Here is a 115,343-nt window from a genome sequence, read left to right as displayed (position 1 = left end):
CCAGTGATCTGGCGGGGCCTTTTTTATGGGCGACTGGCCCAGATCGATTTCACCGGTACCGTATCCAGCAGCTTTCGGGTCTGCCACTGGTTGTTCGTCACAAGGTTGATGTGCAATTGCTTGCGATCATCCGAGAAGCTGGCAATCAGGTAGGTTTGCTGGGAACTGGCGCCGCTGAGGTACATTGGCACGCCATTCACTTCATAGGCATCGCCACCATTTTGATGGTAATGACCGGCAAAAATGGCAGTGACCTCATACTTCCTGATCATTTGGTGGAAACGCCTCACTTGCTCACTGTTCCCCATCATTTCCTCCGGCTTGTGCATGTTGATAATGATGGCGTAGCCCTGAATCCGAGCGTGTCTCAAATCGATTTCAAGCCAATCGAGGGTACTGTTGATATCGAAGGTCGTCGGGTTTAACGCGTGAGAAATCCTGGTCGCATAGGTCGGTTCATTATTGAGTTGCACCATATGGACGTCACCGATGTTCTTGGAATAGGCGAGGCTGCCCGAATACTGTCGGCTAATGAAACTGCCCGTAATGTTCAGATCAAAGTTATCAACCTTGCCTTCATGGTGTTCTTTGAACTCCACGATACTGCCGGCCGCGCAACTATTGCTGAAGCAATCATCCACGTTATTCTCATAATCGTGATTACCCAACCCATACAGATAATCGTCCTTGAAGTATTTTTTCAATACCGAGTTCATGTAAGAGCGCTGCCAGCCGTGACCGAAAGCGGTGATATCACCATTGATCATCAGCGGCACATGGGATTGCGCATTGTTTTTCCGAAAGTCGGCAATACTCGCAAACTGGGTCTCTACCAGCCATTTTGAACGGCTATTGAAATCCGCTTCTGACTCCGGCTCTCTGCGGTCGAGCTTATCGGTCCACGGGTATTGCGTATCCGAAGCGAAGATCATGTGATGTGGAGCACCCTCCACTGAATAGGCAAAAGGCATCGTAGACAACAGGCACAAGCCCAGCACAAACTGCTTAACTTTCTTGGCAATCATGAAATTCCGTTTCCATTAGTATTAAATAAAGTGCGATCAAAGCCGCACCGCACTAACTTAATGAAAACGAACAAAAACCTCAAACAACTAACCAGAACCAATTAAATAAATATATTTCCGTAACCCGCAACTAATACAGAAGAACAACTTCGCCGAACTTTCTTTTTGCAGTTTATATTCAGCGCGTGGTGAGCCCCACCAGGAAGCCGCTGCGGCAATCCCTTCGGTGATCGGCATGTCGGGCGGCCACGAATCGCATCACCTCCCAATCTGAATCTCGAAAAACCGTCCATAATTCATAAGTCAATTGATTCAAGTCATTACACCGTCAGTTGATTTCTACCAACGTGACCAAAGGTCGCACCCTTGAGGTAGAGCTACAGGCGTATCATTGCGCCACTGCTACACCCCTTTTCGACCGCGGTCGGCATGCACTGACCGAGGCATTTTTCCACTGCCGTGGGATGCAATGATGAGCAATCAGATTCCGGTACACGACGTCACACCGCCTGCCAAAAACGCGAACAACAGCGTCGACCTCTACGCCTCCCGAGAAAAGATCTACACCCGAGCCTTCACCGGCCTGTTCCGCAATTTGCGAATGATGGGTGGGGCCTTTCTGTTCCTGTTGTATTTCGGCACGGTCTGGCTGAACTGGGGCGGTCATCAAGCCGTGTGGTGGAACCTGCCGGAACGTAAATTCTTCATTTTTGGCGCCACCTTCTGGCCCCAGGACTTCATCCTGCTTTCCGGCATCTTGATTGTCAGCGCCTTTGGCCTGTTCTTCATTACCGTGTACGCCGGCCGGGTCTGGTGCGGCTATACCTGTCCGCAAAGCGTCTGGACGTGGATTTTCATGTGGTGCGAAAAGGTCACAGAAGGCGACCGCAACCAGCGCATCAAGCTCGACAAGGCGCCGATGAGCGCCAACAAATTCCTGCGCAAACTCAGCAAGCACTCGATGTGGCTGTTGATCGGCTTCGTGACCGGCATGACCTTCGTCGGTTACTTCTCGCCCATTCGCGAACTGACCATCGATTTCTTCACCGGCGAAGCGGATGGCTGGTCGTATTTCTGGGTTGCGTTCTTCACCCTCGCCACCTACGGCAACGCCGGCTGGCTGCGCGAGCAAGTGTGCATTTACATGTGCCCCTATGCGCGCTTCCAGAGTGTGATGTTCGACAAGGACACGCTGATCGTTTCCTACGATCCACGTCGCGGCGAAAGCCGTGGCCCGCGCAAGAAAGGCATCGACTACAAGGCCCAGGGTCTTGGCGACTGCATCGATTGCACCATGTGCGTGCAGGTTTGCCCGACCGGGATCGACATCCGCGATGGCCTGCAGATTGAGTGCATCGGCTGCGCCGCCTGCATCGATGCCTGCGACAGCATCATGGACAAAATGGAGTACCCACGCGGTTTGATCAGCTACACCACCGAACATAACCTGTCCGGGCAAAAAACCCATAAACTGCGCCCGCGCCTGATCGGCTACGCCTTGGTGCTGCTGACCATGATGGGCTTGCTGGCCGGCGCGTTCTTCATGCGTTCGCTGGTCGGTTTCGACGTCAGCAAGGACCGCGTGCTGTACCGCGAGAACGCCGAAGGCCGGATCGAAAACGTCTACAGCCTGAAGATCATGAACAAAGACCAGCGTGACCACACCTACGTGCTGGAAGCCTCTGGTTTGCCGGACCTGAAGCTGCAAGGCAAGCGTGAAATCAAAGTCGCCGCCGGGGAGATTTTCAGCCAGCCCGTGGAATTGTCCATGGCACCGGAGAAACTGCCGTCGAGCACCAACGAGGTCAAATTCACCCTCAAGGATGCCGACGACAACAGTGTCCACGTTGAAGCCAAGAGCCGATTCATCGGCCCACAAATTCGTTGAGAGAAGTGATCATGCCCGCAGCAAATGCCGCAAGCCCTTGGTACAAGCATCTTTGGCCATGGATCATCATTGCCATCCTGGCGTGCTCCGTGACCCTGACCTTGTCCATGGTGACGATCGCGGTGAACAATCCCGACAACCTGGTCAATGACAACTACTACGAGGCGGGCAAAGGCATCAACCGCTCCCTGGACCGCGAGCTGCTGGCCCAGACCCTGTTGCTGCGTGCCAGCGTGCATCTGGACGACGTGACGGGCGAAGTCGACTTGCGCCTGAGCGGCAACAGCCAACCCAAAACCCTTCAACTGAACCTGATCTCACCGACCCAACCCGAGAAGGATCGCAAGATCACCCTCGCCCGCAGCGAAACCGAACAAGGTCGCTACATCGGCCAGCTGAGTGACAAGATTGAAGGTCGTCGCTTTGTTGAATTGCTGGGTGTGCAGGACGACAAGACCTGGCGTCTGTTCGAGGAAGAACAGGTCAGCCATGACAAAGACCTGATGCTGGGCGACGAGCCGCTGCAGGGCGCCGAAGACCTGAAGAAGTAAAAAGCCTGCGCATTGCGAATCGCGGGCAAGCCCGCTCCCACAGGGTTTTGCATTGATCGCAAAATCGAGTAACACCGCCAGTCCTGTGGGAGCGGGCTTGCCCGCGAAGAGGCCCTATCCGACGACATAGACTCTGCGGCACCAGTGAAAATCCAATGACCACCCCACTCCCCTGCTACCACTGCGCCCTGCCCGTCCCGACCGGCAGCCGCTTCACCGCCGTGGTCCTCGGTGAAACCCGCGAGTTCTGCTGCCCGGGCTGCCAGGCCGTGGCTGAAGCCATCGTCGCCGGCGGTCTGGAAAGCTATTACCAGCATCGCAGCGAATCCTCGGCCAACCCCGAAGCCTTGCCCGTGCAGTTGGTGGATGAGCTGGCACTGTACGACCGCGCCGACGTGCAACAACCGTTCGTGCGCCACGATGGCGAACTCGCCGAAACCACCTTGCTGATGGAGGGCATCAGTTGCGCCGCCTGCGGCTGGCTGATCGAGAAACACCTGCGCGGCTTGCCGGCGGTAGCCGAGGCGCGGCTGAACCTGTCCAATCATCGCCTGCATGTACGCTGGGCCGACGCGCAATTGCCACTGAGCCAGGTGCTCAGCGAGTTGCGCCACATCGGCTACGCCGCCCATCCCTATCAAGCCGACCGCGCCAGTGAGCAACTGGCCGCCGAAAATCGCCTGGCCCTGCGCCAACTCGGCGTGGCCGGCCTGCTGTGGTTCCAGGCGATGATGGCGACCATGGCCACCTGGCCCGAATTCAACATCGACTTGAGCCCCGAGCTGCACACCATCCTGCGCTGGGTTGCGCTGTTCCTCACGACGCCGATCGTGTTCTACAGCTGCGCGCCCTTTTTCAAAGGTGCCCTGCGCGACCTGCGCACCCGTCACCTGACCATGGATGTTTCGGTGTCATTGGCAATCGGTAGCGCCTACATCGCCGGGATCTGGACCTCGATCAGCGGTGTCGGCGAGTTGTATTTCGATGCGGTGGGCATGTTCGCGCTGTTCCTGCTGGCCGGACGTTACCTGGAGCGTCGCGCCCGGGAGCGCACCGCCGCCGCTACCGCGCAACTGGTCAACCTGCTGCCCGCCTCGTGCCTGCGCTTGAGCACTGATGGCCAGAGCGAGCGAATCCTGCTCAGCGAACTGCGCGTCGGCGATCAGGTGCTGGTACACCCCGGCGCGATTCTGCCGGCGGACGGCAAGATCCTCGATGGCCAGTCAAGCATCGACGAATCGCTGCTGACCGGCGAATACCTGCCGCAACCTCGAACGCTGGGCGATGCCGTCACCGCCGGCACGCTCAATGTCGAAGGCGCGCTGACCGTGCAAGTCCTCGCGCTCGGCCAAGACACGCGGTTGTCGGCCATCGTCCGCCTGCTGGACCGCGCCCAGGCCGAGAAGCCGCGCCTGGCGGAAATCGCCGACCGCGCCGCGCAATGGTTTTTGCTGCTGACCCTGATTGCGGTCGTGGCCATCGGCTTGCTCTGGTGGGAACTTGATTCATCCCGCGCCTTCTGGATTGTCCTGGCGATGCTGGTTGCGACGTGTCCGTGCGCCTTGTCGCTGGCCACACCGACCGCCCTCACGGCCGCCACCGGCACCCTGCATAAACTGGGTTTACTGTTGACGCGCGGTCATGTGCTCGAAGGCCTGAACCAGATCGACACGGTGATTTTCGACAAGACCGGCACACTGACCGAAGGACGCCTGGCGTTGCGCTCGATCCGTCCGCTTGGCGAACTCGGCAGCGATCAATGCCTGAGCCTGGCCGCCGCGCTGGAAAACCGCTCCGAACACCCGATCGCCCGCGCCTTTGGCCGCGCGCCGCTGGCCGCCGAAGAAGTCCACAGCACACCGGGGCTGGGCCTTGAAGGGTTGGTCGGCGCGCAACGCTTGCGCATCGGTCAACCAGGCTTCGTCTGTGAGCTCAGTGGCGCGCCCGTGCCGTCGATGCCGAAGGAAGCGGGCCAATGGCTGCTGCTCGGCGACAGCCAGGGACCGCTGGCCTGGTTTGTGCTCGACGACCGCCTGCGCGCCGACGCCCAAACGCTGGTTGACGCCTGCAAGGCCCGTGGCTGGCGCACACTGCTGCTGTCGGGCGACACCTCGCCGATGGTCGTCAGCGTCGCCGCCGAACTGGGCATCGATGAAGCCCGGGGCGGCTTGCGCCCGGATGACAAATTGCAGGTCCTGCAACAGCTGCACAAGGAAGGCCGCAAGGTGTTGATGCTCGGTGACGGGGTCAACGACGTGCCGGTGTTGGCCGCCGCCGATATCAGCGTGGCGATGGGCTCGGCCACCGACCTGGCGAAAACCAGTGCCGATGCGGTCCTGCTCTCGAACCGCCTCGAGGCGCTGGTGCAAGCCTTCAGCCTGGCGCGGCGCACCCGCCGGGTAATCATCGAGAACCTGTTGTGGGCCGGGCTGTACAATGGCCTCATGTTGCCGTTCGCCGCCCTCGGCTGGATCACGCCGATATGGGCCGCGGTCGGCATGTCCATCAGTTCGTTGACCGTGGTGCTCAATGCCCTGCGCCTGACTCGCCTGCCGAGCGCGCCTGCCAGCCGTACCACGCCAGAAACCCGTCCGCTGCCGGCCTGAGCCGCGCGGGCATGGAGTCCAGATGCCAGCTCTCTACGTGATGATCCCGGCCGCGCTGCTGATCGTGGCCATCGCCGTTTACATCTTCTTCTGGGCGGTCGACAGCGGTCAGTACGACGACCTCGACGGCCCGGCCCACAGCATTCTGTTCGACGACCAGGACCCGAACCACAAGGCCGCGGTCGACGAAGCCAGCGGTCATCCGGTCAAACCGGACGACAAGGCCCCTCCGCATGCTTGAGTTGGCGCCGCTGTTAGTGTCTGCGGTGATTCTCGGCCTGCTCGGTGGCGGGCACTGCCTGGGAATGTGCGGCGGCTTGATGGGCGCGCTGACCCTGGCGATTCCCAAGGAGCAACGCAGCCGCCGCTTTCGGCTGCTGCTGGCCTATAACCTGGGACGAATTCTCAGCTATGCCACCGCCGGACTCTTGATCGGTTTGGCAGGCTGGGCCGTGGCCAACAGCCCGGCGGCCATGTTCATGCGGGTAATCGCCGGTTTGCTGCTGATCGCCATGGGCTTGTACCTCGCCGGATGGTGGAGCGGCCTGACCCGCATCGAAAGCCTCGGTCGCGGCCTGTGGCGGCATATCCAGCCGGTCGCCAACAAACTGCTGCCCGTGTCGAGCCTGCCACGTGCTTTGCTGCTGGGCGCGCTGTGGGGCTGGCTGCCGTGCGGTCTGGTTTACAGCACCTTGCTGTGGTCGGCGAGTCAGGGCAATGCGCTGGACAGTGCGCTGTTGATGCTGGCCTTCGGCCTGGGCACCTGGCCGGTGCTGCTTGCCACAGGCCTGGCGGCTGAGCGCGTCACGGCGTTGTTGCGCAAACGCAGTGTGCGGATGACAGGCGGGGTGCTGGTGATCCTGTTCGGCCTCTGGACCTTGCCAGGGCCGCATCAGCATTGGTTGATGGGGCATTAGATCGGCGGCGCCCCCATCGCGAGCAAGCTCGCTCCCACAGGGATTTACAGTGTTCACAAAACCTGTGGGAGCGAGCTTGCTCGCGATGAGGCCCTCACTAACAACACAAATCCTGACCGTTGATGCAAATCAAGATGCCCCACCGCCCCGCCCCCTAGACTCGCTGACACTGCCAGCCTATCCGGGGGAATGCCCGCATGATGCTCGACGCCATTCGTTGGGACACTGATCTGATCCGCCGTTACGACCTGGCGGGACCGCGCTACACCTCTTACCCGACCGCCATGCAATTCGACGGACAGGTCGGCACCTTTGACCTGTTTCATGCCCTGCGTGACAGCCGCAAGGCGCTGCGCCCGCTGTCGCTGTATGTGCATGTGCCGTTCTGCGCGAACATTTGCTACTACTGCGCCTGCAACAAAGTCATCACCAAGGACCGTGGCCGCGCCCTGCCCTACTTGCAGCGCCTGGAGCAGGAAATCCAGCTGATCGCCTGCCACCTCGACCCCACGCAAAAGGTTGAGCAACTGCACTTCGGCGGCGGCACCCCGACTTTTCTCAGCCACGATGAACTGCGCCAGTTGATGGCCCAGTTGCGCAAACACTTCAACTTGCTGGACGACGATTCTGGCGATTACGGCATAGAGATTGACCCGCGCGAAGCGGATTGGTCGACCATGGGCCTGCTCCGCGAGCTGGGCTTCAACCGGGTCAGCATTGGCCTGCAAGACCTCGACCCGGCCGTGCAACGGGCAGTCAATCGCCTGCAAAGCCTGGAAGAAACCCGCGCGGTGATCGATGCCGCCCGAACCCTGCAGTTTCGCTCGATCAACATTGACCTGATCTACGGCTTGCCGAAACAGACGCCGGAGAACTTCGCGCGCACTGTCGACGAAGTCATCGCGCTGCAACCGGACCGGCTCTCGGTATTCAACTACGCGCACCTGCCGGAACGCTTCTTGCCACAACGGCGGATCAACAGCAACGAGCTGCCGACTCCGGCGCAAAAACTGGAAATGCTCCAGCACACCATCGAGCAGCTAACCGCTGCCGGTTACCGCTACATCGGCATGGACCACTTCGCGTTACCCGACGATGAGTTGGCGATTGCCCAGGAAGAATCGACCCTGCAGCGCAATTTCCAGGGCTACACCACCCATGGTCATTGCGATCTGATCGGGTTGGGCGTGTCGGCCATCAGTCAGATCGGCGACCTTTACTGCCAGAACAACAGCGACCTGAACCAGTACCAGAACGCTCTCGCCAGCGCTCAACTGGCGACCAGCCGTGGCCTGGTGTGCAACGCCGATGATCGCGTGCGGCGGGCGGTGATTCAGCAGTTGATATGCACGTTCAACCTGGAGTTTTCGGCGATAGAGCAGGCGTTCAACATCGATTTTCGTGGCTACTTCGGGGAATTGTGGCCGCAGCTCCAGACCCTGGCTGATGACGGCTTGATCACACTCGACAACGAGCGGATCACCGTACTGCCCGCCGGACGTCTGCTGGTGCGATCGGTGTGCATGGTGTTCGATGCCTATCTGCAACAGCACAATAACCAGCGGTTTTCCCGGGTGATCTAGCGCTCCATCGGTATCGGCAGTCATCAAGCCGGCATTGAGTGTCGGCAGAGCGCCCCTTCGTCGACAAGCGACAAAACCGCGCAGGCTGGCTTGATTGTCCTCCCGTGAGTTACCCTTACGGCTTATGTGTGTTTTCCCACAAGGATTGAAGAAATGTCCGAGCCAGTAAAACTGCGTGCTCATAGCCAGGCCCATTGCAAGGACTGCAGTCTGGCCCCGCTTTGTCTGCCGCTGTCGTTGAATCTGGAAGACATGGACTCGCTGGACGAAATCGTCAAACGGGGCCGCCCGCTTAAAAAAGGCGAATTTCTGTTCCGCCAGGGCGACACCTTCGACTCCGTTTATGCCGTTCGCTCCGGTGCCCTCAAGACCTTCAGTCTGAGCGATGGCGGTGAAGAACAACTCACCGGTTTCCACCTGCCTAGCGAATTGGTCGGCCTGTCGGGCATGGACACCGAAAAGCACCCGGTGTCGGCGCAAGCCCTGGAAACCACTTCGGTGTGTGAAATCCCCTTCGAACGTCTCGATGAACTGGCCCTGCAACTGCCGCAACTGCGCCGGCAACTGATGCGCGTGATGAGCCGCGAGATTCGTGACGATCAACAGATGATGTTGCTGCTATCGAAGAAAACCGCCGACGAGCGCATCGCCACGTTCCTGGTCAACCTCTCGGCACGTTTCCGCGCTCGGGGCTTCTCGGCCAACCAGTTCCGCTTGAGCATGTCGCGCAACGAAATCGGTAATTACCTGGGTCTGGCCGTGGAGACCGTGTCCCGCGTGTTCACACGCTTTCAGCAGAACGAACTGATCGCCGCCGAAGGCAAGGAAATCCATATCCTGGACCCGATCCAGCTCTGTGCACTGGCCGGTGGCTCGCTCGAAGGCTGATGGTAACGAATGCGGCTGAGCGAAACGGTTCAGCCGCCGTTATACTGCGACGTTTGCAGCCTGCCAGGATTCTTCGCTATGGCCTTCGACGCCTTCGACATCAAATCCCTCATCCGCCCAGTGATCGACTTCCCGAAGCCGGGGGTGATCTTTCGCGACATCACACCATTGTTCCAGTCCCCTACGGCCCTGCGCGTGGTGATGGACAGCTTCGCCCACCGTTACGTTGAGGCGGATTTCACCCATATCGGCGCGATGGATGCTCGCGGTTTCTTGATCGGTTCAGTACTGGCCTATCAACTGAACAAGCCGCTGGTGCTGTTTCGCAAGCAGGGCAAACTGCCGGCCGACGTGCTGGCTGAAGGTTATGCCACCGAATACGGCGAAGCGTTCCTCGAAGTGCATGCCGACAGCTTGTGCGAAGGCGATTCTGTGGTGATGTTCGATGACCTGATCGCGACCGGCGGCACGCTGATCGCCGCGACGAACCTGATTCGACGCATGGGCGCGCGGGTTCATGAAGCGGCGGCAATTATCGATTTGCCGGAGTTGGGTGGGTCGAAACGGCTGCAAGAGATGGGGATTCCTACGTTCTGCCTGACGCAGTTTGCGTTGAGCGAGAAGTAAGGCTGCGTTATCACTGACGCCTTCGCGGGCAAGCCCGCTCCCACAGTGATCTACGCCGTACACAAGATGTGTATCTGACGATAATCCTGTGGGAGCGGGCTTGCCCGCGATGGCGTCAGCCGCTACACCACCGAATTAAAGCCCCATCTGCTTGCTGATGATCTCGTTCATCACTTCCCGCGTCCCGCCGCCAATCGACAGAATCCGGTTATCCCGGTACAGCCGCTCCACCAGGCTCTCGCGCATATAACCCAGGCCCCCAAGAATCTGCACCGCATCCGTGGTAATCCGGTCAGCCGTGTCGGTCGCAAAGTTCTTGGCCATCGAAATCTCCTTGATCACGCTCTGCCCCGCCGCCATTTTCGCCGCCTGACGATAAGTGAACTCCCGCGACACCTCCAATGCCGTGGCCATTTCCGCGAGGCGGTGTTTAAGCACCTGGAACTTGCCGATCGGCTTGCCGAAAGCTTCGCGCTGACGCGCCCATTTCAGGCTTTCTTCCAGGGCCAACTGCGCGGTCATGTTGGCCATGAGCGCCAGGGCCAGACGCTCACTCTGGAAGTTGCCCATGATGCAGGCGAATCCCATGTTCTCGGCACCGATCAAATGGCCCGCCGGCACCCTGCAATCATCGAAGAAAAGTTCGGCGGTGTCCGATGCCCACCACCCCATCTTCTTCAACTGGCGACCGACCGTGAATCCGGGCGTGCCTTTTTCGATCAGCAGCAGGCTGATGCCGCCGAAACCTGGGTCACCCGTGCGCACCGCAACCGTGTAGAAATCGGCGCGGACGCCGCTGGTGATAAAGGTTTTGCTGCCGTTGACCCGGTAGAAATCACCGTCACGCACGGCGCGGGTTTGCAGGTTGGCGACGTCGGAGCCGCCGCTGGGTTCGGTGACTGCCAGGGCGCTGATTTTCTCACCAGACAGCACGTGCGGCACCACGCGGTCGCGGACTTCGGGCCTGGCCCACTTGAGGATGGGTGGCAAGCCGATGTCCAGCGAACCGAGACCCGCCACCAGACCGCCAGAGCCACAACGCATCAACTCTTCGCTGGCCGCGATCTTGGCGAACAGGTCGCCTTCGTGACTGCCGCCCAGGGATTCGGGGTAACCGATCCCCAAAATGCCCGCTGCGCCGGCTTTGAGGTAGAGCTCGCGGGGAAAGCTTTCAGCCTCTTCCCACTGGTCGATGTCCGGAAGAATCTCGCGTTCGACGAAACGTCTGACGCTGTCGCGGACCAATTGGTGACTGGGGTCGAAGTATTCCTCAAAGGCAGGCATCGGCGAGCTCCACTGAAGGTTCAGCGAAGTTAACCGAGCGCTTGCTTGGTTTTCAAGAGAATTGTGTGAATCAGGTCGACCGAGGCGCCTGTATCGCGGGCAAGCCTGCTCCCACATTGGATTTACGGTGCATACAAAACCCCTGTGGGAGCGAGCTTGCTCGCGATGGGGCCCAATCAGCCACTACAAGGCGATCGGTTTGCGCCCGGCGAATGAATGCGCCAACGTCCCGCCATCCACCAACTCCAGCTCGCCGCCCAACGGCACGCCATGGGCGATGCGCGAGGCGATCAAGCCTTTATTGCTCAGCAACTGCGCGATGTAATGCGCCGTCGCTTCACCTTCCACGGTCGGGTTGGTGGCAAGAATGACTTCGGTAAACGTGCCCGCCTCCTCGATGCGCGTCAGCAATTGCGGAATACCGATGGCCTCAGGCCCCAGGCCATCAAGTGGCGACAGATGGCCCTTGAGCACAAAGTAGCGACCACGGAAACCGGTCTGCTCCACCGCGTAGACATCCATCGGTCCTTCCACCACGCACAGCAAAGTGTCGTCGCGACGGGTGTCTGCGCATTGCGGACAAAGGTCATCTTCGGTCAGCGTGCGGCACAACCGGCAATGCCCCACCCCTTCCATGGCCTGGCTCAAAGCCTGGGCCAATCGCAAACCACCGCTGCGATCACGCTCGAGCAGTTGCAGCGCCATGCGCTGGGCGGTTTTCTGACCTACACCCGGCAAAGTCCGCAGGGCGTCGATCAGTTGGCGAATCAAAGGGCTGAAGCTCATGGGGAAACGTCCGACATAACAACGAGACGCGGTTTATACCCGCGCCTCTCTTTAGCGTCAAATACTCAGTCTTGCGCGACCCGAACCACCAGTTTGCCGAAGTTGCGTCCCTCCAGCAGTCCGATGAACGCTTGCGGCGCCTGCTCCAGGCCATCGACCACGTCTTCGCGGAATTTCACCTTGCCATCACGTACCCACGGCGCCATCGCGCTGACGAATTCCGGCTGACGATCGCCATAGTCGTCGAAGACGATGAAGCCCTGAATACGCACGCGCTTGGTCAAAATCGTCCGTTGCAATTGCGGCAGACGGTCCGGCCCGGTCGGTGCTTCATGGGCGTTGTAGGAAGCGATAAGGCCACAAAGCGGAATCCGCGCCTTGGCATTGAGCAGCGGCACCACCGCATCGAATACTTTGCCGCCCACGTTCTCGTAATAAATATCGATGCCTTCGGCGCACGCCTGGGCCAGTTCTTCGGCGAAGTTCGGGCTCTTGTGGTCGATGCAGGCGTCAAAGCCCAATTCCTCGACCACATAACGGCACTTCTCCGAACCGCCCGCCACGCCAACCACACGCAGGCCTTTGATCTTGGCCACCTGGCCGACCACCGAGCCCACTGCGCCCGACGCTGCCGCAACCACCAGGGTTTCACCGGCTTTCGGCTGACCGATGTCCATCAGGCCCATATACGCCGTCATGCCCGGCATGCCCAACACCCCCAGGGCCATCGACGGGCTCGGCAGCCCGGACGGCACGGGAATGATGTTGCGACCGTCGCTGATGCTGTGGCTCTGCCAGCCAGTGGCGCCGACGACCAGATCACCTTCCTGAAATTTCGGATTCAGCGAGCGCTCGACGCGGCTGACAGCCCCACCGGTCATCACTTCGCCGATTTGCACCGGTGCGGCGTAGGACGGTGCGTCACTCATACGACCGCGCATGTAAGGGTCCAGCGACAAGTACAGAGTCTTGAGCAGGACCTGACCGTCGGCCAGGTCCGGCAGCGCTTCGCGCTCCAGGCGGAAATTCTCCGGCGTCGGCGCGCCTACAGGCCGGGACGCCAGGACGATGCGTTGGTTCAGGGTCAGTGGGTCAGACATGGCAGCGTCTCCTTGAATGTTGAATTCGATGGTATAGGGAGCAGACCGTTGTGGCGGTGGCGGGTTCGATGTTTCGTCAATTGCACCGAGGCGACTTCATCGCGAGCAGGCTCGCTCCCACATTGGAACTCGGTCACCCGTGGGAGCGAGCCTGCTCGCGAAAGCGCCCTTATGGGCACTACATCTTCAACAGCCAGAAACAAAAATGCCAGGCGCGAGGCCTGGCATTTTTTGTAGCTCATCAGACGCGCCTTGGCGAATCAGAACGGGAGTTTCATACCCGGTGGCAGTTGCATGCCAGCGGTCATGTTGCCCATTTTGTCCTGGCTGTTGGCTTCGATCTTGCGCACGGCGTCGTTGACGGCGGCGGCGAACACGGCCTCCAGCATCTCCTTGTCGTCTTCGCTCAGGCCTTCGACCAGGCTTGGGTCGATGGTCACGCGCTTGACGTCGTGACGACCGGTCATCACCACAGTGACCATGTCGCCGCCGGCTTTACCGGTGACTTCAGCGTTGGCCAGTTCTTCCTGCATCTTGGCCATTTTTTCCTGCATCTGCTGCGCCTGCTTCATCAGGCCGGCCATGCCACCTTTCATCATGGGAATCACCTCAAAAGTACTTGGATTAAACAGCGCCCGGCCCGTGAGGCCGAACGCCTTCAGTTATTAGCCCTGACTGACCAGGGCTTCGACAGGTTCAATAGTATCGTTGCGGACCACCGCACCGAACTGCTGCATCATTTGCTGGATGAACGGATCACCGTGGATCGATTCCTCCGCCTCGCGCTGACGGTTCGCACGGCGACGGGACGCGGCCTGGGCCGGCGTCTCCTGCTCTGGCTTGATCAGCTCCATGGTCAGGGTCAGCGTGCGTCCGTGAAACTGGTTCAATGCATCGTTGAGTCGACGTTGCTGGGTCGCGTTGAACAAGGCGCTGTGGGCCGGATCCAGGTGCATGAGCCAGTGGTCGCCCTCGACTGAAATCAACGTGCAATTGGCGGCGATGCTGCCCGTCATGCCGGAGATCGGCAATTTCGGGAACAGCTCCAGCCACTGCAGGGCCAGACCGGTGGCCGGCATGGACGCGGGTTCAGGCTCAGGTTCTGGCGCCGGCTCGGCAGAGTGTTCGCTGGCCAGTTCATCAAGGTAACTGTAGGCCGAATCCAGGTCCGGCTCGATGTAATCCTCGTCCAGCGGCGGCTCGTCGTCCAGGTCCATGCCCGGCGTGGCGGCATCGACTTCGGCGACCGACGGCTCCGGTATCGGCGCAGCGGCCCATTCCGGGGCGTCCGGCACCACGCTGTCAGGTGTCGGCAATGGCATCGGCGGCAAATCGGGTTGCTCGCCGGCCGTTTCCAGAACCGGCTCGACGGCGGGTTGCTGGACGACTTCAGGCTCTACCGGATCATTCCACGGCAAGTCGACCACGGCTTCAACCGCTACGGGCGCAACGACGGGTTCAGGCACGACCGCGGGCGCAACGGGCTCAGGCTCGGGTTCAGGCACCGGGACTGGAGCAACAACCGCAGCGACGGGCGCAGGCGAGACCGGTGCAACTGCCGCAGGGACTACCGGCGCAACAACAGGCGCGGCAGCCACTGAATTTGCGGAATCAACTGTGGCTTGGCTGATCCCCACTGGCTTTAGCGGTTGCCTCGGTGCATCCGCGGTGTCTGCCGGTCTGAACGCGAGCATGCGCAGCAAGACCATTTCGAAGCCACCCCGCGGATCCGGCGCCAGCGGCAGGTCGCGACGGCCGATCAGGCCCATTTGGTAGTAGAACTGCACGTCTTCGGCCGGCAGTGCCTGAGCAAGTGCAAGCACCCGATCGCGGTCGCCGTGACCGTTGTCGACACCTTCAGGCAGGGCCTGGGCGATAGCGACTCGGTGCAGCACGTTGAGAATTTCCGAGAGCACACCGTTCCAGTCCGGGCCTTGTTCGGCCAGGTGCCGGACGGCTTCGAGCAATGCCTTGGCGTCGCCTTCGATCAACGAATGCAGCACATCGTAGACCTGACCGTGATCAAGGGTGCCCAGCATCGCTCGCACGTCAGCGGCCATGACCTTGCCTTCACCGAAGGCGATGGCCTGGTCGGTCAGGCTCATGGCGTCGCGCATCGAACCGTCGGCGGCACGGCCCAGCAGCCACAGCGCGTCGTCTTCGAACGGTACGTTCTCGGCACTCAACACATGGGTCAAATGCTCGACCACGCGTTCCGGGGTCATGTTTTTCAGGGAGAACTGCAAACACCGGGAAAGAATGGTTGCAGGAAGTTTCTGTGGGTCGGTCGTCGCCAGGATGAACTTGACGTAGGGCGGCGGCTCTTCGAGCGTTTTCAACAGCGCATTGAAGGAATGGCTGGAGAGCATGTGCACTTCGTCGATCAGGTAGACCTTGAAGCGCCCACGGCTAGGCGCGTATTGCACGTTGTCGAGCAGTTCGCGGGTGTCCTCGACCTTGGTCCGGCTCGCGGCGTCGATCTCGATCAGGTCGACGAAGCGGCCTTCATCGATTTCACGGCATACCGAGCACTCGCCGCAGGGTGTCGAAGTGATACCTGTTTCACAGTTCAGGCATTTGGCAATGATACGTGCGATGGTGGTCTTGCCGACCCCGCGCGTACCGGTGAACAGGTAGGCGTGATGCAGCCGCTGGCTGTCCAAGGCATTGATCAGAGCCTTGAGCACATGGGTCTGGCCGACCATTTCGCGGAACGAGCGCGGACGCCATTTACGTGCAAGAACCTGATAACTCATCGAAAACCGTCGCCACGAAGGAACACAAGCGGCTAATGCTAGCGGAGCAAGGCCAAAATTGCATCCGGCGCGCTCGTCTAATCTGGCTAAGATGCACTTTGGGGGCTTTTATCCACTCAGGTTTTCGTCGTACCGGAGCGTTTATGCGTTTTGCCTTGGGGGCACTGCTGTGGATAAGTCTGAACGTCGCCGCCGCCGAGCCGCCGTTGCGTTTTGTAATACCCGACAGTTGGGCGATGCCGATGGTACAACTGGACCACGGTCGTCCGACCCAGGGCATTCTGTATGACGTGATGCTCAGCCTCGCGACCCAGGTCGGCGTACCAGCCGAATTTCATGTCCTGCCCCGGACACGCGTGCAAAACGCCATGGAGCACGGCGAAGTCGATGTGCGCTGCTATGCCGCGCAGTCCTGGCAGCCCAATCAGTCCGGCGACTATATCTGGAGCATTCCGCTCTGGACTCAGCCCGACGTGCTGATCACCCGGCAGACCCCACCGAGCGCCGTCATAGCGGCGGACTTGCCGCGGCAATCCATCGGCACGGTGCTCGGCTACAGCTACCCGACCCTGCAACCGCTGTTCGACGCCGACCAATTGCAGCGCGAGGACGCGCGCAATCAGGAACAAGTGCTGGAAAAACTCCACGCCGGACGCTATCGCTATGCCGTGAGCAATCAATGGACTCTGGACTGGTTCAATCAGCGCTTATTGCCCGAACGGCAACTCAAAAGCGTGGCGGTGCTGCAAGAGCAGCGTGTCGGCTGTTATGTGCGCAACGACCCCAAGGTGCCGGTGCAACGCATCCTGCGCACATTGCTGCGGATGAAAATGTCGGGGGAGATCGATGACATTATCCGGCTTTATATAGGCGGCGAGCCCGGTGTGCCCTAGGCGAATCTTCCGATCAACGCGACGCCATTGTGGGAGCGAGCCTGTTAGCGATAGCGGTCTTCCATTCAGCATTGATGGCGGCTGATCTATCGCTATCGCGAGCAAGCTCGCTCCCACAGGAGATCGGTGTTGGCCAGCAAACTTCAGCCAACCTGATCCAGCGCCTGCCATCGCGCTGGCGCGACAAACTTCGCGACCCAATCCGGCACATCGGCGGGAGGCATCGGCCGGGCGATGAAATAGCCTTGAGCAACCTCACACCCCAGCCGCAGCAGCAGCTCACCGTGTTCGAGACTTTCCAGCCCTTCGGCAATCACTTGCCGGCCAAACGCCCGTGCCAGACCGATCACCGCGGTGGTCAGGGCCAGGTCATCGCGATCCACGAGAATGTCGCGCACAAACGATTTATCGATCTTGATGGTTTGGGTGCGCAAGCGCTTGAGGTAGCTCATTGACGAGTACCCAGTGCCAAAATCACCCAGTGAGAACTGCACGCCGAGTGCTTGGCAAGCCTGCAAGCAGGCGCTGACATGCTGGATGTTCTCGATCGCAACCGACTCGACGATTTCCAGGTCCAGCATCTGCGGAGCGACGTCCGCATGCCGGGCGAGTACATAACTGAGCCGATCGACAAAATCCGGGCGCTGAAAATGCCGTGCCGCGATATTGATGCTGATCGGCCAGCACTGCCCCGCCTGCTGCCAGCGGTTGAGCTGCGACAGCACCTGATCCATCACCCATTCGCCGATGTCGATGATCAGGTCCGTCTCTTCCACCAGCGGCAAAAAATCCCGGGCCGGCACCATGCCGTTCTCAGGGTGCTGCCAGCGCAACAACGCTTCGAACCCTACCACCACGCCCAGGCGCATATTGACCTTGGGTTGAAAATGCAGACACAACTCATCGGCGGCCAGCGCCTGACGCACACGCTCGACGGTCTGGTGGGTGACTTTGACTTCTTGATCCCTGGACACATCAAACAGATGAAAACGGTTGCGACCGCGCTGCTTGGCCACGTACATGGCCTGATCGGCGTGACGCAACAAGGTCTCGGCATCTTCGTTATCGAGGGGGAACAGCGTGACGCCAATGCTGGCGAACACATTGATGTCCTTGCCATGCAGCGTGTACGGCGCCGATATCGCTCCCAGCACCCGATTCAGCGCCGCGCGCAATTCCGTCAGGTCACGCACATAACGCAACACCAGCACGAACTCGTCACCGGCCAACCGCGCCACCACATCTTCAGCACGCACGATCTGGCGCAGACGCTTGGCCACTTCCACCAGCAACTGATCGCCACTGGCGTGACCGTAGCCGTCGTTGACTGCCTTGAACCCGTCGAGGTCGAGCATGCACACGGCCAACGGGATATTTTCATGGCGGGAAAACTCCAGCGCCTGATCCAGCAGGTCTGATAGAAACGCACGATTGGGCAGCCCGGTCAGGACGTCGTGCCCGACCCGCCATTGCAGGGTGTGCAGCAACTGGCGTTTTTCACTGACATCGAAACGAATCGACAGGTATCGGTCAATGCGCCCCGTGGCATCGTCGAGTACCGGCACCATGGTGCTGTCGACCCAATACAGGCTGCCGTCCTTCGCCCGATTGCAGATCTCGCCCTTCCAGACATTGCCCAGCGCGATGGTGCGCCACATGGTCGCGAAAAAGTCGCTGCCATGCAGACCGGAGTTGAGAAGACGGTGATTCTGACCGATCAATTCCGCACGGCTATAGCCGGACACGGCGCAAAACTGATCGTTGACGTAGGTGATTCGGCCGCTCAGGTCCGTCTCGGAAAATATGGCGGCGGCATCCACGGCCCTGCGGTATTTCTCATCCATGAATCAGGCTCGCTGTCACTAGCGGTGGGACTGCGCAGACACGTTACAACTCCATGATCAGCATTTGATGGCCCGCAGAACCTTGATCAGCCAGGCTCAAAGACCTCATGCAAAGCTGACAAGGAAGCGCACTGCCGGCCGTTTCGCACTGCCGATTTTCTGGAAACAGGTCACCAAATACCGCTTAATGGCGGCGATTCTACGAAATGCATCACATTTTGCAAAGCAAGGTGATGGATCATGCAGTTGTCTAATGCAAAAATCTATCGTTAAGTTCTTGATTCTAAATGGGAATTGAGCGATGCACATTTCAAGTTTGGGTCCGGCCATCCGACGCTACCGCAAGGGCGCGGGGCTTACTCAGGCTGAACTCGGCGAAAAAACCGGTTTTGACCCCAAAACCATCAGCCGCTTTGAAACCGGAACCTACACCCCCAGCGTTGAAGCCCTGTTCCGGCTTGCTGATGCGCTGGACGTAAAGCTCAAAGTCTTTTTTGCCGATTCAGGCGATGAAGATGAACAGCGGGCGTATTTGTTCAGTGTCATACACAAAGCACCCCCCAAGGATCTGGGAAAGCTGATCGCAGCGGTTGACCAGGCCTTGTCCAAGCCTTAGCGGCGAAAAAGTGCCGCTCATGAAAAAGGAGGCTGGCGTATCTGATACGACAGGCCGGCCTCCTTTTTTATGTTCATGCGAAAATCGGAAACGACGAAAAACCGCACCGGACAAAATCCGTGGCAGCAAAGAAGTATTTTTAAAAAAAGATAGCGCGAGAGAAGACTCGCGGTGCGTTATGGAGGCAACCCCACCAGCCACACCCCGGCACACAATGTTCCCGCTGTGGCTGCTTCCTTCCGGATCTGACCAGGTTCACGGGTAATCGTTGCGGGGGGACCGATGGGGTCACCATAACGACGCTCACCTGACGGCGAGCCGCGCCATTGTACCTATCTGAGACGAAGTTACAACCGTTCAGGCGGATTAAAAAATCTGTGTTGCTTCAAGGACATGCAATACCTGCGCAACATCCCGGATTGAAGCCACCTGCCGCTACAGATCCTGCAACACCTCATCCACCCTGCCGCCCTCTTGCTGGATCACCAGGTGAATGAAGTGCAGCTTGGCAATCACCGCTGGCGGCAGGACAAATGGATAGAAATCCGGTTGGCCCATGCTGCGAGACAGCTCGTTGAGCATGCCAGCCAGTTCGATCCACGCGTTGACGAACGACAGGAATGCCGCGCCGCCGGGATGCTGTGGATCGTAGAGGACGCTGGACGGAAATGGCTGGTAATCGAAATCCATTTCCCGCGCGCTCATGCCAAACCCCAGCGCCGTATCCACCGCATCCATCATGTGCAGGTAGTGAGCCCATGTTTCGGCCCAGTCTTCCCACGGATGCATGGTGGCGTAGGCGCTGACGGCATGTTGCTGCCAGTCGGGCGACGCACCTTGTTGGTAATGCCGTTCGAGAGCCTCGGCGTAGCTCGCCCGCTCATCGCCGAACAACCCGCGGAACGGTTCCAGCCAGTGACTGTTGGCGATCAGCCGATCCCAGTAATAATGCCCGACCTCATGCCGAAAATGCCCCAGCAGCGTGCGATAGGGCTCATGCATTTGCACCCGGACCTGCTCACGGTGAGCGTCGTCGGCTTCCTTGATATCGAGGGTGATCAGGCCGTTGGCGTGACCAGTGGTCGGCGCGTTGCCTTTAAGGTCGACACCGATGAAATCGAACGCCAGGCCGGTGTCTTCGTCGAGGGTTTTGGGAATCACCTGCAAACCAAGACTGATCAACTGTGCGACCAGACGACGCTTGGCGGTCTCCACCTTGCGCCAGCGTTCATGGTTTTCGGCAATCGACAGATCAGGGATGGTGCGATTCAGGTGGCAGGCGATGCACAAGGCATCGTGATCGTTGGCCGGCAGCAGCCAGTTGCACGCCGCCGGGGAATCGAGGTTGGCGCAGCGACGGAAGACTCCCGCGTCGGGATCGGCATCGAGCAACCATGTATCGGCTTGCCTGCCTGGTTGCAGCGAGGACAAACGGCTCTGCTCCGGCTGATACCCCAACGCCGCCGAACAGGCCAGGCACTGACTGTTGCGAAAGAACAGCGACTGGCCGCAACGGCAGTGCCAGATTTTGCTGTTACGCGAACTTTCGCCGATGAAAGGCGCGGCAATGCGTGTACTGAGCTGTTCGAAGAAGCGGTACATGACGATCTCTCCCTGGGGCTTGCCAAGACTAGATCATGAATGGCCGTCGATCGTTCCCGGTTTTTTGCGCAATGCAACTATCGCCTTCGCGGGCAAGCCCACTCCCACATTTGATCGCATTCTTACAGGGAGAACTCGGTTAAATGTGGGAGCGGGCTTGCTCGCGAATGGCATCACATCGAAATATCGTGCAGGCGCAAAAACTCGACAAACGCCTCTTCATCCAAAACCTTCAACCCCAGCTCATTGGCCTTGGCCAGCTTGGAACCAGCCCCCGGCCCAGCCACCACGCAATGGGTCTTGGCCGATACCGAACCCGCCACTTTGGCACCAAGGCTCTCGAGCTTGTCCTTGGCGATGTCACGGCTCATTAACTCCAGCGACCCCGTCAGCACCCATGTCTGCCCGGCCAGCGGCAATCCTTCGACGACTTTTTTCTCGCTCTGCCAGTGCATGCCGAAATCGCGCAGCTGCTTTTCAGCGGCTTCAGCGAGCTGACGATTGTGCGCCACCGCAAAAAACTCGCGAACCGAATTCGCCTGCTTCTCGGGCAGCGCCTGGCGCATGTCCAGCCAGTCAGCACTCATGACGGCCTCCAGCGAACCAAACTTGTCCGCCAACTTCTGCGCACCACCCGGTCCGACCGAAGGAATGTTCAACTTGTCGAGGAAGCCGCCCAGTGTCGTGCTCGCGGCAAACTCGGCGCCGAGCTCACCCTGATCCTGAATCTGCAGGCCGTGCTTGAGCAGATCGGCAATCACCTGGCGGTTATGCGCATCCTCAAAAAAGCTGTGAATCTCGTGCGCCACTTCCAGGCCGACATCCGGCAAATACGTGAGCACTTGCGGCAATGCCTGCTGAACCCGTTCCAGGGAGCCGAGAGAGCGCGCCAGCACCTTGGCCGTCTCTTCGCCGACATCGGGAATCCCGAGGGCGTAGATAAACCGTGCAAGGCTCGGACGCTTGCTGTCTTCGATAGCGCTGAGCAGGTTTTTGCTCGACAGCTCGGCAAAACCTTCCAGGTCGACAATCTGCTCAAACGTCAGCGCATACAGATCGGCCGGCGAACTCACCAGACCTTCATCGACCAACTGCTCGACGCTCTTCTCGCCCAGACCTTCGATGTCCATGGCGCGGCGCGACACGAAGTGAATGATCGCCTGCTTGAGTTGCGCACCGCAGGCCAGTCGACCGACGCAACGATAGACCGCGCCTTCGCTGACGGTCTCGCGCCCCTTGCTGCGCTTGACCAGCTGCGTGCGCTCGACGTGCGAGCCGCAGACCGGACATTGCTGTGGAATCTGTACCGGCCGCGCGGTTTCCGGGCGACGCTCCATGACCACTTGCACCACTTGTGGAATCACATCGCCTGCGCGACGGATGATCACGGTGTCGCCGATCATCAGGCCCAGACGCGCCACTTCATCCATGTTGTGCAACGTTGCATTGGCCACGGTAACGCCTGCCACCTTGACCGGCTTCAAGCGCGCCACCGGCGTCACGGCACCGGTGCGACCGACCTGGAATTCCACGTCGAGCAATTCGGTAAGCTCTTCCATCGCTGGAAACTTGTGCGCGATGGCCCAGCGCGGTTCGCGAGCGCGGAAACCCAGTTCACGCTGGGAGGCAATGCTGTTGACCTTGAACACCACCCCGTCGATTTCATAGGCCAGCCCGTCACGGCGCTCACCGATGTCGCGGTAGTAATCCAGGCATTCATCGATGCCGTGGGCCAGTTTCAGCTCACGACTGATCGGCAGACCCCATGCCTGAAGCTGCTTGAGATTCCCAATGTGCGTGTCGGCAATGTCCGCCGAAATCTGACCAATGCCGTAGCAGCAGAACTCCAGAGGACGATTGGCGGTGATCTTCGAATCCAACTGCCGCAAGCTGCCTGCCGCCGCGTTGCGCGGGTTGGCGAAGGTCTTGCCACCCACCTCAAGTTGTGTAGCATTCAGGCGTTCGAAACCGGCCTTGGACATGAACACTTCACCGCGCACTTCGAGGGTCGCGGGCCAGCCGGTGCCTTGCAGCTTGAGTGGAATATTGCGCACGGTGCGCACATTGACGCTGATGTCTTCGCCCGTGGTGCCATCGCCGCGCGTGGCGCCGCGCACCAGCACACCGTCCTGGTACAACAGGCTGACCGCCAGACCATCGAGCTTTGGCTCGCAGCTGTATTCCACCGCCGCGCCGCCACCAAACAAGTCGCCGACGGGCAGATCCAGTCCTTCCGTCACGCGGCGATCGAATTCGCGCATGTCGGTTTCTTCAAAGGCGTTGCCGAGGCTGAGCATCGGCACTTCGTGACGAACTTGCGTGAACGCCGACAACGCCGCACTGCCCACACGCTGGGTCGGCGAGTCGCTGGTAATCAGTTCGGGATGCGCCGCTTCAAGGGCCTTGAGTTCGTGGAACAACCGATCGTATTCGGCGTCCGGAATGCTCGGCTCGTCCAGCACGTGATAGCGATAGTTGTGCTGATCAAGCTCAGCACGCAGCTCTAGAATGCGGGTTTTGGCGGCGGTCATGGGTGTTCTCTCATAAAGCAAAAGAGCAGCCGAGGCTGCTCAATCTATTTGCCGATCGACCCGCGCACGGCGCGGGAGCAACCTTTTGAATCAACGCTTCTGGGTCAGGGCGCGGCGTTCGAATTCAACGATACGCTGACGGTAGTGTTCGATGGTCTGGGCGGTCAGCACGCTGCGCTGATCGTCCTTGAGTTCACCGTTCAGCTCCTGGGACAGCTTGCGTGCCGCAGCAACCATCACGTCGAAAGCCTGTTTCGGATGACGCGGGCCTGGCAGACCGAGGAAAAAGCTCACGGCTGGCGTGCTGAAATGGTCGATGTCGTCCAGATCGAACACGCCCGGCTTGACCGCATTGGCCATGGAGAACAGGACTTCGCCATTGCCGGCCATGCTTTCGTGACGGTGGAAAATATCCATCTCGCCGAAACGCAGACCGCTTTCCAGGATGTTCTGTAACAACGCCGGGCCCTTGAAGCCTGCCGCGTCACGGCAGATAACACTGATCACCAGCACTTCTTCGGCCTGCGGTTGTTCCTTGTCGCTGACCGAAGGCGAGGACTTGCTGTCATCCGGGAAGTCATCGTCACGGCTGCTGAAGCTCGGGCCGCCATCGAGGTCCAGGCTGAGGTTCATGTCGCCCTGTGATGGCTCGCCATGGCCACGCTTGCCGCGCTTGGAACCCGATTCGCGGGGTTCCCGGGCCGGCATGCTCACGGACGGCAGATCATGCTCGTCCAGCTGCGGTTCTTTATGCGTATCCAGCACTCGAGGCGGGCCCAACAGCTCGGCGCTGGTGTCCTCGTCCGGCAGGTTGGACAAACTTCGGTCAAGACGGAATTTCAGTTTTCCCTTGCCGCCGCGCATGCGACGCCAGCCATCGAAAAGAATACCGGCAATGACAATAATGCCGATGACGATCAGCCACTCGCGCAGACCGATTTCCATTTAATCCCGTGCCTCTATAAAAAATGCTGAAAAATAAGGGGTTTACAACTCGTAAACCGCTTTAAAACGTGGCGCCAACTCTATGTTCTGACAGGCGTTTTGCCCACGTATACGAAAAATTGACATTAAACTAGCACGACCAAAGGTAACTTTACACCGTCTGTCACAATGCCTTGCGCGAATATGTCGATTGGCCAGCAAGTCAAGGAAGGTAAAAAAGTCCTACAGACTAAAAATACTTCCCCTACAACTACCCACTCAAGCATCCACCATCGCCATTGCCTCTTCGACATCCACTGCCACCAGACGCGAGCAACCCGGTTCGTGCATCGTCACCCCCATCAGTTGATCGGCCATTTCCATGGCGATCTTGTTGTGGGTGATGTAGATGAATTGCACCGTTTCCGACATCTCTTTAACCAACCGTGCGTAGCGTCCCACGTTAGCGTCGTCCAGTGGTGCGTCAACTTCATCAAGCATGCAGAACGGCGCCGGATTCAATTTGAAGATCGCAAACACCAGGGCCAATGCCGTCAGGGCTTTTTCGCCACCGGAGAGCAAATGGATGGTGCTGTTCTTCTTTCCTGGCGGCTGCGCCATGATCGTTACCCCTGTATCGAGTAGATCTTCGCCCGTCAGTTCCAAATACGCGCGTCCTCCACCGAAAACTTTCGGGAAAAGAGCCTGTAAACCGCCATTGATCTGATCAAAGGTATCTTTGAAGCGGTTGCGGGTTTCCTTGTCGATCTTGCGAATCACGTTCTCGAGGGTGTCCAGCGCTTCCACCAGATCGTCGTTCTGCGCGTCCAGATAACGTTTACGCTCGGATTGTTGTGTGTATTCGTCGATGGCCGCCAGGTTGATCGCACCGAGACGCTGAATGCGTGCGGCAATGCGTTCAAGTTCTTCCTCGGCGTCCTTCTCGTTGGCCTCGGTCGTCAGCGTGGCGAGCACGCCGTGAAGGTCGTAGCCGTCTTCCAGCAATTGATCTTCGAGGGTTTTGCGGCGCACGGTCAGGGCTTGCCATTCCATGCGCTGGGTTTCCATCTGCCCCCGAATCAACTGCGACTGCTGTTCGGCCTGGTGCCGGCGTTTCTCGGCGTCGCGCAGTTCGCGGTCGGCGTCTTCCAGCGCGATTTGCGCGGTCTTGAGTTCTTCGTCAACGGTCATGCGCTTGTCGAGCAACTCTTCGAGTTTCAAGCGCAACTCTTCCAGTGGTGCTTCGCCCTCCTCCAGATTAAGACTGAGCTGTTCGCGTTTTTCGGTCAGGCGCTCGGACTGCATTTCCAGTCGTTCCAACGCCTGGCGCGTGGAGTCGTGTTGCGCCTTGAGCGAGCCCAGGCGCACCGCCAGTTGATGGGCGTGATCCTTGTGCTGCCGGGCTTCCTGACGCACGCGATCAAGTCGCTCGCGCAGGCTGTCGCGCTGGGCCAGCAGCAACTCGCGCTGCTCGGTGTCCAGCGCCATGGCATCGAGGGCTTCCTGCAACTGCAGACGCGCCTCGCCGATATTTTCGTGTTCCAGCGCGCGCTGCTCGGCCAGTTCGGTGAGCTCTTCATCCAAGCGCGTGCGGCGCAAGGTCAGTTGTTCGACCTTGGCTTTGCCGGCGGATAACTGAGCCTTCAACTCGCCTTGCTGACGCGCTTCGTCTTGCAGCAAACGACGCAAGTGCTCGCGACCGTTTTCCTGCTGACGCTGTTGCGCCCGCAGGTTTTGCAATTGCGTTTCGAGGGTTTCGACCGTGGCTTCGCGCTCTTCACGCTCCTGGGTCAGACGCTGGATTTCCTGGCCACGGGCGAGCACGCCGCTTTCCGCTTCGCTGGCCCGGCGCACACGTAAAAAGTGCCGACCCACCCAGTAACCGTCGCGGCTGATCAGGCTCTCACCGGCGGTCAATTGACCGCGCAAGTCCAAGGCCTGCTCAAGGGTGTCGACCGGTTTGACCTGGCCCAACCAAGGCGACAGATCAACTGACGCTTCAACTTTATCGAGCAGGCTGCCCGGCACCCGCGCGCCATCGCTGGCCGGGCTGAGCAAGCGCAAATCACCTTGGGCAAAACCGGCCAGATCGAAGTCGCCGAAATCGTCAACCAACACCGCTTGCAGGTCGGCGCCCAGCACGGTTTCCACCGCCAGCTCCCAACCCGCTTCGACTTTCAGGCCCTCGGCCAGGCGCGGACGGTCGGCCAGATGCTGATCGCGCAGCCATTCAGCGGTGCCGGTGCCTGGATCGAGTGCCGCTTGCTGCAACGCTTCAAGCGATGCGAGGCGACCGTTGAGGCGCTGCAAATCGCCTTGGGCCTGTTGCTGATTTTGCAGGGCAAGCTGCAATTCCTGGCGCAGCTGCTCAAGGCGTTCGACCTGGGCTTCTTCGCTGGCCTGTAAGTCTTCAAGCGTGGCCTCGGACGTGGCCAACTGCTCGCTGAGCTCCATGATCGCCGCGTCTTCCGGGTCCGCCGAAAGCAACGCACGTTCTTCACCCAGGCGCTTCTGGCGGTCGGCCAAACGCTCCATGCTGGTTTCCAGCTGCTGGATGCGTGATTGCTGAACTTCAGACTGGCGACGCGGTTCGGCGGCGGTGAGGTTGAACGTGTCCCACTGCTCCTGCCAGCCGTGCATGGTGGTTTCGGATTCTTCCAGCGCGGCGGCGGCCTCTTCGGCGGCGGCGCTGGTGACTTCCTGCTCGGGGGTGAGCATGTCCAGCTCTTCGCCGAGGGTCAGCAGCAAGGTGCGGTCGTGGCCCAAGTGAGACTCGGTTTCCAGACGCGCGCGCTCGGCTTCTTTGAGATCGTCCTGCAACTGCCGCAAACGCTGCTGGCCGTGCTGGATGCTCTGTTCGACCCGAGCGATATCGCCACCGACCGAATAGAAACGCCCCTGCACCAGATTGAAGCGTTCGGACAGGTCATGGTGCCCGTCACGCAGGCGCTCGATGGCCGCATCGGCGTTGCGCTGCTCGGCGACCAACGCTTCGAACGTGACTTCCTGATTACCGATGATCGCTTCGCGCTGACCGACCTGTTCGTTCAATGCCTGCCAGCGCAGGGCCGACAGTTGGGCCTTGAGCTGACGCTCCTCGCCTTTGTATTCCTGATACTTCCTGGCGGCCTCGGCCTGACGGTGCAAGCGTTCGAGCTGACGCTCGAGTTCTTCGCGCAGGTCGGTCAGGCGGGCGAGGTTTTCGTGGGTGCGGCGGATGCGGTTTTCAGTCTCGCGCCGGCGTTCCTTGTATTTGGAGATGCCCGCCGCTTCTTCAATAAAGTTGCGCAGGTCTTCGGGCTTCGACTCGATCAGCTTGGAGATCATCCCCTGCTCGATGATCGAATAGCTGCGCGGGCCCAGGCCGGTGCCGAGGAAGATGTCGGTGATATCGCGACGACGGCACTTGGTGCCGTTGAGGTAGTAAGTCGTCTGGCTGTCGCGGGTCACTTTGCGGCGAATGGAAATTTCCGCATAGGCGGCGTATTCGCCGAGCAACGTGCCGTCGGAGTTATCGAACACCAGCTCGATGCTGGCCTGGCTCACCGGTTTGCGGCTGGTCGAACCATTGAAGATGACGTCGGTCATCGACTCGCCACGCAAGTTCTTGGCCGAGCTTTCGCCCATCACCCAACGGACGGCGTCGATGATGTTCGACTTGCCGCAGCCATTGGGCCCGACGACGGCCGCCATGTTGCTGGGGAAGTTCACCGTGGTCGGGTCGACGAAGGATTTGAACCCCGCCAGCTTGATGCACTTTAGCCGCACGCTTAAGCGTCCGTCAGGGCGGAAACCACCAGATCGCAGCTGCGCTGGCCGTATGCCGTCAGCACTTCGCGAATCTGCGTAAAGTCCCGGGCCAGCACTGCCGCCAGCAGGCGTTCGAACAGCTCAAGAAATTCGCTCATCGACGCTTTGCGCTGGTCCAGGGCGAGAAAATACGCACGGCTCATGGCCGGCTGCAGATTCTCGACGGTTTCCTGCAAATAAGGGTTGTTGGCAAACGGGTACGCAGCACGCATCACGTTGAAGCTGTCGTCAACGAAGGTGCGGATGTCCTGTCGCTCATAGCTGGCGGCCAGGCGCTGCTGGATCTGCACGAATGGCGCCATGTCGGCCTGGACTTTCCAGCCGCTGGCCACGGCGTTGCCGAGCAGAATGTAAAGCTCGCTCATCAGCGTGCACAGGCTCTGGACCTTGTGGGCGGTGAGCTCGGTGACATGCGCGCCCCGTCGCGGCAGGATCGCGATCAGGTGGCGGCGTTCGAGGATCAGCAAGGCTTCACGGACCGAACCGCGGCTGACATTGAGGGCCTGCGTGACCTTCTGTTCCTGGATGCGCTCTCCCGGCTTCATTTCGCCGCGAATGATGCGTTCGGCGAGGTGATGGGCGATTTGCTCGGCGAGGCTGTCCGGCGCCTTGAACGTCATGGGTGTCCTTCAAATTCTTCGATCTGTACAAGCGGCGCAGTGTAGCGCACATGAAGGGTCATGGCGGAGTGCCCACTCAGCGGTTTTTGGCACGAATCACGCAAAAGGCAAGCTATCGCGCGAGGGTCAATAATGAAGGAACGAGTCGTTGATCGACAAAATGCTATTTCCTGACCTTTAAGTCAGAAAATCATTGACCGCAAAGTCAGACCTGATAAATTCGGTTCAAGTCGGTTAACAACAATAATGAGTCTGCGAGGCCTTCCGTGATCCAGTTTTTACTTAACCAGGAACTCCGTAGCGAGCACGCCCTGGACCCAAACCTGACCGTGCTCAATTATCTGCGCGACCATGTGGGCAAACCCGGCACCAAAGAAGGCTGCGCCAGCGGTGACTGTGGCGCCTGCACCGTGGTGGTCGGCGAGCTGCAAACGGATAACGATGGGCGCGAACACATTCGCTATCGCAGCCTCAACTCGTGCCTGACGTTCGTGTCGTCATTGCACGGCAAACAATTGATCAGCGTCGAAGACCTCAAGCACCAGGGCGAGCTGCACAGCGTGCAGAAAGCCATGGTCGAGTGTCACGGCTCGCAATGCGGCTTCTGCACCCCAGGCTTCGTGATGTCGCTGTTCGCGCTGCAAAAGAACAGCGATCAACCCGACTCGCACAAGGCTCACGAAGCACTGGCAGGCAACCTCTGTCGCTGCACCGGCTATCGGCCGATCCTGCAAGCCGCCGAGCAATCCTGCTGCGCCAAGCAACCCGACCAGTTCGACGCCCGTGAAGCCGAGACCATCGCGCGCCTGAAGGCCATCGCCCCCACCGACATCGGCGAACTCAACAGTGGCGACAAGCGCTGCCTGGTGCCGCTGACCGTGGCCGATCTGGCTGACCTCTACGACGCTTATCCACAGGCGCGCCTGCTGGCTGGCGGGACGGATCTGGCGCTGGAAGTCACTCAGTTCCACCGCACGCTGCCGGTGATGATTTACGTCGGCAATGTCGCCGAAATGAAGCGCATCGAGCGTTTCGACGATCGCTTGGAAATCGGCGCCGCGACCGCCCTCTCCGATTGCTACGACGCCTTGAAAGCCGAATACCCGGACTTCGGCGAACTGCTGCAACGCTTCGCGTCCTTGCAGATCCGCAACCAGGGCACCCTCGGCGGCAACATCGGCAACGCCTCGCCCATCGGTGATTCGCCACCGCTGCTGATCGCCCTCGGCGCGCAGATCGTTTTGTGCAAAGGCGAAACCCGCCGCACGATGGCGCTGGAAGACTACTTCATCGATTACCGAGTCACCGCGCGCCAGGAAAGCGAGTTCATCGAAAAGATCATCGTGCCCCGTGCCAGCGCTGAACAATTGTTCCGCGCCTACAAGGTGTCCAAGCGTCTGGACGATGACATTTCCGCCGTCTGCGCCGCGTTCAACCTGCGCATCGACAACGGCGTGGTCGCTGATGCCCGTGTCGCCTTTGGTGGCATGGCGGCGATTCCGAAACGCGCCAACCACTGCGAAGCCGTGTTGCTCGGTTCACCGTTCAACAACGCCACCGTCGAACGCGCCTGTGTCGCACTGGCCGAAGATTTCACGCCGCTCTCGGACTTCCGCGCCAGCAAAGAATATCGCCTGCTCAGCGCGCAGAACCTGCTGCGTAAATACTTCATCGAACTGCAAACACCGCACATCGAGACTCGGGTGACCGCTTATGTCTAATCATCACGCAGTAGAGAAGACCCAAGCCGAACTGGCTGAACTGTTCGCCAAGGACCTGACCACCGGCGTCGGTCGCAGCGTCAAGCACGACAGCGCCGCCAAACACGTGTCCGGTGAAGCGCAGTACATCGACGACCGCCTGGAGTTTCCGAACCAGTTGCATGTTTACGCACGCCTGTCGGACCGCGCCCACGCGAAAATCATCAGCATCGACACCAAGCCCTGCTACGCCTTTGAAGGTGTACGCATTGCCATCACCCACGAAGACGTGCCGGGCCTGAAAGACATCGGCCCGTTGCTGCCGGGCGACCCACTGCTGGCGATTGATGACGTGCAATTCGTCGGCCAGCCGGTACTCGCCGTTGCCGCGAAAGACCTGGAAACCGCACGCAAAGCCGCGATGGCCGCGATCATAGAATACGAAGATCTCGAGCCGGTGCTGGACGTGGTCGAAGCTCTGCGCAAACGCCATTTCGTGCTCGACAGCCACACCCATCAGCGTGGCGACTCGGCCGGCGCCTTGGCAACCGCCGAACATCGCATCCAGGGCACGCTGCACATTGGCGGCCAGGAGCACTTCTACCTCGAAACCCAGATCTCTTCGGTGATGCCGACTGAAGACGGCGGCATGATCGTTTACTGCTCGACCCAGAACCCGACCGAAGTGCAAAAACTCGTGGCCGAAGTGCTCGACGTGTCGATGAACAAAATCGTCGTCGACATGCGCCGCATGGGCGGTGGTTTCGGCGGCAAGGAAACCCAGGCCGCGAGCCCTGCTTGCCTGTGTGCAGTGGTCGCGCACCTCACCGGCCAGCCGACAAAAATGCGCTTGCCACGGGTCGAAGACATGCTGATGACCGGCAAGCGTCACCCGTTCTACGTTGAGTACGACGTGGGCTTTGACAGCACCGGCCGGCTGCACGGCATCGCTTTGGAACTGGCCGGCAACTGCGGTTGCTCGCCGGACCTGTCGGCGTCGATTGTCGACCGTGCGATGTTCCACGCCGACAACTCGTACTACCTGGGCGATGCAACCATCAACGGTCACCGCTGCAAGACCAACACCGCGTCGAACACGGCGTATCGTGGTTTCGGTGGCCCGCAAGGCATGGTCGCGATTGAAGAAGTGATGGACGCCATCGCCCGTCATCTTGGCCTCGACCCGCTGGCCGTGCGCAAGGCCAACTACTACGGCAAGACCGAGCGCAACGTCACCCATTATTACCAGACCGTCGAGCACAACATGCTCGAGGAAATGACCGCCGAACTGGAAGAAAGCAGCCAGTACTTTGAGCGCCGCGAAGCGATCCGTCGCTACAACGCCAACAGCCCGATCCTGAAAAAAGGCCTGGCGCTGACCCCGGTCAAATTCGGTATTTCCTTCACCGCCAGCTTCCTCAACCAGGCGGGTGCGCTGATCCACGTCTACACCGACGGCAGCATCCACCTGAACCATGGCGGCACCGAAATGGGCCAGGGCCTGAACACCAAAGTCGCGCAAGTTGTGGCCGAGGTGTTCCAGGTGGAAATGGACCGCGTGCAGATCACCGCAACCAACACCGACAAGGTACCGAACACCTCGCCGACCGCGGCTTCCAGCGGCGCCGACCTGAACGGTAAAGCCGCACAGAACGCCGCTGAAATCATCAAGAAACGCCTGATCGAATTCGCCGCGCGGCAGTACAAGGTCAGCGAAGAAGACGTGGAATTTCACAACGGTCACGTGCGGATTCGCGATCACATCCTGACCTTCGAGGCGCTGATCCAGCAGGCGTATTTTGCTCAGGTGTCGCTGTCCAGCACCGGGTTCTACAAGACTCCGAAAATCTTCTACGACCGCAGCCAGGCGCGGGGGCGTCCTTTCTACTACTACGCCTTTGGCGCGGCCTGTTGCGAGGTGATCGTCGACACCCTGACCGGCGAATACAAGATGCTGCGTACCGACATCCTCCACGACGTCGGTGCCTCGCTGAACCCGGCCATCGACATCGGCCAGGTCGAGGGCGGTTTCATCCAGGGCATGGGCTGGCTGACCATGGAAGAGCTGGTCTGGAATGCCAAGGGCAAATTGATGACCAACGGCCCGGCCAGCTACAAGATCCCGGCGGTGGCCGACATGCCACTGGACCTGCGGGTGAAGCTGGTGGAAAACCGCAAGAACCCGGAAGACACGGTGTTCCATTCCAAGGCTGTGGGCGAGCCGCCGTTCATGCTCGGCATCGCCTCGTGGTGTGCGATCAAGGACGCGGTGGCGAGCCTGGGCGACTACAAGCATCAACCGAAGATCGACGCGCCGGCGACGCCGGAGCGAGTGTTGTGGGGTTGCGAGCAGATGCGCCAGTTGAAGGCGGCGAAGCCTGCTGAGGCTGAAGCCGAGTTGGCTTCGCTCTAAGACCGAGGCGCGGCCAATCGCCAGCAGGCTAGCTCCCACAGCGGAATGCAATCAACTGTGGGAGCTAGCCTGCTAGCGATGAGGCCCGGACAGACAACAGAGATGTTGAGGTGAAACATGTACAACTGGATCGACGCCCTCGCCGACCTGCAATCCCAGGGTGAACCCTGCGTGCTGGTGACCATCATCGAAGAGCTCGGCTCGACGCCGCGCAATGCTGGCTCGAAGATGGTCATCAGCGCCACCCAGACCTTCGACACCATCGGTGGCGGTCACCTGGAATACAAGGCCATGCATATCGCCCGCGAGATGCTGGCAAGCGGCAAGCAGGACACCCATCTGGAACGCTTCAGCCTCGGCGCCAGCCTTGGCCAGTGCTGTGGCGGCGTGACCGTTTTGCTGTTCGAACCGATGGGCCAGGTCCAGGCGCAGATCGCCGTGTTCGGCGCCGGTCATGTGGGTCGCGCCTTGGTGCCACTGCTCGCCGGCTTGCCCTGCCGCGTGCGCTGGATCGATTCCCGGGAAGACGAATTCCCTGAACACATCCCTCATGGCGTACGCAAGATTGTCAGCGAAGAACCGGTGGACGAAGTCGACGACCTGCCCGCCGGCAGCTACTGCATCGTCATGACCCATAACCACCAGCTCGACCTCGAACTCACCGCCGCGATCCTCAAGCGCAACGACTTCGCCTACTTCGGCCTGATCGGTTCGAAGACCAAACGGGTGAAGTTCGAACATCGCCTGCGCGAGCGCGGTTTTGACAGCAGCGTGCTGCAACGCATGCGCTGCCCGATGGGCATCGGCGAAGTCAAAGGCAAGTTGCCTGTGGAAATCGCCATCTCCATCGCCGGCGAAATCATCGCCACCTATAACGCGAATTTCGGCCAGCACACCGCCAGCGCCGGATCATCGATTGCCAAACTGCTGCCCGCTACTCGCCGCAGCCAAGCTTCCAATTGAGAACTCACATGCCTCTGACACGCAAAGCCTACCGCGCCGCCATCCTCCACAGCATCGCCGACCCCGCCGAAGTGGGCATCGAAGCCTCGTACGAGTATTTCGAGGACGGCCTGCTGGTGGTTGATAACGGCCAGATCAGCGCCCTTGGCCACGCCAGCGACTTGCTGCCGACCCTGCCGGCCGACATCGAGATCACCCATTATCAGGACGCGCTGATTACCCCCGGCTTCATTGATACGCACATTCACCTGCCGCAAACCGGCATGGTCGGTGCCTATGGCGAGCAGTTGCTCGATTGGCTCAACACTTACACCTTCCCGTGCGAAAGCCAGTTCGCCGACAAGGCGCACGCCGATGAAGTCGCGGACATTTTCATCAAGGAACTGCTGCGCAACGGCACCACCACCGCGCTGGTGTTTGGCAGCGTGCACCCGCAATCGGTGAATTCGTTTTTCGAAGCCGCCGAACAGCTGGACCTGCGGATGATCGCCGGCAAGGTGATGATGGACCGCAACGCGCCGGACTACCTGACCGACACCGCCGAATCCAGCTACGTGGAAAGCAAGGCGCTGATCGAGCGCTGGCACGGCAAGGGCCGCCTGCATTACGCGGTCACCCCGCGCTTCGCGCCGACCAGCACCCCGGAACAACTGACCCTCGCCGGTCAGTTGCTCAGCGAATACCCTGACCTGTACATGCAGACCCACATCAGTGAAAACCTCAAGGAAGTTGAATGGGTCAAGGAGCTGTTCCCGGAGCGCAAGGGTTACCTCGACGTCTACGACCACTACAAACTGCTTGGCGAGCGCTCGGTGTTTGCCCACGGCGTGCACCTGTGCGACGACGAGTGTGCGCGACTGGCGCAGACCGGCTCGGCCATCGCCTTCTGCCCGACCTCGAACTTCTTCCTCGGTAGCGGCCTGTTCAACCTGCCAATGGCCGAGAAGCACAAGTTGAATGTCGGTTTGGGCACGGACGTGGGGGGTGGCACCAGTTTTTCGCTGCTGCAAACCTTGAACGAAGCCTACAAAGTCATGCAGCTGCAAGGTGCGCGACTGAGCCCGTTCAAATCGCTGTACCTGGCAACGCTGGGCGGCGCGCGCGCGTTGCGCCTGGAAGGCAAGATCGGCACCTTGCAACCGGGCACCGACGCCGACTTCCTGGTGCTGGACTACAACGCCACGCCACTGCTGAGCTATCGCCTGAAGCAGGCCAATAACATCGCCGAGACGTTATTTGTATTGATGACGCTGGGGGATGACCGGACGGTGCTGCAGACGTATGCGGCGGGGAATCAGGTGCATCAGCGCTAAGTTCTCTCCACGCTGATCGTTCCCATGCTCCGCGTGGGAACGATCAGAGCTTTTCAGGGCATAAAAAATCCCCCAGTGCTTTTCAGCCTGGGGGATTTTTATTGCCTGTCCTGCCACCATCGCCAGCAGGCTGGCTCCCACAGTGATGTGTGGGGTTCACGAGATTTGCGTGCGACCTCAAAACCCTGTGGGAGTCAGCCTGCTGGCGATAGGGGCACCACGGACCATCAGATTTTCGCCGACGAACGCCCTGGCTTCTTGGTCTGCAACAAATGCGAGAACACCGCATGCAAGTCATCCGACGCGCTTTCTTCGTCGAGGTTGAGTTTGCTGTCGATGTGATCCATGTGATGCATCATCAGATTCACTGCCAACTCACCGTTGCGCGCTTCGATCGCGTCGATCAACTGGGTGTGCTCGTCGTAGGAACAGTGCGAGCGATTGCCGCTTTCATACTGGGCAATGATCAACGATGTCTGGGACACCAGGCTGCGCTGGAAGCTGATCAGTGGCGCGTTTTTCGCCGCTTCGGCCAGTTTAAGGTGGAACTCGCCCGACAAACGGATACCGGCACCACGATCGCCACGGGAGAAGCTGTCGCGTTCGTCGTTGACCATCTGGCGCAACTCGGCAATCTGTTCGGCGGTGGCGTGTTGAACGGCCAGTTCAGTGATCGCCCGCTCCACCAGACGCCGCGCGAGGAACACCTGACGGGCCTCTTCGACACTCGGGCTGGCGACGACAGCGCCACGGTTTGGACGCAGCAGCACGACGCCTTCATGGGCCAGGCGCGACAGCGCGCGGCGAATGATGGTGCGACTGACCCCGAAAATTTCCCCCAGCGCTTCTTCGCTCAACTTGGTGCCGGGCGCCAGACGCTGTTCGAGGATGGCCTCGAAGATATGCGCGTAGACAATATCGTCCTGGGTACCGCTGCGGCCGGCTTTGCCTGCTCGCGGTTGTTTCTTTAGGGGTTGCAACTGTTCGTTCATGGGCACTCGAGTCGGGAGAACTGCGGCGAATTGACCGTGACTGTAATACGGCACAGTGGGTCGCTGGCAAGTATCGCGTAAAAAACACCGCGATTGTACACAATGGATGGTGGCAACACGACTGTACGGCTGTTTGTCACTTCCGCTGTATTGCAACGACTGGTTACCTTTGAGTTTAGGCTTGAACACAGAATCCGCGATCCCTGTGGGAGCGAGCTTGCTCGCGATGGCGGCAGGTCAGTCGACATTTATGTTGAATGTGAAATCGCTATCGCGAGCAAGCTCGCTCCCACAGTAGGTTGGCGTTGCAACGGACATCTTTATCAGAACAAGGAACACCGCTGTCATGAACGACGCCACGCACACGCAGCTCCGCCCCCTGGCCGACACGTCACCGTCGGCCATCGTCGCCGGCTTCATCGCGATGATGACCGGTTACACCAGCTCCCTGGTCCTGATGTTCCAGGCCGGGCAAGCGGCGGGGTTGACCAGTGGGCAGATTTCCTCGTGGATCTGGGCGATCTCGATCGGCATGGCGGTCTGCTCCATCGGCCTGTCCTTGCGTTATCGCACGCCGATCACCATCGCCTGGTCCACGCCCGGTGCAGCGTTGCTGATCACCAGCCTGGGCGGCGTCAGTTACGGCGAAGCCATCGGCGCCTACATTACCTGCGCGGTGCTGGTGACGATTTGTGGTTTGACCGGCAGCTTCGAACGCTTGGTGAAAAGAATTCCGGCTTCATTGGCCGCGGCATTGCTGGCGGGGATCCTGTTCAAGATCGGCAGCGAAATCTTCGTCGCCGCCCAGCATCGCACCGGGCTGGTATTGGGAATGTTCTTCACGTACCTGGTGATCAAGCGCCTGTCGCCACGGTATGCGGTGCTCGCGGCATTGCTGGTCGGCACGGCGTTGTCGGGGTTCATGGGGCTGCTGGATTTCAGCGGCTTCCATCTGGAAGTGGCAACGCCGGTCTGGACCACGCCGCATTTCTCTCTGGCCGCGACCATCAGCATCGGCATCCCGCTGTTCGTGGTGGCAATGACGTCGCAGAACATGCCCGGCATTGCCGTGCTGCGCGCCGACGGCTACACCGTGCCAGCCTCCCCGCTGATCACCACCACAGGGATCGCTTCGTTGCTTCTGGCGCCGTTCGGCTCCCACGGCATTAACCTGGCGGCCATCAGCGCGGCGATCTGCACCGGGCCGCATGCCCATGAAGATCGTAACAAGCGCTACACGGCGGCGGTGTGGTGCGGAATTTTCTACGGGATCGCCGGCGTGTTCGGCGCGACGCTGGCAGCATTGTTTGCCGCGTTGCCCAAGGAGTTGGTGCTGTCGATTGCCGCGCTGGCGCTGTTCGGTTCGATCATCAATGGCTTGAGCATCGCCATGACCGAAGTGAAGGAGCGTGAAGCAGCGCTCATCACCTTTATGGTCACGGCGTCGGGGCTGACGCTCTTTTCCATCGGCTCGGCGTTCTGGGGGATTGTGGCGGGGGTGTTGACGCTGCTGATCCTGAATTGGCGTAAAACCTAAAATCTGCGCATAAAAAAACGGCGACCCTTGGGTCGCCGTTTTTTATGACATCAAGCTACCGGATTGATCGGCTTTTCCGGGTACCAGACGTCGATCAGCGGGCTGACGGTTGCTTCGGTCAGTTCGCTGCGGCCTTTGAGCCAGGCTTCAACAGCGGCACGCTGCTCTTCGGATACCGAGCCACGCTTCTGCAGGCAAACCAGACCGAAGTCGTCGCCGCCAACATAGCCCAGACCGTTGGCTTCCATGGCTTCTTTCAGGAACGCGTCGAGGAAAGCATCAATGGCTTCATCAGCCAAATCTTCTTTGAAATCCAGGTTCAGTTCGAAACCCAGCTCTTGAAATTCATCGACGCACAGTTTTTTGCGCAGACGCTGGGAACGGTTAGTCGCCATTGGAACAATCCTCATAAGTAATAACGGGCGGCACTTTAGCAGTTTCGGCCGCTGATTGCCCGACTCTCGGCGGCGTGACGCCTACCGCCGGTAAAAAAATAGCAAATCAGAGAGGCCTGGCACGGCACAAGCGGTTGCACCTTGGGGCATAATGCCGACACTTTCATGACCACTGAGGGATTTTTGTCTCCATGCCCTCGTCTTTTTTCCCCTCGGCTGTAGGGTTTTATTTCACATGATCAAGTCTTTGCGTCCATTGCTGCTGGCCGGTTTCCTGCTTCCCCTGGCCTTCTCCGTTTCCGCCGCGTCCATCAATACCGGCCTGTCGCCCAACGTCGAAAAAGCCCTCAAGGCCAGCAAGCTGCCGGACACCGCCCTGTCGCTGGTGATGATTCCGCTGACCGGTCCGGGCACCCCAACCGTTTTCAACGCTGACGTTTCGGTCAACCCGGCGTCGACCATGAAGCTGGTCACCACCTACGCCGCGTTGGAAATGCTCGGCCCGAACCATCAGTGGAAAACCGAGTTCTACACCGACGGCACCTTGAGCGGCGGCATCCTCAACGGCAACCTCTACCTCAAGGGTGGCGGCGATCCGAAACTGAACATGGAAAAACTCTGGTTGCTGATGCGTGACCTGCGCGCCAACGGCGTGACGCAAATCACTGGCGACCTGGTGCTCGACCGCAGCTTCTTCGTCCAACCGCAATTGCCCGAGTTCAACGATGACGGCAATGACGAGAACAAGCCGTTCCTGGTCAAGCCAGATTCGCTGATGGTCAACCTCAAGGCCCTGCGTTTCGTGGCACGCAACGACAATGGCCGGGTGCTGATTTCGGTGGAACCGCCGATCGCCACCATCAACATTGAAAACCAGGTCAAAGCCGTCAATTCCAAGCAATGCACCGGTGGCGTGCGCTACAACCCGGTGACCCAGGCCGATGGCAGCGTGACCGTGACGGTTGGCGGCCAGTTGGGCGATGGCTGCAGTTCGCAGACTTACCTGTCGCTGCTCGACCACGCTACGTATACCGCAGGCGCGGTGCGTGCGATCTGGAAAGAACTGGGCGGCAGCATCCAGGGCAAGGATCGCCTGGCCCCGACGCCAAGCGACGCCAAGGTACTGGCCCGGGCTTACTCGCCGGACCTGGCGGAAATCATTCGCGACATCAATAAATACAGCAACAACACCATGGCCCAGCAGTTATTCCTGAGCCTGGGCCAGAAATTCCGCACCGACGCTGACGGCGACGACGCCAAGGCTGCCCAGCGTGTGGTGCGTCAGTGGCTGGCGAAGAAAGGCATCACCGCGCCGCACCTGGTGATGGAGAACGGTTCCGGCCTGTCCCGTGCCGAACGGGTGAGCGCGCGTGAAATGGCGGCGATGCTGCAAGCCGCATGGCGCAGCCCGTACGCCGCCGAGTTCATCAGTTCGATGCCGATTGCCGGCACTGACGGCACCATGCGCAAACGCCTGAAAACCACGGCCATGCGCGGCGAAGCCCACGTCAAGACCGGCACCCTGAACACGGTACGCGCGATCTCCGGCTTCAGCCGCGACGTCAACGGCAATACCTGGGCGGTGGTGGCGATTCTCAACGACAAGGCGCCGTTTGGTGCTTCGTCGGTGTTGGATCAGGTGCTGCTGGACCTGTATCGCCAGCCGAAAGTGCCGGAAACGGCTTCGGTGCTGTGACCTGATCCGCCTGACACTGATCGTTTGATCGTTCCCACGCTCTGCGTGGGAATGCAGCCCGTGACGCTCCGCGTCACTGGACGCAGAGCGTCCCTGGAGACATTCCCACGCGGAGCGTGGGAACGATCATCTGGTGTGGCTTACTTCATCTCTTCCTGTACCCGATCCCGTCCCGCCTGCTTCGCCGCGTAAACCCCCGAATCCGCCCGCAACAACAGCGCATCCGCGCCCTCCCCGACTCGCCAACTGGCAATCCCGAAACTCGCGGTCACGGTGCCGACGCCTTCGATCGGTGTACCGCGTAACCCCTGCCATAGCTGCAAGGCCAGGACATGCGCGTGCTCGCCGTCAATGTCCGGGCAGAGCACCATGAACTCCTCGCCGCCCAGGCGACAGAATATGTCAGTGCGGCGCAGGCGATGACCGATGCGTTCGCACACGGCCTGCAACACCCGATCGCCCACGGCGTGGCCATGCACGTCATTGATGCGTTTGAAGTGGTCGATGTCGAGCATGATCACCGACAATTCGCCGCCACCGCGTTCGACCCGGGACATTTCCGTGGTCAGGCGCTCTTGGAAGTAGCGGCGGTTGTGGATTCCGGTCAGGGAGTCAGTGATCGACAGCGCCCGCAGTTCCTCCTCCACTCGCTTCAGGTCGGAAATGTCCGAAACATAGCCATGCCACAGCACACCGCCGCCGGGCAGTTCTTCCGGAGTTGCCTCGCCACGCACCCAGCGCAGGCCGCGTTTGGGCAGTTGCACACGGTATTCCTCGCGCCACGGGCTGAGGGTGTCCGCCGACGCCCGGATCGAAGCGCGCACGCGGGTGGTGTCCTGAGGATGAATCCGCGTGAAGATTGCTTCGGCGTCGAACAACAGCACGTCTGGCTCGAGTTCGTAAATGTCGCGAATACCGTCGCTGGCATAAATCACGCTGAAGCGCCCGTCAAACTCCATCTTGAATTGATAAATGCCACCGGGCACATGAGCGCTGAGTTTTTTCAGCAGCAGGTCTCGCGCGGCCAATGCCTCATGCACGCGCTTGCGTTCGGTGATGTCGATGCAAATGGCCAGATGCCCGACCCACAGGCCTTGTTCGTCGAGCACCGGGGTCGCGAGCATATTGACGGTCAAATGGCTGCCATCCTGGCGGACCAACGTCCACTCCCGCGCTTCGTGGCCCCCCTCTTCGCCGCCCTCGACCAGCATCGCCTGACAGGTCGGAATCGGCTTGCCATAGCACGCACTCAATTCGGCCGCGCGGGCTACCAGCTCGCGAGGGAAGTGCAGGTTTTCCAGGGTCATGTGCCCCACCACTTCGGCACTGGAGTAACCCAGCATCTGCTCGGCCCCGGCATTGAAGGTGCTGATGACACCGCGCAAGTCGGTGGCAATGATCGCCACCTGAGTCGCGGCATCGAGCACACCGCGTAACTGGCCGTGGGTGCCGCGCAACTCCTGCTCACGGGCGTGCAATTCCTGGGTGCGCAGCTCGACCATTCTCAGCGCACGCTGGCGCTGACTGACCAACACATAGAGCAACGCACTGAGCAACAGACTTAGCAAACCGCCGAGCACCACCAGGCTGCTCACCGAGGAATGGTTGGCTTGCAGAAAGGCTTCGCTGGGCAGGATGTCGACTTGGTAGTCATGATCGGCCATGCGCAGCAGGCGTGTCGCGGACAACTCGCTGGTGGCGGGCGCATTGGAGGATTCATAAAGCACTTCGTGCTGATCATCGGTGGACAAATCGAGGATCCGCACCGAGAGGTAGTCATGACTGGCCTCGGGCAAACCATCCGCCAACAGCTGACGCATGCTGATCACCGCCATGACATAACCGGAGGGTTTCCCAGCCGGATCACTGGCCTGCTTCACCGGCGCCACTAACAACACTCCGCGCGAGTAAGCCGGTTCGATGCTGACCAGATGCATCGGCTTCGACACCGCCATGCCCCCCAGTTGGTTGGCCCGCTCCAGCGTATCGCGGCGCAAGGGCTGGGCCCACAAGTCGTACCCCAGCGGCGAGCCGAGCCGACTTTGCGTCTGACTGTAAAGCACGGCCACGTATTCATCCCGTTCGGCCGCCAATTGCAGTTGGCCTTCAGCATTGAGTTCGCGGATGGTGAAGTCGCTCACCCCCTCGTCGCGCACCCGGCGTTCGAAGGCAGGCCGTTCGGTGCGAGTGACACGCGTGGCGAACGAGTACGCCTGCGTGCGGTGCAAGAGTGGTTGGGTGTAGCCGTCGAACTCCTCGCGGGAGACCGACTCGGAATTGGCGAAGAACCGGCGCAACCCGTCAAGGCGTTGCTCCTGGTCTTCGAAACGTTCTTCGATGCGGCTGTAACGTTCACTGGCCAGCAGTTGGAAACGTTGCCGCAATTGATGCTGAAACAGATTGAGCGTCGACCAGGTCAGCAAACCGGTGAGAATTCCGCCAGCGAGCAATACCAGCAGCGCGACCAGCCAGGCCGAGACATCTTCGCTGATAAAACCCAGGATCTTGGGGCGCACGGCGTGCAACGACATAGACGCAACTCAAAACGCCAGGTGCGGGAAAGCCCATTGGCCATGCGTTGAGTTATAGCTATTAGCCACTAATTTGACCAGCACAGAAAGAACCAAAGAGCCTTTAAAAATCAAGGCTCTGTGGATCCAATCGGCTTAACTGTCAACGGGCCGTGATTTTCCATGCACGGTGGATCTTGCCGTTACGGGCAAAATCCGGATCGATGGTCTGGGCGGTGATTTCTTCGACGGCATAACGCTCGGTGAGGTTTTCCTCGAGCGTGAATTTGCGGAAGTTGTTGGAGAAGTACAGCACGCCGCCCGGCGCCAGCCGTGCCATGGCCAGATCGATCAATTGCACCTGGTCACGCTGCACGTCGAAGATGCCTTCCATGCGCTTGGAATTGGAGAACGTCGGCGGATCGATAAAGATCAGGTCGTACTCGTCACGGCAGGCTTCAAGCCACGCCATCACGTCACCCTGCTCCAGACGGTTCTTGTCGGAGAAACCGTTCAGCGACAGGTTGCGACGCGCCCAGTCGAGGTAGGTTTTCGACAGGTCGACGCTGGTGGTGCTACGGGCGCCACCCTTGGCCGCGTGAACACTGGCGGTCGCTGTGTAGCAATACAGGTTGAGGAAGCGCTTGCCGGCCGCCTCTTTCTGAATCCGCATGCGCATTGGGCGGTGGTCGAGGAACAGCCCGGTGTCGAGGTAGTCGGTCAGGTTGACCAGTAACTTCACACCGCCTTCGTTGACCTCGACGAATTTGCCCTGCGCCGCTTGGCGTTCGTACTGCTTGGTGCCGCTCTGGCGCTCGCGGCGCTTGACCACTACGCGGCTCTTGTCGATGTTCAAGGCCTGCGGAATGGCCGCCAGGGCATCGAACATGCGCGCCGAGGCTTTTTCCGGGTCGATGGATTTCGGCGCGGCGTATTCCTGGACGTGGACCCAATCCTGATACAGATCGATGGCCATGGAGTATTCCGGCATGTCGGCATCGTAGACGCGATAGCAGTCAATGCCTTCGCGCTTGACCCACTTGCCCAGCGCCTTGAGATTCTTTTGCAAGCGGTTGGCAAACATCTGCCCGCCTTCGCTCAAGCGCGGCTGCTCGATCACCACCGGAGCCGGTTTGATCGGGTTGCCGTTCTTGTTGTACTTCTCGTACTTGCCCGGTGCCACATCGTTGTCGGCGACTTCGACTTCAGCCTGCTCACGCTCGACCTGACGCTGTTCCGGGGTGCGACGCTCGCCGGTGACGAACTGGTCAGGAGTGACCTTGATCAGCAGCAGCTTGCACGGCAAGGCGCCGTTCCAGAACGAATACTGCTTGAAGCTGCGGATGCCCATGCGCTTGCCCAGCTCCGGGGCGCCGGTGAAGACGGCCGCTTCCCAGTTCAGGCAAGCCTGACGCAGGCGCTCGCCGAGGTTCTGGTAGAGATAAAGCAGACTTGCTTCGTCGCCCAGGCGCTCGCCGTATGGAGGGTTGCAGATCACCAGGCCTTTCTGGTTCTGGTCTGGACGTGGCTCGAACGTGGCGACTTCGCCCTGGTAGATCTTGATCCACTCGCTCAGGCCCGCACGTTCAACGTTGTTGCGGCCCGGCTGAATCAGCCGCGGGTCGGCTTCATAACCGCGAATCCACAGCGGTGGCTTGGCCAGGCCGGCAGCGGCGCGTTCGGTGGCTTCTTCGTGGAGTTTTTTCCACAGTGCCGGTACGTGACCGAGCCAAGCGGTAAAACCCCACTGCTCGCGACGCAGGTTCGGCGCCATGTCGGCAGCGATCATGGCCGCTTCGACCAGGAACGTACCCACACCGCACATCGGGTCAGCCAGTGCGCCGCCCTCGGCCGCAATGCGTGGCCAGCCGGAACGGATCAGGATTGCGGCCGCCAGGTTTTCCTTGAGCGGTGCCGCGCCTTGCTGCAAGCGATAACCACGCTGGTGCAGGCTGTGGCCGGACAGGTCGAGCGAGAGAATGGCTTCGCCACGGTCCAGACGCAGGTGAATGCGCAGGTCCGGGTTGAGCTTGTCGATGGACGGACGGTCGCCTTGCGGGGTGCGCAATTTGTCGACGATGGCGTCTTTGACTTTCAAGGCGCCGAAGTGGGTGTTGTCGATGCCCGAGCCGTGGCCGCTGAATTCGACAGCCAGGGTGCCATCGTTGAGCATGTGGTCTTGCCACTCGATGTCGAGCACGCCGTGATACAGGTCTTCGGCGTCCTTCATCGGGAAACGCTTGAGCACCAGCAGCACCCGGTTCGCCAGACGCGACCACAGGCACAGGCGATAAGCGGTTTCCATGGTGGCCATGCCGCGCACAGCCGAGGTGTGCTCACGCGCGTCCTCAAGGCCAAGCCCGACGGCTTCCTCGATGAGCAGGCCTTCAAGGCCTTTGGGGCAAGTGAGGAAGATTTCGAATTGATCGGACATTGGAGTTTCAAAGCCTTTAGCTAAGTGAACCGGCAACGCATTGCCGGCCCGGTTTTCAATCAGGCGCTTTTCTAAAAGAGCGCCCGCGTGGCACGAAGGTGTGCCGTCCCACCCCTGCAAGCCCAAGTTAAAAGAGCTTAGATGCAAAGGCAGATAAAAAAGTTGATGCAACAAAATGTCATAAGTCGACCCTTCGTCGAATAATGCCCCTGAGCAACGCGAGACATTCTCACCAAAGGATTAACCCCATCAGTCAGCGCGGGGCAGATCATACCGGGGTTTGGCCAATAAACACGGGCAAACATCGTGTTACTTATGGCCATACCACCTTAATGGTTACGTCCTTATGACAAAACGATCATTCCATCGGTGTGACGCATTGGTTAGAACTCAATACAGGTTGACGCCGCAACGACGTCAACACCTTGGCTCGCGACGCCGGCAGCGAGCCCCAACGGCAGGAGTTTTTCTGCCAGACCTCAATTGAGGTCGACGCGATAAATACAGTCAACAAGTGAGGGCAACACCCTATGAGAAGACTTAAGCGTGATCCGTTGGAAAGAGCATTTTTGCGCGGATATCAATATGGCGTTGGTGGCAAATCCCGTGAGCTTTGCCCATTTACTCTACCGTCGGTACGCCAAGCCTGGATTAATGGCTGGCGAGAAGGACGCGGCGACAACTGGGACGGTATGACCGGCACTGCGGGAATCCACAGACTCAACGAACTTCACGCCGTCGGCTAATTTACAGGGCCAAACACTCCGACACGACAATCTGATTACTGAATGACTTAACCACGCACGCCCCATCCGGGCGGCGGGCTCCGGCCCAGGGGCACCTTCGAGGTGCCCTTTTTTATGCCCGAAAAAGAATCAGCGCAGCGCTGCGATGGCGTCGACGGACTCGCGAATAAGCGCCGGGCCTTTGTAGATGAAACCGGAATAGAGCTGCACCAGGCTCGCGCCCGCGGCGATTTTCTCAGCCGCGTGCTTGCCTTCGGTGATGCCGCCCACGGCGATGATCGGCAAGCGACCGGCCAGTTCCGATGCCAATACCTTAACGGTGTGGGTGCTTTTTTCGCGAACCGGCGCGCCGGACAGACCGCCCGCCTCCTCGCCATGCTCCAGGCCTTCGACGCCGACGCGGCTCAGGGTGGTATTGGTGGCGATCACCGCGTCCATCCCGGTTTCGATCAAGGCTTGCGCGACCTGTGCGGTTTCTTCGTCGGTCATGTCCGGTGCGATTTTGATCGCCAGCGGCACGTGTTTGCCGTGGCGCAATGCCAGCTCCGCGCGACGCGTCGCCAGATCTGCCAGCAACTGCTTGAGCGAATCGCCGAACTGCAAACTACGCAGGCCCGGGGTATTCGGCGAGCTGACGTTGACCGTCACGTAGCTGGCGTGGGCGTAGACCTTGTCCAGGCAGATCAGGTAGTCGTCAACCGCACGCTCCACCGGCGTGTCGAAGTTCTTGCCGATATTAATGCCCAGCACACCCTTGTACTTGGCTGCCGCCACACGGGCCAACAGATGATCGACACCGAGGTTGTTGAAACCCATGCGGTTGATGATCGCCTCGGCCTGCGGCAGACGGAAAATCCGTGGTTTCGGGTTGCCCGGCTGCGGGCGCGGAGTAATGGTGCCGATTTCAACGAACCCAAAACCCAGTTGCGCGAAGCCGTCGATGGCCGCGCCATTCTTGTCCAGGCCGGCCGCCAGACCGACCGGGTTCGGGAAGTCCAGGCCCATAACCTTCACCGGCATTCTCGCCGGGGCTTTGCACAGCAAACCGTTGAGGCCCAAACGCCCGCCCGCGCCGATCAAGTCCAGGGACAGATCGTGGGAGGTTTCCGGGGAAAGTTTGAACAACAGCTGACGGGCCAGGGTGTACATGGGCGGCTTTGACTCGAATGGCGGCGAAATGAGGCGGCGATTATAGCCGGGCATCGGGGTCGCAAGCGAGGCACGCGGCAAAATCAACGGGCGATGGCATATGCCTTGCACCGGCATAGGCATCAGCACTCATGCCAACGGCGGGATGAGTCGAAAGACAACGGCGTCGTCACAAGGCTTTGCTCGCGCAAGGGTCTGGGACGACGTTTTTTTTGGGAAGGTGTTGAGTCATGAATGAAACCACAGCGGGCCCACTCGCCTGGGTCAACGGCAGCGATGCCCCGGAAAAGACCGAAATCAACCTCGGCTTCATGGCCCTGACAGACTGCGCCTCGGTGGTGGTCGCGGCCACCCAGGGTTTCGCCCAGCCTTATGGCCTGACCCTGAACCTCAAGCGCCAATCGTCCTGGGCCAACCTGCGGGACAAACTGGTCAGCGGCGAACTCGATGCCGCGCACAGCCTGTACGGTCTGATTTACGCCGTACACCTGGGCATCGGCGGTGTAGCCCCCACCGATATGGCGGTGTTGATGGGGCTGAATCAGAACGGTCAGAGCATCAACCTCTCCCATGGCTTGCAAGCCTTGGGCGTGACCAGTCCTGAAGCACTGGATCGGCACGTGCACCAAAGTCGCCCAAAACTGACCTTCGCCCAGACATTTCCAACAGGCACCCACGCCATGTGGCTGTATTACTGGCTTGCGAGCCAGGGCATTCATCCGTTGCAAGACGTCGACAGTGTGGTGGTGCCGCCGCCCCAAATGGTCGCGCACCTGCAGGCGGGTCGCATCGATGGTTTCTGCGTCGGCGAGCCTTGGTCCGCCAGTGCGGTGAAGCAGAACCTGGGCTTTACCCTGGCGACGACCCAGACGATCTGGCCCGATCATCCGGAAAAAGTCCTCGGCTGCACCCGTGCCTTTGTCGAGCAATACCCGAACACGGCGCGGGCGCTGGTGATGGCGATTCTGGAGGCCAGCCGCTTCATCGAGCAAAGCACCGAGAACCGTCGCAGCACCTCCAAACTCTTAAGCGCACCGGAATACCTCGATGCGCCGCTCGATTGCATCGAGCCACGGTTGCTGGGCGATTACGCCGACGGACTCGGCAATCGCTGGCAGGACCCGCACGCCCTGCGCTTCCATGGGGACGGTGAGGTCAACCTGCCGTACTTGTCCGACGGCATGTGGTTCATGACCCAATTCCGCCGCTGGGGCTTGTTGCGTGACGACCCGGACTACCTTGGCGTGGCCCGTCAGGTCCAGCAACTAGACTTGTACCGTGACGCGGCGGCTGCGGTCGGTGTTGCCGCCGAGGGCCAGGCCATGCGCGCCAGCCAACTGATCGACGGCAACATCTGGGACGGCAGCGACCCGGCCGGCTACGCCCGCAGTTTCAAGTTACACGCCATGAGCGACAGCTCGCACCGATTCGCCACCCGCTGACAGGAGACTGCGAACATGTTGCGTATCCTGCTGATCAACGACACGGCGAAGAAAGTCGGTCGCCTGAAAGCCGCCCTCACCGAAGCCGGGTTCGAGGTCATCGACGAATCCGGCCTGACCATTGACCTGCCCGCACGCGTCGAAACGGTGCGTCCGGACGTGATCCTGATCGATACCGAGTCACCGAGCCGCGATGTGATGGAGCAAGTGGTGCTGGTGTCGCGCGATCAACCGCGGCCGATTGTGATGTTTACCGACGAACACGACCCCGACGTGATGCGTCAGGCAATCAAGTCCGGCGTCAGTGCCTACATCGTCGAAGGCATTCACGCACAACGCTTGCAGCCAATTCTCGACGTGGCGATGGCGCGCTTTGAAAGCGACCAGGCCCTGCGCGCACAACTCAACGCCCGCGATCAGCAACTGGCCGAGCGCAAGCGCATCGAGCTGGCTAAAGGGCTGCTGATGAAAATGAAGGACTGCAACGAGGAAGAGGCCTACACCCTCATGCGCCGCCAGGCCATGAGCCGCCAGCAGAAGCTGATTCAGGTGGCGGAACAGATCATCGCCATGAGTGAACTGCTCGGCTGACGGCCCCATCGCGAGCAGGCTCGCTCCCACAGGGGAGTTGCGTCGTGCACAAATCACTGTGGGAGCGAGCCTGCTCGCGATTGGCCACGACTCGGTATCAAGGTGTTGGCACAAATCTCGCTAAGTAATCACTACAGGTAACCAACGGCGGTTGCCCCACCTACGACAAAGACGTCGCTCACCTTATTTGCCCATGGCGAATCGGGTGGCGGCGTTTTTTAGTTTTTGGCCCCAGAGACCGGGGCCGGTGGTGCGGCCGATGCGGCGCCCCACCTGCAAGCTCATGACTCTTTCTCAAGACTCCCTACAGCTGAGGTGCGCGATGAATTCAAGCTTCTGGAAATCCGGCCATACCCCGACACTGTTCGCGGCCTTCCTCTATTTCGACCTGAGCTTCATGGTCTGGTACCTGCTCGGCCCGCTGGCGGTGCAGATCGCCGCCGACCTGCACCTGACCACCCAACAGCGAGGGATGGTGGTGGCCACGCCGATTCTGGCCGGTGCCGTGCTGCGCTTCATCATGGGCATGCTGGCTGATCGCCTGTCGCCAAAAACCGCCGGGCTGATCGGCCAGGTGATTGTCATCTGTGCCCTGTTCGGCGCCTGGAAACTGGGCATTCACAGCTATGAGCAAGCGCTGGTGCTGGGCCTGTTCCTCGGCATGGCCGGTGCGTCCTTCGCCGTTGCCCTGCCGTTGGCGTCGCAATGGTATCCACCGCAGCACCAAGGCAAAGCCATGGGCATCGCCGGTGCCGGTAACTCGGGCACTGTGCTGGCGGCATTGATCGCCCCGGTACTGGCGGCGGCCTTCGGCTGGAGCAATGTGTTCGGTTTCGCCCTGATCCCGTTGATCCTGACCATTATCATCTTCGCCTGGCTGGCGAAAAACGCGCCTGAACGGCCGAAAGCCAAGTCCGTGTCCGACTACTTCAAAGCCCTGGGCGACCGCGACAGCTGGTGGTTCATGTTTTTCTACAGCGTGACCTTCGGCGGCTTCATTGGCCTGGCCAGCGCTCTGCCCGGTTATTTCAACGACCAATATGGCCTGAGCCCCGTGACCGCCGGTTACTACACCGCAGCCTGCGTATTCGGTGGCAGCCTGATGCGTCCGTTGGGCGGCGCGCTGGCTGACCGTTTTGGCGGTATCCGCACGTTGCTGGGCATGTACACGGTCGCTGCGGTCTGCATCGCAGCGGTGGGTTTCAACCTGCCGAGTTCCTACGCGGCACTGGCGCTTTTCGTCTGCACCATGCTCGGTCTGGGCGCGGGTAATGGCGCGGTTTTCCAACTGGTGCCCCAGCGTTTTCGCCGTGAGATCGGCGTAATGACCGGTTTGATCGGCATGGCCGGCGGCATCGGTGGCTTTGCACTGGCTGCGGGCATGGGCGCGATCAAGCAAAGCACCGGCAGTTATCAATTGGCCTTGTGGTTGTTCGCCAGCCTCGGTGTGCTCGCCTGGTTCGGTCTGCACGGCGTGAAGCGTCGCTGGAGAACCACTTGGGGTTCGGCCGCAGTGACCGCTGCCCGGGTCTGAGACGTTAATGAGCCTGCAACTGAGCTTCGCCGAAGCCAGCGCCATCGGTCCTCGCGCGGAAAACCAGGACGCCCTGCGCCTGGTCACGCCTGCCCCGGCGCTGGCGGCGAGCAAGGGTTACTTGTTCGCCATCGCCGACGGGGTCAGCCAGTGCGCCGACGGCGGTCTCGCCGCCCGTTCGACCCTGCAGGCCCTGGCGCTGGACTATTACGCCACCCCGGAAACCTGGGGTGTCGCGCAAGCGCTGGATCGCTTGTTGTTGGCGCAAAATCGCTGGCTGCAGGCCAATGGCGGCGGGCAACCGTTGCTCACCACGGTCAGTGCCCTGGTCATGCGTGGCCGGCGTTTTACCTTGGCGCATGTCGGCGATTGCCGGGTTTATCGCTGGCACGCCGACACCTTGCAACGGGTCAGCGAGGACCATGTCTGGGATCAGCCGGGCATGCAACATGTGCTCAAGCGTGCGCTGGGCCTCGATCAGCATCTGGTGCTGGATTTTCTCGACGGTGAACTGCGCCTCGATGAGAGCTTTGTGCTGCTCAGCGATGGCGTGTGGGCCGTCCTCGGCGACACGGCCATTGCCGCGATTCTGCGTGATCAGCCGGACCTCGACAGCGCGGCGCAAACCTTAGTCAACGCCGCGCACCTGGCCGGCAGTCAGGATAATGCCAGCGCCCTGCTGGTGCGGGTCGATGCCCTCGGTGAGACCAGCATTGGCGATGCGCTGATTCATTTGCAGCAATGGCCGCTGCCTCCGGCACTGAAACCGGGCCAGATGTTCGAGGGTTGGCAGGTCGACGGGATTCTCGGCCAGAGCCAGCAATCGCTGCTCTATCGGGTTCGCGACAGTCAGCAACAACCGTGGCTGCTGAAAACCTTGCCCGTTGCGTTGCGCGACGATCATCTGGCCGGGCAAGCCTTGCTGTCGGAAGAATGGTTTCTCAAACGCGTCGCCGGACGGCATTTTCCTGAAGTACATGCCGCCAGTCAGCGTCAGCATTTGTACTACGTGATGCGCGAATATTCCGGATCTACCCTCGCCGCGCTTCACGTGCGCGTTGAACAGCTACCGTTGGCCCAGTGGCAAGACTTGGCTGAGCGCCTGCTGCGGGCCGTCGGCATGCTCCATCGACGGCAAATCCTGCACCGCGACATCAAACCGGAAAACCTGTTGCTGGGGGACGACGGCGAGTTGCGCCTGCTGGATTTCGGCTTAGCGTACTGCCCCGGCCTGTCTGAAGATCAACCCTCTGCGCTGCCCGGAACACCCAGCTACATCGCGCCGGAAGCTTTTCGCGGTGACCCGCCGTCCCTGCAACAGGATCTGTATGCGGTCGGTGTGACCTTGTATTTCCTGCTGACCGGGCATTATCCCTACGGCGAGATCGAAGCTTTCCAGCGCCCACGGTTTGGTGTCCCGATCAGCGCCAGTCGCTACCGCCCCGACGTACCGGAATGGATCGCGCAAAGCCTGGATCGTGCTGTTGCGGTGCAGCCGGCTCAGCGCTTTGAAACCGCAGAAGAATGGTTGCTGGTGCTGGAGCAAGGTGAGCGACGCAGCTTGAGCGTGCGCCCCAGACCGCTACTGGAGCGTGAGCCGCTGAAAGTCTGGCGGACGTTGGCGCTGGGGTCGTTGCTGGTCAATCTGGTGCTGCTGTTTTTGTTGTTCCATGGCTGAGTTTTTTCACTGAATTCAAAAGATCGCAGCCTGCGGTGGCGCCTACGGGTGCCCACGATCTCCCGCAAGTGCTGCCGAAGGCTGCGATCTTTTGATTTTCTGCTTCAAAACCGAGCGTCGCGCCTTGAACCGGTGCATAAAAATACCCTCCTCCCCTGGCGAGAACCCATAAATCGGGCCCTTGCAAGACTTGGCACAACCGCTGCATTACCTTTCTCAACGTACATAAAGCCCAGCCTTCAACGACGAAGGATGCGCTTCCCGAGAGAACGGGACCAGGACAAAGGCGTCCTCGCTAGTTAGCTAGCGGGACGCCTTTTTTTGTTTGCGCAAAATTTGTCGAGCACGACCTGAACGCCCTGATAAGGCGGGTCCGAGCTCCCGGAGAACCTGAATGAAAAAACTAAAACTGGTGATGATCGGCAACGGCATGGCCGGGGTTCGCACCCTGGAAGAATTGCTCAAGCTGAGCAATGAGCTGTACGACATCACCGTCTTCGGCGCCGAACCCCATACCAATTACAACCGCATCCTGCTCTCGCCCGTCCTGGCCGGTGAACAAACCTTCGAGGAGATCGTGCTGAACGATCTGGACTGGTACCTGGAAAACAACATCAAGCTGCTGCTCAACCGCAAGGTGGTGGAGATCGACCGGGTCAAGCGCCGGGTCATCGCCGAAGACGGCACCGAGGCCGACTACGATCGCTTGCTGATCGCGACCGGATCGACCCCGTTCATCCTGCCCATTCCCGGCAACACCTTGCAGGGTGTGATCGGCTACCGCGACATCGCCGACACCCAGGCCATGATCGACACCGCCAAGACCCACAAACACGCTGTGGTCATCGGCGGCGGTCTGCTGGGCCTTGAAGCCGCCAACGGCCTGATGCTGCGCGGCATGCACGTCACCGTGGTGCACATCGGCGAATGGCTGCTGGAGCGGCAATTGGACAAAACCAGCGGCCAGCTCCTGCAAACCGCGCTTGAAGACCGTGGCCTGCACTTTCGCCTGAGCGAACAGACCCAGGCGTTGAACGATGCCGGCAATGGCCGGGTCGGCTCGGTGCAGTTCAAGAACGGCGACATCATCCCCGCCGACCTGGTAGTCATGGCCGCCGGCATTCGCCCGAACACTGAGCTGGCGGAAAAATCCGGCATCCCCTGCAACCGCGGGATTTTGGTCAACGACACGATGCAAACCTACGACCCACGGGTCTACGCCATCGGTGAGTGCGCCAGTCATCGGGGCATCGCCTACGGCCTGGTCGCACCGTTGTTCGAGCAAGCCAAGGTCTGCGCCAATCACCTCGCCCAACTGGGCTTCGCCACCTACAAGGGCTCGGTGACCTCGACGAAATTAAAAGTCACCGGCATCGACCTGTTTTCCGCCGGCGACTTCATGGGCGGCGAAGGCACCGAGACCATCACCCTCTCCGACCCGATCGGCGGGGTCTACAAAAAACTGGTGATCAAGGATGACGTGCTGGTCGGCGCCTGTCTGTACGGCGATACGGCAGATGGTGGTTGGTATTTCCGGCAGATCCGTGAGAACCATGCCATCGGCGAGATCCGCGATCATCTGATGTTTGGCGAAAATGCTTTAGGCGATGTAGGACACCAAGGCCAGGACAAAGCCATGAGCATGGCCGACACCGCCGAAGTCTGCGGCTGCAACGGCGTGTGCAAAGGCACCATCGTCAAGGCGATTCAGGAACACGGTCTGTTCAGCGTCGACGACGTGAAGAAACACACCAAGGCCGCCAGCTCCTGCGGCTCCTGTGCGGGGCTGGTCGAACAGATCCTGATCAACACCGTGGGCGGTGCCGCCGACGTCAAACCGAAAAGCGAAAAAGCCATCTGCGGATGCAGCGACCTCAATCACGGGCAAATCCGCCAGGCGATCCGCGAACAGCACCTGCTGACCATCGCCGGCACCCTGAGTTACCTGAACTGGCGCACCCCGAACGGCTGCGCCACCTGCCGCCCCGCGCTCAACTACTACTTGATTTCGACCTGGCCGGGCGAAGCCAAGGACGATCCGCAATCGCGCCTGATCAACGAACGGGCCCACGCCAACATTCAGAAAGACGGCACCTACTCGGTGGTCCCACGGATGTGGGGCGGTGTGACCAATCCTTCAGAACTGCGACGCATCGCCGATGTGGCCGACAAGTACAACGTGCCGATGGTCAAGGTCACTGGGGGGCAGCGCATCGATTTGCTGGGCATCAAGAAACAGGACCTGCCGGGCGTCTGGAAAGACCTGGACATGCCCTCCGGCCACGCCTACGGCAAATCCATCCGCACGGTAAAAACCTGCGTCGGCAGCGAGTTCTGCCGCTTCGGCACGCAGAACTCCACGCAACTGGGGATCGAGCTGGAACATGACCTGTTCAACATGTGGTCGCCGCACAAAGTGAAACTCGCCGTCTCCGGCTGCCCACGCAACTGTTCGGAAGCGGGCATCAAGGATGTGGGCATTATCGGCGTGGATTCGGGCTGGGAGATGTACATCGGCGGCAACGGCGGGATCAAAACCGAAGTCGCGGAGTTTTTCGTCAAGCTCAAAACCGCCGAAGAAGTGCGCGAATACAACGGCGCGTTCCTGCAGCTGTACCGCGAAGAAGCCTTCTACCTCGAACGCACCGTGCACTACTTGCAACGGGTCGGCATGGAACACATCAAGAAAGCCGTGCTGGAAGACCCGCAGCGCCGCAAAGCATTGAATGAGCGTCTGCAATTTTCCCTGTCGTTCGAACAGGACCCGTGGAAAGAACGCCTGGAGCAACCCCTGCTGAAGAAAGAGTTCGAGGTCATCCCCGTGAAGAACCTGGAGGTGCAGGCATGAACTGGCTGGATATCTGCGCACTGGAAGACATCAATGCCCTCGGCTCCCGGATCATCGCCGGCCCGAAAGGCGACATCGCGATTTTTCGTACAAGCGACGACGAAGTGTTCGCCCTCGATGACCGCTGCCCGCACAAGGGTGGACCGCTGTCCCAAGGACTGATCTACGGCAAACGCGTTGCCTGCCCGCTGCACAACTGGCAGATCGACCTGGAAACCGGCGTGGCCCAGGCCCCGGATATCGGCTGCGCCCACCATCATTCGGCACGGGTCGAGAACGGCCGAGTGTTGCTGGCCCTGCGGGAAGCACGCTGATGAACAGCCAGATCACCGCCTCCACTTGCTGCTACTGCGGGGTTGGCTGCGGCGTGCTGATCGAGCATGACGGCGAGCGCATCCTCGGCGTCAGCGGCGATCCGGCCCACCCGGCCAACTTCGGCAAATTGTGCAGCAAGGGTTCGACCTTGCACCTGACCGGCGACCTGACCGCGCGTGCCTTGTACCCTGAGTTGCGCCTTGGCAAAGGCTTGGCCCGCAGCCGCACCGACTGGGACACCGCCCTCGATCACGCCGCTAGTGTATTCGCGCAAACCATCGCCGAACACGGCCCGGACAGCGTCGCGTTCTACATTTCCGGGCAGTTGCTTACAGAGGATTACTACGCCTTCAACAAACTGGCGCGAGCGCTGGTGGGCACCAACAACATCGACAGCAATTCACGCCTGTGCATGTCGTCGGCAGTGGTTGGCTACAAGCGCAGTCTTGGCGCCGATGCACCGCCCTGCAGCTACGAAGACCTGGAATTGAGCGACTGCGTGATGATCGTCGGCAGCAACATGGCCTACGCCCACCCGGTGCTGTTTCGTCGCCTGGAAGAAGCCAGATCCCGTCGCCCACAGATGAAAGTCATCGTCATCGACCCACGTCGCACCGACACCTGCGATTTGGCTGACCTGCACCTGGCGATTCTTCCCGGGACCGATGTCGCTTTGTTCCATGGGATTTTGCACCTGCTGCTGTGGGAAGACTGGGTCGACCGCGACTTCATCAAGGCGCACACCGAAGGCCTGGGCGAGCTGAAAAACCTGGTGCGCGATTACACGCCGCAAATGGTGTCGCAACTGTGCGGGATCAGCGTCGAGCAATTGCAGCAATGCGCTGAGTGGGTGGGCACCTCGAAGAGCTTTCTATCGTTGTGGTGCATGGGGCTGAACCAATCCACCGCCGGCAGCGCGAAGAACAGTGCGCTGATCAACCTGCACCTGGCCACCGGGCAAATCGGCCGCCCCGGTGCAGGACCGTTCTCCCTGACCGGTCAGCCAAATGCCATGGGTGGCCGGGAAACCGGCAGCCTGTCGAACCTGCTGCCGGGGCATCGCGAAGCGGCCAATGCCGAACATCGCGCGCAAGTGGCGTCCTACTGGGGGGTTGATCAGCTGCCGGCAAACACCGGGCTGACCGCGATCGAGTTGTTTGAGCAGGTTCGTAGCGGAACAATCAAAGCCCTGTGGATCGCTTGCACCAACCCTGCGCAATCGCTGCCGGACCAGACCGCCGTGCGCGCCGCACTGGAGGCCTGCCCGTTCGTGGTATTGCAGGAGGCTTTTCGCACCACCGAAACCGCCGCCTTCGCCGACCTGCTGTTGCCTGCCGCCAGCTGGGGTGAAAAGGACGGTACGGTGACCAACTCTGAACGGCGCATTTCCCACGTTCGCCGGGCCATCGCCGCACCGGGTGAAGCCCGTCCAGACTGGTCGATTACAGTAGATTTCGCACAACGCCTGGAAAAACACCTGCGCCCTGGGCAGAACAGCCTGTTTACCTTTGAATCGCCTGCGCAGGTGTTCGACGAATACAAACAACTGACGCGAGGACGCGACCTCGATCTGTCCGGTATCAGCCATGCGCTGATCGACCGTCTCGGTCCGCAACAATGGCCTTTCCCCACGGGCGCCAGCGAAGGCACCGCTCGTCTGTACCTCGACGGCGTTTTCCCGACCGCCAGCGGGCGCGCGCAATTTGTGGCCGACCCGTATCGCGCTGCCAAGGAACAACGCGACGCACGTTTTCCGCTGACCCTTATCACCGGCCGTCTGCGTGACCAGTGGCATGGCATGAGCCGCACCGGCACTGCCGCGCAGCTCTTCGGTCATGTCAGCGAGGCCGTGCTGAGCCTGCACCCGGATGAACTGCGCCGGCATCGCCTGCAACCGGGTGACCTGATCAACGTCAAAAGCCGTCGCGGCTCGGTGATTGTGCCGGTCAGCAGCGATGACAGCGTGCGGCCTGGCCAGGCGTTTCTGCCGATGCATTTTGGTGACCGCTTTCTCAAGGGTGGCGTTAACACCCTCACCCTTCCCGCCTTCGATCCGCTGTCGAAACAACCGGAACTCAAACACAGCGGCGTGCGACTCGAGCCGGTGCAGTTGCCGTGGCAACTATTCGCCCTGATCGAGGGCAATGTTCAACAGCATATCGAGACGCTACGACCGCTCTGTGAGGCGTTTTCCTACGCCAGCCTCAGCCTGATCGGCCGTGAGCGCCCGGCGTTGCTGATACGCGCTGCCAGCGCCGCAGCGCCCGATCCACAACTGCTGCGTGATATCGATCAGTGCCTGGCGCTCAACGATGGCCCTGTTCTGGCCTATGACGATCCGCGGCGCGCCATTGGCAAACGGGTGCGAATCGAGAACGGTCGAATTACCGCCCTGCGCCTGGCCGGCGAAACACTCGCCCAACACTGGCTGCAAAACCTCTGGCTTGAAGGCCGCGCCGACGAACAACTGCGACGCTGGCTGCTGGCACCGCTAAGCGCGCCACCGGGCAACGCCGGCAATGCGTCAATCGATACAAAAACCCTGTGCAACTGCAAAAACGTCAGCCAAAGCGCCGTCTGCGCAGGTATCAGTCGCGGCCTGGACTTGCAGGGCCTGAAACAGACATTGGGCTGCGGCACGCAATGCGGCTCCTGCGTACCGGAAATCAAGCGCCTGCTGGCTGCCACTGCGCAGCCGATCGCCGTCATCTCGTGAGGAAAACACTATGAGCGCAAAAGTCTGGCTGGTGGGCGCGGGTCCCGGCGACCCTGAATTACTGACCCTCAAGGCTGTTCGAGCGTTGAGAGAAGCGGATGTGGTGCTGATCGACGATTTGGTCAATGACGCGGTGCTGGAGCATTGCCCCAGCGCGCGGATTATTCCTGTGGGTAAACGCGGCGGGTGTCGATCCACCCCTCAAGCGTTCATTCATCGCCTGATGCTGCGTTATGCCCGGCAGGGCAAGTGCGTGGTGCGGCTCAAGGGTGGCGATCCGTGCATCTTCGGTCGCGGCGGCGAGGAGGCGCAGTGGTTGCGCGAGCAGGGTGTCGACGTTGAGCTGGTCAACGGCATCACCGCCGGACTGGCCGGTGCCACGCAATGCGATATTTCGTTGACCCTGCGCGGCGTGGCGCGGGGTGTGACGCTTGTCACCGCCCACACCCAAGATGGCAGCCGCCTGAACTGGCAAGCCCTGGCCCAAGGCGGCACGACGCTGGTGATCTATATGGGGGTGGCGAAGTTGAGCGAGATCCGCGAGCAACTGCTGGAGGGGGGCATGGCGGCGGATACGCCGGTGGCAATGATTGAAAACGCGTCCCTTCCACACCAACGGGAATGTCGCAGCGATCTGACCGCCATGGAACAGGCGGCCAGCGATTTTCAGCTCAAGAGCCCCGCTATTCTGGTGATCGGAGCAGTGGCAGCCCGCGCAACGTCGACTCTGTGGGAGCACAGCTTGCCAGCGATAACCGCCGATCAATCCGCCTGATTCAACCGCCCTTCACCAAATCGCAGACAAAGAAAAGCCCGGCCTAAGCCGGGCTTTTCTCAGAGCTGCGAGCTAATTACTTAGCTTGAGCTTCAACCTTCGCTTCTACGCGACGGTTTACAGCGCGACCAGCTTCAGTGGCGTTGTCAGCAACTGGGCGGGATTCGCCGTAGCCAACAGACTGAACGCGGGACGGCGAAACACCGTACTGGTTGGTCAGAACTTGTTTAACGGCGTTTGCACGACGCTCGGACAGTTTCTGGTTGTAAGCGTCAGGACCGACGGAGTCAGTGTGACCTTCAACAACAGTAGTGGTGGATGGGTACTGCTTCATGAAGTCAGCCAGGTTTTTGATGTCGCCGTAGCTGTTAGGCTTGACTACCGACTTGTTGAAGTCGAACTTCACGTCCAGCTCAACACGAACAACTTCAGCAACTGCCGGGCAGCCATCAGCGTCAACAGTTACGTTGGCTGGGGTGTTAGGGCACTTGTCAACGTTGTCGCACACGCCGTCGTTGTCGCTGTCGGTGCAGACTTCAGCTGGAGCTGCAACTGGAGCAGCAGCAGGCTTGTTGCCGCCACCGAAGTTCACGCCGACACCGATGGATGGGATGTAGTCCCACTTGCCGTTGTCCAGCTTGTAGTCAGCTTCTACGCCAGCACGGGCGAAGACGTTTTCGAGGAAGTAGTACTTAACGCCAGCGCCAGCAGTCAGGAAAGTCGACTGGTCACGACCGGTGTGGCCATCAGCGGCTACGTTGGTCATGCTGCCGTGCTTAACACCACCTTGAACGTAAGGACGCAGAGCGTCGCCAGCGTTGTTGAAGTGGTACTGAGCGTTCAGACCGAACTGATCGCCACGGATTTTCTGATTGCCAGTACCGTTGTTCGAACGGGTGTAATCATCTTTGTTGTAGGTAGCGTTCAACGACACGTCGTCGGTCAAAAAGTAACCGATGGAAGCGCCAGGAGTGTAGCCATCTTCAACGTTCTTAACGCTGTCGTTGTACTTTTTCCCGTAGTTGAGCTCGCCTTCAACTGCGCCTTGGCCTTGTGCCAGAGCGCCGAACGAAGTAGCGGCAATAAGAGTACCAATGGCCAAGCCCAAGGTGTTTTTCAGTTTCATCCGTTAAATCCCCATCTGGTGATTGTGAAGCAGTCCCGCAAACCGGGGGACAACTCGGCGGCAAGTCTATCAGAACTTGCCTACACGTAAGAGATATTTGCGCTGAACTAAGTTTCAGCAATGCCTGCAAATTTCTCACGCAATTTATCTAGAGCACGTTTGTAACGCATTTTTGTCGCACTCAAACCCATATGCATGATATCCGCGATCTCTTGAAATTCCAGCTCTGCGACAAAACGTAGCACCAGAATTTCACGGTCAATCGGGTTCACATACACCAGCCAGCGATCAAGTCCGCCCTTGTCCTCAGGTTTCGGCGCCTTCTCTTCAGACGCTTCCTCGAGGGGGTCCAGACTCAAAGCGTCCATCAAGCGACGCTTCCGCCTTTCCTTCCGATACTGTGTGATGCATTCGTTGTACGTGATGCTGTAGAGCCAGGTTTTGAACTTCGATTTCCCCTCAAAGTTCTTCAGGCCATACAGCACCTTCAACATCACTTCCTGACAGACATCGTCTGCGTCGCGATCGTTCCCTAGATATCGTGCGCAGACGTTAAATAATGTTCGCTGGTAACGCCGCATCAGTTCTTCATAGGCGCGGGTTACGTGAAACAGCTCGGTATGCGAGCGCGCGACCAACTCCTCATCAGAGAGCTCGCGGGGGTCGTAGCGCGTAGAGAGCGATTGAGCTTTATTCAAAACAAGTCGGGCCGACAGTCAGGTCAATGTCCGCCGCAGCCCTTACCGGGCACTTTGCGGCGGCATACATTAGCAGGGTTTGCCGGGTTAGCGGCTACTCACGTGCTGTTCCAGCAGTATCCGATTGGAGAGAGAGACCAGCTCGCCCTCATCCGTCAGCAACGTGGTTTTAACCGTGCCGATCTCCTCAATCTGACCTTCGACCTCGCCAACACGCACTTGTTGCCCAACCTGATACAACTCACGCACATAGATTCCCGCAAGAATCTGACCGGCAATTTCACGGCTTCCCAACCCCATGGCCAGCGCAACGGCCAGACCAACGGTTATCAATACGATCACAATCACATGGTTGAGCAGGTCAGTCTTGACCTCCAACTGGCTGATTGCAACTGAAATGCTGATGATGATCACAAGGCCCTGGGCAATACGTCCAAGGCCCGAAGCGTAATCCAGCCCTACGCCTTCCGCCGCGCCGCGAACCAGCCCATTGGCCAGTTGCGCCAGCAAGACCCCTACCAGCAGCACCAGCGCGGCGCCGAATACTTTCGGCAAATACAGCGCAAGCATATCCAGCGTAGCTGAAACTCGCTCAAGTCCAAGGGATTCCGCAGCAGATACCAGGAAAATAAGCAAAACGAACCAATAAACGATTTTGCCAATCAGGGTCGAGATCGGCACTTGCAGGCCGGCCCGGGACAGCAGCTTGGTCAGACCGGTACCGCCCATCAGGCGATCAAGGCCCAGCTTGGCAAGCAGCTTGGACAGCAACGTGTCCAACAGCTTCGCCACGACGAAACCCAACAGCAGCACGACCAGTGCGCCGAACAGGTTCGGAATGAAGTTGGCAACCTTGGTCCATAACGCAGTCATTGCAGTGACGAGGCTCTGAGTCCAGAGATCAAGTTCCATATTCAATCAGCCTTATCAGCAGTGCGAACGGTAGGTTTACGGTGACGGGAAACCGGCGAGATGTGCGCCGAGCCGTTGTTGAGGGCAATCATCAGCGCGGGCAACCAGCGGCCCAGCAGGCTGAACAAATCACCAGCGCCGACCTGCCGGTTGGCGGTTTTCAGGACACGCCCCAGACACGCATCATCGTCACGGGTGGACGGCGAAGCGTTCAGCATGTCACGCAAAGACTGTTCAAACGGATCGTGCATACGCACCTCTCGTGATGTCTGTGAAAGACGCGGTCAAATTTGCCCGGGTCACATGACTCATCCTCAGACCCAGCGCAAACGTCGGAACAACCACCACTGTCCGAGCGCCACCGTGACCATCATCATGCAGGCAATCAGGAAGCCATAAGGGTTGGACGAGAACGGAATTCCACCGACGTTTATGCCCAGCAGACCGGTCAGAAAACTCATCGGCAAAAAGATCCCGGTGATGATCCCAAATCGATACATCGTGCGATTCATGCGCACGCTCAAACGCCGGTCTTCAGCCTCGAGGACCAGCCCCACCCGCTCCCGGGTCAATTCCAGCTCCTCAAGGTAGCGGGTCAGGCTGTTGTTCAATTCGTTCCAGTAATCGCCATCATCGTCGACAAACCAGGGCAGTTTGATCCGTGTCAGTTGCCCGAAGATATCGCGCTGCGGCGCAAGGAAACGTTTCAGTCCGGCAGCCCTGCGACGGATCTGCAAAACGGCTCCGTGCTCGGGTGTATACCGTTCGTCGGCATCCAGTTTTTCTTCTTCCTCATCGACCACTTCCGAGAGGCAACTGACCAGATCCTGCACCTTGTTGGTCAAGTACTGAGCCATATAAAGAATGAGTTCAGAGGCGGTTTTCGGCCCTTTGCCGTCAGCGAGCTGCACCAGCAGTTCATCGGTCGCGCGCAATGGACGCAGGCGCAGGGAAATCACCCGCTGGGCGGAGGCGAAAATTCGCACAGACACCATGTCTTCCGGTTCTGCGCCAGGGTTCAGGTTGACCCCTCGCAAAAACAGCAACAGCTCAGAGTCCGGCAGCGGCAAAAGACGAGGCCGGGTGTTCTCTTCAAGCAGCAGGTCACAGCTGAATTCACTCAAACCGCTGGATTTGCGCAGCCATGTCTGGGTTTGCGGGTGACTTCGATCCCAGTGCAACCAAAGGCTCTCATGCGCCTGCAGCTGCAAATCGTCGAGTTCAGTCCGGGCTATCGAACGCGCACCGCCTTTACCGTCCAGCACCAGGGCATGCACCAGCCCCCACTGCGCGTTTTCTTCCTCGAACATCCTCACCCCTGGGTTGGAAAGCTTTATTCAGGCATTTTCAGCGGGCTGGGCGAGATGATCACGCCATTGTTGTCCGCATAAATGTAGTGACCGGGATGAAATGTCACGCCAGCGAAGGTCACAGCGACGTTGAGATCGCCGATGCCGCGCTTCTCGGTTTTCATCGGGTGGCTGGCCAGGGCCTGAACCCCCAGGTCGGTTTGCGCGATGACATCGACGTCGCGGATGCAACCGTAGATCACCAGCCCTTCCCAGCCGTTCTGCGCAGCTTTCTCGGCGATCATGTCGCCCAGCAGCGCACGGCGCAGCGAACCGCCACCATCGACCACCAGCACCTTGCCGTTGCCCTTGAGCTCGGCTTGTTCCTTGACCAGCGAGTTGTCTTCGAAGCACTTGATGGTCACGATTTCGCCGCCGAACGAATCGCGGCCGCCAAAATTGCTGAACATCGGTTCCAGCACCTGCACCAGCTCTGGATAGGCATCGCACAAGTCAGGCGTGAGGTAATGGTTCATCGAGAAACTCCTGTAAAAAGGAAGACAATCGAGAGTGTCGCAAAGTGACTGGAACAGCTTGATGCGTCATATCTTAGCCGCAAGCCGATCAGAGCGAAATGCCCTTGTTAGAGCATCAGGCTCAGCTTGCTGTTGCCAGATCCGGCTTTTCACCCAACAACGGTGTCTGTTGATCGGTCAGCCAGCGAGCCACCAATGGCCACACTTCAACCTGAGCGGCTTTGCTGACGAGCATCTCGACATGGCCGAAGTTATCGCCAAAGCCCTGCTCGCGCCCCAGGTTGATGAATTGCTTGTGCTCGGAACCGATCTGGTCGAACAGCTTGCGGCAAGCCCACATGGGGTCCTGATGGTCACCTGCGGCACTGACAGCCAGTACCGGCAACCGAACCTCGGCCAATCCCGCCCACCAATCCTTGTCGGCATCGCCAAAGCGCCCGAACAGGCCATACCAGCGCATGCTTTCCAGGGCCAGGCCAATGGGCTCGTCCTCCGGGCCGCGCTTGAGCCGTGAACCTGACAGTTGTGCGAAACGCTTGAGAATAAAGCGCCCGCTCCACTCCACCGGTGGAATTTTCAATGGCCAGTAGGTGCGGCTGACCTGCGTCCCGAAAAACGCCGCCGAGGCGACCACAGGCTCGCCGATGTACTCGCCACCCAGCGCGGCCGCCAGGGTAATGCCACCCAACGAGTGACCGATCCAGTGCGGCACCTGGCCGCTTTGCTCGCGCACGAACGCACCAATGGCCGGCAGATCGTAACGGGCGTAGTCGCTGACACGGTTCTTGCGGTAGTTCTGGTTGCGCTGGGACAAGCCGTGGCCGCGCATTTCGGGAATCCAGACATCGAATCCCAGACGCGTCAGATAGGCGCCCAGCCCAAGCCCCTTTGGGGAGAACCAGAACCGGCGATTGGAGAAACTGCCGTGCAACAAGATCACCGGTACGCCACGCACAGCTGGCTCATCGGCCATGCCCAGACGCGTCACCGCCAGCTCGACGGTGCCGTCAGGGCTGTTGCCCGGTTTCAAACGATAGACGTCTTCGCTCAGATCGCCGCGCCGCTCGGCGCTGATCAGAGCGACAGGAAATAGGTTGCTGCTGCTTTGCATAAGGCTCTTGCACAAAAAAGGGCGGCTTCCAGAGGAGCCCGCCCTACTTAAACCTCTAAAAGGGCCGCTCCCACAGAGAGCAGCCCTTTCACTCACGCCATCAAGCCGACGCTTGACCTTCAGCCAGGAAGAACCAGGTTTCCAGTACGGAATCGGGGTTCAGCGAAACACTTTCGATGCCTTGTTCCATCAACCATTTAGCCAGGTCCGGGTGGTCCGAAGGACCCTGACCGCAAATGCCGATGTACTTGCCAGCCTTGTTGCAGGCCTGAATCGCGTTGGCCAGCAGCTTCTTGACCGCCGGGTTACGCTCGTCGAACAGGTGAGCAATGATCCCGGAGTCACGGTCCAGGCCCAGCGTCAGCTGAGTCAGGTCGTTGGAGCCGATGGAGAAGCCGTCGAAGAACTCGAGGAATTCTTCCGCCAGGATCGCGTTGGACGGCAGTTCGCACATCATGATGATGCGCAGGCCGTTCTCGCCGCGCTTCAGACCATTCTCTGCCAACAGGTCGATGACCTGGCTGGCTTCGCCCAGAGTACGGACGAATGGCACCATGATTTCAACGTTGGTCAGGCCCATCTCGTTGCGCACGCGCTTGAGGGCGCGGCATTCGAGTTCGAAGCAGTCACGGAACGATTCGCTGATGTAACGCGAGGCGCCACGGAAGCCCAGCATCGGGTTTTCTTCTTCCGGCTCGTAGAGCTTGCCGCCGATCAGGTTCGCGTATTCATTGGACTTGAAGTCCGACAGACGCACGATGACCTTTTTCGGGGTGAACGCAGCAGCCAGGGTGCTGATGCCTTCAACCAGCTTCTCGACATAGAAGCCGACCGGATCGTCGTAGCCGGCAATGCGCTTGTCGACGCTGTCCTTGATGTCCTGCGGCAAGCCGTCGTAGTTCAACAGCGCCTTAGGGTGAACACCGATCATGCGGTTGATGATGAATTCCAGGCGGGCCAGGCCCACACCAGCGTTCGGCAGCTGCGCGAAGTCGAAGGCGCGGTCCGGGTTGCCGACGTTCATCATGATCTTGAACGGCAGGTCCGGCATGGCATCAACGGAGTTTTTCTTGATGTCGAAGCCCAGTTCGCCTTCGAAGATGTAGCCGGTGTCGCCTTCTGCACAGGAGACGGTTACGCCCTGGCCTTCTTGCAACAGCTGAGTGGCGTTGCCGCAACCGACCACGGCCGGAATACCCAGTTCGCGAGCGATGATCGCCGCGTGGCAGGTACGACCGCCACGGTTGGTGACGATGGCACTGGCGCGCTTCATGACCGGTTCCCAATCCGGGTCGGTCATGTCGGAAACCAGTACGTCGCCTGGCTGGACCTTGTCCATCTCGGACACGTCCTTGATGATGCGGACCTTGCCGGCGCCGATGCGCTGGCCGATGGCGCGACCTTCCACCAGCACGGTGCCGGTTTCTTTCAACAGGTAGCGTTCCATGACGTTGGCCTGGGTGCGGCTCTTCACGGTTTCAGGACGGGCCTGAACGATGTAGAGCTTGCCGTCGTCGCCGTCTTTGGCCCATTCGATGTCCATCGGACACTTGTAGTGCTTCTCGATGATCATCGCTTGCTTGGCCAGTTCACTGACTTCGGCGTCGGTCAGGCAGAAACGTGCGCGATCAGCTTTGTCCACGTCGATGGTCTTGACCGATTTACCGGCCGTGGCGACTTCGCCGTAGATCATCTTGATGGCTTTGCTGCCTAGGTTGCGACGCAGAATGGCCGGACGACCGGCTGCCAGCGTGCCTTTGTGGACGTAGAACTCATCCGGGTTCACCGCGCCTTGTACGACGGTCTCACCCAGGCCGTAGGCGCCGGTGATGAACACCACGTCACGGAAGCCCGATTCGGTATCGAGGGTGAACATCACGCCGGCAGTGCCGGTTTCGGAGCGGACCATGCGCTGCACGCCGGCCGACAGGGCTACCAGCTTGTGGTCGAAGCCCTGGTGGACGCGGTAGGAAATGGCGCGATCGTTAAACAGAGAGGCGAACACCTCTTTGGCGGCGCGAATGACGTTTTCAACGCCACGGATGTTCAGGAAGGTTTCCTGCTGACCGGCGAAGGAAGCGTCCGGCAGGTCTTCGGCGGTAGCGGAAGAGCGCACGGCCACGGCCATGTCAGGGTTGCCGGCCGACAGCGTGGCGAACGCGGTGCGGATCTCGGCGTTGAGCTTCTCCGGGAATTCGGCTTCCATGATCCATTGACGGATCTGGGCGCCGGTCCTGGCCAGGGCATTGACATCGTCGACGTCCAGGGCGTCGAGGGCGGCGTGGATCTGATCGTTCAGGCCGCTCAGTTCCAGAAAATCACGATAAGCCTGAGCTGTCGTGGCAAAGCCACCGGGCACCGATACACCGGCGCCTGCAAGGTTACTGATCATCTCGCCAAGGGATGCGTTCTTGCCCCCTACGTGCTCTACATCATGGACGCCGAGCTTATCGAGGGAAACTACGTACTCTACCAAGGTGATCTCTCCACTAACTGTGTTGGAAAAGCTCAGAAGCCGGCTGCTCGAGGGAGCGTTTGCCAGCTATATGGCCTGGACCTGGAAAATAAGTGAGAATGCGGGCCACTGGCGGCCGGCAAATCGCGCCTATCATATCCAAGATTCGTCACTAGCTTAAGGCCCAAGGTGCAAATGAAACGATCTGCTTTCTTTATTTCCGACGGTACCGGCATCACGGCCGAAACCCTCGGCCAAAGCCTCTTGGCGCAGTTCGAAAACATTACCTTCAGCAAATTCACGCGTCCGTACATCGACAACGTGGATAAAGCGCGGGCCATGGTACAACAAATCAACAAAGCCGCCGAAACCGACGGCTTCCGGCCGATCATCTTCGACACCATCGTCAATCAGGACATCCGTGAGATCCTTGCGACGTCCAATGGTTTCATGATCGACATTTTCTCGACCTTCCTGGCGCCTCTGGAACAGGAACTGACCGAGCATTCTTCCTACACCGTCGGCAAATCCCACTCGATTGGCACCAACTCCAATTACATGGAGCGTATCGAGGCGGTGAACTTCGCCCTCGACAACGATGACGGCGCCCGAACCCACTATTACGACAAGGCCGACTTGATACTAGTGGGCGTGTCGCGATGTGGTAAGACGCCGACGTGCCTGTACATGGCCATGCAATTTGGCATCCGCGCGGCCAACTACCCGCTGACCGAAGACGACATGGAACGCCTGCAACTGCCGGCCGCCCTGCGCGCCCACCAGCACAAACTGTTCGGCCTGACCATCGACCCGGACCGCCTCACCGCGATCCGCAACGAGCGCAAGCCCAACAGCCGCTATTCGAGCTATGCCCAGTGCGAATTCGAAGTGCGCGAGGTCGAAAACCTGTTTCGCCGCGAGAACATACCGAACATCAATTCCACGCATTTTTCGGTGGAAGAAATTTCCGCGAAAATCCTGGTGGAAAAAGGTGTCGAGCGGCGGTTCAAGTAGCTCTGCGGCACCCGTAAGGTCGCCTTCGCGAGCAAGGCCAGTTCCCACAGTCTGATCGAGTTCCCCCACCTGGAATTTGATCGAATTGTGGGGCCGGCTTGCTCACGAAAAACGATTACGCAGTCTCGCTCAATGCCCGCGCCAACGCTTCAAATCCCGCCAGCAACAACCGGTCATCCCCCGAGGCATTACACACACTCACCCGAATACACTGCGGAACCGCCGCATGCCCTACCGCAAAAGCCTCGGCGGTGGCCACCAGGTAGTTGTTTTCCTTGAGCTCCGCCGCGATCTGCGACGCCCGCCACAACTCGGGCACTTCGATCCAGAAATGCGGGCTGTGGACATGGGTCTTGTAGGTCAGGCCTTCGAGCGTCGCGTTGACCAACGCCTTGCGCCGACGTATCTCGCTGATCTGCTCTTTGAGCAACTGCATGGCGATACCGCTTTCGATCCAACAACTCGCCACTTCCATCGCCAACGGATTGGCCATCCAGCATGTTCCGCGAATCGCTGAACGCAGACGTCCAAGCGATGCAAGGGGCGCGTGCAGGAAACCCACGCGCAATCCGGCTGAAACGGCCTTGCTCAAACTGCCGATCAACACTGCACGCTCCGCAGCAAACGCACTCAGGGGCAGCGGCCGCTGGCGATCCAGCGACGCATGCGCTTCGTCTTCGAAGATCAGCAGATTGTGATGCCGACAGATCTCGGCGATTGCCTGACGTCGCGGGATCGACATCACCGCAGCGGTAGGGTTCTGGATCGTCGGCGTGCAGTACAACGCACAAACCCGGTGCTGACGACAAATGTCCTCCAGCGCCGAGGGCAACAATCCTTCATCGTCCATCGCGGCACCGATGAGTTTTATCCCGAGCTGGCGTGCGACGCTGATCAAACCCGGGTAGGACAGATGTTCGGTGACGACAGTGTCACCGGCCTTGAGCAAGCCCATCAGCGCGCACAACAGACCGTGCTGGCCACCGTTGACACACAGCACCTGCTCGGCATTTGGCTGAAAGGCTCCATGGCTCAGCCATTGCGCGCCGGCCTGCCGATGGCGGAGCAAGCCGCTTTCGGGGGTATAGCCGATCAACTGCTGCAATCTGCGGGAATCGCTGGCCAAGGCCTGCAGAGTCTGGCTCATGAACGCGCTTTCCTGGCCGGGAATCGGCTGATTGCGGCTCATGTCAAAACAGGTTGGCGGCTCATCGCTGACATTGCGAAAGCCCTTGTCCTGCGGCCGCTCCATCCCGCGCTGACGCACATAAGTGCCATCGCCTACACGGGCCACGACCAGGCCCACACGCTCCAGTTCGCCATACGCCCGGCTGATGGTGCCGATGGTCACACCCAGGCTGTCAGCCAACAATCGGTGGGGCGGCAGCTTCGACCCAGCGTCGATCACACCTTCAGCAATCGCCTGTTCCACCGCATCGGCGAGTCGCTTGTACTTCACCCCCACGCCGTTGGCGAGACCATCCCGCAGGATTGACACCATGGCAATACTTACTTTGACAGTCATTCGTTCCCCGAATAGCGTGCTGAAAACAGGCTCAATCAGGAATAGACCTTTTCTCAGATCAGGTCAATTTGCCAAAAAGGATCCAGGAAGATGTCCACCGCCGCCATCAGCACGCCGCCTAACGTTACCCGCCCCTGGCTGTCCGGGTTGATCACCAGCACGCTGTTTCTGATCGTGTGCCTGAGTTGGGGCACCACTTGGCTGGGGATCAAGATTGCAGTCGAAAGCGTGCCGCCCCTGACCGCCGCCGGGCTGCGCTTTCTGATTGCCTTTCCACTGTTTCTGAGTTTTGCCTTGTTGCGCAGGGAACCGCTGCTGTTTCCGCGACAAAGCCGCGGGTTCTTCGTATTCGTCACGCTGTCGTATTTCAGCCTGCCCTACTACTTGCTCAACTACGGCGAGACGCACGTGTCTTCCGGCCTGACTGCCCTGCTGTTCAGTTGCATGCCGGTGTTCATCCTGATTTTTTCCGCGCTGTTCCTGCGCGAACGCATCCGTGCCACTCAGGTGATCGGCATCGCGATAGGCTTTGCCAGCCTGTTCATGATCATCAAGCACCAGGGCCTGCACCTGGACCATGCCGAACTGTTGGGCGTCATGGCGATCCTGGTCTCCGCGATCATGCACGCCTTGTGCTACGTCATCACCAAACAGAAAGGCAGCGCCATCAGCATCATCACCTACAACACCCTGCCCATCGGCATCGCCGGATTGATGTTGCTGAGCGCTGGCCTGTGCTTTGAAACGCCGACGTTCGCCGCCATCACCTTGCGCTCATGGAGCGCCCTGCTCTACCTGGGGTTGGTGGCGTCAGTGGGCGGTTTCATCGTGTATTTCCTGCTACTCAAGCGCCTGAGCCCGGTGCTGTTGTCGTTCGTGTTCATCATCTTCCCGGTGTTCGCGGTGATCCTCGGCGCCTGGTACGAAGGCACGGAAATCTCCCGCGACCTGATGCTGTACTTGGCGATCCTGCTCGGCGGATTTGCGATCACCAAGCTGCCGAACAAACGCTGAACCCCTTCCCCGGCTCTCAGCCTGTTCAACAACGAGTCCTGCCGGCGTGCCGTCGGTGCCCGGGATGCCGGTGCAGCATCAGTGCCGACCAGGGGCGGCTGGATTTCGAACTGCCGCAGATGAACCTCGAGCAAGCAGAACCGCCGGGCGATCCTGGGTTTCGAATGAACGTGTGCACGCATCCAAGATGAAAACTTCTTCACCCAAATCTGACACGCTCTTTACGCCTTTGTAACATTTGGAAATATACAATCCGCACAAGCTGCGCATCGGGTTCAAGATCCCCTGCGCCGGCCCTCCTGGCCTGATGAATTCACCGGGCCCGCAACAGCCACTTCCCCCTTGAACCTGTAGAGCGAGCCCCCGCTCATTCTCGGTGGGTCGTGCAGGCAGAAGCTACGCTCAGACTGCCGCGCCTTACTTGGAAACCGCTGGAATCACTGTTTATGAAGAGAGTGTTCCGTCACTACATCCCGGCCTCGACCCGGCGCATGCTCCCCAATCGCTGGGACTTGATCGCCATGCCGCTGGTGATCGGCTTTTTGCTGTTTTTCTCGATCGGTGCGCGGGAAACCTGGGCGCCGATTGCAACCCTGCAGAGTTCAGTGGTCTCCCTGGACCCCGCCAATCTGCCCGAATACGCCATGCGCACCATCCTGCGTATGCTTGCGGCGATGGTCGCGGCCCTGCTGTTTACCCTGCTCTACGGCACATTGGCCGCAAAAAGCCGACGCGCCGAAAAACTGCTGGTGCCCGTGCTCGACATCCTGCAATCGGTGCCAGTACTGGGCTATATCTCCTTTACCGTCACCTTCTTTCTGCTGTTGTTTCCCGGTCGGGTGCTGGGAGCGGAGTTCGCGGCGATTTTTGCCATTTTCACCAGCCAGGCCTGGAACATGACCTTCAGTTTCTACCAGTCCCTGCGGATGTTGCCGCGGGACCTGGTGGAAGTGTCGACCAATCTGCAACTGTCCGGCTGGCAAAAATTCTGGAAGCTCGACGTGCCCTTCGCCATGCCCGGATTGATCTGGAACATGATGATGAGCATGTCCGGCGGCTGGTTCTTCGTGGTGGCGTCCGAAGCGATCACCGTCGGCGACCAGACCATCACCCTGCCGGGGATCGGTTCGTACCTCGCCCTCGCCATCGCGCAACAGGACATGCACGCAGTTGGCTACGTCATCCTGACCATGATCGTGGTCATCCTGATCTACGACCAGTTCCTGTTCCGTCCGCTGGTGGCCTGGGCTGATAAATTCCGCATGGAGAACACCGCCTCGCAGACCGCCGCGCCCGAGTCGTGGGTGCTCAAGCTGATCCAGCGTACCCGGATGATCCAGCGCATATTGCGCCCCTTCGCCCGCATCATCAGCCGCCTGGGCAACATGCGCCTGAACCTGCCGCGCTCGGCGCGCAAAGCCCTCTCCTCGGAAAGCCCGGCCACGGCGAAGACAATTGACTGGATCTGGGGCTCGCTGATCGCAGTGCTGACGGCTTATGCGCTGTACCACATCGTGCTGTATGTCGGCACCGAGGTGACCCTCGGCGAGGTTGGCCATGTATTTCTGATGGGGTTCTTCACGCTGCTGCGCGTGGCCGGGCTGATCTTCATCGCCTCGCTGATCTGGGTCCCCCTGGGCGTAATGATCGGCCTGCGACCGGCGCTGGCGGAAAAGATCCAGCCATTGGCCCAGTTTCTCGCCGCCTTCCCGGCGAACCTGCTGTTCCCGGTGTTTGTCATCGTGATACTGCGCTACCAGTTGAACCCCGACATCTGGCTCAGCCCGCTGATCGTGCTCGGCACCCAGTGGTACATCCTGTTCAACGTGATCGCCGGGGCCAGTGCGTTCCCCAATGACTACAAGGAAGCCGCCACCAACTTTCGCATTCGCGGCTGGCTGTGGTGGCGCAAGGTCATGCTGCCGGGCATCTTCCCCTACTACGTGACCGGCGCCATCACCGCGTCGGGCGGCGCGTGGAACGCCAGCATCGTCTCCGAATTCGTATCCTGGGGGCAGGAAAAAGTCGTCGCCCACGGCCTCGGCGCCTATATCGCCGAAACCACGGCAGCGGGCGACTTTCCGAAAATCACCTTGGGGGTGGTGGTGATGTCGTTCTTCGTCGTGGCCTTCAATCGCTTGGTCTGGCGGCCGATGTACGCCATGGCCGAAAACAAACTGCGCCTCAACTGACCGGATTCGCTGTGATGAATACCTATACCGAAAACGCGTCCACCCGCCCCGAAATCTACTCGCTCAGTGACGTCAACCGGGTGTTTGGCAAGGGCAAGGAGGAGCTGCAAGTGCTCAGCGGGGTCGATCTGACCCTGCGCGAAGGCGAGATCGTCGGCATGCTGGGCCGCTCCGGCTCAGGCAAGTCCACGTTGCTGCGGATTATTGCCGGCCTGATCGAACCTTCGTCGGGCGAAGTCCTGTACAACGGCAAACCGCTCGACGGGCCGGCCGAAGGCGTAGCCATGGTGTTCCAGACCTTCGCCCTGTTTCCCTGGCTGACCGTGCTGGAAAACGTCGAGGCTGGCCTGCAAGCCTTGCAGGTCGAACGCAAGGCTGCACGCAAGCGTGCCTTGGCGGCAATCGACCTGATCGGCCTCGACGGTTTCGAAAACGCCTACCCTCGCGAGCTATCCGGTGGCATGCGTCAGCGCGTGGGCTTCGCTCGTGCCTTGGTGGTCAACCCGACCCTGTTGTTGATGGACGAACCCTTCTCGGCGCTCGACGTGTTGACCGCCGAAACCCTGAGGACGGATCTGCTGGATCTGTGGAGCGGCAAGCAGCTGCCGATCAAATCGATCCTGATCGTGACCCACAACATCGAAGAAGCGGTGCTGATGTGCGACCGCATTCTGGTGTTGTCGTCCAACCCCGGGCGGGTGGTGGCGGAAATCAAAGTACCGTTCGCCCATCCACGCAATCGTCTGGATCCGGCCTTCCGGCAGATGGTCGATGACATTTATGCGCAAATGACCGATCGCCGAACCGCCGATGCCATCACCGGCAAGCCCGAACTGAAAATGAGCAGCCCGCTGCCGGAAGTGTCCACCAACCTGATGGCCGGTTTGATCGAAACCCTGGCGGCCGAGCCATACAACGGCCACGCCGGCCTGCCCACCGTAGCCGAGCGGCGACTGTTGGAAGTCGACGATCTGTTTCCGGTGGCCGAGATGCTGGAACACCTTGGGTTCGCCGAACTGAAGGGCGCCGATATTACCCTGACCGACGCTGGAAAACTGTTCGCCGACTACGGCACCCAGGAGCGCAAAACCCAGTTTGCCGAACACCTGATCCGCCACGTGCCGCTGGCGGCGCGCATCCGTCAGGTCTTGCTGGAACGCAATGGCCACCGGGCACCGCGTGTGCGCTTCGAGCAGGAACTGCAGGATTCACTGACCGAAGCGTTCGTGGAAAAAACCCTGGAAGTGGTGATCGCCTGGGGTCGTTACGCCGAGATTTTCTCCTACGACGACCACACCGAAACCTTTAGCCTGGAGGATGTCGAGGGCAGCCAATAGCCCGCGACACCTCAGGCGTCGCCCCTAGATCACGAACAGATCGACAAAGCGATTCACCGGCATGGCTTCAAGCGTTTGCTGATCCTTGCACAAGGCCAGGATCTCGGCGCTGCGCTGGCCGGTGAACCGCGTCGCCAGGTTCGCCCTGAACTTGTCTTCCAGCAATGGAATACCTTCGGCGCGGCGACGGCGATGGCCAATGGGGTACTCGACCACCACGTTCTCGGTGCTTGAACCGTCCTTGAAGAACACCTGAATCGCGTTGGCGATGGAACGCTTGTCGGCTTCCAGATACTCACGGGTGAAGCGCGGGTCTTCGACGATGACCATTTTCTCGCGCAGCACGTCAATGATCGGGTGCGCGGCGTGGAAGTCATCTTCGTACTGTTCGGCCACCAGATTACCGAAGGCCAACGGCACGGCGGTCATGTATTGGAGGCAGTGGTCGCGGTCCGCCGCATTCGCCAATGGACCGACCTTGGAGATGATGCGGATCGCCGACTCGTGGGTGGTGATGACGATTTTGTCGATGTCATGCAGACGATTTCTAACCTGTGGATGCAAGGTCACTGCCGCTTCGCACGCAGTTTGCGCGTGGAATTCAGCCGGAAAACTGATCTTGAACAACACGTTTTCCATCACGTAGCTGCCATACGGGCGGGAGAAACTGAACGCGCGTTTGTCTTCGGGCTTGAGCGCCAGGTCGTTGTTGGTGTGGCTGAACAGCACGTCGTAGAAGCCCCACTGCCTGGCGGTCAGCACGCCGGGGATGCCCATTTCGCCGCGCATGGCGATGTCCGCCAGACGCACGCCACGGCTGGAGGCATCGCCTGCAGCCCAGGATTTGCGCGACCCGGCATTCGGCGCATGGCGATAAGTGCGCAGCGCCTGGCCATCGGCAAAAGCGTGGGACAGCGCCGACAGCAATTGCTCGCGATGGGCCCCCATGAGCTTGGCCGTGACCGCCGTGGAGGCGACTTTCACCAGCAACACGTGATCAAGGCCTACACGGTTGAACGAATTTTCCAGGGCAATCACGCCTTGAATCTCGTGGGCCATGATCATCGCTTCGAGCACTGCACGCATCGTCAGCGGCGCATCGCCATTGGCCAGGCGTTTTTGCGACAGGTGATCCGCCACGGCGAGAATGCCGCCGAGGTTATCCGACGGATGACCCCACTCGGCGGCGAGCCAGGTGTCGTTGTAATCGAGCCAACGGACGATGCAGCCAATGTCCCACGCGGCCTTGACGGGATCGAGACGGTAATTCGTACCAGGTACCCGGGCGCCAAACGGAACGACGGTGCCTTCGACGATAGGGCCCAGGTGCTTGGTGCATTCGGGGAAGCGCAGGGCCAGCAGGCCGCAGCCGAGGGTGTCCATCAGGCAGTTGCGGGCTGTGTCCAGGGCTTCACTGGATTCGATGTTGTAGCTGAGGACGTAGTCCGCGATGTCCTGCAGAACGGTGTCGTAGTCGGGGCGATTGTTCAGGTCGACGTTGGCGCTCATGTTCGATTCACTCGGTTAGTGCTTCGTTGATGGGACCTCGGTTCAGGGCAATCTCTGTCAGCTACTACTTTCTTATTTGGAATACGATCCACTGTGGGAGCGAGCCTGCTCGCGATGGCGGTATAACTGGCAACAAGGATGTTGAATGTTATGGCCTCATCGCGAGCAGGCTCGCTCCCACAGGGTTTTTTGTTTATCTCAGGTTCCGGATCAGAAAGAATCACCCGGCACACGGACAAACCCTTCCATCAACACCCGCGCACTGCGGCTCATGATGGCTTTGTTCACGGTCCATTCGCCGTTCACCTGGCTGGCCTCGGCGCCGACACGCAACGTACCGGACGGATGCCCGAAGCGCACCGCATTGCGTTCGATGCCGCCCGCCGCGAGGTTCACCAGGGTGCCGGAAATCGCTGCCGCCGTACCGATCGCCACCGCAGCAGTGCCCATCATCGCGTGGTGCAATTTGCCCATCGACAGCGCGCGCACCAGCAGGTCGACATCACCCGCCGCAATCGCCTTGCCACTGGACGCCACGTAGTCCGCAGGCTTGGCCACAAAGGCAACCTTGGGTGTGTGCTGACGTTTGGCCGCTTCGTCCAGGTCCTTGATCAGACCCATGCGCAACGCGCCATAAGCGCGAATGGTCTCGAACATCGCCAAGGCTTTCGGATCGCTGTTGATCGCGCCCTGCAACTCGGTGCCCTTGTAACCGATGTCCTCGGCATTGACGAAAATCGTCGGAATGCCGGCGTTGATCATGGTCGCCTTGAAGGTCCCGACGCCGGGCACTTCGAGGTCATCCACGAGGTTGCCGGTGGGGAACATCGAACCACCGCCGCCCTCTTCTTCCGCCGCCGGGTCCATGAATTCGACTTGCACTTCGGCGGCTGGAAAGGTCACGCCATCGAGTTCGAAATCGCCGGTTTCCTGCACTTCACCGTTGGTGATCGGCACGTGGGCGATGATGGTCTTGCCGATGTTGGCCTGCCACACGCGCACCACGGCAATGCCGTTGTGCGGAATGCGGCTGGCGTCCACCAGACCGTTGCTTATGGCGAACGAACCGACGGCTGCCGACAGGTTGCCGCAGTTGCCGCTCCAGTCGACGAAAGGTTTATCGATGGAGACTTGACCGAACAGGTAATCAACATCGTGATCGGCCTTGATGCTCTTCGACAGGATCACGGTTTTGCTGGTGCTGGACGTTGCGCCGCCCATGCCGTCGATTTGCTTGTCGTACGGATCGGGGCTGCCGATCACGCGCAACAACAGCGCATCGCGCGCCGGGCCGGGAATCTGTGCCGCTTCGGGCAGGTCTTTGAGGCTGAAAAACACGCCTTTACTGGTGCCGCCACGCATGTAGGTAGCGGGAATCTTGATCTGGGGTGCGTGAGCCATGTGTGCTCCTTCAAAGCGGGCAAGGGACGTGTAATCCCCTGCCCGCACAGCCTGTTTTAGACGGCGACCGCCGATTCTTCGAGGAAGTCCTGGGCAAAGCGTTGCAACACGCCGCCGGCTTCATAGATCGACACTTCTTCGGCGGTGTCGAGGCGGCAGGTCACCGGCACTTCGACGCGTTCACCGTTGAGGCGGTTGATCACCAGCGTCAGCTGCGCACGCGGGGTACGGTCGCCGATCACGTCGTAGGTTTCGCTACCGTCGATGCCCAATGTGTGACGATCAGTGCCCGGCAGGAACTCCAGCGGCAACACGCCCATGCCCACCAGGTTGGTGCGGTGAATGCGCTCGAAACCTTCCGCGGCAATCGCCTCCACACCGGCCAGACGTACGCCCTTGGCCGCCCAGTCGCGGGACGAACCCTGACCGTAGTCGGCGCCGGCAATGATGATCAGCGGCTGCTTGCGTTCCATGTAGGTTTCGATGGCTTCCCACATGCGCATCACTTGGCCTTCTGGCTCGACGCGGGCCAGCGAACCCTGTTTGACCTTGCCGTTTTCCTTGACCATTTCGTTGAACAGTTTCGGGTTGGCAAAGGTGGCGCGCTGCGCCGTCAAATGGTCTCCGCGGTGAGTCGCGTAAGAGTTGAAGTCCTCTTCCGGCAGGCCCATTTTCGCCAGGTATTCACCGGCGGCGCTGTCGAGCATGATCGCGTTCGACGGCGACAGGTGATCGGTGGTGATGTTGTCCGGCAGCACCGCGAGCGGGCGCATGCCCTTGAGCGGACGCGCCCCGGCCAGCGCACCTTCCCAGTACGGCGGACGGCGGATGTAGGTGCTCATCTCGCGCCACTCGTACAGCGGCGTCACTTTCGGGCCGGTGTCTTCGTGGATGGCGAACATCGGAATGTAGACCTGGCGGAATTGCTCCGGCTTGACCGAGGCTTTTACCACTGCGTCGATTTCTTCGTCGCTTGGCCAGATGTCTTTCAGACGGATTTCCTTGCCGTCGGCATCCAGCCCCAGCACATCTTTTTCGATGTCGAAGCGGATGGTCCCGGCGATGGCGTAAGCAACCACCAATGGCGGCGACGCCAGGAATGCATTCTTCGCGTATGGGTGAATCCGTCCGTCGAAGTTACGGTTACCGGACAACACAGCCGTGGCGTACAGGTCGCGGTCGATGATTTCTTGCTGGATCACCGGATCCAGCGCACCGGACATGCCGTTGCAAGTGGTGCAAGCGAAAGCCACGACGCCGAAGCCCAGTTGCTCCAGTTCAGTGGTCAAGCCGGCTTCGTCCAGGTACAGCGCGACGGTTTTCGAGCCCGGTGCCAAGGACGATTTGACCCACGGCTTGCGGGTCAGACCGAGCTTGTTGGCATTGCGCGCCAACAGGCCCGCGGCGATCACGTTGCGCGGGTTACTGGTGTTGGTGCAACTGGTGATGGCGGCGATGATCACCGCGCCGTCCGGCATCTGGCCCGGCACGTCATCCCACTGGCCGGAAATGCCTTTGGCAGCCAGATCCGATACCGCAACGCGGGCGTGCGGGTTGCTCGGGCCGGCCATGTTGCGCACTACCGAGGACAGGTTGAAGGTCAAGCCGCGCTCGTATTGCGCACCTTTCAGGCTGTCAGCCCACAGGCCGGTGGTCTTGGCGTAATTCTCGACCAGTTGCACCTGCTCGTCTTCACGGCCGGTGAGCTTGAGGTAGTCGATGGTCTGCTGGTCGATGTAGAACATCGCCGCCGTGGCGCCGTATTCCGGGGCCATGTTGGAAATGGTCGCGCGGTCGCCGAGGGTCAGCGCGGAAGCGCCTTCGCCGAAGAACTCCAGCCAAGCACCAACGACTTTCTGCTGCCGCAGGAACTCGGTCAGCGCCAGCACCATGTCGGTGGCGGTGATGCCCGGTTGCAGCTTGCCGGTCAGTTCGACGCCGACGCTTTCCGGCAGACGCATCCACGAGGCGCGGCCAAGCATCACGCTTTCCGCTTCCAGACCACCGACACCGATGGCAATCACGCCCAGCGCATCGACGTGCGGGGTGTGGCTGTCGGTGCCGACGCAGGTGTCGGGGAACGCCACGCCGTCACGCACCTGGATCACTGGAGACATTTTCTCCAGGTTGATCTGGTGCATGATCCCGTTGCCTGGCGGAATCACGTCAACGTTCTTGAACGCCTTCTTGGTCCAGTTGATGAAGTGGAAACGGTCTTCGTTGCGACGGTCTTCGATGGCGCGGTTCTTCTCGAACGCCTCTGGATCGAAGCCACCGCGCTCGACGGCCAGGGAGTGGTCGACGATCAGTTGCGTCGGTACCACCGGGTTCACTTGCGCCGGATCGCCACCTTGCAGGGCAATGGCGTCACGTAGGCCGGCGAGGTCGACCAGCGCGGTCTGGCCGAGAATGTCGTGGCAGACCACGCGCGCCGGGAACCACGGGAAGTCGAGGTCGCGTTTGCGCTCGATGAATTGCTTCAGGGAATCGGTGAGCGTGGCCGGGTCGCAGCGACGCACCAGGTTTTCCGCCAGCACGCGGGAGGTGTACGGCAGAGTGTCGTAGGCGCCGGGCTGGATGGCTTCGACAGCCGCACGGACGTCGAAGTAATCCAGATGGCTGCCGGGCAGCGGTTTACGGAATTCAGTGTTCATCGTCAGGACTCGGTCACGGTGATTACAAAAGGGGCATGCCTGGCACGGACCTAAAGTGAACACAATCCACTGTGGGAGCGAGCTTGCTCGCGATGACTGAGTCATATCCGACATCAATGTCGACTGACCCACCGCTATCGCGAGCAAGCTCGCTCCCACAGGGATCTGCGTTTATTCAGATCCCGGTGCCGGCACCCTCCCCGGTCAGCGTTGTTCGATTGGCACGAACTTGCGCTGTTCGACGCCGACGTACTCGGCGCTCGGGCGGATGATGCGGTTGTTGGCACGTTGTTCGAACACATGCGCCGCCCAGCCGGTCAGGCGCGAGCAGACGAAAATCGGCGTGAACAACTTGGTCGGAATGCCCATGAAGTGGTATGTCGACGCATGGTAGAAGTCAGCGTTCGGGAACAGTTTCTTCTGCTCCCACATGGTCTTGTCGATGGCTTCGGAGACGGGGAACAACACGGTGTCGCCCACTTCTTCAGCAAGTTTTTTCGACCAGCCCTTGATCACCTCGTTGCGCGGATCGTTGTCCTTATAGATCGCGTGGCCGAAGCCCATGATCTTGTCTTTGCGCTCGAGCATGCCGAGGGTGCCTTTGATCGCCTCTTCCGGCGACTTGAAGCGCTCGATCATTTCCATCGCCGCTTCGTTGGCGCCGCCGTGCAGCGGACCGCGCAGCGAGCCAATGGCTGCCGTGATGCAGGAGAACATGTCTGACAGGGTCGAAGCACACACCCGCGCGGTGAAGGTCGAGGCGTTGAATTCGTGTTCCGCGTAGAGGATCAGCGAAACGTTCATCACCTTCACGTGCAACTCGCTCGGCTTCTTGTCGTGCAGCAAGTGCAGGAAGTGGCCGCCGATGGATTGTTCGTCGCTCACGCAGCTGATGCGCTTGCCGTCGTGGCTGAAGCGATACCAGTAGCACATGATCGCCGGGAACGCGGCCAGCAGGCGGTCGGTCACGTCGTGCTGCTCGGAGAAGTCTTTCTCCGGCTCGATGTTGCCCAGGAACGAGCAACCGGTGCGCATCACGTCCATCGGGTGGGCGTCGGCAGGGATGCGTTCCAGCACTTCCTTGAGCGCTTGCGGCAGGTCGCGCAGCTTGCCCAGTTTGTTGATATAGGCGGTGAGTTGCGCTTTAGTCGGCAGTTCGCCGTACAGCAGCAGGTAGGCCACTTCTTCGAATTGCGCGTCAGCCGCCAGTTCGCGAACGTCGTAACCGCGATAGGTCAGGCCTGCGCCCGACTGGCCCACGGTGGACAGGGCGGTTTGCCCGGCAACCTGGCCACGGAGCCCGGCGCCACTGAGTACTTTTGCTTCGGCCATTGCTGTCTCCAGTTTTTGAATTTGTTAGGGAATCGGCAAGTTGTTGAGGGGTGCCTTACTTCTTCGCCGCAAACAACGCATCGAGCTTCTGCTCGAAGGTGTGATAGTCGATGCGATCGTAAAGCTCCATGCGAGTCTGCATGGTGTCGATGACGTTCTGTTGCGTGCCGTCGCGGCGGATCGCGGTGTAGACGTTTTCCGCGGCTTTGTTCATCGCACGGAAGGCCGACAGCGGGTACAGCACCAGCGACACGTCGGCAGCGGCGAGTTGCTCGGTGGTGTACAGCGGCGTCGCGCCGAATTCGGTGATGTTGGCCAGGATCGGCGCTTTCACGCGGCTGGCGAACAGCTTGTACATGTCCAGCTCGGTGATGGCTTCCGGGAAGATCATGTCGGCACCGGCCTCGATGCACGCGGCGGCGCGATCCAGGGCGGACTCCAGGCCTTCGACCGCCAGGGCGTCGGTGCGGGCCATGATCACGAAGCTGTCATCGGTACGCGCATCGACGGCCGCCTTGATGCGGTCGACCATTTCCTGCAGGGACACGATTTCTTTATTGGGACGGTGACCGCAGCGCTTGGCGCCCACCTGGTCTTCGATGTGAATCGCCGCCGCGCCGAACTTGATCATCGATTTAACGGTGCGCGCGACGTTGAACGCCGAGGAACCGAAGCCGGTGTCCACATCCACCAGCAGTGGCAGGTCGCAGACGTCGGTGATGCGACGCACGTCGGTCAGCACGTCATCCAGGCCGGTGATGCCCAGGTCCGGCACGCCGAGGGAGCCGGCAGCCACCCCGCCACCCGACAGGTAAATCGCCTTGAAACCGGCGCGCTTGGCCAGCAGTGCGTGGTTGGCGTTGATCGCGCCGACCACTTGCAGCGGATGTTCGCTGGCGACCGCATCGCGGAAACGCTGGCCTGGAGTGCTCTTGTTGGAACTCATGACTCACCTCGTTCTGTGGCTGTCTGGTGCGCGCCGTCCTGGTAATGACGGGCGATATTGCGTTTGGAGGCGCCGATGTGACGGCGCATCAACAACTCGGCCAGCTCACCGTCACGGTCGGCGATGGCGTCGAGAATTCGATGGTGCTCGGCAAAGGCCTGATGCGGGCGATTGGGCGTGGTGGAAAACTGGATGCGGTACATGCGCACCAGTTGATAAAGCTCGCCGCAGAGCATTTGCGTCAGGGTGCGGTTGCCGCTGCCCTGAATGATCCGGTAATGGAAGTCGAAGTCGCCCTCCTGCTGGTAATAGCCTCGCCCCGCCTGAAACGCCTCATCGCGCTCGTGGGTTTCGAGGACCCGGCGCAGCTCGTCGATTTCTTCGAGGGTCATGCGCTCGGCCGCAAGGCGACAGGCCATGCCTTCGAGGGATTCGCGAATTTCGTAGAGTTCCAGCAGCTCGGCATGGCTCAGTGAAACCACCCGCGCCCCGACGTGCGGCACCCGCACCAGCAGGCGCTGGCCTTCGAGACGGTGGATCGCCTCGCGCAGCGGCCCACGGCTGATGCCGTAAGTGCGCGCCAGTTCCGGCTCGGAGATCTTGCTGCCCGGGGCGATCTCGCCTTTGACGATGGCCGCCTGAATGCGGCGGAAGACGTTTTCGGAAAGCGTCTCCGAATCGTCTTGGGCAATGACCGGGGGATCGAGTTGATCCAGCATATTGTCGACACCTTGAAAGCTAGTGACGCAAAAACTAGCTAAAACAGGCGCCACAGTCAAAGGATAAATAGATATTGTCGACAATCGTCTAATAACCGACTGCACCATAACGAAGCAGCACCACTGTTTATAGCCGTCCGCAAGCGCTGGCGCCATAAAACGGCCGTGCTAGAATGCCGGCCGCATTTGTCTGTGACATCTGCACTGCTTGTCATAAATAGCTGATAGGCATACGAGGGAGCTTGCGCAGCGATGCCAGGGCCTTGATCGATACACGGACCGCTGCGCACCAGGATTTATGAGACTCAAGCCCTTCCCGACATTCCTTTATCTTCTTTGCCTGCCCGGTTTCGCCGCGGCGGGGGAAAAGACCGTGTACGGTCTCAATGAGTACGCATCTCTCGATGGCATCGACCTGGAAGTCGCCGCCAAACTCGACACCGGGGCGAAAACCGCTTCCCTGAGTGCCCGCGACATCAAACGTTTCAAGCGTAACGGCGAGTCCTGGGTGCGTTTCTACCTGGCCATCGACGCCGCCCATTCGCACCCGATCGAACGGCCATTGGCCCGGGTCAGCAAAATCAAGCGGCGGGCCGGTGACTACGACCCGGAAGAAGGCAAGAAGTACACGGCCCGTCCGGTGATCGAGCTGGATATCTGCATGGGTTCGGCTTTGCGCAGCATCGAAGTGAACTTGACCGACAGAAGCGCCTTCCAATACCCGCTCCTGATCGGCTCCGAAGCACTCAAGCGCTTCGATGCGCTGGTCGACCCCAGTCTTAAATACGCTGCTGGCAAACCCGCCTGCGCCACCGACGCTCATACGGCAGAGTAATTCCAATGCGCTCTCTTACCCTCCATCTGAAATTGCTGATCGCCATCCTGGTGGTCCTGGGCATTTCAGTTACGGCCTATCAGATCTTCGTGCTCGGCATTCCCGTGACCGAAGACGCCACGGACGACTTGTGGAACATCGACGCCAAGGTCGAGTTCGTCGCCAGTGCCAAAGACCCGGTCAAGATCCAGATGTTCGTGCCACCGCTGAGCCGTGATTACGTCAGCCTGAATGAGAGCTTCATTTCCAATAACTATGGCGTTGCCGTAAACCGTGTCGATGGCAACCGCAAGGTCACCTGGTCGGCACGTCGGGCCAAAGGCAACCAGACCCTGTATTACCGGCTGGTGTTGACCAAGCGCTACACCGGCGAAAAATCCAAAGTCAAAGGCCCTACCTTCCGCGACAGCATTGCCGTCGAAGGCGCGGAAAAAGTCGCCGCCGAAGCCCTGCTCGCACCGATCCGCCAACACTCGGCTGACGTCGAAACCTTCGTTGGCGAAGCGATCAAGCGTGTCAACAATCTCAGCGACGACAACGTCAAGCTGCTGCTGGGCGGTGATACGTCCACCCCCAACAAAGCCAAAATCGTCGAGTTGGTACTGTCCATCGCCCACGTGCCGGTGGAAAAGGTCCACACCATCCGCCTGGTGGCCGATCAGCCGCAAGTGCCTGAACTCTGGTTGCGCAGCTTCAACGGCACCGACTGGCTGTACTTCAACCCGGAAACCGGCGAACAAGGTCTGCCGACCGACCGCCTGCTGTGGTGGACCGGCGACGAAAACCTGATCACCGTCGATGGCGGCAAAAAAGCCAACGTGACGTTCAGCCTGAACAACAGCGAAATGAACGCGATTCGCCTGGCCAAGCTGACCGATGAAAACACCGACGCCAACTTCCTCGAATACTCGTTGTACGGGCTGCCGCTGCAAACCCAGCAGACCTTCATGATCATGGTGATGATCCCGATCGGCGTGCTGGTGATCCTGATCCTGCGCAACCTGATCGGCCTGCAGACCCTTGGCACGTTCACCCCGGTGCTGATCGCCCTCGCCTTCCGCGAAACCCAACTCGGCTTCGGCATCGTGCTGTTTACGATCATCACGGCGCTGGGCCTGTCGCTACGCTCCTACCTTGAACACCTGAAGTTGCAAATGCTGCCCCGGCTCTCGGTGGTGCTGACGTTCGTGGTGGTGCTGATCGCTGCGATCAGCCTGTTCAGCCACAAACTTGGGCTGGAACGCGGGCTGTCGGTGGCGCTGTTCCCGATGGTGATTCTGACCATGACCATCGAACGCCTGTCGATCACCTGGGAAGAGCGCGGCTCCGGGCACGCCATGAAAGTGGCCATCGGCACGCTGTTCGCCGCGTCCCTGGCTCACTTGATCATGAGCGTGCCGGAGCTGATCTACTTCGTGTTCACCTTCCCGGCCGTGCTGCTGATCCTGGTGGGCTTCATGCTGGCAATGGGTCGCTATCGCGGTTACCGCCTGACCGAACTGGTGCGCTTCAAGGCTTTCCTGAAGAAGGTTGACGCCTGATGTTCGGCTTCTGGAAGACCTGGAAGGCCCTGGAAGCCCAGGGCATCATGGGCATCAATCGGCGCAACGCGGACTACGTGCTCAAGTACAACAAGCGCAGCCTGTACCCGATCGTCGATGACAAGATCATCACCAAGGAACGCGCAATCGCCGCCGGCATTCATGTGCCAGAGCTGTACGGCATCATCTCCACCGAAAAGGAGATCGATAACCTCGACGAGATCATCGGCGGGCGCAACGACTTCGTGATCAAGCCGGCCCAGGGCGCTGGCGGTGACGGCATCATTGTGATTGCCGACCGCTTCGAGGGCCGTTATCGCACAGTGTCCGGCAAAATCCTCAGCCATGAGGAGCTCGAACACCATGTCTCCAGCATCCTCACTGGTTTGTATTCCCTGGGCGGTCACCGCGACCGTGCGCTGATCGAATACCGGGTGATCCCGGACCAGATCTTCAAAAGCATCAGCTACGAAGGCGTGCCGGACATCCGCATCATCGTGTTGATGGGCTACCCGGTGATGGCGATGCTGCGCCTGCCAACGCGCCAGTCCGGCGGCAAGGCCAACCTGCACCAGGGTGCAATCGGCGTTGGCGTCGACCTCGCGACCGGACAGACATTACGCGGCACCTGGCTGAACAACATCATCACCAAACACCCGGACACCACCAACGCAGTGGACGGCGTGCAATTGCCCTACTGGGACGGTTTCATGAAACTCGCCGCCGGCTGCTATGAGCTGTGCGGACTGGGTTACATCGGCGTCGACATGGTGCTCGATCAAGAAAAAGGCCCGCTGATCCTGGAGCTCAATGCCCGGCCTGGCTTGAACATTCAGATTGCCAATGATTGCGGCCTGACATTGCGCACCCATGCGGTGGAAGCGCGGCTCGAAGAACTGAAGGCCCGCGGGATGACCGAGACAGTGCGCGAACGAGTCGAGTTTGTGCAGGAGATGTTTGGGCATATTCCGGCGGTTGAGGGTTGATCCCCTCACACTGATCGTTCCCACGCTCTGCGTGGTAACGCCGCCACGGACGCTCTGCGTCCGCCTGTGACGCGGAGCGTCACGGGTTCCATTCCCACGCAGAGCGTGGGAACGATCAATCCCCTCTAGGAGCAATTCCTGCAGAGGACTACAATCGCCACCCCGCCTCGATGGCTGATCTGCCCCGCCCATGTTGACTTGCTCCGTACATCCGCTGCCTTATCGCGCCAACCCCGCCGAGTACTTCGCGGCGATTCGTCATGCTCCCGGCGCCGTGCTGCTCGACAGCGGCCGGCCCACTGCTGATCGCGGGCGTTATGACCTGCTCAGCGCCTGGCCGCTGGAGCAACTGGCAGTGCTGCCCTCAGAGCAAGGCAGCGCGTTCCTGCAACGACTTCGCGAAAAGCTGACACAACTGGGTGAAGCGGACGTCCCGTTTGACCTGCCCTTCGCGGGCGGCCTGATCGGTTACTTGAGCTACGATTTCGGCCGGCATCTGGAGCATTTGCCGAGTCAGGCGCAGGACGACCTGCATTTGCCTGACGCGCGGTTCGGCCTGTACGACTGGGCGCTGATCAGCGATCACCAGTTGAGCACCAGTCAGTTGGTGTTCCACCCCTCGCTGATCGACAGCGAACGTCAGCGCCTGATCGCGTTGTTCAGCCAGCCTGCGGTTGCAGTGGTCGAGCCCTTCAAGTTGAAAGCCCCGATGCAGCCCGACCTGAGTGCGGACGAGTATCGCCGCGCGCTGGAGCGTATTCAGCACTACATCCAGGCGGGCGACTGCTATCAGGTCAACTTCGCGCAGCGTTTTCGGGCTCAGTGCCATGGTGATCCATGGACCGCCTATGTCGCGCTGCGGGCGGCGTGCCCGACACCGTTTTCCGGTTTCCAGAGCCTGCCCGATGGTGGAGCGGTGTTGAGTCTGTCGCCGGAGCGTTTCGTTAAAGTCAGCGAACGCCACGTCGAAACCCGCCCGATCAAAGGCACCCGCCCTCGCGGACTGACCGCCGCCGAAGACGCGGAGAACGCCGCCGAACTGTTGGCCAGTCCCAAGGATCGCGCGGAAAACCTGATGATCGTCGACCTGCTGCGCAACGATCTGGGGCGCACCTGCCGCATCGGCTCGGTGCGGGTGCCGGAGTTGTTCAGCCTGGAAAGCTATCCGAATGTGCATCACCTGGTGAGCAGCGTGACCGGTGAACTGGCGGAGGGCCGCGACGCGCTGGACCTGATTGCCGGCAGTTTCCCGGGCGGCTCGATTACCGGCGCGCCGAAGATTCGCGCCATGCAGATTATTGATGAGCTGGAACCGACCCGGCGCGGGTTGTACTGCGGTTCGTTGTTGTATCTGGACGTGCGTGGCGAAATGGACAGCTCCATCGCGATTCGCAGTTTGTTGGTCAAGGATGGTCAGGTGTGCTGCTGGGGCGGCGGCGGGATTGTCGCGGATTCGCAGTGGCAGGCCGAGTATCAGGAATCGATTACCAAGGTGAAGGTGTTGCTCGATACCCTGCAAAACCTTTGATCTGATCGTTCCCACCAGAGCGTGGGAACGATCAGCGGCGTCTTCTAAGACGACTACAAGGTCAGGGCGCGGTTGGAAGCCTTGATGAACTCCTGCTTCAAATCCGCAAAGGTGTGCACCGCCGGGAACTGCGGGAACTCGCGAATCACGTTGTCCGGTGCATGAAACAGAATCCCCGCATCCGCCTCACCGAGCATCGTGGTGTCGTTGTACGAATCCCCCGCTGCAATCACGCGGTAGTAGAGGCTCTTGAACGACAGGACTGACTGGCGCTTGGGATCTTTCTGACGCAGTTGATAGCTTGTCACCCGTCCCGAATCATCGGTAATCAGGCGATGGCACAGTAACGTCGGGAACCCCAGTTGACGCATCAGCGGCTGGGAGAACTCGTAGAACGTGTCCGACAGAATCACCACCTGAAACCGCTCACGCAGCCAGTTGACGAACTCGATGGCGCCGTCCAGCGGCTTGAGCGTGGCGATCACTTCCTGAATGTCGGTGAGTTTCAAGCCGTGCTCATCGAGAATCCGCAGACGCTGCTTCATCAACACGTCATAGTCGGGAATGTCCCGGGTGGTGGCCCTGAGGGATTCGATTCCGGTTTTTTCGGCAAAGGCGATCCAGATTTCCGGGACCAGCACACCTTCAAGATCCAGACAGGCAATTTCCACAAGACACTCCCATTTGTATTGATTATTGAGTCGAGCGAGCAAAAGGACTGCCGAACTCTAGCGACTCAGACAAACCTGTGCAACGCAGAGGGCGCGCCAGTAGCTGCAGGATTTTGTTACCATCGGGTCCATATAGAGCGCCCAGCGCCACCGACCTGTAGGAAGCCGCCCTGATGAGCCCATCGTTCGATGTTGTGGAACTCGCCACGACCTATGCCAACAAATCCGCCCAGGACATCCTGAAACTCGCGTTTGCCGAGTTTGGCGATGACCTGTGGATATCTTTCAGCGGCGCCGAGGACGTGGTGCTGGTGGACATGGCCTGGAAGCTGAACAAAAACGTCAAAGTGTTCAGCCTCGACACTGGCCGCTTGCACCCCGAGACCTACCGCTTCATCGATCAGGTGCGCGAGCACTACAAGATCGACATCGAACTGGTGTCCCCGGACTACACGAAACTGGAACCGTTCGTGAAGGAAAAGGGCCTGTTCAGCTTCTACAAGGACGGCCATGGCGAATGCTGCGGCATCCGCAAAATCGAACCGCTGCGCCGCAAGCTGTCAGGCGTGACCGCCTGGGCCACCGGCCAACGCCGCGACCAGAGCCCGGGCACCCGCAGCGCGGTCGCCGTGCTGGAAATCGACACCGCTTTCTCCACCCCGGAACGTACCCTGTACAAATTCAACCCGCTGGCGCAAATGACCAGCGAAGAGATCTGGGGTTACATCCGCATGCTTGAACTGCCGTACAACAGCCTGCATGAACGCGGTTTCATCAGCATCGGCTGCGAGCCCTGCACCCGCCCGGTCCTGCCGAACCAGCACGAACGTGAAGGCCGCTGGTGGTGGGAAGAAGCGACGCAGAAAGAATGCGGGTTGCATGCAGGGAACATCATCAGCAAATCCAAGGCCTGATCCCGAGCCTTGTTGAGATCCCCTGTGGGAGCGAGCTTGCTCGCGATTGCGGACTGACATTCAACATTCTTGTCGACTGATACACCGCTATCGCGGGCAAGCCCGCTCCCACAGGATCAGTGTGATCCTTTCGAAAATGTGTACACACGAATGTCACCATAGGTGCCATTTGTGTGTGCACTTTTTGTTTCTGCGCCCCAAAAAGTTACAGCACCCTTTCCTGACTTCCCCAGTAGCGTTTTCCTACCCACTTCGCAGAAAAATAAATAGCTGTTCAATCGGTCAATTTATATCGTCTTTTTTTCAATCACTTATCCACCATCGATAACAATTCGAAATGAGCGCCGCGATTGATAGATTCAGAGCTGGCATGGATCTGGCTTAAGTGCATACATGTTTTGTATACAATAGTATAAAAACATACACACACTTTAGATCCGCAAGCCTGAAGCGCCCTATCCCGTACAGGCTGCAGATGCCCCGTAACCAATGATGCTTGCCGCCTGCGACGAAGATTTGTCGAGCCCACGCTCATGCACAGTCATCGCGACGCCAAGCTCGGAGCCTGCCGGAATGCGTACTAGCCTCTCCAATAACAACATCGCGCTGGATCTGCCCTCCTTCCAACCCACTTCAATCGCCGACGATCACACGCTGCATGTCCCCGTGGTGCTCAGCCCACGCCTGCACAACAAAGACCTGGCGCCGACCAAAGCCGAAGGTCGACGCTGGGGCCGCTACAGCATCTTTGCCCTGTGGACCAATGATGTGCACAACATCGCCAACTACTCCTTCGCCATCGGCCTGTATGCGCTGGGCCTGGGTGGCTGGCAAATTCTGCTGTCGCTAGGGATTGGCGCGGCGTTGGTGTATTGCTTCATGAACCTCTCGGGCTACATGGGCCAAAAGACCGGCGTGCCGTTTCCGGTGATCAGCCGGATCAGTTTCGGCATTCATGGCGCGCAAATTCCTGCATTGATCCGCGCCGTTATCGCCATCGCCTGGTTCGGCATTCAGACGTACCTGGCGTCGGTGGTCTTTCGGGTGCTGCTGACGGCGGTGCACCCCGGCTTCGCCGAGTACGACCACGACTCAATACTTGGTCTATCGACCCTTGGCTGGGTGTGTTTCGTGGCCATCTGGCTGGTGCAACTGGGCATCCTTGCCTATGGCATGGAAATGGTCCGGCGTTACGAAGCGTTCGCCGGACCGGTGATTCTGCTGACCGTCGCCGCCCTCGCCGGGTGGATGTACACCCAGGCCAACGCCACCATCGCCTGGTCGATCCGCGAACCGCTGACCGGTGGCGAGATGTGGCGCAACATCTTTGCCGGTGGCGCGTTGTGGCTGGCGATCTACGGCACGCTGATCCTCAATTTCTGCGACTTTGCCCGTTCTTCGCCGTGCCGCAAAACCATCAAGGTCGGAAATTTCTGGGGCCTGCCGGTCAATATCCTGGTGTTCGCGGCCATCACCGTCCTGCTCTGCGGTGCGCAATTTCAGATCAACGGCCGGATCATCGAAAGCCCGACCGAGATCATCGCCTCGATCCCCAACACCTTTTTCCTGGTGCTCGGTTGCCTGGCGTTCCTGATCGTCACCGTGGCGGTGAATATCATGGCCAACTTCGTCGCCCCGGCTTTTGTGCTGAGCAACCTGGCCCCGAAATACCTGACCTTCCGCCGCGCCGGGTTGATCAGCGCGACCATCGCCGTGCTGATCCTGCCGTGGAACCTCTACAACAGCCCGTTGGTGATCGTGTATTTCCTGTCCGGCCTCGGCGCCCTGCTCGGGCCGTTGTACGGCGTGATCATGGTCGATTACTGGCTTGTACGAAAAGGCCAGGTCAACGTGCCGCAGTTGTACAGCGAAGATCCCAATGGCGCCTATTACTACAGCCGCGGGGTCAATTTACGCGCGGTGGCGGCGTTTATTCCTGCAGCATTGATCGCCATCGTCCTGGCTTTGATGCCTGGTTTCCACGACGTGTCGCCATTTTCGTGGCTGATTGGCGCCGCGATTGCAGGGATGCTCTACCTGATCATTGCCAAACGGCAGCCGCATTACGCCGACGTCAGCGGTGAAAGCATCGCAGTCGATAACGTCAGTCATTAATCCCATGACGGCCCGGCGATGCCGGGCTGCAGAACCTTTGCGCTATAAGGATTTTCCATGCGAATTCTCGTGGTCAACGTCAACACCACCGAATCCATCACCCAGGCCATCGCCCGCTCGGCTCAAGCGGTGGCGGCACCGGGGACGGAAATCATCGGCCTGACGCCCTACTTCGGTGCCGACTCCATCGAAGGCAATTTTGAAAGCTACCTGGCCGCCATTGCGGTGATGGACCGAGTGATGGCCTACGACCAGCCATTCGACGCGGTGATTCAGGCCGGGTACGGCGAACACGGTCGCGAAGGTTTACAGGAACTGCTCAACGTTCCGGTGGTGGACATCACCGACGCCGCCGCCAGCACCGCGATGTTCCTGGGCCATGCTTATTCGGTGGTCACCACCCTGGACCGTACCGTGCCGCTGATCGAGGATCGGCTGAAACTGTCCGGGCTGTGGGACCGTTGCGCGTCGGTACGGGCCAGTGGTTTGGCGGTGCTGGAGCTGGAGTCAGACCCGCAGCGGGCGCTGGAGGCGATTGTGCGTCAGGCGGAACTGGCCGTGCTTGAGGACAAGGCCGAGGTGATTTGCCTGGGTTGTGGCGGGATGGCCGGGCTGGACGAGCAGATCCGCCAGCGCACCGGGGTTCCCGTGGTGGATGGCGTGACAGCGGCGGTGACGATTGCCGAGTCGTTGGTGCGCCTTGGATTGTCGACATCGAAAGTGCGGACGTATGCGACACCGCGACCGAAAAATATCATTGGCTGGCCGGGGCGGTTCGGGCGATGAGTTCACACTGAACCGAGTCGCCGCCATCGGTCTCAAGCCTGACTCATAGCGCACTAAACCGCTGCACCAACCCCTGTTGCGCAAACTGCTCAATGATGAAATCCACAAACGCCCGGGTCTTACCCGGCAGCAGTTTGTGTTCCGCGTAATAGATGGAAATGTTGCCATCGTCGACATACCAGTCCGGCAACACCCGCTGCAACGTCCCGGCCTCCAGATAAACGGACGCAAATGGCATGCTCACCAATGCAATGCCCAACCCCTGGGCCGCCGTCGCACAAGCAGCCTCCGAATCACTCATGGTCATCAGCGCCTTGAGCGTCAGCGGGCTGTTTTGCCGGGTACGACTGGTCAACTGCCAGGAACGCACTCGCCCGGTCTGCGGCGAGCGAATCAGGATGCCATCGTGATCCGTGAGATCTTCGGGCTCTAGGATCGCCTTCCGCCCCTCCAGATAATCAGTCGACGCCACCAACACCCGATGCGCCGGTGTCAGCTTGCGTGCGACCACGCCTTGCGGCAGTTCAAAACCACCGCCAATCGCCGCATCGAACCCTTGCGCAATCAGATCTACCTGACGGTTATCGAAATGCCAGTCCGGGCTAATTGCCGGAAACCGTCGTAGAAATTCGCCCAGCAACGGCACCACATACAAACGCCCGAACACCGTGCCCATGCTGACCTTCAGCGTTCCCGCCGGCCGCCCTTCAGCGCTCGCCAGATTGGCTACGGCATTCTGAATCGTGAGCAGGCTGGAACTGACTTCGCCAAGAAACAGCTGTCCGGCCTCGGTCAGCGTCAAACTGCGCGTGCTGCGCTGGAACAGGCGCACGCCGAGGCGAGCCTCAAGCTTTGCAACACTTTTGCCCACCGCCGCCGGGGTAAGGCTCAAGCGGCGCGCAGCTTCGGCAAAGCTGCCGACTTCGGCGCTACGCACGAAGCATTCGATACTGCTGAAGGTTTCCATAAGCATCACTATAAACTTTTGGTTTACACAGACTATCGCAATAACCGTCTACTCAGCAGGTAATCCTGAATCGATACTAGGCTCCATCAACCGAGACAATCTCGCCTCGGGACTCTGGAGATCGATATGACTACTCATAACCTCAGCGGCAAAGTGGCTTTGATTCAAGGCGGGTCCCGCGGCATCGGCGCCGCCATCGTCAAACGCCTGGCCGCTGAAGGCGCGACCGTTGCCTTCACTTACGTCAGCTCCACCGCCAAAGCCGAAGAATTGCAAAACAGCCTCATTGCCAATGGCGGTAAAGCCTTGGCCATCAAGGCCGACAGCGCCGACGCCGAGGCCATTCGCAATGCCGTCAGCGCCACCGTCAAAGCCTTCGGTCGCCTCGATATCCTGGTCAACAACGCTGGCGTACTGGCCGTTGCACCGCTGGAAGACTTCAAACTCGAAGATTTCGACCAGACCCTGGCCATCAACGTGCGCAGCGTGTTCGTCGCCACCCAGGCCGCCGCAAAACACATGACTGAAGGCGGTCGCATCATCAACATCGGCAGCACCAACGCCGACCGCATGCCCTTCGCCGGTGGCGGCCCGTACGCCATGAGCAAGTCGGCACTGGTCGGTCTGACCAAAGGCCTGGCGCGCGACCTCGGCCCGCGCGGGATCACCATCAACAACGTCCAACCGGGCCCGGTCGACACCGACATGAACCCGGCCAGCGGCGACTTCGCCGAGAGCCTGATCCCGTTGATGGCAGTGGGTCGCTATGGCAAAGCTGAAGAAATCGCCAGTTTCGTCGCCTACCTGGTGGGCCCGGAAGCCGGCTACATCACCGGCGCCAGCCTGACCATTGACGGTGGTTTTGGCGCCTGATGCTTTAAACCGCGCAAAAAAAAACGCCGGCAAATCTGCCGGCGTTTTTGTGTCTGCTGCTTTATGCCCACTCAAGCGCCGGCAAACCGCATGCGCTCGGTATGAACGCCTTCAGCGTACGAAGAATGCCATCGGCGTGTGCGTACTTTTCGTCGGCCATCGCTGCGTCCGGAATCGCAATCGCGGTCATCCCCGCCGCTTTCGCCGCCGTGACACCGAAGGGCGAATCTTCAAACACCAGGCAATCTGCAGGCGCAACGCCCAGGCGCCGTGCCGCCGTCAGGAAGATGTCAGGCGCTGGTTTGGCCGCGCCCACTTCCGGGTCGTCAGCCGTCACGACGAAATCGAACAGCGCGAACCAATCGCGGTGCAACGTGGTTTTCTGACCAAACGACTGACGCGAAGAACTGGTGCCGACCGCAATGGGAATGTTGTGGGCCTTCAAGTGCCGGACCAGCTCCTCGGCACCGGGCATCGCCAACGCGGTTGGAAAAAGCTCACGCATCAACGGCTCGCGGATCACCAGAAACTCTTCGGCAGTAATCGGCAGGTCCAGGGCTTCGACCACATAACGCGCCAAATCACCCGCGCCACGACCGATGATGTTCTGTTTGACGCTCCAGTCGAAGACCCGGCCGTACCGCGCGGCAATCTGCGCGGTCACTTGGGTATAAATGCCCTCGGTGTCCAGCAACAAGCCATCCATGTCGAAAATCACGGCCTTGATCGGGCCGAATTCGTTGAGCGTTGCATTCATCGCATCGGATCCGTTTTCAAATGACATCCCAGAGGCGGCGCAGGTACGGCCGGGTCCGTGATCGATTAAAGGATTCAGCAGCATAACGAGCGCCGCTGGCATTGGGCAACGGGCAATGCCCGACAGAGACAAAAAGCGCTCGTCGTCATTTAGCGATTTCCCCTACATAAAACGCCTCCTTTCCCGACTTCTTTAGCCGCTGATCCCAAGCAAAGTCTCGCGCTCAATTTTGATCTGCGCGAGGGACTGCGAATGTTCGTACCGGACAAGGTACTGGCCTTGAATAACGCCATCGGCCTTCTGGTGGTCGCCGCGATGGACCCCAGGAAGCCGGACGTCGAAGCGCTGCTCGCTGATTTTCGGCTCTGCCTCAATGACTACGATGCCTGGGCCGAAAGCTTCTGGACCGGCAAGGCACTGGATATCGAGCAGGTGTTCAAGGTCGGTAACGAAGTCCGCCTGGTTGCGCCAAAAACCGCCACTGCTCCCGTCAGCTCCACCGTCGCCGCGTGCCCGGCGGCAGGTCCCCTGACCCTGGTGCACATGTTCGACGCGGCGCGTTTCGTGCCGATCGGCAATACGCCGGTGATGCTCGAACCATTGACCTCCGACGGCACGTTTGGCGAGCCGGTCCATCACGAGATCGGCCCGAGCGGCGTCCTCGAAATCCCCGAGTGCGACCGCAGCCTGCGCTATCGAATCACGTTCTTTCCGAACGTTTCCGTAGCACATGTCAAAGCGCTCTATGCCTCCTATCAAGGCGTCATCGACGATCTGGAAGGCTGGTTGCGTAACGAGTGGACCAGCGAATTTGAATCCCCGTGGGCTGAATTCGCCGATGCCGGATTCATCAAACGCTACGGTCAGCTGCAACAGGCCGATTGGCGCGGTTTCGAGAATTCGCTGAACGGCTTGTGGGATGACGTGAAGCAGATCTACGCGCTGATCACGGACCTGCAAGCCAACAGCCAAAAGCTCCTTGAGTACCTGACCGAGACCGAACTTGAAACACTGCTGAACGCTTCGGCTGAATCGATTGCCAACCTGCTGCTGGTGTTGAGTGACGAGCCTTTGATGTTCATTCATCTCGCCGCCATCACCAGTTGGTTGCGGATGTTACCGCCGCAGTTCGTCGCCGAAGTCGTGGCAGAAATTCGTACCGGAATACTGATTGGATTGCTGCTGGCGCGCTTCAGCGGTGGCACAGGACTGACGCTCGGCATCAGCGCCAGGGTGCTGGACAAGGTCAAATCGGAGCGTACGCGAAACTGGCTGGCCGCCGCGAGCCTGCGGCTGGCCGAGCTCGGCACCCGATCCGATCTGACGGCCCACGCCGGCATCCTCAAACCCCTCGCGGTCCACGCCCGAAAAGCATCGGTGAACCCAGCGCCTGCGGTGCCGTTGCAGATCAGCCCGGGCGCCCCGTCGGTGCTGCAGGTGAAAAACCCGGTCGCCATTGCTCGCGACAAGTCCACTGCCATGACCCGTTTGGTCCGGCAGGAACACCGGGATGACGCCCCGGATCAGGCGAAAAACCCCAACGGCGACAGTGCCGATTGCGGACCGCTGACCTGCACCAACGGCTGTCCGGTGTCGATGGTCACCGGCGAAGAGTTGCTGACCCTTAATGACGGTTCGCTCGATGGTTTGCTGCCATTTGCATTTACCCGCCTCTACCGCACCAGCGCCGTGGAAATTGATTGCGGGCTGGGCTGGGGCTGGAGTCATTCGCTGTCGCATCGGCTGGAACTGGACGCAGAACACGTCGTCTGGATCGACCATGAAAATCGTCGCACGACGTTTCCGCTGCCAAGCGCCGAGCGTCCGGCCATTCACAACAGCCTGTCGCGCGCGGCGATTTATCTGGGGGATCAGCCTGAAGAATGGGTGCTCGCGCTGGCTGGCGAAGCCGTGCGGTTTTACCACTTTCAAAGCGGTTGCCTGACCGGGATCAGTGACGCCTACAACAACCGCCTGCGCATCACCCGCGACGGTCAGGCGCGCATTCAGCGGATCGATAACGGTGCTGGCCGCTCACTGCTGTTGCGTTACGAGCGCCGGCACATCGTCGCGGTCGAGTATCAGTCATTCAGTTCCGCCGACGCACCTGAAAACGCCTGGCGTACCGAGCAAACACTGGCCACCTATCGCTACGACGCCCGTCAGCGACTGATCGAAGCCACCAACGCCGCCGGCGAAAGCGAACGCTACGACTACGACGACCACCACGTGATTCTGCAGCGGCAACTGGCCGGTGGGGCGAGTTTCTTCTGGGAGTGGGAACGGTCCGGCAAGGCGGCGCGCTGTGTACGTCACTGGGCCTCGTTTGCACAGATGGATACGCGTTATGTCTGGGATGACGACGGCGCGGTGTTGGTTAAAAACGTCGATGGCAGCGAAGAGGTTTACGTCCACGACGACCGAGCGCGCCTGGTGCGTCGGGTCGACCTGGACGGCGCCGAACACCTCAAGGCCTACGACGACCAGGGCCGGTTGATTGCCGAGCAGGGTCCGCTGGGCGCGGTGACCGAATACCGCTACGACGAAGTCGGACGGCTGGTGGCGCTGATTCCACCGGAAGACCAACCAACGTCCTACGAGTACCGCAACGGATTCCTGCACGCCCGTTATCGCGGTGAAGCGGTGTGGAAATATCAGCGCAACGCTCAGGGCGATGTCACCGAAGCGACCGATCCCGGCGGCCAGATCACCCATTACCACTACGACGACAAGGGTCAGTTGCTGTCGATCCGTCACCCGGACACCAGTCGGCATGTGTTCGTCTGGAATGGCTTGGGGCAATTGGTCGAAGAGACGCTGCCGGACGGTGGCGTACGGCGCTTTTCCTACGATGCGCTGGGGCGGCAACTTACCCGTCAGGACGAACACGGCGCTGTTACGAAATACCAATGGGATGCTGTTGGCCGACTGATCCAGACGATGCTTCCTACCGGCGCCAGCCGTGCCTTCAGCTACAACGCCTACGGCAAGATCACCGCCGAACGGGACGAGCTGGGTCGCATCACGCGCTACGAATACCTCGACGATCTGCACCTGGTCAGCCGCCGGATTAACCCTGACGGTACGCAACTGCGTTATCGCTACGACAACGCACAGCTGTTGCTCACGGAAATCGAAAACGAATCCGGCGAACACTATCGGCTGGACTACACGCCCGGCGGCTTGATCCGACAGGAAACTGGATTCGATGGTCGGCGCACGGCGTACGCCTACGACCTCAACGGCCATCTGCTGGAGAAAACCGAGTTCGGCGATGACGGCTCGCAGCTTTTTACAAGTTATCAACGGGATTGCGCTGGACGCCTGCTGGTCAAAAATCTGCCCGATGGCGTCAACGTCGCGTATCGCTATGACAGCCTCGGCCGATTGGTCAGCGTCGACGACGGCCACGACCATCCGCTGGAGTTCGAGTACGACCGACAGGACCGCCTGATCACCGAACATCAGGGCTGGGGCACGCTGCGCTATGCCTACGACGCCTGCGGCCAGCTCAATCATCTGCGCCTGCCCGACGGCAGCAAACTCGATTACCACCATGCCAAGGGCGGCGCACTGACCGCCATCGACCTCAACGGCGCGCGGCTCACCAGCCACCAGTTCGTCTTCGGCCGCGAACGGCAACGCCAGCAAGGCCTACTGCTCAGCGACTATGCCTACGACGATCAGGGCCGTCTGAAGGCTCACGCTGTCAGCCAGCAACACCAGGCGATGTATCGCCGCGACTATGCCTACAGCGCCAACGGCAATCTCGACAGCATCGCCGACACCCGTCACGGCCAGCGCAACTACCAATACGACCCGCTCAGCCGCCTGATCCGCGTCCGTCACTTGCGCGAGCAGCCGCCGGAAAGCTTCGCTCACGACCCCGCCGGCAACCTGCTGATGCAGGACCGTCCCGGTATCGCGAAGGTTGTCGGTAACCGTCTGCTCATGCAAGGCGACCGCCATTACGACTACGACGCCTTCGGCAACCTGATCCGCGAGCGCCGCGGCACCGCGCAAAAACTCGTCACCGACTACCGCTACGACTGCCAACACCGTCTGATCGGCGTCACCACCCCGGACGGTCGCAGCTCCAGCTACCGCTACGACGCCTTCGGCCGCCGCATCGCCAAAACCGTCGACGGGAAAACCACCGAGTTCTTCTGGCAAGGCGACCACCTCGTCGCCGAAAGCAGCCGCGAACACTACCGCAGCTACGTCTACGAACCCGGCACCTTCCGCCCACTGGCCATGCTCGACGGCAAAGGCCCGCGCCAGGCGTGCCCTTTCTACTACCAACTCGATCACCTCGGCACGCCACAAGAACTGACCGACTACAGCGGCGACATCATCTGGGCCGCGCAATACACCGCGTATGGCCGCCTGACCCGACTCAACCGCGACACCCATCAGGTGCTGGACCAGCCGTTGCGGTTTCAGGGGCAGTACTTCGATGCCGAGACGGGCCTGCATTACAACCGACATCGGTATTACAACCCGGATGTCGGGCGGTATCTGACGCCGGATCCGAGCGGATTGGCGGGTGGGTTAAACGGGTATCAGTACACAAGGAACCCGACGGGGTGGGTTGATCCGTTGGGGTTGAATGAGTGTCCTGGGGGGGATGGGTGTCGCAAGCCTTCGTTTGGGGATGAGGATCCGGCGGGGAAGGTGAAGGTTGATGAGGGGGATGCTCAACTCCCATCATATCCAGAGGAATCATATTTATATCGTGGAGACTCCCGTCACCCAGATTTGATATTTGACCAAGGATTTAAAACAAAGGGAGATAGCAATGACTTGCTGCTCCATTCCCTAGACAGTAGCAAGCCTCCGAGCAATTTTGTAAGCACTTCCCCTGTTAGAGAGGTTGGAATCGATTTCGCCACACAATTCAACATGCGAAGCGGTTTTTTGTACACCATACGGATGATCCCTGGACGAGATCTGACTTCGGAACTTGGGAAAAAATACAAGTTTGGTGGCGAGCGAGAGCTAGCTATTCAAGGTGGTGTTAAAAGTGAAGACATTCTTGGCGTAACCCCTATCAGTGCTAATGGTCGCCCATCTGGTCACACCACCTTAAACCCGAACAGGAAATAGAATGTGGACAGCGTAAAAATTTTCATCATCAAAAATGGCGAGCGCCAAATTGCTGAACTTCTCTGTGACTCCGAGAGGGTAACAATTACTTTAATTATGGAAGATGGTTATCGAAAATCATACACGGGCGACGATTTTTACAAATGCCTGGGTCATGTCAGAGAAGACCATCGAGATGTATCCTTTTTGTGTAAAGGAGCAAAAATAAACGTACATACCTCAAGCATGTCCTCACAAATGTCGTTAGGCGTTAAAGCCTATGAACTGACAATGGGAAAACGAGCATTTAGGCGTGATTTAGTGAGTATTTTTGATTACGAAGAAAATAACCTGACAAACGACCCTGAGGTTCAGGAGCAGTTTTTTATGCGCTGGGTTGACTCTGATATTTCTGACGAATAGCAAACTTATTCAAAAAGAGCCCAGTTCGAACTGGGCTTTTCTTCAGAAAAAAATTGGACTGCTTTCAACTCGGCTCACCCGAAGCGTCGTTACCCGCTATATCCGGGTCTTCCGGGGTGACCTCTACATCGCCGCGTTTTATATCACTCGTGCGCAATTTCTCCTCTGCGGCGTCGTCATCCGGCGGCCGCTGATCGCGGCTTAAAGAATCGGTCGGTGAAGGCAGCGGATATTCAGGGGTGTCGTCGGTTTCGGTGTCTTCCGGATCTGCGTTCATAAGCACCTCTCAAAGGGCCTGAAAATCAGGCCCTGATAGTTCGAGAGGTGATGCGGGGTTGTGTTCGATCAGAGAGATGATCGGTCGATCCGCTCCAATGAGGGTCAATCTTCCTCATTTTCTTCGTCTTCATCCTCTTCTTCATACTCGACGTTACCCACATCACCGGCATCATCGGAATCGTTGAGTGGCACCGTAGCGTCATCCATTAATGAACCTGGATCTTCGTTGCCGGGATCATTGATAAATGGCAGTCCGCTCGGGCCTTTTTCTTCTTTGCCTTCGGTTTCAGGTGTCATGACGTGCCTCGTAGAGTTCAGGGATCTATGAAGTTCGAGGCGGCCTACGGCCAAACGTTCCGATACCCAACAGACAGAAACGAAAAACCCGGCACCAGGCCGGGTTTTTTCTGTCACTCGCTGACGAATCAGTGATTTTTGTTTCTGTGTTTGTTCTTATGCTTGTGGCCGTTTCCAGAATGAGAACCGCCACCGCCGCTGTCAGTGCCCAGGTTGTTGCCGAGAGCGCCGCCTGCTGCACCGCCGAGGCCTGCGCCAATGGTCGAACCAGTGGATCCACCGAGGCGATTACCGATCACTGAACCACCGGCAGAGCCCAGACCACCGCCAATGGCTGCTTCTGTACGGCTTCCCTTGGGAGCGCCGACGGCACTACCTGCCGCGCCGCCCACACCAGCGCCAATCGCCGCGCCTGTGCTGCCGCCCATGCTCTGGCCGACCACGTTGCCCAATACACCGCCTAAACCACCGCCAACTGCCGCAGTGCCGTCACCGGCAGCCATTGCACCTTGAGCGACCAAAAGTCCCAGAAACAACGTGGACAATGTCAAACGCATGATATGAACCTCAAATTCCGCATCGGGGGTAAGAGTACGCTCTGCGGATGGGCGCGAGTCTAGCACCTGCCCCCACTGAATCCGGTCAGCGATGTAGGTTGGACAGCTTTTAATTCGAAGTAAGCGAAAAAGAAACATTCAGATACGAAAAGCCCGGCATTAAGCCGGGCTTTTCAGCAAATCAATTGACAATCAGTGACGCTTGCGACCCAGGTTGCTGCCTACACCGCCACCCAACGCACCACCCAAGCCGGCGCCGATGGTAGAACCGTTCTTGCCGCCCAGGCTGTTACCGATCACCGAACCGCCCGCCGCGCCGACACCGCCACCAATGGCTGCTTTGGTGCGGCTGCCTTTACGTGCAGCAACAGCGCTGCCGGCTGCGCCCGCAACGCCAGCACCAATCGCCGCGCCAGTGCTGCCGCCCATGTTCTGGCCGATCACGTTGCCCAACGCACCACCCAGACCGCCACCGATCGCCGCGGTGCCATCACCGGCAGCCATTGCACCTTGAGTCACCAGAAGTCCCAGAACCAGAGCAGGCAGTGTTAAACGCATGACGAAAAACCTCAAAAATAGGGGGAAACCGAAAAGCCGGGGATTGAATGCTTTTGAGGAGGTAACGTCCACACAAAAACCACCGTACCTCGCAATTAGCGACGGTTGGACAGCTTTTATGGGAAAGGTTTTATGACAGGCAAAAAAAAGCCCGCTGGGGAACGGGCAGGTACTGCTTTCTAACGGATGAGCTGAGACTACGGCGCAAGGTGTGAAAAGTTTGTGAAATTAAATCAACAGGAAAATGATCATTCTTCTGTAGGCCATTTCGCGGAAAATCAGTCCTGGAAAAATGAAAACCCCGCTCTGATAGGCGGGGTCTGAACCGTTGAATGCTACTTCCTGGGAGGCGCCGCCACCCGAGGCAGGAATTTCGTCTTGGCCCCTCGGGGCGCCTTGGATTTCACTTTTTGAGTCTGGACCGGATCTTCGCCAAAACCCGCCACATACTCCGTCTGGCCACATTGCACGCAATTGTTGATTGGAAACTCTGCCCCGTCGTCTTCGATATACGGATCAGCCATAGCTCTTCCCCTCTCAAAGCGGGATCGATACCGGCAAGCCCTATTTGCCTGAAAAATATCGACCACCAAGGCTTTTGAGACTAGCCGGTCATTAGCGGACTTGTAATTCAGATTTTGCCATGACCGACGAATGGACCGCGTCGCTTCCTACAAATCAACCAGACGAATAAACAGATCCACGCCCCCTCACCTCAGCTTCACAGCCGTCCCGGTCACAAACACCACCACCATCCCGCCCTTGCCGCCCGGCATGCTGATCTCAAAATCCAGCCCCACCACCGCATCCGCCTGAAGAGCCCGCGCCCGCTCCTTGATCTCGTCGGTCGCCTGAATTCGCGCTTCCTTCAACGCCCGCTCCAACGTCTGAGACCGGCCACCGAAAAAATCTCGCATGCCAGCGAACATGTCGCGGATAACGTTGACACCCTGCACCGACTCGGCGCTGACGATGTCCAGGTAGGCAGTGATTTGCCGGCCTTCGATGGCGTGGGTTGTGGTGGTGATCATCGGAATTCCTTCTTCACGGGGGCAAGCATTATTCCCCGACAGCCAACTGAAAACAAAAAAGCCCAGCATCGGCTGGGCTTTTGAATTCATATTTCGCTCAAGTATCAGGAAATATCGGGAGTCGGGCAGCGGGCTCAACAAGGTCATAGTAGCTTGATCAACACCGTCGTAATGGTTGCCACGGTTCCAATCAATCCTGTCGCAACAGCCACTGGATACCAAAAAGTTTCACGGGTCATCTTGCCAGCTTCGGCATTCAGTTTGCGTTGTTCAGAGAGCAACTTGACGATCTCTACGTGAACCTTTTCCAGCTCGGCCTGTTTCATGGTCATTTCCTGCATATCTTGCGTACGTCCATCTCGGATAAGGGAGAGCGCCACTTGCGCTGCTCTTTGATTCATTTTGTACCTTTGAGGTACAAAACAAATACCCCACCCCAAAGCAGCTCATTAGAGGTGCAAGCCCCCATGGAAGCACCGAAGCAACTGGCTTTCCAGCATTACTTCCGACACCCCAATGACTTTTCCTACATCATTTCAGGACGTGTCTTCGCCGATTCAGCTGCTTCCAAATCGGCGCAATGACTATTATTCAGTCTCCCAGAAACCACAAAACCCCTGATTTCTCTCGAAATCAGGGGTTCTGGTTACATCGAATTTGGCGGTGAAGGAGAGATTCGAACTCTCGATACAATTTCTTGTATACACACTTTCCAGGCGTGCTCCTTAAGCCACTCGGACACTTCACCGTATCTCGTCAAACATGTTCTGTCTGTCGAGGCGCGCTAATGTAGTCGAAAGCTTTTGCGATGGCAAACTTTTTTTGCAGAATTTTCATGTGCTTAGCGTTTCAGTCGTTCCAGCAGATTCCGGGCCATGGCAAACCTGCCAATCTCCGGCTTCGCGTCCTCTTCTATAGAGAGGGGAATGCGTTGTGGGGGCGGCGGACTACGCTTGCCGGGCGGGGAAAGGGTGACTGGCGGGTCAGTCACGGCGCTTTACCTGGCCTGTCGTGGTGGGTAACGTCTGCCCCAACTTTCATATAAGGAATAGCGTCATGAGTGAGTTGATTTCCTACCATCTCGAAGACGGTATCGCGACCCTGACCTTGAGCAATGGCAAGGTCAATGCCATCTCGCCGGACGTGATTGCAGCGTTCAATGCTGCGCTGGATCAGGCAGTGACTGATCGTGCGGTGGTGATTATTACCGGTACGCCCGGGATTCTGTCCGGTGGTTATGACTTGAAGGTGATGACGTCCGGCCCTAAGGAAGCGGTGGCGCTGGTCACGGCTGGCTCGACCCTGGCCCGTCGCCTGTTGTCGCACCCGTTCCCGGTCATCGTCGCGTGCCCTGGGCATGCGGTGGCCAAAGGCGCCTTCCTGCTGTTGTCGGCGGACTACCGCATCGGTGTCGACGGCCCGTTCAGCATTGGTCTGAACGAAGTGCAGATCGGCATGACCATGCACCACGCTGGTATCGAGATCGCGCGTGATCGTCTGCGCAAGTCGGCGTTCCACCGCTCCGTCATCAACGGTGAGATGTTTAATCCTCAAAGCGCCGTGGATGCCGGCTTCCTCGACATAGTGGTGTCGGCCGAGGAACTGCAAGGCGCGGCGCTGGCGGCGGCCCGTCAGTTGAAGAAAATCAACATGACCGCGCACAAGAACACCAAGTTGAAAGTGCGCAAGGCACTGCTGGAGACGCTGGACAACGCGATCATCCTGGATCAGGAACACTTGGGTTAAATCCAAACGCGCCACACCGAAAAGCCCGACCGTCGTGTCGGGCTTTTTCTTACGCCCATTGTTGAAAACCCAACAACCGCTCTAGAACGCGTCTGACCCACAAGTCGGAAACATGCGCACAAACATCGCCTATCTCCTTCCTCTATAGGCGCAATTGCCGAAAACAGTGCACATCCGTACACTGCGCCACCTTTTGTCCCGGTGGGCCTGCAAATGCTGTTTGTGTTGCGTATGTTATTGATGGGCCTGCACTTTGTTCTGGCGGGCGTGCTGGGAGTGATACTCGGTCTGTGTAGACCGTTCAACCCGGACAACAGCCGTCTGTGCGCGCGCCTGTATGCATGGCCGGCGATGTGTATTTTACGTTTGCGAGTGAAGGCCGACGTCGGGCCGTTGATGAACAAACCCGAGAGCTGCGTGATCATCGCCAACCACCAGTCCAACTACGATCTGTTTGTGTTCGGCAACGTGGTGCCCCGCCGCACCGTGTGCATCGGCAAGAAAAGCCTGAAGTGGGTGCCGCTGTTCGGTCAGTTGTTCTGGCTGGCCGGCAATGTGTTGATCGACCGCGGCAATGCGCACAAGGCGCGCCAGTCGATGCTGACCACCACGCATACGTTGCAGCATGAGGACACCTCGATCTGGGTCTTCCCGGAAGGTACGCGCAACCTCGGTGAAGAACTGCTGCCCTTCAAGAAAGGCGCGTTCCAGATGGCGATTGCCGCCGGGGTACCCATCGTGCCGGTGTGCGTCAGTAGCTACGTCAAACACATGCGATTGAACCGCTGGCGCAGTGGGAAAATTCTGATTCGCTCGCTGCCGGCGATTCCAACCGCGGGAATGAGCCTGGACGACATGCCTCTGCTGATTGCCCAGTGCCGTGAACAAATGCGCGAGTGCATCGAGTCGATGGACCGGCAACTGCAAGCCGCGTAAAAGGAAAGCCCGCCATGCGCGGGTTTTCTTTTGCCTGCGAGCGTTGGCCCTAGAACTCTGCGGTGTTTGCCGACTCTCAAGCAGCAGACACGGCTAAGCTTAATAGTGCTTGCCACTGAGTTTTCGCTGATAAAAAACACTGAATAAGAAGTGAACCAACATCATGGGTAGAGTTGTTGCTGCGGCGGTGTATAGCGCCGGTAAGAAAGTCACCAATATCACCCTCGACGAAGGCGCTGCCTGGGCTGCAAAGCCTGGCCACTTTGTCTGGATCGGCCTTGAAGAGCCGAACGCGCAGGAATTGGCCAACCTGCAACGCCAGTTCAATCTGCACGAACTGGCCATTGAAGACGCCCTGGAAAAACACAGCCGACCGAAGCTCGAAACCTTCGGCGATGCGTTGTTTATCGTCACGTACTCGCCGATCCGCCATGAAGGCAAACTGCAGTTCATCGAGACTCATATTTTTGCCGGCAACGGTTACATCATTACCGCACGCAATGGACATTCGGCGTCCTACGCCCTTGTCCGACAACGTTGTGAGGCGCGTCCGATTCTGCTGGAGCACGGCGAGGATTTCGTCCTCTATGCCATCCTCGATTTCGTCATTGAAAACTACCAGCCGATGGGCGAAGCGATCCATGCCGAGATCGATGAACTGGAGCGCAACGTCCTGTGCAGCGAGTTGAAGGAGCATGACATCCAGAAACTCCACAGCCTGCGCCGGGATGTATTGCGCCTGCGTCGTTACGCGGGGCCGATGGTGGAAATCGGTGAGGAACTGCAAAAGCTGAGCTTTCCATTCATCGACAAGAACATGCGCCCCTACTTTCGCGATGTGCAGATTCACGTAACGCGGCAACTGGAGGACCTGACGACCCTGGCGGACATTGCCAGCCAGACGATTGAGGTGGGCGTTTTGCTGGAGGCGGCACGCCAAAGCGTGGTGCAACGCAAGTTTGCAGCGTGGGCGGCCATTCTGGCATTTCCGACGGCGGTGGCCGGGATTTATGGGATGAACTTCCAGAACATGCCCGAGTTGGCGTGGCAATACGGCTATTTTGCGGTGCTAGGGTTTATTACGCTGGGATGTGTGGCTTTGTGGGCGAGCTTCAAGAAGTCGGGGTGGTTGTAGGCAACACCGAGTCGCCTGGAATATTCGCCAGCAGGCTCGCGCCCACACTGATCTGCGCAACACCGCAGAGCCAATGTGGGCGCTTTTAGCGTCAAACAGCTTCTGGCTTGTGCGCCACAAACCGCATCATCCACTCCGCCACGGTCGTGCCGTGATGCTCATGCTCAAGACTCGCCATGCCCTGGGAATAAACCTGCTCGCCCAGCGCTTCCTGACGGATATCCAGTAACGCTCGCGAGTAATCGTGAATGAATTCAGGATGGCCCTGGAAACACAGCACCTGGTCGTTGATGTGGTACGCGGCGAACGGACAGAAATCGCTCGAGGCGATGACCGTGGCGTTTTCCGGCAGCGACGTCACCTGATCCTGGTGGCTGATCAACAAGGTCAGCTCTTCGCGCAGCGGGCTCATCCACGGCGCTTTCGCAGCCATTTTGTATTTGTGCGTGCCGACGCCCCAGCCTTGGGTCGCGCGCTCGCTCTTGCCGCCCAACAGCAGCGCCAGCAACTGATGGCCGAAGCACACGCCCAGCAGTTTGTCGCCGCGCTCGTAACGCTTGAGCAAGTAGGCTCGCAGGGTTTCAATCCACGGGTCGGTGCCGAAGGAGTCAGCCTTGCTGCCCGTGATGAGGTAGGCATCGAACGTCAGATCATCGCTCGGGTACTCGCCCTGCATCACGTTGTAGACGCTGAATTCGGCCGCGATGGGTTGCTGCGAAAACAGGCGTTGGAACATCTGCCCGTAACCCTGATATTGATCGACCAGTTCTGGACGCAGGATGTCGGTTTCCAGAATGCAGATGCGTAACGACATAAAAAATACCTGACACGTGATGGGAATAATGCACACCCCAGCCTGCCTTGAAACACGGTGGCAAGGCAAGCCCCGGAGTGCGTCATACGTCCCTTAGAAGGCCTCCCCTTTGGCGGCTTTCTCCAGCAGCAACGCAGGCGGCAAAAAACGCTCGCCATATTGCCGGGCCAGGTACTGGGCACGGGCGACGAAGTCTTTCACGCCGTACTGGTTGATGAACTGCAGCGCGCCGCCGGTCCAGGCCGCAAAGCCGATGCCGAAGATCGAGCCAACGTTGGCGTCCGCCGTCGAAGTCAACACGCCCTCCTCCACACAACGCACGGTTTCGATGGCTTGCACGAACAGCAAGCGATCACGCACGTCCTTGGGCGAAATCTGTCCGTCGGCTTTCTCGAAACGGGTTTTCAGCCCGGGCCACAGATGTTTCTGGCCACCGGCCGGATACTCGTAGAAACCGCCCCCTGCCGCTTTACCAGGCCTTTTGTATTCGTTGAGCAGCAAGTCAATCACGGCGAACGCCGGGTGCTCTGTCAGTGGTTTCCCTTCGGCTTGCAGGTCTTTGGCGGTTTGCTGGCGGATATGGCTCATCAGGCTGAGGGATACTTCGTCGGAGATCGCCAGCGGCCCGATCGGCATGCCGGCCTTGCGCGCTTCGGTCTCGATCATCGGCGCGCTCACGCCTTCGCCGAGCATGGCGATGCCCTCGTTGGTGAAGGTGCCGAACACCCGCGAGGTGAAGAAACCGCGACTGTCGTTGACCACTATCGGGGTTTTCTTGATTTGCAGGACGAAATCGAATCCACGCGCCAGGGTTTCGTCGCTGGTGTGGGTGCCTTTGATGATCTCCACCAATGGCATTTTTTCCACAGGGCTGAAGAAATGCAGGCCGATGAACTTCGTTGGGTCCGGCACGGCGGTGGCCAGGCCGCTGATCGGCAAGGTTGAGGTATTGGAGGCGATCACTGCGTCGGGGCCTACGACCTTCTGCGCGGCCGAAGAGACTTTGGCTTTCAGTTCCCGGTCTTCGAACACCGCTTCAATGATCAGATCGCAACCGGCAAGATCCGCATCGCTCTGTGTGGTGTGAATCCGCGCCAGAATCGCCTCGCGCTGCTCGGCAAGCATCTGCCCGCGGGCGACTTTCTTGTCCAGCAGCGCTGCCGAGTGCGCCTTGCCCTTCTCCGCTGCCGCGAGCGTGACGTCTTTGAGCACCACTTCAATACCGGCCGATGCGCTAACGAACGCAATACCGGCGCCCATCATCCCGGCACCGAGTACGCCGACTTTCTGCGTCACGTAAGGAGCAAACCCTTGAGGTCGCGAGCCGCCAGCGTTGATCTCGTTGAGTTGAAACCAGAATGTACCGATCAGGTTTTTCGAGATTTGGCCGGTGGTCAATTCAGTGAAGTAGCGGGTTTCGATCAAGTGCGCCGTGTCGAAATCCACTTGGGCACCTTCCACCGCCGCACAGAGAATTTTCTCCGGCGCGGGCAGACAGCCCTGGGTTTTACTGCGCAGGATCGACGGCGCGATGGCCAGCATTTGCGCAACTTTCGGGTTCGACGGCGTGCCACCCGGAATCTGATAACCCTTCACGTCCCAACGCTGAACGGCCGACGGATTGGCCACAATCCAGGCCCGCGCCTTGCTCAGCAACTCATCGTGATCCTTCGCCAACTCGTCAATCAATCCCGCCTGCAACGCTTGTTGCGGCCGGACTTTTTTACCCTCGAGCAAGTAAGGTAAAGCCTTTTCAATCCCCAGCATGCGCACCATGCGCACCACCCCGCCGCCGCCCGGCAATAAGCCAAGGGTCACTTCCGGCAAGCCAAGTTGCACCGATGGATTGTCCAGTGCCACCCGGTGATGACACGCCAGGCAGATTTCCCAACCGCCGCCTAATGCCGCGCCATTGATCGCGGCGACCACCGGTTTTTCAAGTGTCTCCAGCGTACGCAATTGGCCCTTGAGGGTCAGCACCATGTCGTAGAAGGCTTTGGCTTCGGGTTTGCCGACCTTGATCAATTCATTGAGGTCGCCACCGGCAAAAAAGGTTTTCTTGGCCGAAGTGATGATCACGCCGGCAAGGCTGTCCTTTTCGGCCACCAGTCGGGCAACGCAGGTGGCCATGGCCTCGCGATAGACCGCGTTCATGGTATTGGCACTCTGGCCCGGCATATCGATGGTCAGGACGACGATCTGGTCCTGACCTTTTTCGTAACGAATGGCTTCTGTCATGTCATTTGTTCCTTAAGGTCGGGGCTCAGAGGCGTTCGATGATGGTGGCAATGCCCATGCCGCCGCCGACACACAAGGTCGCAAGGCCGTAGCGCAGGCGCCGGGTTTCCAGTTCATCGAGCAAGGTGCCGAGAATCGCGCAGCCCGTGGCGCCCAGCGGGTGCCCCATGGCAATGGAGCCGCCGTTGACGTTGACCTTCTCCGGGTCGATGGCCATGTCCTTGATGAATTTGAGCACCACCGAGGCGAAGGCTTCGTTGACCTCGAACAGGTCGATGTCTTCGACCCGCAGCCCGGCCTTGGCCAATGCCTTGCGCGTAGCCGGTGCGGGGCCGGTGAGCATGATGGTCGGATCGGTGCTGGTCACGGCAGTGGCAACGATCCGCGCACGCGGCTGTAACCCGAGCGCCCGGCCCTTGGCCTCGGAGCCGATCAACATCAGCGCCGCGCCGTCGACGATCCCGGAGCTGTTGCCCGGTGTGTGCACGTGGTTGATCCGCTCGACATGGCTGTACACGCGCAATGCGGTGGCATCGAAACCCATTTGCCCCATCATCTCGAAACTCGGCTTGAGTTTGGCCAGGCCTTCGAGGGTCGATTCGGCGCGGATGAACTCATCGTGATCGAGCAGGATGATGCCGTTCTGGTCCTGTACCGGCACCAGCGACTTGTTGAACGAACCATCGGCCCGCGCCCGCGCCGCTTTCTGCTGGGAGTGCAATGCGTAAGCATCGACGTCCTGACGGCTGAAACCTTCGATGGTGGCGATCAGGTCGGCGCCCACGCCTTGCGGGGTGAAATGGCTGTGCAGGTTGGTTTCCGGGTCCAGCGCCCAAGGGCCGCCGTCGCTGCCCATGGGCACGCGAGACATGGACTCGACGCCGCCGACCACCACCAGGTCTTCGAAACCGGAACGGACTTTCATCGCGCCCAGGTTCACGGCTTCCAGTCCCGAGGCGCAAAAGCGGTTGATCTGCACGCCTGACACGCTCACGTCCCAATCGGCCACTTGTGCCGCGGTTTTGGCGATATCGGAGCCTTGATCGCCGATTGGCGTGACACAGCCGAGCACCACGTCATCCACTTGGCTGGTGTCCAGAGACAGGCGCTGTTGCAATGCCGTAAGCAGCCCGGCCACCAGATTCACTGGCTTGACGCTGTGCAGCGAGCCCTCAGGCTTCCCTTTGCCACGGGGCGTGCGTAACGCGTCGAATATCAAAGCTTGAGTCATGACGTCCTCGAACCTGGCGGTGAGTAAACACTGAGCCTCCACCTTATTCCGAGCCCACGCCGATTCAATGACCGCAATGCTCACTGGCGTTGACGGACACGCTCAGACGGACGGTCGCCAACCCGTCGATTAACCGATTCACGCCACCAAGCTGTCTAGCAAAAGGGCGCCCAAGAAGCTGGCAATAGGCCTCATGCCTTTTTAATAGCCTGTAGCACGCGAACCATATGAAATGGATCTAAACCAAGCGTGACGCGGGCTCTAAGGTGAACATGTACGAAGTTGTCGTCGGGTTTTGCCGAGGCACTCGTCTTACAGGAAGTGCAGCGCTCGCCGTCATGGAGATATGCAGGCAGGCATCAGGAAATAACAAAAAAGGCGGTCAAGCCATGTTCAAACATTCGAAAGTACGTCAAGCCGGGCTCATTTTATTCGCCACTACACTGTTGTTGATTTTGCCGAACCTGACGAAAGTGATCGGCTAGTCGATCAATTAACGGTGCCAGGTTTTTATATCGCCCACTTAAAAATGTGACTGGCTCGCTACCCGGGCCAGCGTGGGTGTGCCAACCTTTACGGCATATTCACGACATGGACGGCGATCATTTTGAAAACGCTTATTTTGTTCGGGGCCTTGCTGCTCAGCTCGCCCCTGTATGCCGCACAGCTGAATCTGGAGCTGGGCGAGAACAGTCGCACCTGGCAAACCGAAGAGTTGCTCAAGCATCCTCAAGCCCAGACCATCACCATCAGTAACGACGTTTCCTACAAACAGAACATGAGCTATCGCGCCGTTCCGTTGAGCGCGTTGTTGACCGGCATCAAGCCTGACGACCATCTGCAAGCCGTGGCGCTGGACGGGTTTGCCGCGGAGTTGTCGGCGGCGCCGTTACTCAATGCCAAGGGCGCCCGCGCCTGGTTGGCGATTGAAGACCCGGCCAAGCCGTGGCCGGCGTTATCTGAAGGCAAACCCGGTGCCGGGCCGTTTTATCTGGTCTGGACCGATCCACAGGCGGGCGACATCAGCCCCGAGCAATGGCCATTCCAGGTGGCAAGCATCAAGCGCATGGCGCCAGTGGCCGAGCGCTTCCCTGCCCTGTTGCCGGATCCGGCGTTGAAGGCAGACGATGCCGTTAATAAAGGCTTTGCGCTGTTTCAGAAAAATTGCCTCGCCTGTCATCGACTCAATGGTGCGGGGGACGCGCAGTTTGGGCCGGACCTGAATATTCCGTTCAACCCGACCGAATACTTCGGGGCGGATTTTCTCAAGCGCTACATTCGTGATCCGCAGAGTTTGCGCCAGTGGCCGCAGGCGAAGATGCCGGGGTTTGCGCAGTCGGTGTTGCCGGATGGCGATCTGGAGATGTTGGTGGGGTATTTGAAACACATGGCGGGGCGCAAGGTTAAGCCCTGACATCAATCCCATTGTGGGAGCGGGCTTGCCCGCTCCTACAGGTTTTGTTGTGGTGTTGCGGATTATTGTTGCTGAACGGAGATTACCGGTGCCGGCATCGGCGTTGGCGATACAAACACCTTCGCGTGCATCTGCTCACACCCACCACCGCGCCGCATGCCGCGCACCGGGCAGGCGTCCAGATAATCAAGGCCCACGGCCAGTTTCAAATGGCGCTCCGGACGGGCCAGCTCGTTGGTCACATCGAAGCTGTACCAGGCGTCATCCAGCCAGGCTTCTGCCCAGGCATGACTGGCCAGGTGCTCGCAGTTCTCGCTGTACAAATAACCCGACACATAACGCGATGGAATGCCCAGGCTGCGCGCACAGGCGAGGAACGCATGGGTGTGATCCTGACAGACGCCTGCACGCCCGGCGAAAGCCTGGGCGGCGCTGGTGTCGACTTCGGTGGATCCCGGCGTGTAGGTCATGTGCGAGTTCAAGCCATGCATCAAGTCGATCAGCGCGGTGCGATCCCGACGTTTCTTGCATTCTTTTTCCGCAAATGCGCGCAGGGCTTCGTCCGCTTCTGTCAGCCGGGTGAAGCGCAGGAACGGCAGTGCCGACTGGCTTTCATGCTCGGCTTCCCTCAACTCGTCAATGTCGACCTGGCCACGGGCGCCGATGATGATCGCTTCATGCGGCTCGTCCATGGTCAGCACATGCAGGATATTGCCGAACGGGTCGAGTTGCGCACGCACCGGGCGCGGCAGGTCGAGCTGCCAGCTCAGAACGTGCTGGCGCTCACTGTCGTGGGGTGTCAGTCGCAAATACTGGATGCTCGCCCGCACCTGATCTTCGTAGTGATAGGTGGTCTCGTGGCTAATGGAAAGTCTCATGCAGCCTCCAGGTAGGAACTGTGAATGGCGTTACCCAACTGGCGCACCAGCGGGATGAACTCGGTCAGCCAGGCGTGCAGGCCTTCGTCGAGAATTTCGGTGATGCCGGTGTAACGCAGGCGCGCGTCCATCTCAGCCGCCAGACGTTGCGCGGGACGGCCGTTGGCCCCCGGCAACTGGGCGAGGATCTGGTCGATTTCTTCGGTGCAGGCGCGCAGGGAACGCGGAACGTCCGCTCGCAGCAACAGCAGCTCGGCGACATGGCGGGCGCCGGGCGCGTCGCGATAGATTTCGGTGTACGCCTCGAACGAGGACAACGCCCGTAGTAACGCGCTCCACTGGTAATAGGCGTGAGCGGTGCCGTCGCTGACCGCCTCGGCCTGATCGCCGGCCATTTCATAGCGGGCGTCGAGCAGGCGCAACGTGTTGTCGGCCCGCTCGATAAACGTCCCCAGGCGAATGAAGCGGAACGCATCGTTGCGCATGATCGTGCCGTAGGATGCGCCGCGAAACAGGTGGGAACGCTCCTTGATCCACTCGCAGAAACGGCTCATGCCATATCGGCTCAAGCCCTGATCGGCGATCCCGCGAATTTCCAGCCAGGTGGCGTTGATGTTTTCCCACATGTCGGCGGTGATTCGCCCACGCACCGCGTGGGCACTGGCCCGTGCAGCGCCAAGACAGCTGTAGATGCTGGCCGGGTTGGCGGCGTCCAGGGCGAAGAAATGCAGCAGTCGTTCGGCGTGCAAATCACCGTGGCGCTCCAGGTAATCGTCCAGGGTGCCGGTGATCAGCAATGGCATGGCCAATTCGTGCAGACCGTCACCGCGACCATCCTGTGGCATCAGCGACAGCGAATAACTGATGTCGAGCATCCGTGCGAGGTTTTCCGCCCGCTCCAGGTAACGCGACATCCAATACAAATCCGAGGCAGTTCTACTTAACATGGCAAGCTTCCTTCAATCCTCGACTACCCAGGTGTCCTTGGTTCCGCCGCCTTGGGATGAATTCACCACCAGGGAGCCTTCGCGCAGGGCGACACGGGTCAAACCGCCGGGCACAACCCGTGTTTCGCGGCCAGACAATACAAACGGACGCAGGTCGATGTGGCGTGGGGCGATGCCGTTTTCGACAAAGGTCGGACAGGTCGACAATGACAACGTCGGTTGCGCGATGTACGCATGGGGTTTGGCTTTGATCCGAGCACGGAACGACTCGATCTCCGCCGCCGTCGCCGCCGGCCCCACCAGCATTCCGTAACCGCCGGAGCCTTGGGTTTCCTTGACCACCAGGTCTGGGAGATTGGCCAGCACGTGGGACAGTTCCGAGGGATTACGGCACTGGAACGTCGGCACGTTCTTCAGGATCGGTTCTTCATCGAGGTAGAAACGGATCATGTCCGTGACAAACGGATACACCGACTTGTCATCCGCGACCCCGGTGCCGATGGCATTCGCCAGCACTACGTTGCCGGAGCGATAGGACGACAATAGCCCTGGCACGCCGAGCATCGAATCCGGGTTGAACGCCAGCGGATCGAGGAACGCATCGTCGAGGCGTCGGTAAATCACGTCGACGGCTTTCGGCCCGTCCGTAGTGCGCATGAACACCTTATCGTCGCGCACGAACAGGTCCGCGCCTTCCACCAGTTCAACGCCCATCTCCCGCGCCAGGAAGGCATGTTCAAAAAACGCGCTATTGAAGCGGCCCGGCGTCAGCACTACCACGCTCGGGTTATCGATCGGGCTCGAGCTTTTCAGGGTATCGAGCAACAGATTCGGGTAGTGGTCGATGGGCGCGATGCGCTGGGCCGCGAACAACTCGGGGAACAGGCGCATCATCATCTTGCGGTCTTCGAGCATGTAGCTCACGCCGCTCGGTGTGCGCAGATTGTCTTCGAGCACGTAATACGTGCCGTCGCCATCACGTACCAGATCGACGCCGGAGATGTGCGAATAAATATCGCGGTGCAGGTCCAGCCCCTGCATCGCCAACTGGTATTGCTCGTTGGCGAGCACTTGTTCGGCCGGGATGATGCCGGCCTTGATGATGCGCTGCTCGTGATACAGGTCGGCGAGGAACATGTTCAACGCCTTGACCCGCTGGATACAGCCGCGTTCGACAATCCGCCATTCGCTGGCGGGGATGCTGCGGGGGATGGTGTCGAAGGGAATCAGGCGCTCTGTCCCCTGCTCATCACCGTAAAGCGTGAACGTAATCCCGGCGCGATGAAACAGCAGATCGGCCTCGCGTCGCCGTTGTGCCAAGAGCTCGTCAGGCGTCTCGGCCAGCCAACGGGCAAACTCCCGATAATGCGGGCGGACCTGGCCGCCGGCATCGTACATCTCATCAAAATAGGTGCGGATCATGCCGTACTCCT

The 115,343-nt window shown here is 59.6% G+C and carries 91 protein-coding genes, 1 tRNA gene, 1 other RNA gene and 1 pseudogene; 44 read left to right on the top strand and 50 right to left on the bottom strand.

Annotated features, from left to right (window positions below; all coding sequences use genetic code 11):
- Nucleotides 1-23: 23 nt before the first annotated feature.
- Nucleotides 24-1,025, bottom strand: coding sequence for a metallophosphoesterase family protein (locus ACM6I0_RS20840; protein ID WP_414923145.1), 1,002 nt, complete (start codon nt 1,023-1,025; stop codon nt 24-26).
- Nucleotides 1,026-1,497: 472 nt separating this feature from the next.
- Between ACM6I0_RS20840 and ccoG the strand changes: the two genes are divergently transcribed.
- The 8 genes from ccoG to ACM6I0_RS20800 all read left to right on the top strand — a co-directional run bounded on the left by ccoG (nt 1,498) and on the right by ACM6I0_RS20800 (nt 10,085).
- Nucleotides 1,498-2,913 (top strand): cytochrome c oxidase accessory protein CcoG, encoded by a 1,416-nt coding sequence (ccoG, locus tag ACM6I0_RS20835; RefSeq protein WP_222585438.1) that lies wholly within the window; start codon nt 1,498-1,500, stop codon nt 2,911-2,913.
- 11 nt (nt 2,914-2,924) lie between these two features.
- A complete protein-coding gene (locus ACM6I0_RS20830) occupies nt 2,925-3,464 on the top strand; it encodes a FixH family protein (RefSeq protein ID WP_285432109.1) in 540 nt (179 codons plus the stop codon).
- Between the two features lie 155 nt (nt 3,465-3,619).
- Entirely contained in the window at nt 3,620-6,070 is a 2,451-nt protein-coding gene (locus tag ACM6I0_RS20825) for a heavy metal translocating P-type ATPase (RefSeq protein WP_414923144.1), read from the top strand.
- 22 nt (nt 6,071-6,092) lie between these two features.
- Nucleotides 6,093-6,311, top strand: coding sequence for a cbb3-type cytochrome oxidase assembly protein CcoS (ccoS, locus tag ACM6I0_RS20820; protein ID WP_208672037.1), 219 nt, complete (start codon nt 6,093-6,095; stop codon nt 6,309-6,311).
- Entirely contained in the window at nt 6,304-6,987 is a 684-nt protein-coding gene (locus tag ACM6I0_RS20815) for a sulfite exporter TauE/SafE family protein (protein ID WP_414923143.1), read from the top strand. Before ccoS ends, ACM6I0_RS20815 begins: the two co-directional genes overlap by 8 nt.
- A gap of 200 nt (nt 6,988-7,187) precedes the next feature.
- Nucleotides 7,188-8,570 carry an oxygen-independent coproporphyrinogen III oxidase gene (gene hemN / locus ACM6I0_RS20810; RefSeq protein ID WP_285432186.1) on the top strand — a complete coding sequence of 461 codons (1,383 nt, stop codon included), beginning with the start codon at nt 7,188-7,190 and terminating at the stop codon, nt 8,568-8,570.
- 153 nt (nt 8,571-8,723) lie between these two features.
- Nucleotides 8,724-9,458: a fumarate/nitrate reduction transcriptional regulator Fnr gene (gene fnr / locus ACM6I0_RS20805; protein ID WP_222585434.1), complete on the top strand. Its 735-nt coding sequence runs from the start codon at nt 8,724-8,726 to the stop codon at nt 9,456-9,458.
- A 78-nt stretch (nt 9,459-9,536) separates the two neighbouring features.
- Nucleotides 9,537-10,085: an adenine phosphoribosyltransferase gene (locus ACM6I0_RS20800; RefSeq protein ID WP_090182043.1), complete on the top strand. Its 549-nt coding sequence runs from the start codon at nt 9,537-9,539 to the stop codon at nt 10,083-10,085.
- Between the two features lie 135 nt (nt 10,086-10,220).
- Here the strand turns inward: ACM6I0_RS20800 and ACM6I0_RS20795 are convergent, their stop codons facing one another.
- The 5 genes from ACM6I0_RS20795 to dnaX all read right to left on the bottom strand — a co-directional run bounded on the left by ACM6I0_RS20795 (nt 10,221) and on the right by dnaX (nt 16,011).
- Nucleotides 10,221-11,369 carry an acyl-CoA dehydrogenase family protein gene (locus tag ACM6I0_RS20795; RefSeq protein ID WP_285432117.1) on the bottom strand — a complete coding sequence of 383 codons (1,149 nt, stop codon included), beginning with the start codon at nt 11,367-11,369 and terminating at the stop codon, nt 10,221-10,223.
- Between the two features lie 183 nt (nt 11,370-11,552).
- Entirely contained in the window at nt 11,553-12,155 is a 603-nt protein-coding gene (recR, locus tag ACM6I0_RS20790; RefSeq protein WP_285432118.1) for a recombination mediator RecR, read from the bottom strand.
- Between the two features lie 65 nt (nt 12,156-12,220).
- Nucleotides 12,221-13,255, bottom strand: a complete 1,035-nt coding sequence (locus ACM6I0_RS20785) for an NADP-dependent oxidoreductase (protein ID WP_285432120.1) — start codon at nt 13,253-13,255, stop codon at nt 12,221-12,223.
- 260 nt (nt 13,256-13,515) lie between these two features.
- Nucleotides 13,516-13,854 (bottom strand): YbaB/EbfC family nucleoid-associated protein, encoded by a 339-nt coding sequence (locus ACM6I0_RS20780; protein ID WP_109628912.1) that lies wholly within the window; start codon nt 13,852-13,854, stop codon nt 13,516-13,518.
- Nucleotides 13,855-13,920: 66 nt separating this feature from the next.
- Nucleotides 13,921-16,011 (bottom strand): DNA polymerase III subunit gamma/tau, encoded by a 2,091-nt coding sequence (dnaX, locus tag ACM6I0_RS20775; protein WP_285432124.1) that lies wholly within the window; start codon nt 16,009-16,011, stop codon nt 13,921-13,923.
- 143 nt (nt 16,012-16,154) lie between these two features.
- Between dnaX and ACM6I0_RS20770 the strand changes: the two genes are divergently transcribed.
- Nucleotides 16,155-16,904: a substrate-binding periplasmic protein gene (locus ACM6I0_RS20770; protein ID WP_285432126.1), complete on the top strand. Its 750-nt coding sequence runs from the start codon at nt 16,155-16,157 to the stop codon at nt 16,902-16,904.
- 143 nt (nt 16,905-17,047) lie between these two features.
- On the opposite strand, the gene ACM6I0_RS20765 is transcribed toward ACM6I0_RS20770, so the two are convergent.
- Complete coding sequence (locus ACM6I0_RS20765) at nt 17,048-18,748, bottom strand: putative bifunctional diguanylate cyclase/phosphodiesterase (RefSeq protein ID WP_285432127.1); 1,701 nt, start codon at nt 18,746-18,748, stop codon at nt 17,048-17,050.
- A 301-nt stretch (nt 18,749-19,049) separates the two neighbouring features.
- On the opposite strand from ACM6I0_RS20765, the gene ACM6I0_RS20760 reads away from it, so the two are divergent.
- Nucleotides 19,050-19,364: a helix-turn-helix domain-containing protein gene (locus tag ACM6I0_RS20760; protein ID WP_285432128.1), complete on the top strand. Its 315-nt coding sequence runs from the start codon at nt 19,050-19,052 to the stop codon at nt 19,362-19,364.
- Nucleotides 19,365-19,552: 188 nt separating this feature from the next.
- Here ACM6I0_RS20760 and ffs read toward each other — a convergent pair.
- The 6 genes from ffs to ACM6I0_RS20730 all read right to left on the bottom strand — a co-directional run bounded on the left by ffs (nt 19,553) and on the right by ACM6I0_RS20730 (nt 28,851).
- An RNA gene (gene ffs, locus ACM6I0_RS20755) (signal recognition particle sRNA small type) lies at nt 19,553-19,649 on the bottom strand.
- Between the two features lie 150 nt (nt 19,650-19,799).
- Complete coding sequence (locus ACM6I0_RS20750) at nt 19,800-20,966, bottom strand: putative zinc-binding metallopeptidase (RefSeq protein WP_285432129.1); 1,167 nt, start codon at nt 20,964-20,966, stop codon at nt 19,800-19,802.
- Nucleotides 20,967-21,139: 173 nt separating this feature from the next.
- Nucleotides 21,140-23,497: an NAD-dependent DNA ligase LigA gene (gene ligA / locus ACM6I0_RS20745; RefSeq protein WP_285432130.1), complete on the bottom strand. Its 2,358-nt coding sequence runs from the start codon at nt 23,495-23,497 to the stop codon at nt 21,140-21,142.
- 90 nt (nt 23,498-23,587) lie between these two features.
- Nucleotides 23,588-24,442, bottom strand: coding sequence for a cell division protein ZipA (zipA, locus tag ACM6I0_RS20740; protein ID WP_222585424.1), 855 nt, complete (start codon nt 24,440-24,442; stop codon nt 23,588-23,590).
- Nucleotides 24,443-24,700: 258 nt separating this feature from the next.
- A complete protein-coding gene (gene smc, locus ACM6I0_RS20735; protein WP_285432131.1) occupies nt 24,701-28,189 on the bottom strand; it encodes a chromosome segregation protein SMC in 3,489 nt (1,162 codons plus the stop codon).
- A 2-nt stretch (nt 28,190-28,191) separates the two neighbouring features.
- On the bottom strand, nt 28,192-28,851 hold the full coding sequence (locus tag ACM6I0_RS20730; RefSeq protein WP_414923142.1) for a GntR family transcriptional regulator: 660 nt from the start codon (nt 28,849-28,851) through the stop codon (nt 28,192-28,194).
- 266 nt (nt 28,852-29,117) lie between these two features.
- Here ACM6I0_RS20730 and xdhA point away from each other — a divergent pair, with 266 nt between their 5' ends.
- The 4 genes from xdhA to guaD all read left to right on the top strand — a co-directional run bounded on the left by xdhA (nt 29,118) and on the right by guaD (nt 35,240).
- Nucleotides 29,118-30,572, top strand: a complete 1,455-nt coding sequence (gene xdhA, locus ACM6I0_RS20725) for a xanthine dehydrogenase small subunit (RefSeq protein WP_414923141.1) — start codon at nt 29,118-29,120, stop codon at nt 30,570-30,572.
- Nucleotides 30,565-32,964 carry a xanthine dehydrogenase molybdopterin binding subunit gene (gene xdhB / locus ACM6I0_RS20720; protein ID WP_414923140.1) on the top strand — a complete coding sequence of 800 codons (2,400 nt, stop codon included), beginning with the start codon at nt 30,565-30,567 and terminating at the stop codon, nt 32,962-32,964. The genes xdhA and xdhB overlap by 8 nt, the downstream gene beginning before the upstream one ends.
- A gap of 117 nt (nt 32,965-33,081) precedes the next feature.
- Nucleotides 33,082-33,927 (top strand): xanthine dehydrogenase accessory protein XdhC, encoded by an 846-nt coding sequence (gene xdhC, locus ACM6I0_RS20715; RefSeq protein ID WP_414923139.1) that lies wholly within the window; start codon nt 33,082-33,084, stop codon nt 33,925-33,927.
- Nucleotides 33,928-33,935: 8 nt separating this feature from the next.
- Nucleotides 33,936-35,240, top strand: coding sequence for a guanine deaminase (gene guaD / locus ACM6I0_RS20710; RefSeq protein ID WP_285432139.1), 1,305 nt, complete (start codon nt 33,936-33,938; stop codon nt 35,238-35,240).
- 227 nt (nt 35,241-35,467) lie between these two features.
- On the opposite strand, the gene ACM6I0_RS20705 is transcribed toward guaD, so the two are convergent.
- Entirely contained in the window at nt 35,468-36,232 is a 765-nt protein-coding gene (locus ACM6I0_RS20705; protein ID WP_150631658.1) for a GntR family transcriptional regulator, read from the bottom strand.
- A gap of 346 nt (nt 36,233-36,578) precedes the next feature.
- Between ACM6I0_RS20705 and ACM6I0_RS20700 the strand changes: the two genes are divergently transcribed.
- A complete protein-coding gene (locus ACM6I0_RS20700; RefSeq protein ID WP_414923138.1) occupies nt 36,579-37,769 on the top strand; it encodes a benzoate/H(+) symporter BenE family transporter in 1,191 nt (396 codons plus the stop codon).
- 50 nt (nt 37,770-37,819) lie between these two features.
- Here ACM6I0_RS20700 and ACM6I0_RS20695 read toward each other — a convergent pair whose 3' ends face one another.
- Entirely contained in the window at nt 37,820-38,164 is a 345-nt protein-coding gene (locus ACM6I0_RS20695) for a YggL family protein (RefSeq protein ID WP_007896965.1), read from the bottom strand.
- 235 nt (nt 38,165-38,399) lie between these two features.
- On the opposite strand from ACM6I0_RS20695, the gene dacB reads away from it, so the two are divergent.
- A complete protein-coding gene (dacB, locus tag ACM6I0_RS20690; protein ID WP_285432142.1) occupies nt 38,400-39,860 on the top strand; it encodes a D-alanyl-D-alanine carboxypeptidase/D-alanyl-D-alanine-endopeptidase in 1,461 nt (486 codons plus the stop codon).
- A 140-nt stretch (nt 39,861-40,000) separates the two neighbouring features.
- Here dacB and ACM6I0_RS20685 read toward each other — a convergent pair whose 3' ends face one another.
- Complete coding sequence (locus ACM6I0_RS20685) at nt 40,001-42,391, bottom strand: diguanylate cyclase (RefSeq protein ID WP_414923137.1); 2,391 nt, start codon at nt 42,389-42,391, stop codon at nt 40,001-40,003.
- Between the two features lie 142 nt (nt 42,392-42,533).
- Nucleotides 42,534-44,804, bottom strand: a complete 2,271-nt coding sequence (gene rlmKL, locus ACM6I0_RS20680; RefSeq protein WP_090181917.1) for a bifunctional 23S rRNA (guanine(2069)-N(7))-methyltransferase RlmK/23S rRNA (guanine(2445)-N(2))-methyltransferase RlmL — start codon at nt 44,802-44,804, stop codon at nt 42,534-42,536.
- Nucleotides 44,805-45,334: 530 nt separating this feature from the next.
- Here rlmKL and rmf point away from each other — a divergent pair.
- Nucleotides 45,335-45,550, top strand: coding sequence for a ribosome modulation factor (gene rmf, locus ACM6I0_RS20675; RefSeq protein ID WP_003223300.1), 216 nt, complete (start codon nt 45,335-45,337; stop codon nt 45,548-45,550).
- A 129-nt stretch (nt 45,551-45,679) separates the two neighbouring features.
- Here the strand turns inward: rmf and ACM6I0_RS20670 are convergent, their stop codons facing one another.
- A complete protein-coding gene (locus tag ACM6I0_RS20670; protein ID WP_414923136.1) occupies nt 45,680-46,699 on the bottom strand; it encodes a quinone-dependent dihydroorotate dehydrogenase in 1,020 nt (339 codons plus the stop codon).
- 230 nt (nt 46,700-46,929) lie between these two features.
- On the opposite strand from ACM6I0_RS20670, the gene ACM6I0_RS20665 reads away from it, so the two are divergent.
- From ACM6I0_RS20665 to cobA, 8 genes are all read left to right on the top strand, one after another.
- Nucleotides 46,930-48,141 carry a CmpA/NrtA family ABC transporter substrate-binding protein gene (locus ACM6I0_RS20665; RefSeq protein WP_414923135.1) on the top strand — a complete coding sequence of 404 codons (1,212 nt, stop codon included), beginning with the start codon at nt 46,930-46,932 and terminating at the stop codon, nt 48,139-48,141.
- Between the two features lie 15 nt (nt 48,142-48,156).
- Nucleotides 48,157-48,732: an ANTAR domain-containing response regulator gene (locus tag ACM6I0_RS20660; protein ID WP_008146285.1), complete on the top strand. Its 576-nt coding sequence runs from the start codon at nt 48,157-48,159 to the stop codon at nt 48,730-48,732.
- 322 nt (nt 48,733-49,054) lie between these two features.
- Entirely contained in the window at nt 49,055-50,266 is a 1,212-nt protein-coding gene (locus ACM6I0_RS20655) for a nitrate/nitrite transporter (RefSeq protein ID WP_414923134.1), read from the top strand.
- 7 nt (nt 50,267-50,273) lie between these two features.
- The gene (locus tag ACM6I0_RS20650) at nt 50,274-51,944 is read left to right on the top strand and encodes a protein kinase domain-containing protein (RefSeq protein WP_414923133.1); all 1,671 of its coding nucleotides are present in this window, start codon (nt 50,274-50,276) and stop codon (nt 51,942-51,944) included.
- Between the two features lie 394 nt (nt 51,945-52,338).
- Nucleotides 52,339-54,792, top strand: a complete 2,454-nt coding sequence (gene nirB, locus ACM6I0_RS20645) for a nitrite reductase large subunit NirB (RefSeq protein WP_414923132.1) — start codon at nt 52,339-52,341, stop codon at nt 54,790-54,792.
- Nucleotides 54,789-55,106, top strand: coding sequence for a nitrite reductase small subunit NirD (nirD, locus tag ACM6I0_RS20640; protein ID WP_414923131.1), 318 nt, complete (start codon nt 54,789-54,791; stop codon nt 55,104-55,106). The genes nirB and nirD overlap by 4 nt, the downstream gene beginning before the upstream one ends.
- Nucleotides 55,106-57,823, top strand: coding sequence for a molybdopterin-dependent oxidoreductase (locus ACM6I0_RS20635; RefSeq protein WP_414923130.1), 2,718 nt, complete (start codon nt 55,106-55,108; stop codon nt 57,821-57,823). The genes nirD and ACM6I0_RS20635 overlap by 1 nt, the downstream gene beginning before the upstream one ends.
- Nucleotides 57,824-57,833: 10 nt before the next feature.
- A complete protein-coding gene (gene cobA, locus ACM6I0_RS20630; RefSeq protein WP_414923129.1) occupies nt 57,834-58,598 on the top strand; it encodes a uroporphyrinogen-III C-methyltransferase in 765 nt (254 codons plus the stop codon).
- Nucleotides 58,599-58,674: 76 nt separating this feature from the next.
- Here the strand turns inward: cobA and ACM6I0_RS20625 are convergent, their stop codons facing one another.
- The 8 genes from ACM6I0_RS20625 to ppsA all read right to left on the bottom strand — a co-directional run bounded on the left by ACM6I0_RS20625 (nt 58,675) and on the right by ppsA (nt 66,746).
- Nucleotides 58,675-59,724: an OmpA family protein gene (locus tag ACM6I0_RS20625; protein ID WP_414923128.1), complete on the bottom strand. Its 1,050-nt coding sequence runs from the start codon at nt 59,722-59,724 to the stop codon at nt 58,675-58,677.
- Nucleotides 59,725-59,831: 107 nt separating this feature from the next.
- Nucleotides 59,832-60,422 (bottom strand): RNA polymerase sigma factor SigX, encoded by a 591-nt coding sequence (sigX, locus tag ACM6I0_RS20620; protein ID WP_008146300.1) that lies wholly within the window; start codon nt 60,420-60,422, stop codon nt 59,832-59,834.
- A gap of 87 nt (nt 60,423-60,509) precedes the next feature.
- Nucleotides 60,510-61,334 carry a mechanosensitive ion channel family protein gene (locus ACM6I0_RS20615; protein ID WP_008048604.1) on the bottom strand — a complete coding sequence of 275 codons (825 nt, stop codon included), beginning with the start codon at nt 61,332-61,334 and terminating at the stop codon, nt 60,510-60,512.
- Nucleotides 61,335-61,336: 2 nt separating this feature from the next.
- A complete protein-coding gene (locus tag ACM6I0_RS20610; RefSeq protein WP_046027052.1) occupies nt 61,337-61,585 on the bottom strand; it encodes a hypothetical protein in 249 nt (82 codons plus the stop codon).
- 63 nt (nt 61,586-61,648) lie between these two features.
- Nucleotides 61,649-62,644: a zinc transporter ZntB gene (locus ACM6I0_RS20605; protein WP_414923127.1), complete on the bottom strand. Its 996-nt coding sequence runs from the start codon at nt 62,642-62,644 to the stop codon at nt 61,649-61,651.
- Between the two features lie 23 nt (nt 62,645-62,667).
- Nucleotides 62,668-63,159, bottom strand: a complete 492-nt coding sequence (rraA, locus tag ACM6I0_RS20600; RefSeq protein ID WP_414923126.1) for a ribonuclease E activity regulator RraA — start codon at nt 63,157-63,159, stop codon at nt 62,668-62,670.
- A 121-nt stretch (nt 63,160-63,280) separates the two neighbouring features.
- Nucleotides 63,281-64,270: an alpha/beta fold hydrolase gene (locus tag ACM6I0_RS20595; protein ID WP_414923125.1), complete on the bottom strand. Its 990-nt coding sequence runs from the start codon at nt 64,268-64,270 to the stop codon at nt 63,281-63,283.
- A 100-nt stretch (nt 64,271-64,370) separates the two neighbouring features.
- Entirely contained in the window at nt 64,371-66,746 is a 2,376-nt protein-coding gene (gene ppsA, locus ACM6I0_RS20590; protein WP_285432161.1) for a phosphoenolpyruvate synthase, read from the bottom strand.
- Between the two features lie 174 nt (nt 66,747-66,920).
- Here ppsA and ACM6I0_RS20585 point away from each other — a divergent pair, with 174 nt between their 5' ends.
- On the top strand, nt 66,921-67,739 hold the full coding sequence (locus ACM6I0_RS20585; RefSeq protein WP_090181892.1) for a pyruvate, water dikinase regulatory protein: 819 nt from the start codon (nt 66,921-66,923) through the stop codon (nt 67,737-67,739).
- A 115-nt stretch (nt 67,740-67,854) separates the two neighbouring features.
- Here the strand turns inward: ACM6I0_RS20585 and ACM6I0_RS20580 are convergent, their stop codons facing one another.
- Nucleotides 67,855-69,264, bottom strand: coding sequence for a PLP-dependent aminotransferase family protein (locus ACM6I0_RS20580; RefSeq protein ID WP_414923124.1), 1,410 nt, complete (start codon nt 69,262-69,264; stop codon nt 67,855-67,857).
- 90 nt (nt 69,265-69,354) lie between these two features.
- Between ACM6I0_RS20580 and ACM6I0_RS20575 the strand changes: the two genes are divergently transcribed.
- From ACM6I0_RS20575 to ACM6I0_RS20565, 3 genes are all read left to right on the top strand, one after another.
- A complete protein-coding gene (locus tag ACM6I0_RS20575; protein WP_414923123.1) occupies nt 69,355-70,278 on the top strand; it encodes a DMT family transporter in 924 nt (307 codons plus the stop codon).
- A 446-nt stretch (nt 70,279-70,724) separates the two neighbouring features.
- Nucleotides 70,725-72,470 (top strand): ABC transporter permease, encoded by a 1,746-nt coding sequence (locus ACM6I0_RS20570; protein WP_285432167.1) that lies wholly within the window; start codon nt 70,725-70,727, stop codon nt 72,468-72,470.
- Between the two features lie 14 nt (nt 72,471-72,484).
- Nucleotides 72,485-73,807: an AAA-associated domain-containing protein gene (locus ACM6I0_RS20565; RefSeq protein ID WP_285432169.1), complete on the top strand. Its 1,323-nt coding sequence runs from the start codon at nt 72,485-72,487 to the stop codon at nt 73,805-73,807.
- Nucleotides 73,808-73,831: 24 nt separating this feature from the next.
- On the opposite strand, the gene prpD is transcribed toward ACM6I0_RS20565, so the two are convergent.
- From prpD to ACM6I0_RS20535, 6 genes are all read right to left on the bottom strand, one after another.
- Entirely contained in the window at nt 73,832-75,316 is a 1,485-nt protein-coding gene (gene prpD, locus ACM6I0_RS20560; protein WP_414923122.1) for a 2-methylcitrate dehydratase, read from the bottom strand.
- 210 nt (nt 75,317-75,526) lie between these two features.
- Nucleotides 75,527-76,717: a 2-methylaconitate cis-trans isomerase PrpF gene (prpF, locus tag ACM6I0_RS20555; protein ID WP_414923121.1), complete on the bottom strand. Its 1,191-nt coding sequence runs from the start codon at nt 76,715-76,717 to the stop codon at nt 75,527-75,529.
- A gap of 56 nt (nt 76,718-76,773) precedes the next feature.
- Nucleotides 76,774-79,371: a Fe/S-dependent 2-methylisocitrate dehydratase AcnD gene (acnD, locus tag ACM6I0_RS20550; protein WP_285432172.1), complete on the bottom strand. Its 2,598-nt coding sequence runs from the start codon at nt 79,369-79,371 to the stop codon at nt 76,774-76,776.
- 204 nt (nt 79,372-79,575) lie between these two features.
- Nucleotides 79,576-80,703: a 2-methylcitrate synthase gene (gene prpC / locus ACM6I0_RS20545; protein WP_259150832.1), complete on the bottom strand. Its 1,128-nt coding sequence runs from the start codon at nt 80,701-80,703 to the stop codon at nt 79,576-79,578.
- Between the two features lie 55 nt (nt 80,704-80,758).
- On the bottom strand, nt 80,759-81,649 hold the full coding sequence (gene prpB, locus ACM6I0_RS20540; protein WP_008146328.1) for a methylisocitrate lyase: 891 nt from the start codon (nt 81,647-81,649) through the stop codon (nt 80,759-80,761).
- Entirely contained in the window at nt 81,646-82,365 is a 720-nt protein-coding gene (locus tag ACM6I0_RS20535) for a GntR family transcriptional regulator (RefSeq protein ID WP_197678949.1), read from the bottom strand. Before ACM6I0_RS20535 ends, prpB begins: the two co-directional genes overlap by 4 nt.
- Nucleotides 82,366-82,666: 301 nt before the next feature.
- On the opposite strand from ACM6I0_RS20535, the gene ACM6I0_RS20530 reads away from it, so the two are divergent.
- From ACM6I0_RS20530 to pabB, 4 genes are all read left to right on the top strand, one after another.
- Nucleotides 82,667-83,203 (top strand): ATP-dependent zinc protease, encoded by a 537-nt coding sequence (locus tag ACM6I0_RS20530; protein ID WP_046047911.1) that lies wholly within the window; start codon nt 82,667-82,669, stop codon nt 83,201-83,203.
- Between the two features lie 5 nt (nt 83,204-83,208).
- The gene (locus tag ACM6I0_RS20525) at nt 83,209-84,744 is read left to right on the top strand and encodes an inactive transglutaminase family protein (protein ID WP_285432176.1); all 1,536 of its coding nucleotides are present in this window, start codon (nt 83,209-83,211) and stop codon (nt 84,742-84,744) included.
- Nucleotides 84,744-85,730, top strand: a complete 987-nt coding sequence (locus ACM6I0_RS20520; protein ID WP_222585397.1) for an alpha-L-glutamate ligase-like protein — start codon at nt 84,744-84,746, stop codon at nt 85,728-85,730. Before ACM6I0_RS20525 ends, ACM6I0_RS20520 begins: the two co-directional genes overlap by 1 nt.
- Before the next feature lie 190 nt (nt 85,731-85,920).
- Complete coding sequence (pabB, locus tag ACM6I0_RS20515; RefSeq protein WP_285432177.1) at nt 85,921-87,258, top strand: aminodeoxychorismate synthase component I; 1,338 nt, start codon at nt 85,921-85,923, stop codon at nt 87,256-87,258.
- Nucleotides 87,259-87,311: 53 nt separating this feature from the next.
- Here the strand turns inward: pabB and thrH are convergent, their stop codons facing one another.
- A complete protein-coding gene (gene thrH / locus ACM6I0_RS20510) occupies nt 87,312-87,929 on the bottom strand; it encodes a bifunctional phosphoserine phosphatase/homoserine phosphotransferase ThrH (protein ID WP_222585395.1) in 618 nt (205 codons plus the stop codon).
- A gap of 173 nt (nt 87,930-88,102) precedes the next feature.
- Here thrH and ACM6I0_RS20505 point away from each other — a divergent pair, with 173 nt between their 5' ends.
- From ACM6I0_RS20505 to ACM6I0_RS20495, 3 genes are all read left to right on the top strand, one after another.
- The gene (locus tag ACM6I0_RS20505) at nt 88,103-88,843 is read left to right on the top strand and encodes a phosphoadenylyl-sulfate reductase (protein WP_008042297.1); all 741 of its coding nucleotides are present in this window, start codon (nt 88,103-88,105) and stop codon (nt 88,841-88,843) included.
- A 573-nt stretch (nt 88,844-89,416) separates the two neighbouring features.
- The gene (locus ACM6I0_RS20500; RefSeq protein ID WP_285432178.1) at nt 89,417-90,958 is read left to right on the top strand and encodes an NCS1 family nucleobase:cation symporter-1; all 1,542 of its coding nucleotides are present in this window, start codon (nt 89,417-89,419) and stop codon (nt 90,956-90,958) included.
- 57 nt (nt 90,959-91,015) lie between these two features.
- Nucleotides 91,016-91,744 carry an aspartate/glutamate racemase family protein gene (locus ACM6I0_RS20495; RefSeq protein WP_222585393.1) on the top strand — a complete coding sequence of 243 codons (729 nt, stop codon included), beginning with the start codon at nt 91,016-91,018 and terminating at the stop codon, nt 91,742-91,744.
- A 43-nt stretch (nt 91,745-91,787) separates the two neighbouring features.
- Here the strand turns inward: ACM6I0_RS20495 and ACM6I0_RS20490 are convergent, their stop codons facing one another.
- A complete protein-coding gene (locus ACM6I0_RS20490) occupies nt 91,788-92,711 on the bottom strand; it encodes a LysR family transcriptional regulator (RefSeq protein WP_414923120.1) in 924 nt (307 codons plus the stop codon).
- Between the two features lie 126 nt (nt 92,712-92,837).
- Here ACM6I0_RS20490 and ACM6I0_RS20485 point away from each other — a divergent pair, with 126 nt between their 5' ends.
- The gene (locus ACM6I0_RS20485) at nt 92,838-93,584 is read left to right on the top strand and encodes a 3-oxoacyl-ACP reductase family protein (RefSeq protein WP_285432180.1); all 747 of its coding nucleotides are present in this window, start codon (nt 92,838-92,840) and stop codon (nt 93,582-93,584) included.
- 61 nt (nt 93,585-93,645) lie between these two features.
- Here ACM6I0_RS20485 and ACM6I0_RS20480 read toward each other — a convergent pair whose 3' ends face one another.
- Nucleotides 93,646-94,341 carry an HAD-IA family hydrolase gene (locus tag ACM6I0_RS20480; protein WP_414923119.1) on the bottom strand — a complete coding sequence of 232 codons (696 nt, stop codon included), beginning with the start codon at nt 94,339-94,341 and terminating at the stop codon, nt 93,646-93,648.
- A gap of 252 nt (nt 94,342-94,593) precedes the next feature.
- Here ACM6I0_RS20480 and ACM6I0_RS20475 point away from each other — a divergent pair, with 252 nt between their 5' ends.
- The gene (locus ACM6I0_RS20475; RefSeq protein ID WP_414923118.1) at nt 94,594-99,447 is read left to right on the top strand and encodes an RHS repeat-associated core domain-containing protein; all 4,854 of its coding nucleotides are present in this window, start codon (nt 94,594-94,596) and stop codon (nt 99,445-99,447) included.
- Nucleotides 99,448-99,450: 3 nt separating this feature from the next.
- Nucleotides 99,451-99,849 (top strand): hypothetical protein, encoded by a 399-nt coding sequence (locus ACM6I0_RS20470; protein ID WP_414923117.1) that lies wholly within the window; start codon nt 99,451-99,453, stop codon nt 99,847-99,849.
- A gap of 64 nt (nt 99,850-99,913) precedes the next feature.
- On the opposite strand, the gene ACM6I0_RS20465 is transcribed toward ACM6I0_RS20470, so the two are convergent.
- The 8 genes from ACM6I0_RS20465 to ACM6I0_RS20430 all read right to left on the bottom strand — a co-directional run bounded on the left by ACM6I0_RS20465 (nt 99,914) and on the right by ACM6I0_RS20430 (nt 103,319).
- Nucleotides 99,914-100,126, bottom strand: coding sequence for a hypothetical protein (locus ACM6I0_RS20465; protein WP_414923116.1), 213 nt, complete (start codon nt 100,124-100,126; stop codon nt 99,914-99,916).
- 104 nt (nt 100,127-100,230) lie between these two features.
- A complete protein-coding gene (locus tag ACM6I0_RS20460) occupies nt 100,231-100,425 on the bottom strand; it encodes a hypothetical protein (protein WP_259150869.1) in 195 nt (64 codons plus the stop codon).
- A 128-nt stretch (nt 100,426-100,553) separates the two neighbouring features.
- Nucleotides 100,554-100,982, bottom strand: coding sequence for a hypothetical protein (locus ACM6I0_RS20455; protein ID WP_208671991.1), 429 nt, complete (start codon nt 100,980-100,982; stop codon nt 100,554-100,556).
- A 192-nt stretch (nt 100,983-101,174) separates the two neighbouring features.
- Complete coding sequence (locus ACM6I0_RS20450; protein WP_285436494.1) at nt 101,175-101,540, bottom strand: bacteriocin; 366 nt, start codon at nt 101,538-101,540, stop codon at nt 101,175-101,177.
- Between the two features lie 335 nt (nt 101,541-101,875).
- Nucleotides 101,876-102,064, bottom strand: a complete 189-nt coding sequence (locus ACM6I0_RS20445; protein ID WP_285436492.1) for a hypothetical protein — start codon at nt 102,062-102,064, stop codon at nt 101,876-101,878.
- Nucleotides 102,065-102,250: 186 nt separating this feature from the next.
- The gene (locus ACM6I0_RS20440; RefSeq protein ID WP_285436506.1) at nt 102,251-102,571 is read right to left on the bottom strand and encodes a YbjQ family protein; all 321 of its coding nucleotides are present in this window, start codon (nt 102,569-102,571) and stop codon (nt 102,251-102,253) included.
- Between the two features lie 143 nt (nt 102,572-102,714).
- Nucleotides 102,715-102,897 carry a hypothetical protein gene (locus ACM6I0_RS20435; RefSeq protein ID WP_208672255.1) on the bottom strand — a complete coding sequence of 61 codons (183 nt, stop codon included), beginning with the start codon at nt 102,895-102,897 and terminating at the stop codon, nt 102,715-102,717.
- Nucleotides 102,898-103,229: 332 nt separating this feature from the next.
- Nucleotides 103,230-103,319: transfer RNA gene (locus ACM6I0_RS20430), tRNA-Ser, on the bottom strand.
- A 308-nt stretch (nt 103,320-103,627) separates the two neighbouring features.
- On the opposite strand from ACM6I0_RS20430, the gene ACM6I0_RS20425 reads away from it, so the two are divergent.
- The 3 genes from ACM6I0_RS20425 to ACM6I0_RS20415 all read left to right on the top strand — a co-directional run bounded on the left by ACM6I0_RS20425 (nt 103,628) and on the right by ACM6I0_RS20415 (nt 106,388).
- Nucleotides 103,628-104,317 (top strand): crotonase/enoyl-CoA hydratase family protein, encoded by a 690-nt coding sequence (locus ACM6I0_RS20425; protein WP_285436490.1) that lies wholly within the window; start codon nt 103,628-103,630, stop codon nt 104,315-104,317.
- A 213-nt stretch (nt 104,318-104,530) separates the two neighbouring features.
- On the top strand, nt 104,531-105,253 hold the full coding sequence (locus tag ACM6I0_RS20420) for a lysophospholipid acyltransferase family protein (RefSeq protein WP_414923115.1): 723 nt from the start codon (nt 104,531-104,533) through the stop codon (nt 105,251-105,253).
- Between the two features lie 163 nt (nt 105,254-105,416).
- Nucleotides 105,417-106,388 carry a magnesium and cobalt transport protein CorA gene (locus tag ACM6I0_RS20415; RefSeq protein ID WP_414923114.1) on the top strand — a complete coding sequence of 324 codons (972 nt, stop codon included), beginning with the start codon at nt 105,417-105,419 and terminating at the stop codon, nt 106,386-106,388.
- A 91-nt stretch (nt 106,389-106,479) separates the two neighbouring features.
- Here ACM6I0_RS20415 and ACM6I0_RS20410 read toward each other — a convergent pair whose 3' ends face one another.
- From ACM6I0_RS20410 to ACM6I0_RS20400, 3 genes are all read right to left on the bottom strand, one after another.
- On the bottom strand, nt 106,480-107,202 hold the full coding sequence (locus ACM6I0_RS20410; protein WP_414923113.1) for an amidotransferase: 723 nt from the start codon (nt 107,200-107,202) through the stop codon (nt 106,480-106,482).
- Nucleotides 107,203-107,295: 93 nt separating this feature from the next.
- Complete coding sequence (locus ACM6I0_RS20405) at nt 107,296-109,440, bottom strand: 3-hydroxyacyl-CoA dehydrogenase NAD-binding domain-containing protein (RefSeq protein WP_414923112.1); 2,145 nt, start codon at nt 109,438-109,440, stop codon at nt 107,296-107,298.
- Nucleotides 109,441-109,465: 25 nt separating this feature from the next.
- Nucleotides 109,466-110,671 (bottom strand): acetyl-CoA C-acetyltransferase, encoded by a 1,206-nt coding sequence (locus ACM6I0_RS20400; RefSeq protein WP_285436483.1) that lies wholly within the window; start codon nt 110,669-110,671, stop codon nt 109,466-109,468.
- A gap of 272 nt (nt 110,672-110,943) precedes the next feature.
- On the opposite strand from ACM6I0_RS20400, the gene ACM6I0_RS20395 reads away from it, so the two are divergent.
- Both ACM6I0_RS20395 and ACM6I0_RS20390 read left to right on the top strand, forming a co-directional pair.
- Entirely contained in the window at nt 110,944-111,156 is a 213-nt protein-coding gene (locus ACM6I0_RS20395) for a hypothetical protein (RefSeq protein ID WP_222590499.1), read from the top strand.
- A 106-nt stretch (nt 111,157-111,262) separates the two neighbouring features.
- Nucleotides 111,263-112,085 (top strand): annotated as a pseudogene (locus tag ACM6I0_RS20390) (c-type cytochrome).
- Nucleotides 112,086-112,147: 62 nt separating this feature from the next.
- Here ACM6I0_RS20390 and ACM6I0_RS20385 read toward each other — a convergent pair.
- The 3 genes from ACM6I0_RS20385 to ACM6I0_RS20375 are packed head-to-tail and all read right to left on the bottom strand — an operon-like array spanning nt 112,148 to nt 115,332.
- Nucleotides 112,148-112,963, bottom strand: a complete 816-nt coding sequence (locus ACM6I0_RS20385) for a transglutaminase family protein (protein ID WP_285436480.1) — start codon at nt 112,961-112,963, stop codon at nt 112,148-112,150.
- Nucleotides 112,960-113,910 (bottom strand): alpha-E domain-containing protein, encoded by a 951-nt coding sequence (locus tag ACM6I0_RS20380; protein ID WP_033055742.1) that lies wholly within the window; start codon nt 113,908-113,910, stop codon nt 112,960-112,962. Before ACM6I0_RS20380 ends, ACM6I0_RS20385 begins: the two co-directional genes overlap by 4 nt.
- 12 nt (nt 113,911-113,922) lie before the next feature.
- On the bottom strand, nt 113,923-115,332 hold the full coding sequence (locus ACM6I0_RS20375) for a circularly permuted type 2 ATP-grasp protein (protein WP_090181836.1): 1,410 nt from the start codon (nt 115,330-115,332) through the stop codon (nt 113,923-113,925).
- Nucleotides 115,333-115,343 lie beyond the last annotated feature (11 nt).

The organism is Pseudomonas sp. IT-P294, assembly GCF_949767865.1.
Taxonomy (GTDB): Bacteria; Pseudomonadota; Gammaproteobacteria; order Pseudomonadales; family Pseudomonadaceae; genus Aquipseudomonas.
This window is presented reverse-complemented; position numbering and strand designations above follow the sequence as displayed.

Coding starts and splice junctions, on each gene's coding strand:
- ACM6I0_RS20465 (WP_414923116.1), bottom strand. CDS start 100,126: ATGAACGCAGATCCGGAAGACACCGAAACCGACGACACCCCTGAATAT.
- ACM6I0_RS20760 (WP_285432128.1), top strand. CDS start 19,050: ATGCACATTTCAAGTTTGGGTCCGGCCATCCGACGCTACCGCAAGGGC.
- dacB (WP_285432142.1), top strand. CDS start 38,400: ATGATCAAGTCTTTGCGTCCATTGCTGCTGGCCGGTTTCCTGCTTCCC.
- cobA (WP_414923129.1), top strand. CDS start 57,834: ATGAGCGCAAAAGTCTGGCTGGTGGGCGCGGGTCCCGGCGACCCTGAA.
- dnaX (WP_285432124.1), bottom strand. CDS start 16,011: ATGAGTTATCAGGTTCTTGCACGTAAATGGCGTCCGCGCTCGTTCCGC.
- ACM6I0_RS20500 (WP_285432178.1), top strand. CDS start 89,417: ATGCGTACTAGCCTCTCCAATAACAACATCGCGCTGGATCTGCCCTCC.
- ACM6I0_RS20380 (WP_033055742.1), bottom strand. CDS start 113,910: ATGTTAAGTAGAACTGCCTCGGATTTGTATTGGATGTCGCGTTACCTG.
- rraA (WP_414923126.1), bottom strand. CDS start 63,159: ATGAACCATTACCTCACGCCTGACTTGTGCGATGCCTATCCAGAGCTG.
- ACM6I0_RS20520 (WP_222585397.1), top strand. CDS start 84,744: ATGTTCGGCTTCTGGAAGACCTGGAAGGCCCTGGAAGCCCAGGGCATC.
- ligA (WP_285432130.1), bottom strand. CDS start 23,497: ATGACCGCCGCCAAAACCCGCATTCTAGAGCTGCGTGCTGAGCTTGAT.
- ACM6I0_RS20425 (WP_285436490.1), top strand. CDS start 103,628: ATGAGTGAGTTGATTTCCTACCATCTCGAAGACGGTATCGCGACCCTG.
- ACM6I0_RS20665 (WP_414923135.1), top strand. CDS start 46,930: ATGAATGAAACCACAGCGGGCCCACTCGCCTGGGTCAACGGCAGCGAT.
- guaD (WP_285432139.1), top strand. CDS start 33,936: ATGCCTCTGACACGCAAAGCCTACCGCGCCGCCATCCTCCACAGCATC.
- ACM6I0_RS20595 (WP_414923125.1), bottom strand. CDS start 64,270: ATGCAAAGCAGCAGCAACCTATTTCCTGTCGCTCTGATCAGCGCCGAG.
- nirD (WP_414923131.1), top strand. CDS start 54,789: ATGAACTGGCTGGATATCTGCGCACTGGAAGACATCAATGCCCTCGGC.
- acnD (WP_285432172.1), bottom strand. CDS start 79,371: ATGAACACTGAATTCCGTAAACCGCTGCCCGGCAGCCATCTGGATTAC.
- ACM6I0_RS20705 (WP_150631658.1), bottom strand. CDS start 36,232: ATGAACGAACAGTTGCAACCCCTAAAGAAACAACCGCGAGCAGGCAAA.
- ACM6I0_RS20730 (WP_414923142.1), bottom strand. CDS start 28,851: ATGACGTTCAAGGCGCCGGACAGCCTCGCCGAGCAAATCGCCCATCAC.
- ACM6I0_RS20395 (WP_222590499.1), top strand. CDS start 110,944: ATGTACGAAGTTGTCGTCGGGTTTTGCCGAGGCACTCGTCTTACAGGA.
- ccoS (WP_208672037.1), top strand. CDS start 6,093: ATGCCAGCTCTCTACGTGATGATCCCGGCCGCGCTGCTGATCGTGGCC.
- ACM6I0_RS20485 (WP_285432180.1), top strand. CDS start 92,838: ATGACTACTCATAACCTCAGCGGCAAAGTGGCTTTGATTCAAGGCGGG.
- ACM6I0_RS20580 (WP_414923124.1), bottom strand. CDS start 69,264: ATGACTGTCAAAGTAAGTATTGCCATGGTGTCAATCCTGCGGGATGGT.
- ACM6I0_RS20780 (WP_109628912.1), bottom strand. CDS start 13,854: ATGATGAAAGGTGGCATGGCCGGCCTGATGAAGCAGGCGCAGCAGATG.
- recR (WP_285432118.1), bottom strand. CDS start 12,155: ATGAGCTTCAGCCCTTTGATTCGCCAACTGATCGACGCCCTGCGGACT.
- ACM6I0_RS20830 (WP_285432109.1), top strand. CDS start 2,925: ATGCCCGCAGCAAATGCCGCAAGCCCTTGGTACAAGCATCTTTGGCCA.
- nirB (WP_414923132.1), top strand. CDS start 52,339: ATGAAAAAACTAAAACTGGTGATGATCGGCAACGGCATGGCCGGGGTT.
- ACM6I0_RS20490 (WP_414923120.1), bottom strand. CDS start 92,711: ATGGAAACCTTCAGCAGTATCGAATGCTTCGTGCGTAGCGCCGAAGTC.
- ACM6I0_RS20450 (WP_285436494.1), bottom strand. CDS start 101,540: ATGCGTTTAACACTGCCTGCTCTGGTTCTGGGACTTCTGGTGACTCAA.
- prpD (WP_414923122.1), bottom strand. CDS start 75,316: ATGAGCGCCAACGTCGACCTGAACAATCGCCCCGACTACGACACCGTT.
- ACM6I0_RS20460 (WP_259150869.1), bottom strand. CDS start 100,425: ATGACACCTGAAACCGAAGGCAAAGAAGAAAAAGGCCCGAGCGGACTG.
- ACM6I0_RS20695 (WP_007896965.1), bottom strand. CDS start 38,164: ATGGCGACTAACCGTTCCCAGCGTCTGCGCAAAAAACTGTGCGTCGAT.
- prpF (WP_414923121.1), bottom strand. CDS start 76,717: ATGGCTCACGCACCCCAGATCAAGATTCCCGCTACCTACATGCGTGGC.
- ACM6I0_RS20410 (WP_414923113.1), bottom strand. CDS start 107,202: ATGTCGTTACGCATCTGCATTCTGGAAACCGACATCCTGCGTCCAGAA.
- ACM6I0_RS20615 (WP_008048604.1), bottom strand. CDS start 61,334: ATGGAACTTGATCTCTGGACTCAGAGCCTCGTCACTGCAATGACTGCG.
- ACM6I0_RS20480 (WP_414923119.1), bottom strand. CDS start 94,341: ATGAATGCAACGCTCAACGAATTCGGCCCGATCAAGGCCGTGATTTTC.
- ACM6I0_RS20565 (WP_285432169.1), top strand. CDS start 72,485: ATGAATACCTATACCGAAAACGCGTCCACCCGCCCCGAAATCTACTCG.
- ACM6I0_RS20765 (WP_285432127.1), bottom strand. CDS start 18,748: ATGGATGAGAAATACCGCAGGGCCGTGGATGCCGCCGCCATATTTTCC.
- hemN (WP_285432186.1), top strand. CDS start 7,188: ATGCTCGACGCCATTCGTTGGGACACTGATCTGATCCGCCGTTACGAC.
- xdhB (WP_414923140.1), top strand. CDS start 30,565: ATGTCTAATCATCACGCAGTAGAGAAGACCCAAGCCGAACTGGCTGAA.
- ACM6I0_RS20570 (WP_285432167.1), top strand. CDS start 70,725: ATGAAGAGAGTGTTCCGTCACTACATCCCGGCCTCGACCCGGCGCATG.
- ACM6I0_RS20625 (WP_414923128.1), bottom strand. CDS start 59,724: ATGAAACTGAAAAACACCTTGGGCTTGGCCATTGGTACTCTTATTGCC.
- ACM6I0_RS20445 (WP_285436492.1), bottom strand. CDS start 102,064: ATGGCTGATCCGTATATCGAAGACGACGGGGCAGAGTTTCCAATCAAC.
- ACM6I0_RS20840 (WP_414923145.1), bottom strand. CDS start 1,025: ATGATTGCCAAGAAAGTTAAGCAGTTTGTGCTGGGCTTGTGCCTGTTG.
- ACM6I0_RS20770 (WP_285432126.1), top strand. CDS start 16,155: ATGCGTTTTGCCTTGGGGGCACTGCTGTGGATAAGTCTGAACGTCGCC.
- ACM6I0_RS20685 (WP_414923137.1), bottom strand. CDS start 42,391: ATGTCGTTGCACGCCGTGCGCCCCAAGATCCTGGGTTTTATCAGCGAA.
- ACM6I0_RS20385 (WP_285436480.1), bottom strand. CDS start 112,963: ATGAGACTTTCCATTAGCCACGAGACCACCTATCACTACGAAGATCAG.
- rmf (WP_003223300.1), top strand. CDS start 45,335: ATGAGAAGACTTAAGCGTGATCCGTTGGAAAGAGCATTTTTGCGCGGA.
- ACM6I0_RS20635 (WP_414923130.1), top strand. CDS start 55,106: ATGAACAGCCAGATCACCGCCTCCACTTGCTGCTACTGCGGGGTTGGC.
- ACM6I0_RS20655 (WP_414923134.1), top strand. CDS start 49,055: ATGAATTCAAGCTTCTGGAAATCCGGCCATACCCCGACACTGTTCGCG.
- ACM6I0_RS20415 (WP_414923114.1), top strand. CDS start 105,417: ATGGGTAGAGTTGTTGCTGCGGCGGTGTATAGCGCCGGTAAGAAAGTC.
- ACM6I0_RS20505 (WP_008042297.1), top strand. CDS start 88,103: ATGAGCCCATCGTTCGATGTTGTGGAACTCGCCACGACCTATGCCAAC.
- ACM6I0_RS20375 (WP_090181836.1), bottom strand. CDS start 115,332: ATGATCCGCACCTATTTTGATGAGATGTACGATGCCGGCGGCCAGGTC.
- zipA (WP_222585424.1), bottom strand. CDS start 24,442: ATGGAAATCGGTCTGCGCGAGTGGCTGATCGTCATCGGCATTATTGTC.
- rlmKL (WP_090181917.1), bottom strand. CDS start 44,804: ATGTCCGATCAATTCGAAATCTTCCTCACTTGCCCCAAAGGCCTTGAA.
- xdhC (WP_414923139.1), top strand. CDS start 33,082: ATGTACAACTGGATCGACGCCCTCGCCGACCTGCAATCCCAGGGTGAA.
- ACM6I0_RS20495 (WP_222585393.1), top strand. CDS start 91,016: ATGCGAATTCTCGTGGTCAACGTCAACACCACCGAATCCATCACCCAG.
- ACM6I0_RS20435 (WP_208672255.1), bottom strand. CDS start 102,897: ATGAAACAGGCCGAGCTGGAAAAGGTTCACGTAGAGATCGTCAAGTTG.
- ACM6I0_RS20605 (WP_414923127.1), bottom strand. CDS start 62,644: ATGTTCGAGGAAGAAAACGCGCAGTGGGGGCTGGTGCATGCCCTGGTG.
- ACM6I0_RS20750 (WP_285432129.1), bottom strand. CDS start 20,966: ATGTACCGCTTCTTCGAACAGCTCAGTACACGCATTGCCGCGCCTTTC.
- ACM6I0_RS20610 (WP_046027052.1), bottom strand. CDS start 61,585: ATGCACGATCCGTTTGAACAGTCTTTGCGTGACATGCTGAACGCTTCG.
- ACM6I0_RS20440 (WP_285436506.1), bottom strand. CDS start 102,571: ATGATCACCACCACAACCCACGCCATCGAAGGCCGGCAAATCACTGCC.
- ACM6I0_RS20795 (WP_285432117.1), bottom strand. CDS start 11,369: ATGCCTGCCTTTGAGGAATACTTCGACCCCAGTCACCAATTGGTCCGC.
- ACM6I0_RS20530 (WP_046047911.1), top strand. CDS start 82,667: ATGAGACTCAAGCCCTTCCCGACATTCCTTTATCTTCTTTGCCTGCCC.
- ACM6I0_RS20815 (WP_414923143.1), top strand. CDS start 6,304: ATGCTTGAGTTGGCGCCGCTGTTAGTGTCTGCGGTGATTCTCGGCCTG.
- ACM6I0_RS20420 (WP_414923115.1), top strand. CDS start 104,531: ATGCTGTTTGTGTTGCGTATGTTATTGATGGGCCTGCACTTTGTTCTG.
- ACM6I0_RS20670 (WP_414923136.1), bottom strand. CDS start 46,699: ATGTACACCCTGGCCCGTCAGCTGTTGTTCAAACTTTCCCCGGAAACC.
- ACM6I0_RS20660 (WP_008146285.1), top strand. CDS start 48,157: ATGTTGCGTATCCTGCTGATCAACGACACGGCGAAGAAAGTCGGTCGC.
- ACM6I0_RS20525 (WP_285432176.1), top strand. CDS start 83,209: ATGCGCTCTCTTACCCTCCATCTGAAATTGCTGATCGCCATCCTGGTG.
- prpB (WP_008146328.1), bottom strand. CDS start 81,649: ATGAGTTCCAACAAGAGCACTCCAGGCCAGCGTTTCCGCGATGCGGTC.
- pabB (WP_285432177.1), top strand. CDS start 85,921: ATGTTGACTTGCTCCGTACATCCGCTGCCTTATCGCGCCAACCCCGCC.
- ACM6I0_RS20475 (WP_414923118.1), top strand. CDS start 94,594: ATGTTCGTACCGGACAAGGTACTGGCCTTGAATAACGCCATCGGCCTT.
- ACM6I0_RS20650 (WP_414923133.1), top strand. CDS start 50,274: ATGAGCCTGCAACTGAGCTTCGCCGAAGCCAGCGCCATCGGTCCTCGC.
- ACM6I0_RS20455 (WP_208671991.1), bottom strand. CDS start 100,982: ATGCGTTTGACATTGTCCACGTTGTTTCTGGGACTTTTGGTCGCTCAA.
- ACM6I0_RS20800 (WP_090182043.1), top strand. CDS start 9,537: ATGGCCTTCGACGCCTTCGACATCAAATCCCTCATCCGCCCAGTGATC.
- ACM6I0_RS20405 (WP_414923112.1), bottom strand. CDS start 109,440: ATGACAGAAGCCATTCGTTACGAAAAAGGTCAGGACCAGATCGTCGTC.
- ACM6I0_RS20785 (WP_285432120.1), bottom strand. CDS start 13,255: ATGTCTGACCCACTGACCCTGAACCAACGCATCGTCCTGGCGTCCCGG.
- fnr (WP_222585434.1), top strand. CDS start 8,724: ATGTCCGAGCCAGTAAAACTGCGTGCTCATAGCCAGGCCCATTGCAAG.
- ACM6I0_RS20575 (WP_414923123.1), top strand. CDS start 69,355: ATGTCCACCGCCGCCATCAGCACGCCGCCTAACGTTACCCGCCCCTGG.
- ccoG (WP_222585438.1), top strand. CDS start 1,498: ATGAGCAATCAGATTCCGGTACACGACGTCACACCGCCTGCCAAAAAC.
- ACM6I0_RS20400 (WP_285436483.1), bottom strand. CDS start 110,671: ATGACTCAAGCTTTGATATTCGACGCGTTACGCACGCCCCGTGGCAAA.
- ACM6I0_RS20585 (WP_090181892.1), top strand. CDS start 66,921: ATGAAACGATCTGCTTTCTTTATTTCCGACGGTACCGGCATCACGGCC.
- prpC (WP_259150832.1), bottom strand. CDS start 80,703: ATGGCCGAAGCAAAAGTACTCAGTGGCGCCGGGCTCCGTGGCCAGGTT.
- ACM6I0_RS20700 (WP_414923138.1), top strand. CDS start 36,579: ATGAACGACGCCACGCACACGCAGCTCCGCCCCCTGGCCGACACGTCA.
- ACM6I0_RS20825 (WP_414923144.1), top strand. CDS start 3,620: ATGACCACCCCACTCCCCTGCTACCACTGCGCCCTGCCCGTCCCGACC.